The organism is Novosphingobium subterraneum (assembly GCF_000807925.1).
GTDB classification, from domain to species: Bacteria; Pseudomonadota; Alphaproteobacteria; order Sphingomonadales; family Sphingomonadaceae; genus Novosphingobium; species Novosphingobium subterraneum.
In genome coordinates, this window is record NZ_JRVC01000006.1 from 54951 (window position 1) to 167577 (window position 112627).

The window sequence follows — 112627 nt, forward strand, 5'->3', positions numbered from 1 at the left end:
ACCGGCATGCCGTGGGCATCGCGCCCGGCACCGTCAATCGCGAAATATGCTCAGGTCCTGCAATCAGGCAGGGCGGAACTTCAGCGCATCGCCGTTGATGCAATAGCGCAGCCCCGTGGGCGCAGGGCCGTCGTCAAAGACATGGCCGAGATGGCCGCCGCATTGCGTACAGTGGACTTCGGTACGGACCATTCCCAGCGAACGGTCGGAACTGGTCGCCACGCCCTTGGGCAAGGGCTTCCAGAAGCTGGGCCAGCCGGTCCCGCTATCGAACTTGGTGGCGGACGAGAACAGCGGATGGCCATCGGCCGCGCAGACGAAGGTGCCCTTGCGATGCTCTTTCAGCAGTGGCGACGTAAAGGGGCGTTCCGTGCCTTCCTCGCGCAGGATGTAGAACTGTTCTGCCGTCAGGACACGGCGCCATTCGGCCTCGCTCTTCATGATCGGGAACGTGCCCTTGGCCGCAGGCTTGGCACTGCAGGCGCTGGCAAAGGGCAGGACCGAGCCTGCGGCGAGGAAAGCCATGAAGCTGCGACGTGAGGTTGACTGGGCGATCATCTGCAAACCTTCCGGTGTCCTGCCGATGGGAGAGAGGGTGTTACCTCGGGGGCGGAGTGCCCACCGGCAGGACTTGGGCCATGCTAGCCTGGTCCTGCCTGCTCCATCGTGACGCAGGTCATAGCACGACGACCTGTATCCGCGATTACCGCTTTTCGAGCACGACCTCGAGCTTGCGGAAGCCGTGGACGAAGTTGGCGCGAACGCGCTCCACTGCGCCAGCCACGCGCACCTGCATCCGCCGCTCGTGCATTTCCTCGAGCAGGATGCGCAGTTGCAATTCCGCCAGACGCGCGCCGACGCAGCGGTGCACGCCATAGCCGAAGGACAGGTGCCGCCGCGCATTGTCGCGATCGACGATCAGCTTGTCGGCGTTCTCGAACACGCTCTCGTCGCGGTTGGCCGAAATGTACCACAGGATCAGCTTCTCGCCGGCCTTGATCTGCTGGCCAAACAGGTCGGCATCGGCCGTCGCCGTGCGTCGCATGTGCGCCAGCGGGGTGACATAGCGGATGCATTCCTGCACCGCGTTGGGGATCAGCGAAGGATCGCGGGCGAGCAGGTCACGCTGGTCGGGGAACTGGTCGAGCGCGTGGACGATGCCTGACATCGTGTTGCGCGTGGTATCGTTGCCGCCGACGATCAGCAGCACGAGGTTGCCCATGAACTCCTGCGGGCTCATGTGGTTCATTGCCTCGGAATGGATCATCATCGAGATGAGATCGCCAGAGGGCTCGGCGCGCATGCGTTCGCCCCACAGGCGCTGGAAATAGTGCGCCATCTCGCCAAGGAAGCCGAAACGCATGTCGGACAGGTCGCGGGCGAGGATCAGTTCGACGTCACCGGCCCAGTCCGACCAGAACGTCAGCAATCGGCGATCCTTCCACGGGAAGCCGAACAGCAGCGCCAGCATGCCGGTGGTCAGTTCGATCGAGACCTTGTCGACCCAGTCGAACTTCTCGCCCCACGGCAGCGAATCGAGCACCTCGCCGGTGCGCTGGCGGATCTCCCGCTCCATCTCGACCATCTTGGCCGGGGTAAAGGCGGGGGCGACAGTGCGGCGCTGGCCGGTATGCTCGGGCCGGTCCATGGCGATGAACATCGGCAGCTGCCGTTCGGCCAGCAGCGCAGGATCGGTATCTGCCGGGGGATCGCCGATGGTGATGCCGCCATGCTTCCATGACGAGGAATAGAGTTCGGGAAGCGATTCGACATGCTGGATCGCCTTGTGGTTCACCACGTTCCAGTAGGCACCGTAGGGCGATTCGGGGATGAAGTTGACCGGTGCTTGCGCACGCATCTCTGCAAAGATCGGCTGCCAGCGATCCTCGACATAGATGTCCGATCGGCTGACATCCCACTTGTGATTGTGGACCGGGGCGCCTTGCGGGTTCTCCTTGAGCCAGGCGGTGAACGCCTCGATCGCGGTGGGAGAGCTGCGGTAGGTGAACTGCTGGGCTTCGGGTGCAAGCTGCGTGGCCATGGCTATCCTCCGGAACGGCCGCACGTTGCCCGCACGGTCCTCGTCACTTTGGTAGCTTGCCACAACCTACACGGGTGTCAATAAGCTTTGCGCCTGAACCGTGCGAACACGCCGCGCCTGGCCTTGCCGCGCGCCGGGCCTGACTTCATCACCGTCCGGCGGAACAGCTGTGCCCCGGCCCGCACGATCACGACAACCCAGAACGCCTGCCACAGCAGCGCAAGGACGTGCGGCCACACCTCGGGCTGTTGCGCGGCGCGCGCCAGCATGGCGTAGGGCGAACTGACCGGGAAGATTATCGAAAGCCATTCCACCCACGTGCCCGGCATCGTCAGCGCATAGCTCGAGAAGAAGAACACCATCAGCTGGAACATCGAGACGGGCATCGAAAGCGTCTGCACCTCCCGCACCGTGGCTGCCATGCCGCCGATCGACAGGAACAGCGATCCCATCAGCAGATAGGCCATCGCGAAGTAGAGGAAGCCGAGAACCAGGAACAGCGGCCAGCCGACTGCCGGGGCGGACAGGCTGGGCAGGCTTTCAGAACCGGCCAGCACGATCGCGCCGATGGCCGTACCCCAAACGGCAATGCCGACAAGGCTGACGGCAAGCATGGCAAAGAGCTTGCCCATGAACAGGGCGTCCATCGGGATGGCCGCAGCCAGCACCTCGATGATCTTGTTGCCCTTTTCCTCGACAAGGTTGGACAAGACCATGCCCGCCAGCAGCATGGTCAGCAGGAACAGCAGAACCTGAGCGCCCTGTGCCGTGTAGATCTGGCCGGTGCGGACCTTCGCAATCGACGTGTTGACCTCCTCGACCTGCACGTCCGGATAGGCCGTTGGCGCCTCGGCGCGGGCGCGCGCGGCAAGGTTGGAAACAAGGCCGACCCACTGGCGTGCACGGTCGGCGGTTGCGGTCAGGGTCGGTCCATCGAGCGTCCCGCCGACCACCGCAGTCACCTCGCGGTTGCCATCGGCAAGGGCGCTCCGGGCATCGAAGGCCTTTCCTGGCGCGGCGGCGGCAAGTTCGATCATGTCGGGCAGGCCACCGGCCATTCGCCCGTCCAGTTCTTCGCGCGCGGCCATCATGCGCCTGTTGTCCTCCGCGCTCATGGCAAGGCCGATGGTCGGCCGCTCGACGTTTTGCTGGACCTTGGCGCCAATGTTTCCGGCAAGGCCACCCACGACAAGCGGGAAAGCCGGGCCGATCAGGAAGAAGATGAAGGTCTTGGAGAACACCACCGCGACGAAATCGCGCCGGGCGATGACCAGCGCGCAGCGCAGCTTTTCGGCAAATCCGCTCACCGCGCCTCTCCTTCGCTTTCCTCGAGCGCCTTGGCCGCTGCCTCGCCGGCGATGGCAACGAAGGCATCGTGCAGCCCCGCCCGCTCGATCGACAGGCTGAGAATGCCGGCATCGCCTTCGATCAGCGCGCGCAGCAGTGGCTCGACACCGGTTTCGGGCAGTGTGAAATACCAGAACGCGCCTTCGTGCCGCACGTCGACGGGGAGCGCGGCGCGCCAAGGCCCATCCTGCGCACGCGTTTCGAGCCGGACCTGCGGGCGCAGGCGGTCGCGGGCCAGGTCTACCGGTCCTGCGAAGGGCACCTTGCCGCCGGCGATGATCGCAATCCTGTCGCACAGGCGCTCGGCATGGGCGATGACGTGGGTCGAGAAAATCACCGTGGTGCCGCCGGCCGCCAGCGCGCGAATCATGCGTTCGAGCTTGCCTTGGTTGAGGGCGTCAAGCCCTGAGAAGGGCTCGTCCAGCACGACGAGATCGGGCTTGTGGACGAGCGTGCCGAGCAGCTGGACGGTCTGCGCCATGCCTTTCGACATCTGCCGGATCTGGCGATCGGCCGCATAGCCAAGACCATGTTCTTCCAGCAATTCGCGCCCGCGGCGGCGTCCCTCCTTGAGCGGCACGCCGCGCAGGGCGGCGAGGAAGCCGATTGCCTCGTATGCCTTCATCGCGGGATAGAGGCCGCGTTCCTCCGGCAGGTATCCGATGCGCCGGGCGACCTCGGTCGGGCGTTCGTGGCCCAGCACGCGGCGATAGCCCGCGTCCGGATCGATGATGCCCAGCAACATGCGCAGCGTCGTGGTCTTGCCGGCGCCGTTGGGGCCGAGAATGCCATAGATCGCGCCCTTGGGCACGGATATGTCCACGCCATCGACAGCCGTGAAACCGTCGAAGCGCTTGATAAGACCCCGCGCCTCGATGGCGAGTTCCTCTCCGGCACTGTCAACCGCGTTGCCAGCCACCGGCCATTCCCCTAGCTCGATCTTCATGGGTCATCGCCCTAGCGATAGGCGATGAACGAGCAGGGCAGCAAGTGTGGTTAACTCAAGTCCAACTCTCGAAGGCAGAGAGGCAACTCCCGGGGGCAGAGGGGCAACTCCCGGCAGCGAACGCCTGACTCTCGAGGGCAAACTGGCAGCGGAAGCCACGCGCCTGGGCTTTGCCGCCTGCGGCATCGCGCCTGCCCATGACGACCCCCTCAGAGCGGCCCGACTCGAACAGTGGCTGGGCGAGGGATGCCACGGATCGATGGAGTGGATGGAAACCCGGCTCCATCATCGCCGAGGGCCGCAATCCCTGTGGCCCGATGCGAGAAGCGTGATCGCGCTGGGGATGAGCTACGCCCCGGCGGCGGACCCCCGCGCGCTGGAGGCGCACCCGGAGCGCGGGCGCATTTCGGTCTATGCCCAGGGCGGCGATTATCATGAAGTTGTGAAGCGCAATCTCAAGGCACTGGCGCGCTGGCTGGTGGCCGAGGTGCCGGGGGCCGAGGTCAAGGTCTTTGTCGATACCGCGCCGGTGATGGAAAAGCCGCTGGCGCAGGCAGCGGGGATCGGGTGGCAGGGCAAGCATACCAACCTCGTCAGCCGGACCCATGGTTCGTGGCTGTTCCTGGGCGCGATCTATACCACGCTGGACCTGACGCCCGATGCACCGCATGCCGACCGCTGCGGATCGTGCACGGCGTGCCAGACAGCCTGTCCGACGAATGCTTTTCCCAAGCCCTATCAACTGGATGCGCGGCGGTGCATTTCCTACCTGACGATCGAGCACAAGGGGCCGGTGGCGGAGGAATTCCGCGAGGCGCTGGGCAACCGCATCTATGGCTGTGACGATTGCCTGGCGGCCTGTCCGTGGAACAGCTTTGCGAGGGCCGCGCAGGCCAACCGGGCGTTCCTCCCCCGCGCCGAACTGACCGCGCCGAAGCTCAAGGAACTGCTGGCGCTGGACGATGCCACGTTCCGGCAGGTGTTCAGCGGCAGTCCGATCAAGCGGATCGGGCGGGACCGGATGGTGCGCAATTGCCTTTATGCGGCGGGCAACAGCGGCGAGCGGGCATTGCTCCCTGCGGTGACAGCCCTTGCCGACGATCCCGACCCGGCGGTGGCAGATGCCGCCCGCTGGGCCGTGGCCCGTTTGGCCTAGAGCATTTCCTTGAGCGGAACGCTGGCGTCGGCGAGCTGTTCAGGTGCGATCTGGGCGCGGGCTTCGACCAGCTTCTTGCCCTGCACGTAGTCCTTGACCATGTTCACGCAATCGAGCGCGATGACCTTGCCGTTCTTGAGGTAGACCACCGAGAACGAGCGCGTGGCCGGATCGCCGCGCAGCACGGCGTTGTCATGTCCGGTGGAGAGGCCGACCGTCTGCAGGCGCAGGTCATACTGGTTGGACCAGAACCACGGCGTCGCCTTGTAGGGCGCTTCGGTGCCGCAGATGCACTTGGCAACGGTGGTGGCCATGTCGTTGGCGTTCTGGACGGATTCGAGGCGGATCACGGCGCCGTCGGCGAAGTCGTTCGAGTGAGCCGCGCAATCGCCGATCGCATAGACATCGGGCAGCGAGGTGCGGCACAGTTCGTCGACATCGACGCCGTTTCCGCCTGAAGCGCCAGCGGCCAGCAGCGGGCCCACGCACGGGACGATGCCGATGCCGACAATGACGATATCGGCCGGGATGACCGACCCGTCCTGCATCTTCACGCCGGTCGCCTTGACGCCATCGCCTTCGATGCAATCCATCGCCGCGCCGGTGCGCAGATCGACGCCATGGGCGCGGTGTTCGGCCTGGTAGAATTCGGACAGCGCTTCACCGGCGACGCGCGCAAGCACGCGCGGCAGGGCTTCGAGCAGGGTGACCGAAACGTCGAACTTGGTCAGCACGGCGGCAGCTTCGAGGCCGATATAGCCTCCGCCGACGACCACGGCGCGCTTGGCTCCGGCGTCCAGCTCCGCCATCAGCCGGTCGGCATCTTCCTTGGTGCGGACGGCGTGGACGCCCTTGAGGTCTGCCCCCATGCAGGACAGGCGGCGCGGATCGCCGCCAGTGGCCCAGATCAGCTTGCCGTAGCCGATCTCGCTGCCATCGCCGAGCTTCACTGTGTGTGCGGCGGGATCGAGCGAGACGACTTCGGCGCCGAGCTTCATCTCGACGGCCTTGTCCTCCCAGAACTGTGCCGGGCGGATGCAGATGCGCTCGAAGGTCTTTTCGCGCGCGAGGTATTCCTTGGACAGCGGCGGACGCTCGTAGGGAATTTCCGGCTCGCGCCCGATCACCAGGATGCGGCCTTCAAAGCCGTTCTGGCGCAGCGCGATCGCGGCCTGCGCGCCGCCGTGCCCGGCACCCACGATGATGACGTCTGCCTGTTCCATTGCGAATCCTCCCGGCTGTTGCGAGGGCGTTTGGCCAAAAGCCCGCGTTCGTCAACTGACAGACGCGGAAAAGTCCGTTTCAGCCAACCGATTGCCCGGATCAGATTTCGACGATCGCCCCGGCGAGCCGTTCGACTTCTGCGCGATCATGGCTGACGTAGAGGATGGGCAAACCCACTTCGTCGCGCAGGCGCTCGATGGTGCGCATGATCTCTTCGCGGCGGGCGCGGTCAAGCGAGGCCAACGGTTCGTCCATCAGCAGGAAGCGCGGGTTGGACAGCAGTGCCCGGCCGATGGCAACCCGCTGGGCTTCTCCGCCCGACAGGCTTCGTGGCCAGCGATCGAGCAGATGGGCAAGCCCGAGGAAGTCGATGACATCGGCTTGTGACATCGGTCCATCGCCACGCGCGCCATAGGCAAGATTGGCACGGACCCGCATGTGCGGGAACAGGCGCGCGTCCTGGAAGACATAGCCCGAGTGGCGCTGCTGGACGGGTATGTCGATTCCGGCGGCGCTGTCGAACAGGACTTGGCCGCCGACTACGATCCGGCCGTGATCGGGCCGCAGCAGACCGGAAACCATGTTGAGCACCGAGCTCTTGCCCGCGCCCGAAGGACCGAACAGTGCGGTCAATCCATTGGGGGCAAGGAAATTGCAGGCAACCATCGCCTTGCCCAGCCGACGCGATACCTTCACCTCAAAGGACATGGGAGCTTCTCCCCATGCGCCGGGCAAGCATCTCGGACACGACCAGCGCGATCAGCGACAGCGCCACGGACGTGGCCGCCAGCCGGGTCACCGCATCTTCACCGCCGGGTACTTGCAGTGCGCTGTAGATGGCCAGCGGCAAGGTCTGCGTTTCGCCGGGAATGTTGCTGACGAAGGTGATCGTTGCGCCGAATTCCCCGAGCGAGCGGGCAAAGCCGAGCACGGTTCCGGCAATCACGCCGGGCAGCGCGAGCGGAACAGTGATCGTGCGGAACACGCGCCAGCGCGAGGCGCCCAGTGTCATCGCCGCGGCTTCTAGGCGCTGGTCGACGGCTTCGATCGACAGGCGCATGGCGCGGACCATCAAAGGCAGCGCCATGACGGCAGCGGCAAGCGCGGCCCCGGTCCAGCGGAACATGAAGGTGAGGCCGAGCGCCTGCTCCACCCACGCGCCGATCGGGCCTTGCGGTCCGAAGGCGAGCAGGAGCAGCCAGCCGGTGACGACCGGGGGCAGGACCAGCGGCAGGTGGATCAGCGCATCGAGCATGACCTTGCCGGGAAATCGCCCTCGCGCCAGAGCCCATGCCAGAGCGAAAGCGACAGGCAGGCAGGCTGCGACCGCGACGGCGCCGACCCTGAGCGAAAGCCGGACGATCTCCAACTCTTCGGGAGTCATCGGCGCTGGCCGAACCCGCGCCGGAGAAAGATGGCGCGACCTTCGCGCGAGATCAGGAAGCGACGGAAGGCTTCGGCATCGCCATGGCGCGAGGTTGCAAGCAGGGCGACAGGGTAGGTGATCGGCTGGTGACTTGTTGCGGGGAAAGTCCCCACCACTCGCACGCGGCGCGAGGCCATGGCATCGGTCGCGTAGACGATACCGAGGGGGGCGGCGCCACGTTCAACCAGCGCGAGGGCTGCGCGGACGTTCTCGGCGGCGGCGACCTTGCCCGCGACGCCGGTCCAGACGCCCAGCCTGCTGAGCGCTTCGCGTCCGTAACGTCCGGCGGGGACGGCGGCCGGATCGGCCATGGCGAGGCGGCGGGTCCCAAGCGCCTTGGCCAGCGGAAAGTTGCGGGTGATCTGCAGGTTCAGGCGGCTTGGCAGCGGGGCAACGAGGACGAGGCGGTTCTCGGTCAGGCGGGCGCGGGTGCCGGACTTGAGCAGGGACTTGCCCTGAAGGTAGTTCATCCACTCCTCATCGGCAGAGGCGAAGAGATCGGCGCGGGCGCCCGCTTCGGCCTGACGCGCCAATGCCGATGAAGCGGCGAACGACAGGACGGGGCGCGGGTGACCCTTCCTGGCCCAGGCGGCGGCTGCATCGGTCATCGCTTCCTGCAGGCTGGCGGCTGCGAGGACCAGCGGCCCCTTCTCCTGCGCAAGCGCCGGAGTGGCACCCGCAAGCGCGATCAGCAGGGCAAAGAGGGCGCGCAGCAGAATCGGCGGCATCACGGTTCCGGAACAAGCTATGTTCGGCTGTATATACCATGATGCCGCTGCGGCAATGTCTTGCTTGGACAGCTTACCGGCCGAGCAATGTCCTTGCCTGGCTGGCCACTTGCGCCAGCATGGCCGGTGACACCACCGGAGCGGCCTGAGCGCGGGCGACGAGGCTGCGGAACTGCCGCACCGCCGCGGCATTGGCCGTAAGCCAGTCGCTGACGAAGGCATCGGGTGAACCGCCCTTCGAGCGCGCGAGGAAATCGAGGCGCATCTGCTGGAAATCGCGGGCGAGGCCGGCGACAAGCAGACGCTCCCACGGGTCTGACGGGTTCATCCGCCGCGCCGCCTGCTGTGCCCAGTCGATGCCGAGCGCCGCGCCGAGATCGGCGAAGGCACCGGTCAGGGCTGCGGCATCGACATTGAGTTCGCCTGCAAGGTGGGCGAGGCCGATGGCGCCGTCCATGTCGTAGAGGTGGACAAGGCGCGCGGCGATTTCGGCGGGCACGCCGCTGGTGGCAAGGTCGTCCGCCATGCGGCGAGCTTGCGCCTGCGCGGCACCGCGCAGCAGTTCTGCGGTGGTATGCGAAAGCAGCGCGACGCCGCCGAACAGGTCCTCGATCAGGTCGTCGGGCGATTGCGTGCCGCGGCCCGCACGCAGGACATCGGCAACATGGCCGCGCAGGCCTTGCGCCACGCGGTCGAACAGGTCGAGCCGGAGGGTTTCGGGCATCTGCGCCGAATCGAGCAGGCCCCAGGTCTTGCGCAAGTCGAGCAGGCGCTCTGCCGCGACGAAGGCCGCAGCGACCTGCGCGAGCGAGACGCCTTCCTCTTCGCACAGTTCGAACGGGATGACCGGCCCCATGCGGTTGATGATGCGGTTGGCGAGCTTGGTGGCGATGATTTCGCGACGCAGGCGGTGGTGGACGATCTCGCTTTCGAAGGGTTCCTGCATCTGCGGCGGGAAGGCTGCGACGAGTTCCTCTTCCAGCACCGGGTCATCGACCACCTTGCTCTCTTCCAGTTCGCGCTGGAGGACGAGCTTGCTGCTGGAGAGCAGGACGGCGAGTTCGGGGCGAGTGAGGCCCTGCCCGGACGCGGCGCGACGGGCGAGGTCTTCGGCGCCGGCGAGGCCCTCGGTCTTGCGATCGAGATCACCGCCTTCCTCAAGCACGTCGATCAGGCGCGACCATGCCGGCATGGCAGTAGCGCCACCGCGTTCGGCGATGGAGAGGGCCAGCGCCTGCAGGCGGTTGTCCTCGAGCACGAGGTGCGCAACCTCGTCGGTCATCGCCGCCAGCAGCTCGACGCGGGCGTTCTCGGTCAACTTGCCGGATCGCTTGGCCGCGGCGAGCGCGATCTTGATGTTGACCTCGTTGTCGGAGCAATCGACGCCGGCGGAATTGTCGATGAAGTCGGTGTTGATGCGCCCGCCATGCAGCGAGAATTCGATGCGCGCGGCCTGCGTGGTGCCGAGATTGGCGCCCTCGCCGATGACCTTGGCACGGACTTCGTTGGCAGATACGCGGACGGAATCGTTGGAAGGATCGCCGACGTCGACGTTGTTCTGCGTGCTCGCCTTCACGTAGGTACCGATGCCGCCGAACCACAGGAGGTCCACGGGGCTCTGCAGGATCAGGGAGATCAGCGAATCCGGATCGATCTCGGGCAATTCGACCCCGAGCAGGGCCTGGACTTCGGCTGAAAGCGGGATTGATTTCATCGAGCGCGGGAAGACACCGCCGCCTGCCGAGATCAGGCTCTTGTCGTAGTCGTCCCAGCTGGAGCGGGGCAGCGCGAACATGCGGTTGCGCTCTTCCCAGCTACGCGCCGGATCGGGATCGGGATCGAGGAAGATGTGGCGGTGGTCGAACGCGGCCACGACCTTGAGCGCCTTTGACAGCAGCATGCCGTTGCCGAACACGTCGCCCGACATGTCGCCGCAGCCAGCGACGCGGATCGGCTCGCTCTGCACATCGACGCCCAGTTCGAGGAAATGGCGGCGGACCGAGAGCCACGCACCGCGCGCGGTGATGCCCATGGCCTTGTGATCGTAGCCCTTCGAGCCGCCGCTGGCGAAGGCATCGTCGAGCCAGAAGTCCTTCGATTCGGCGATGGCGTTGGCAACGTCGGAGAAGGAGGCAGTGCCCTTGTCGGCGGCGACAACGAAGTAGGGGTCCTCGCCATCCCGGATCACGACGTGGGCGGGATGGACGACCTTGCCCTCGATGATGTTGTCGGTGATCGACAGCAGGGTGCGGATGAACACCTGATAGGAGGCCTTGCCTTCGGCGAGCCAGCCTTCGCGGTCCTTCGCAGGATCAGGGAGCTGCTTGGGATAGAAGCCGCCCTTGGCACCGGTGGGCACGATGACGGCATTCTTCACCCGCTGCGCCTTCATCAGGCCGAGGATCTCGGTGCGGAAGTCGTCCCGGCGGTCGGACCAGCGCAGGCCCCCGCGGGCGACCGGGCCGGCGCGCAGGTGGATGCCTTCGACGCGCGGTGAATAGACGAAGATCTCCCGCCACGGCAGCGGCTTGGGCAGGCCGGGGACAAGTGCGGAATCGATCTTGAAGGCCATTGCCTCTGCCGCAGCAGGCGCGAACGCATTGGTGCGCAGGATGGCGCCGACCAGCGCGCGGAAGCTTCGCAGGAGGCGGTCGTCGTTGATGGCCGCGACGCCGGCGAGGCCGGTCTTGATGCGCTCCTCGGCTTGGGCAAAGGCCTGATCGCGCTGGCCGGTGAAGGCAGGGTCGTGGCGGGCGACGAAGGCGGCGACGAGGCCACGGGTGACGGCGGGGGCGTTCTTGAGCGCTTCGACCACGGTGGGGATGCCGAAGGTCATGCCGGCCTGGCGCAAGTAACGGTAGAAGGCGCGGAGCCAGTTCGCCTCGACCGCGGTGAGGCCGGTGGCAACGATCAGGCGGTTGAATGCGTCATCCTCCGCCGCGCCATTGATCACGGCCGCGAGCGAGCTTTCGATCGAGGCCGCGCGCGAGAGCAGGTCTTCGATCGAGCTGTCGGCCGGGTGAGCGACGAGGAAATCGTGGATATAGCCAAGGCGGCCGCCGTCGAGCGGGGTGGGCACTTCCTCGAGCACGCGAAAACCGAAGTTTTCGAGCACCGGCACGGCATCGGAGAGGACGATTGCGCCTTCGCGCTGATAGAGCTTGAGGCGCAGCACCGCCTCGCCCGGGTTGCGATGCAGGCGAACGGCACGGCGCGGGGCCTTGCTGCCCGCCAGCGTGCGCAGGACGCGGATATCGCGTGCTGCCTCGGCAGCGCCCGAAGCGTTGCGGTAGGACAGGGGGAAGGCATCGGCATAGCGTGCGGCGATCGCGGCAGCGCGCGAAGGTTCTTCGCTGGCGGCCAGCTCGGCTTCGACAGCGCCCGCCCAGCCACGCACCATGCCTTGCAATTGCAGATCGAGGGCCGCCTCATCGACCTGCCCATCCTGATCGCGCACATCGAGCACGAAGCGCAGCATCGCCAAGGTGCTGCCCTCTACCTGCAGCGACCAGTCGATCACCTGCGCACCGGCGGCCGCTTCGAGCATGTCGCGGATGGCGAGACGAACCTCGGTCGACAGCACGTCGCGCGGGAGCCAGACGAAAGCGAAAAGGTGCCGTGCGAGCGGAGCTTCGACCAGAGCAAGGCGCGGACGCGGGCGATCGACCAGGCTCATCATCGCGGTCGAGACGCGCTCGAGATCGGCATCGTCGAAGCTGACGAGAAGATCGTGCGGCAGCGCAGTGAGCGCATGGACCAGCGCCTTGCCGGCGTGGCCGTTGGCGGCAAAGCCGAACTTGTCCATCAGCTCGGCAAGCTGCGTGCGCAGGCGGGGGACGCGATCTGGCGCTGCGGCAAGCGCGGCGCTGGTCCAGACCCCGGCATGGACAGACAGGGCCACGACCTTGCCACCTTCAATGCGCGGAACCATGAACAGATCAAGCGGCACGCGGCGGTGAACGTTGGCGATACGGTTCGCCTTGACGATCAGGGGCGCGCGGCCCTTTCCGCTTTCGAACCAGCGAAAGGCGCGGTCAAAGGAACTTGCGGCAAGCAGGCTGCGGTCGCTGGCGCGGCAGATGCCGAGCGCCTTCTCTTCGCTGCCATCGCGATTGCGCGTGACGCTGCCGAGCTGGGTGAGCATCCCATCGGCGAGCCAGCGCAGAAGTGCGGCGCCTTCGGGATCGGCAAGACCAGCCGCATCCTCACGCATGGCCGCTTGCATCAGCGGCCAGTCGGTAACCGCAGCGCGCACGTCTCGCAGCGTTTCCTCGAGCGCGGCGACAAGGCCGCGGCGTTGTCGGGCATCGGCGCGTTCGGTTTCGAGATAGACGATGGATTCGCGGCGTTCGCCCGAAGCGTCGCCCGCCGGAAATTCGGTGAGGTTGCCTTCGCCGTCGCGGCGCACCGCAACGACCGGATGGACGAGACGGTCGATCGCCAGGCCCTGCGCCGTAATGGCCGAGGTGATCGAATCGACCAGAAACGGCATGTCGTCGTTGATCACGGCGAGGCGCAGATGCCGACCGTCGCTATCCGAGCCGCTGACGCTTTCGATGGCGATGGCAGGATCACTGCCCTGGCGCTGTGCAGCAGCGCCGGCGGCAAAACGGGCCGCTTCGGCGAGGCGCGCAGCATCGAAATCCATCGCTTCGTCGGGCAGCAGCGCGCCGGCAAACCGCTCGGCCAAGGCCAATGAAAGCTGATCGGAGGGGGGCTGCGAAGAGGAAGCGGCAGGGGCTTGCGGACGGCTTGCGGACGTTGACGCCATGGCGTGTTCCCGACTCTCCTTGCGAGAGGATATTTCTCTCTCGTGTAATTATTGAATACGCGAGCGTATCATTATTCCAAAGGGTAATCCAGCCGTGGCGAGACCTCAAGTCCGGTTCATCGACATGGGCGGCTTAACCCGCTGTTGTGAACCCTTTGCGCACCTTTTCGTGCCGCAGGATTGCGCGCTGGTTACGTCAAGCGACGGCTAGTTCGCGGGCGGCTTCGGCGGTAAGGCGCAAGGATCGCAAGCGCGCCTGCTGGTCGTAGATCGAGGCTGCGACGATGATCTCGTCGGCCCCGGTGCGGTCGGCAAATGCCGCCAGCCCGGCGCGCACCGTTGCCACCGAGCCGCACGCGCTGACCTGACGGACGTGTTCCAGCATGGCCAGTGCGGAAGGTGGCAGCGTGTCGCGGTAACCGGGCACGGGCGGCTTGAGCTTGCCCGGCGTGCCGGTGCGCAGCGCCACGAAGGCCTGATCCATCGAGGAGGCGAGAAGCTGGCCTTCTTCGTCACTTTCGGCGGCAACGACATTGATGGCGGCAGCGCAGTAGGGTGCATCGAGCGCGGCCGACGGCTGGAAGCGTTCGCGATAGATCTTCAGCGCCGCGTCGAGGTGATCGGGGGCAAAGTGAGAGGCGAAGGCATATGGCAGGCCGAGCATCGCGGCGAGTTGCGCGCCGAACAGGCTGGATCCGAGAATCCACAGCTGCGGCCTTGCACCCTTGGCCGGATAGGCCTGCAGCGGCACGCGCGGATCGCCTGCGAACTGAAGCTGGAGTTCGACCACGTCCTGCGGAAAGTCCTCGGCGGCGCGGTTGGTGTCCTTGTGCAGGGCGCGCATGATGCGCTGGTCAGCGCCAGAGGCGCGGCCAAGGCCGAGATCGATCCGGCCCGGAAACAGGGCATCGAGCGTGCCGAACTGTTCGGCGATCACCAGCGGATTGTGGTTCGGCAGCATGATCCCGCCCGAACCGATGCGGATCGTTGAAGTTGCCTGCCCGATGTGCGCGAGGGCGACAGCCGTGGCGGCACCAGCCAGACCTTCCATGCCGTGATGTTCGGCAACCCAATAGCGCTGGTAGCCGCATTCCTCCGCCACGCGCGCGGCGGCGGCGGAGTTGTCGAGCGCGGCCCGCGCTGTCCCGCCCTCGACCACACTGACCAGATCGAGGACGGAGAGTTTCATGACGCCGGCTTTCCTGCGGTTTCGGGTGAAACCGATTTAGGTGCAGGGCCCAGCTGTTCAAGGTAGGATCGGGCAGTCTTGCCCGCTTCGCCGTCCTTGTCCGCCGAAACAACCGATTCCCACGACTTGCGCGCGGCGTCGTCCCGGCCGGACAGCACGGCAATGACGCCAGCTTCCAGGCCGACCTGCGGATCGCGCGGGCCATATTTCGCTGCCACTTCGATATCGCGCTGCGCCCGGTCGAGTTCGCCGTTGCGGCGGGCAAGAGTGGCAGACAGCAGCCAGCCCTCAGGGTCCTCCGGCGCGAGGCGATGCGCTTCATCGAGTGCGCCGCCAGCCTCGGCGAGGCGGCCCAGCGCCACGAGCGCGCGCGAACGATCGCTCTGCATCGCGCCGAGCGCGGCGTTGTCGGCGAAACCCTTGATTGCCAGAGCGCGGTCGAACCAGCCGAGCGCCTGTTCGGCCTTGCCGCCGGCCAGAGCCGCGTTGCCGGCCATCGCCATCAGCGGCACGGCGGCGACTTCCTGCTCCTTGGGCACGCCAGACACGGCCTGTGCGAAAGCTTCGAGCGCGCCATCAAAGTCGCCGGCATTGGAGCGCAGCATGCCAAGGCACTGGTTGGCGCGGACCTGCTGGCCAGAGTCGCGGCTTTCGCCCAGCCATGTCTGCACCTCGACCATCGCCGCATCGGGATCGGTCGCCGCTTTTTGCAGGCAGTAGGCGAGGCGGTCCTGTTCGGGCAGGTCGGGCCGCTCTAGACCCGCTTCCTTTTCAGTCTGCCGCTGCTTTTCGGGATCGCGGCGGCGCGGGATCGGTAAATCGGACGGACGCATCGGCATGGTGGCGGGACCAATCTGCATCAGGGAGGCCTGTTGCTCGATCCGGTGCTCCACGGCGAATAGCGGTGCGGGAAGATCGATCATGGCAGGCTTTTCCTTCGGCACGTCAGGCGGCTTGTCCGGCAGCGAGCCCGGCGAGTTCGCGCAGGAGCAGCGCGATATCGGCGGGGCGCGACAGCCGGTGATCGCCGTCCTTGATCAGGTGCACCTGCACATCGGCTGAACGCAGGGCGCGGGCAAGGTTGATAGAGATTTCCCACGGCACGTCAGCATCTGCCTGGCCATGGATCAGGCGGACCGGTCCTTCAAAGGCAATGCCGCTGGCCAGGCGCTTGTGACGTTCGGCATCTGAAAAGAACCCCGCGTGAGTCGGGGTAGGCTCGGGGCCATAGGGGTTGTCTTCATAGATCGTACGCCCGGCGGCGAGCTCGATCCGCTGTGACTGCGACAGGCCCCATTCGGTGAAGTCGGGCGCAGGCGCAATGCCGACAAGCGCCCTGGTCCTGTCGCCCAAGGCTTCGGCGAGGAGGAGCATCAGCCATCCGCCCATGCTGGAGCCCACGAGTTGCACGCTGTCGATGCCGAGGTGATCGATCAGGGCGACGATCTCGTCACGCCATTTCGAAAGGCGACCATCGGCGAAATCGCCGTCGCTCATCCCGCAGCCGGTATAGTCGAGCAGCAGGCAGCCATGGCCCCGCTGTCGCGCCCATTCGAGGACGGCCTGCGCCTTGCCGCCGGCCATGTCGGACATGTAGCCGGGGAGGAACACGATGGTCGGAGAAGTGCCGGCGAGGTGGCGGTAAGCCATCTGCTGGCCGGAAGGCAGGGTAAAGCGCGCTATTTCAGTCATGTCCCGGACATGGCCCGCAAGCGGCGGCGCGGCAAGCTCGGTTCAGCGGAAAAATCAGGGTGACGTGCGGCGGGGGATACCGTTCAATCTTCGCGCTGGAAGATATCTTCGATCGGAAGGGCGAAGACATCGGCAATGCGGAAGGCGAGCGGGAGCGAGGGGTCGTACTTGCCTGTCTCGATCGCGTTCACCGACTGGCGGCTGACCTCGAGCTTTTCGGCAAGGTCGGCCTGGCTCCAGTTCCGCTCGGCGCGCAGGACCTTGAGGCGGTTCTTCATTCGCCACCTCCGTGCCGCTCCAGCAGCGCGTTGATGCAGCCGCCAAGGCCCAACCCGCCGAACCACAGCACCGTGGCGTAGAAGGCCGGGACGTGAGGGAGCAGGCCGAAGCTTTCGACGAAGCCCCATGCCGTCGCCACGCTCAACGTGAAGCCGGTGGCGATGAGGATCTGCCGGGTCATCAGGTAGCGCTGGTATTCATCGCGCAGCGAGGTCAGCAGGCGGCCGATCGCCACGAATACGCCGATCACTGGAAGCGCGGGAAGCAGCGCAGCAGCATAGGCGCTGAGGCCGGTGGGGGCGCTGTTCTTAAAGAACAGGTTCACGCCGACCAGCGTGGCGACGTAGCCGCCCATCAGCAACATAACGGCGCGCGTGTAGCGGCGGTGTTCGGGCGTCATCCGGGCGACCATGGTTCAAGCCTCCTGCTGGCGGCGCAGGCAGCGCGTGCCCGAAAGCGCAGCGCTGAGCGGCACGAACAGCACGGCAGTGGTGGTGGAGCCCTTCGGCAGAACTTCGAAGATATCGAGCAGGGCAATCACGACCATCACGAGGGCGGTCACGGCGGGAAGAGCGAAGCGAATCATGGGTCAAGCCTCCTTGATCATATGACAAGGTTACTTGACCTGTTGCGCGGAGATGTCAAGCATCATTGTCATCATGGCAATGGTACTTGACCTGATAGACCTGATGACTCGGTACTTTTTCCGCGCTAGAAGCCCGGCGACATGGCACGCCTGACGACCAGCACTACAACTACTACCCCCGCGGGCCGGGGGCGGTCGCTGCTGGCCTAGCGCCCGCTGCGATGCCGCCGCCCGGTTCGGGTGGCTTTGCGCATCGCCTCCCGAACCGACCGATTTGCCTGATGCGCGCCCTTCCGGTGGCGGCGCACCTGTGCCAAAGCGCTGCCAACAGATTGCAGAGAGACCCGCATGTCCGAGTTGCTGAAGATCACCCTGCCCGACGGTTCCGTGCGCGAGGTTGCGCCGGGCAGCACTCCGGCCGACATAGCCGCCGCGATTGGCCCCGGCCTCGCCAAGGCGGCGCTGGCGGCGAAGGTCGATGGCGAGCTGGTGGACCTTTCGCGTCCCTTCACGGCTGACGCGCAGCTGGCGCTGGTGACGGCCAAGGACGAGGCGGACGCGCTCGACCTTGCGCGGCATGACTATGCCCACGTGCTCGCCGAAGCGGTGCAGGCGCTGTTTCCGGGTACGCAGATCACCTTCGGGCCGAGCACCGACGACGGCTTCTATTACGACTTCGCCCCGAAGGACCGCCCGTTCACGGATGAAGACCTGCCTGCCATCGAGGCGGAGATGCGCAAGATCATCGCTGCCAACAAGCCGCTGCGCCGCGAGGTGTGGAGCCGCGAACAGCTGATCAGCCGCTGGAAGCAGCAGGGCGAGAGCTTCAAGGCCGAGTGGGCCGCCGAACTGCCCGAGGGCGAGGAACTGACGGTCTACTGGTCGGGCGACGACTGGCTCGACATGTGCCGGGGCCCGCACCTGCCCTCGACCGGCAAGCTCGATCCGGCGGCGTTCAAGCTGACGCGCGTTTCGGGTGCCTACTGGCGCGGCGACCAGAAGAACGCGATGCTTTCCCGCGTCTATGGCACCGGCTGGCTCAACAAGAAGCAGCTCGATGCGCACCTCATGCGGCTGGAAGAAGCGGCGAAGCGCGACCATCGCAAGCTCGGCAACGAGATGGACCTGTTCCATCTCCAGCAGGAAGCCCATGGCAGCGTGTTCTGGCACCCCAAGGGCTACCTGATCTGGCGCGAGCTGGAAGCCTACATGCGCCGCGCCATCGACGGCGCCGGCTATCGCGAGGTCAAGACGCCGCAGGTCATGGATGCGCGCCAGTGGGAGCAGTCCGGCCACTGGGGCAAGTACCGCGAGAACATGTTCGTCATCCCCGACGAAGTGCCGAACGTCGAGGACGAAGGCCCGATCGTTTCGGACGATGCCGACTGGATGGCACTGAAGCCGATGAACTGCCCGGCGCATGTGCTGATCTTCCGGCAGGGGATCAAGTCCTACCGCGAACTGCCCTTGCGCCTGTATGAAAACGGCTGCTGCCACCGCAACGAACCGCACGGCGCGCTGCACGGGCTGATGCGCGTGCGCCAGTTCACGCAGGACGATGCGCACATCTTCTGCCGCGAGGACCAGATCGTTTCGGAAGTGCAGGCGTTCTGCGAACTGGCCGACCGCATCTACAAGCACTTCGGCTTCACCTACTCGATCAAGCTCGCGCTGCGCCCGGAAAAGCGCTTTGGCACCGAGGAAATGTGGGACAAGGCCGAGGCAGAGCTGCGCGCCGCCGTGGTCCGCGCAGGGCTTGCCACCGAAGAGTATGGCTGGGAGGAACTGCCGGGCGAAGGCGCGTTCTATGCGCCCAAGCTGGAATGGCACCTGACCGACGCGATCGGCCGCACCTGGCAGGTCGGCACGATCCAGTCCGACCGCGTCCTGCCCGAGCGGCTTGATGCAACCTACATCGGCGAGGATGGCGAGAAGCACCGACCGGTGATGTTGCACCGCGCGATCTTCGGATCGTACGAGCGCTTCATCGGCATTCTGATCGAACACTTTGCCGGACGCCTTCCCGCGTGGCTGGCACCAGTGCAGGCCGTTGTCGCGACGATCGTTTCGGATGCTGACGACTATGCCAAGGATGCGCTGGCCAAGCTGAAGGCGGCGGGCATCCGGGCCGACACGGACCTGCGCAACGAGAAGATCAACTACAAAGTCCGTGAACACTCGCTGCAGAAGGTCCCCTTCCTGCTGGTCGTGGGCAAGCGCGAGGCCGAGGAAGGCACCGTGGCGATCCGCACCTTGGGCGAACAGCACCAGAAGGTGGTATCGCTGGATGAGGCGATTGCGCTGCTCAAGAGCGAAGCGACGCCGCCGGATCTGCGGAGCTGATCACGCTCGACCTGCCGATCCTTTCGCTCGGGCTTTGCGCACTGGCGGCGTTCGTCGCTGCCTTCGTGCGCGGGCTGGCGGGGTTTGGCATGGCGATCCTGCTGGTGCCGCTGATCGGACTGGTCATCCCGCCGGGCGAAGCGGTGGTCGTTTCCAACATGCTTGGGCTGCTGATCGGGCTGGTCGGCGCGCGCAAGGTGTGGGCCGCCGGGGAGAAAAGCGCCGGGGCGATTGGCGGTCTTGCCATGTTGCTGACGCCAGCCGGCCTGCTCGCCCTGTTCGCAACGCCGCCGGAAGTGGCGCGCGTGCTCATTGCCGTGGTGGCGATCGGTGCGTTCGTGATGGTGCTTCTTCCTGCCCGGCCCGGTCATGCGCCGGGCAAGGTAGAGACGGGCCTTACCGGAGCGGCAGCGGGCCTGCTCACCGGATTTGCCGGCATGCCCGGGCCTCCGGTCGTCCCCTATTACCTGCGTCGTCCCATCCCGCGCGAAGTGGCCCGCGCCTCGATGCTGACGGTGTTCCTGCTGACGTCGATCGCCAGCACTGCTGCGGCGCTGGCGCTGAAGCTGGCCTCATGGCGCGATGTGCTCTTCGCCTTGCTGCTGTTCGTGCCGGTGCTGGTCGGCAACCACCTGGGGTCTCTTGCCTTCGGCAAGGTCAGCGATGCGGCATGGCGCGGCTTCGTCGGCTTCCTGCTTGCCATGTCCGGCCTGATGGCCGTGGCCAGGCTGATAACCCCAAGTTAAGCGCTTTCCCTTATGCCCTCCTGCGATTGAACGCTTGAGGGACCGAAGACGCATGACCCTGCACTTCCGCGCTTTGGCCGAGCAGGCCGCCAAGGACAGCGCAATCTCCGTAGAGGAAATCCTCGAATTGCGGCGCGCGGCATGGCCCGATGGCAGGATCGATCCCGAAGAAGCCGAAGCGATCTTCCTGCTTAACGACCAGATCGCCGAGCCCACGCGCGAATGGTCCGACTTCTTCGTCGAGGCTCTGGTCGAATTCGTGGTCAACGGAACCGAGCCCAAAGGCTATATCTCGGACGAGAATGCGCGCTGGCTGATCGAGCGCGTCTCGCACGATGGCAAAGTGGAAAGCCTGACCGAGCTGGAACTGCTGGTCAGGGTGCTGGAGAAGGCACTGTCCGCACCCGATGACTTGCGCTTGTTCGTGCTGGATCAGATCGAACGCGAAGTTCTGACAGGGGAAGGCCCGACGCGCTGTGCCGGCACGCTTGCTCCAGGCAGCATCACCGAAGCCGAATGCAGCCTGATCCGTCGCACGATCTTTGCCTCCGGCGGGGATCGCCCTGCCGGGGTAAGCCAGCGCGAGGCGGAAATGCTGTTCCGCCTGAAGGATGCCACGTTGGGCGCGGACAACGCTTCTGCGTGGGAGCGACTGTTCGTGCAGGGCGTGGGCAATTACCTGCAGGGCTGGAACGGCACCAAGGGCATGACGCGCGAGCGGGCGGGCGAGTTGGAAGCGTTCATGGACGACCGCTCGACCCATCTGGGCCGGTTCTTTGGTCGCATGGCAAGGGTCGATACTGGCAGCTTCGTGCGGGCCGTTCGCGAAGTCGGCTTCGGGCGCAGGCAACCGGGCCGCGATGTTGCGGGCGAAGCTGCGCGAGAACATGCCGTGACCGATGCCGAGAACCTGTGGCTGCAGGCGCGCATCGACGCTGACGAGCAGGTCGATCCGCTGGAAAAGGCGCTGCTGGCGTTCCTTGCCGAAGGTTAGACGGTAAAGCTTTCACCGCAGCCGCAACTGCCTTTGGCGTTGGGGTTCTGGAACACGAATCCGGCGGTGAAATCGTCTTCCTGCCAGTCCATCGTGCTGCCGATCAGGTAGAGCACCGAGGCACTGTCGATGAAGAACAGACCGCCCGGTGTTTCGATCTTCTCGTCGAGCGGGTTGGCCTCGGTCACGTAGTCGACCGAGTAGGCCAACCCTGAGCAGCCGCGACGGGGCGTCGACAACTTCACGCCGATCGCGCCTTCGGGAGCCGTGGCCATGAGATGCGCCACGCGCGCCTCGGCCGAGGGCGTGAGGATCACCGCAGCGGGGCGGGGACGGCGGGGCTTGGTCTGCGTTTCGGTCGTCATGGTGACACCTATATGGGGAGGCGTTACAGCATTCCCAGTTCAAGCTTGGCTTCGTCGCTCATCTTGGCGGGGTCCCATGCCGGGTCCCAGACAAGATTGACCTCGGCATCGCGCACGCCGGGCACGGCCGAGACGCGCAGTTCGACCTCGCCCGGCATCGATTCCGCGACCGGGCAATGCGGCGTGGTCAGCGTCATGGTGACGGTGACATCGGAATCGTCCGAGACATCGACGCCGTAGATCAGGCCGAGGTCATAGATGTTGACCGGAATTTCGGGGTCGAAGATTTCCTTGAGCGCGGCAATCACGCCTTCGTAGATGTCTCCGCCCGGTTCGGCGGGCGAGACGGCCTCAGGCTTGGCGGCGAGGAAGCCTTCGAGGTAGTCGCGCTTGCGCTCGAGCTTTTGGGCGGACGTTTCTTCCACTGCGTCCTCCACGAACGCGCGCTTCGGTGCCGAGACGGCTTCCACTTCCTCGACCGCGAACTTGGGATCGTTCTCGCTCATCCGAAAATCCTCTTGGTCCTTTCGATGCCGCGCACGAGCGCGGCGATATCGCTTTCATCGCTGTAGATGCCGAAGCTCGCGCGCGCCGTCGCGGGCACGCCGAGATGCGCCATCAGCGGCTGGGCACAGTGATGCCCGGCGCGGATGGCGACACCTTCCTCGTCCAGAATCGTGCCGAGATCGTGCGGGTGCACGCCTTCGAGCGCGAAGCTGAGGATGCCGGCACTTTCCGCAGGGCCGAACAGCTTGACCGAGTTCATGCGCCCGAGCGCCTCGCGTGCCTTGGCCACCAGCGCGCATTCGTGGGCGTGGATGGTGGCGAGGCCTTGCGCCTGAACGAAATCGACTGCTGCGCCAAAGCCGATAGCCTCGACAATGGCGGGCGTGCCGGCCTCGAACCGCTGGGGTGCGGGGGCATAGGTGGTCTTCTCGAAAGTGACCCTGTCGATCATTGCGCCGCCGCCCTGCCACGGCGGCATGGCATCGAGAATCTCGCCCTTGGCCCAGAGCGCGCCGATGCCGGTGGGGCCATAAAGCTTGTGAGCCGAGAAGACGTAGAAGTCCGCGTCCAGCGCCTTCACGTCGACGGTGAGGCGCGCGACCGACTGGCAACCATCGAGCAGGATCTTCGCGCCGACGCTGCGGGCAAGGGCTACTGCGCGCTTTGCATCAAGCGTGGAGCCGAGCACGTTCGACACGTGCGCGAAAGCGACCAGCTTGTGCGCAGGCGCGATCATGCGTTCGGCGGCATCGAGATCGATCAGCCCGTCCTCGGTCAGCGGGCAAACATCGATCTCGACTCCGGTACGCTCGCGCAGCATCTGCCAAGGCACGATGTTGGCGTGGTGCTCGAGCGTGGAGATGAGGATGCGGTCACCCGCCTTGAGATTGGCTACACCCCAGGTCTGTGCGACGAGGTTGATCGCCTCGGTCGCGCCGCGGGTGAAGACCAGCTCGTTCTCGGCGCCGCCGACGAGTGCAGCAACCTTGCGGCGCGCAGCTTCGAAGGCCAGCGTCATGTCGGCCGAGCGGGCATAGACGCCGCGATGAACGGTGGCATAGTCGCGGCCCAAGGCGCGCACCATCGCATCGATCACAACTTGCGGCTTCTGCGCGGTGGCGGCAGTATCGAGATAATGCCAGCGGCTGCCGTCAGGATTGACGAGGCCGGGCCATTCAGCGGTGCGGGTCAGGGCATCGACGGTCACAGCACGGCATCCAGCGCCTTGAGCGCGGCTTCGGTAAGCGACTCTTCATCGGCGGCACCGACGAAGGCTTCGGCGATGAAGGCATGAAGCATGAGCTTCTTAGCCTCGGCTGGCGGAAGGCCGCGCTGGGCGAGGTAGAACAGCCCCTGCGGATCGAGTTCACCGACTGCGCAGCCGTGGGCGCACTTGACGTCGTCGGCGTAGATTTCCAGCTCTGGGCGGGCATTGGCAGTGGCAGTGCGATCCAGCAGCATCGCCCGGATCGACTGTTCGCCATCGGTGCCAATCGCCCCGCGCGCCACAACGACGCGGCCGAGATACGTGCCCGTGGCCTTGCCGCCGAGGACCGAACGGACGACCTGGCTCGAAACCGCGTCAGGCTCGGCATGGACGACCTCGGTGACGATCTCGGCGGTCTGTTCGCCGCCGGCGATCTGTGCCGCGCCGAGATGGAACTTCGCGCCGTTGCCAAGCGTGACCTTGACCGCAATGCGGCCATAGGCGGACCCGGCGTTGAGCAGGCGCAGGTCATATTCCGCGCCATCTTCCAGCGTGATCGCGATGTCCTGCGCGGCGTCGTTGGCGCCATCGAGCACGACAGCGCTTGCGCCCGTCTCGCCCGCAGCGACGCGGATATCCTGCACCGGCAGCGGCCAGAGCGCTTCCAGCGCCGCAAGATCGGCGTAGCGGAAGGCTTCTTGCCTGCGGGTGGGCAGCGCGGTCATGCCGCGACGGCCTCGTAGCCGTGCTCTTCGAGTTCGAGCGCCAGTTCAGGCCCGCCGCTCTTGACGATGCGGCCGCCGGCAAGGACGTGGACAAAGTCGGGTTTCACGTAATCGAGCAGGCGCTGGTAGTGGGTGATCAGCAGCACGGCCTTTTCGGGCTTGCGCATGATCGCGTTGATGCCTTCGCCGCAGATGCGCAGGGCGTCGATGTCGAGCCCGGAATCGGTTTCATCGAGGATGGCGATCTTGGGATCGAGAATGCCCATCTGGACCATCTCGGCACGCTTCTTCTCACCGCCCGAAAAGCCGACGTTCACCGGGCGCTTGAGCATGTCCATGTCCATGCGCAGCAGGCCCGCCTTCTCCTTGGCCAGCTTGAGGAATTCGCCCCCCGAAAGGGGTGCCTCGCCGCGTGCCTTGCGCTGGGCATTGGCGGATTCGCGCAGGAACTGCACGAAGGACACGCCGGGGATCTCGACCGGGTACTGGAAGCCGAGAAACAGGCCCGCCGCCGCGCGTTCATGCGGTTCGAGTTCGAACAGGTCGGTGCCATCCAATGTGGCGGTGCCGCCGGTCACTTCATAACCGGGCCGCCCGCCGAGCGTGTAGCCGAGCGTGGACTTGCCCGCGCCGTTCGGCCCCATGATCGCGTGGATCTCACCCGCGTTGATGGTGAGCGACAGACCCTTGAGGATCGGCTTGTCGGCAACGGTGGCCTGGAGGTTCTGGATTTCGAGCATGGTCATCTCTCTCAGTCGCGAGCCCGGGTGTGGGGGCTGCGCTGCGGGCGGGCGCCGGAGCGCGAATAGGACGGACGCGAAGGACGCGAGGCCGCGCGCAACTCATCGTACCGGGCCTTCATCTCGCGCAGGACGGCAGCGCAGGCGCCTTCAGGATCGCCGAGTACTTCGGCAGCATCATAGCGGATGACCTTGATGCCGACTTCGGCAAGACTGGCATCGCGGCGGCGCTCAAGCTCCGGCGCATCGCCACGGTCAAGCGCGACGACCAGCTTCAGCGACTGGCTCGCGAAATCGACGATGGCCGAACCGATCACGGCGTAGCGCTTGAACTTGTACTTTCCGAGATCTTCCTTCGCCAGTTCCTCGGCCAGCGCGAGGTGAGCCTCGTCCGGTTCGCGGCGCAACTGGCGCGCCATGTCGTGGATCGCATCGAGGCGCGAACCGGAAATGGCCCAGCCGCGACCCTTCTTCTGGATCTTGGGCGCTTCGGCACGTTCGCCGACGGGGCGGAGGGTAAGAGTCTTCTTCAACCAACTGATCCTTCAAGGCTGATACCCAGCAGCTTCTGCGCTTCGACTGCGAATTCCATCGGCAGTTGCTGCAGCACCTCGCGGGCGAAGCCGTTGACGATCAGGGCGACGGCGCTTTCCTGATCGAGGCCGCGCTGCATGGCGTAGAACAGCTGGTCGTCGCTGATCTTGCTGGTGGTGGCTTCGTGTTCGATCGTGGCGCTGGGGTTGCGCACTTCGATATAGGGCACGGTGTGCGCGCCGCATTCTGCGCCGAGCAGCAGGCTGTCGCACTGCGTGAAGTTGCGCACACCTTCTGCCTGCGGGGCCACGCGGACGAGGCCGCGATATGTGTTGTTCGACTTGCCCGCAGAGATGCCCTTCGACACGATCGTCGAGCGCGACCCCTTGCCGTTGTGGATCATCTTGGTTCCGGTATCGGCCTGCTGGTAGTTGTTGGTGACGGCAACCGAGTAGAACTCGCCCACGGAATCCTCGCCGTTCAGGACGCAGGACGGATACTTCCAAGTTATCGCCGAGCCGGTTTCGACCTGCGTCCACGAGACCTTGGAGCGGGCACCCTGGCACAGCGCGCGCTTGGTGACGAAGTTGTAGATGCCGCCCTTGCCTTCCGCGTCACCGGGATACCAGTTCTGGACGGTCGAGTATTTGATCTCGGCATCATCGAGCGCGACGAGTTCCACGACGGCGGCGTGAAGCTGGTTTTCATCGCGCTGCGGGGCGGTGCAGCCTTCGAGGTAGGAGACGTAACTGCCCTTGTCGGCGACGATCAGGGTGCGCTCGAACTGGCCCGTGTTCTCCGCGTTGATGCGAAAATAGGTCGAGAGCTCCATCGGGCAGCGCACGCCCTCGGGGATGTAGACGAAGGTGCCGTCAGAAAAGACCGCGCAGTTGAGCGTGGCGAAGTAGTTGTCGTGCATCGGCACGACCTTGCCGAGCCACTTCTTCACGAGGTCCGGATATTCGCGGATCGCCTCGGAGATCGAGCGGAAGATCACGCCTGCCGCTTCCAGCTCCTTGCGGAAGGTGGTCGCGACACTGACGGAATCGAACACGGCGTCGACGGCAATCTTGCGCGCCCCCTCGACGCCGGCGAGCACCTTCTGCTCCTCCAGTGGAATGCCGAGCTTTTCATAGACGCGCAGGATTTCGGGATCGACCTCGTCAAGGCTGCCGAGCTTGGGCTTGGCCTTGGGCGCGGCCCAGTAATAGGCGTCCTGATAGTCGATCGGCGGGATGTTCAGCTTTGCCCAATCGGGCGTGGGCATGGTCAGCCAGTGGCGATAGGCCTTGAGGCGCCATTCGAGCATCCATTCCGGCTCGTCCTTCTTGGCCGAGATGTAGCGGACGGTGTCCTCGGACAGGCCCTTGGGCCCGTACTCCTGCTCGATATCGGACGACCAGCCATGCTCGTACTCGGCGACCTTTGCAGCGGCCTCGCGCGCGGCCTGATCCTTGATTTCGACGTTCTCGGTCATGCCATAACCTCCGTCACCGCTGCGGCAGGACGGGACAATTGGGTGAGCGGTATGCCCGCCAGCGCGCCGCGCAATGCGGCATCGACGGCAGGCCAGTGCGGACGGACGGTGCACGCGGATTCCAGCGTGCAATCATGGCGCCCATGCTCGCTGCAGGGCGTGAGCGCAATGGGGCCTTCCACGGCTTCGACGATATCGGCCAAAGTGATAGCTGCTGCCGGGCGCGCCAGCTTGAGCCCGCCACGCGCTCCACGGACAGACTTCAGCAGCCCTGCGGCCGAAAGCTTGCTGACCAGCTTCTGCACGGTCGGCGCCGGCAGGCCGGTTTCATCGGCGAGTTGTTGCGCACAGACGCGGCTCTGCCCGCAATGGCGCGCAGCGGCGGTCATCGTGACAACGGCGTAATCGGCCATGCTCGAAAGGCGCATCTGCAAGGGTCCCGGTTGCGGCCCGCGCAAATCGGACCGAATCACTCCGGTTATCTAGGCGCGGAGCCTTCCCTGCACAAGCGGGCGCTCGTCCAAAAAGAGAGCGGAAAAAAATGGGCGGCAAAAAAGGGCGGCCGAGCCCAATGGGTCATCGGCCGCCTCAAAGTCGAGAACTCGTTGCATAACTGCACCGAGCCCTTCGGGTCGCAGCGCCTTACTAAGCAGAAGCCCTTGCAGAGAATTGTATGGATTCGACAATTCCGGTGGCAAATGCGCAACATACCAAGCGCAATCCATTACAATTGCTGTCAGATTCGAGAAGAACAGGCTTGGCCGACAGAAGATAACGTCGCAAAGACTCGCCGGGGTGGTCCGGCGGCATGGCGCATCGGAATTGACCCCGATTCGACCTTCACCATTCGCAGAACCCGGAACCGTTTGCCCGTGACGCCATATTCGCTGCTGCGCCCCCTGATTTTCCGGATCCCTGCCGAACCTGCGCATCGCCTGACCATCCGCGCACTCGCGATCAATCCGCCTTCGGGCAGACTGGCCCCCACGCCCAATCTCGCCCAGCGCATCGCCGGCATCGCCTTCCCCAACCCGCTGGGCATGGCCCCGGGGTTCGACAAGAATGCCGAAGTGCCCGACGCCATGCTCGGGCTGGGGTTTGGCTTTGTCGAAGTGGGCACGGTCACGCCCCTGCCGCAGGAAGGCAATCCCAAGCCGCGGCTGTTCCGCCTGATCGAGGATCGGGCCGTGATCAATCGGATGGGCTTCAACAACGAAGGCGCGCAGGCCGTGACCAACCGCCTGATCCGACGCCGTGAGACGGGCAAGCACGGACTGCCGGGCATCGTTGGCGTGAACATCGGCGCGAACAAGGACTCGGCCGACCGCATTGCCGACTATGCTCAGATGACCCGGCTGATGGCCCCGCTGGCATCGTATCTCACCGTCAACATCTCGTCGCCCAACACGCCGGGCCTTCGGGCGCTGCAGGATGAAGGCGCCCTTTCGGCGCTGCTCGACGGCGTGATCGAGGCGCGCGGCAACATGAACGTGCCGATCTTCCTGAAGCTTGCGCCCGATCTCGAACCGTCGGACATCGATGCGATCTGCCGCATCGCTCTTGAAAAGCGGCTCGCCGCATTGATCGTTTCGAATACCACGATCACCCGGCCGGCCTTGCGCTCGGCCCATGCCGGGGAAGCTGGCGGCCTCTCGGGCGAACCGCTGCGCGAACTTGCGCTGCAGCGTCTGCGCGATTTCCGCAAGGCAAGTGGCGGCGCGATTCCCCTGATCGGCGTGGGCGGTATTGCAACGGTTGATGATGCCTGGGCCCGCATCCGGGCCGGTGCCAGCCTGATCCAGATCTACAGCGCAATGGTCTTCGAGGGCCCCGGTCTTGCCAGGCGCCTGGTCGCAGGACTTGAACGGAAGGTCCGCGAAGCCGGCATGACGTCCATTGCCGAGGCGGTCGGCACCGAATAGCAAGGGGGCATGTCAGTCCCCCGCCTCCTTAAATCCGCCAGCTTGGCCACGCCGCTCGCTGCATTGCTCGTCAGCGGCTGCGTTCCGCCACCCAGCGCGACAGTTGCTCCACCTCGAACGGCGCCGCTGGCGGCTGCGGCAGACGGTATCCCGGTGGACAGCGCGGGCCTCGTGTCCGCTGCAGATCCGCGCGCTGCCGAAGCTGGCGTGCAGATGCTCCGCCTTGGTGGCAGCGCAACCGACGCTGCCATAGCCACCATGCTGGCGCTGACCGTGGTAGAACCGCAGAGTTCCGGAATCGGTGGCGGCGGCTTCCTCGTGCTGGGCGATGCTGCAGGGCAGGTCGAGACGATCGATGGCCGCGAAACGGCTCCGAAGGCGGCGACTCCTCAGTGGTTCTATGCCGATGGCAAGCCGCTGGCTTACCGCGACGCAATACCGGGTGGTCGCAGCGTCGGCGTGCCGGGGAACTTGCGACTCGCCGCGCTGGCGCATAACGGCAAAGGCAGGCTGTCGTGGCGAACACTGTTCCAGCCGGCGATCCGCCTGGCCCGCGAAGGGTTTGAGATCACGCCGCGCCTGCGGACCATCCTGGCTGCGGCCAGCCGCACCGGCGCGCTCGATCCGGAGGCAAGTGCCTTGTACTATGGCTCGGACGGGCAGCCGCTCGCGGTCGGCACACTTGTGCGCAACCCTGCGCTGGCCGCCACACTCGAAACGGTTGCTGCACGCGGTGCCGACAGCTTCTATGCAGGCGAGAACGCCACCCTGATTGCGTCCAAGGTGGGCACGGCGCCGCGCAATCCTTCACCGATGACGACAGCCGACATCGCTGGATACAGGGCCATCGCCCGGCCGCCTGTCTGCGGCCAGTATCGCGTCTGGCGCATCTGCGGAATGGGGCCGCCTTCCTCGGGCGCGACCACCGTTTTCGCCATCCTGAAGCAGCTCGAACGCTTCGACATGAAGGCGCTCGGGCCAGCCAACCCGGTTTCATGGCACCTGATCGCGGAGTCGCAGCGCCTCGCCTATGCTGACCGCGACCAGTATCTGGCCGACAGCGATTTCGTTTCGGTCCCGGTCTCAGGGCTGACCGATCCTGCCTATCTCGCCTCGCGCTCGGCCCTGATTTCCGAAACCACATCGCTCGGACTCGTGACGCCGGGCACCCCGCCGGGAGCCAGGTTGGCCTTCGCCAAGGCCGATCCGCAGGAAGAGAACGGCACGACGCACTTCGTGGCGGTCGATCGCTGGGGCAATGCCGCAAGCTATACATCGACCATCGAAGGTCCGTTCGGGTCGGGTCTGATGGTGGGCGGCTATTATCTCAACAACGAGCTGACCGATTTCAACATCGTGCCGGACAAGGACGGCAAGCCGACCGCCAATCGCATTGAGGCGGGAAAGCGACCGCGCAGTTCGATGTCGCCGACGCTGATCTATGGGCCGGACGGCAAATTGCGCCTTGCCATCGGCGCGGCCGGTGGCGTGACGATCCCCGCGCAAGTGGCCAAGGCGATCATTGGCGTGCTCGACTGGAACCTCTCGGCCCGCGACGCGATTGCGCTGCCGGTGATCTTTGCGCCGGGCGGCGACATGGTCTTCGTCGAGAAGGGCACGAGCCTTGAAGCGATGATCCCGACCTTGCAGCAGCTTGGCCATGCGCAAGTTCTGGCGCGGCCACCGTCTTTCAAGGCCAATGCCATAGAGCGCGTTGGCGACCGTTGGCGGGGCGCAGCTGATCCCCGCAGCGAGGGCGCGGCCGTCGCCCCTTGAGCGGCTTGATGCGGCGTTCGTGACCATTGGGGAACAGACTGGCGTGCGCGGTTGCCGTGACGGAACGAGGCCACTAGGTTCCCGTTAACCGGCAGGCGGTGATTGCTCCGCCATGCCAGAAGGGGCGAGGGTCAAGACGTGCTGCTTTCCGATTTCGCAGGGTTTCCCAATCTCGTTTCGATGTTCCTCGACCGTGCGGCAAAGCGCGGGGACGGTCCGTTTCTGTGGGCCAAGAGCAAGGGCAATTGGAACTCGCTGAGTTGGACTGAAGCGACGCGGCAGGTCTGTGTCCTGGCGGAGGCGCTGCGCGGGCTCGGGCTCAATCCGGGCGATCGGGTGGCGCTGGTATCGGAGAACCGCCCGGAATGGTGCATCGCCGATCATGCGATCATGGCGGCAGGCCTTGTCACCGTGCCGACCTACATCACCAATACCGAGCGTGATCACCTGCACATCCTCGAGAATTCCGGTGCGCGGGCCGTGATTGTCTCGACCGCGAAGCTTTCGCAGCCGCTGTTGCCGGCGGCTCTTTCCGCGCCTTGCGTCGAGCATGTGATCGGGATGGAACCGCTACGCCAGATGCAGGCCGGCAAACTGGCATTCCACGAGTGGCAGTCGATGACCAGCGGCGATGGAACAGCGGCGCGGGCGGCCGTGGACGAGCGGCTCAGGACCATGGGCCGCGATGACCTGGCCTGCATCATCTACACCAGCGGCACCGGTGGTTCCCCGCGCGGCGTGCGCCTGCATCACGGTTCGATCCTGTGTAATGTCGAGGGTGCGGCGGAGATTCTCGCCAACGATTTCGGTTGGGGGGAGGAAGTGTTTCTCTCGTTCCTGCCGCTGAGCCACGCCTACGAGCATACCGGCGGCCAGTACCTGCCGATCGGCATGGGTGCCCAGATCTACTATTCCGAAGGCCTCGAAAAGCTCGCCTCGAACATCGAGGAAGTTCGCCCGACGATAATGGTGGTGGTGCCGCGCCTGTTCGAAGTGCTGCGCACGCGGATCATGAAGCAGGTGGAGAAGCAGGGGAAGGTGGCGAACTACCTGATGGACCGCGCCCTTTCCATCGGCGGACGCAAGGCGGCCGGCAAGGGGCGGATCATCGATGCTCCGATGAACCTGATCCTGGAGCGAACCCTGCGCCCGAAGATCCGCGCGCGCTTTGGCGGGCGGATGAAGGCGATGGTTTCTGGCGGCGCGCCGCTCAACCCTGACGTCGGCGTGTTTTTCGATGCCATGGGGCTGACCATGCTGCAGGGCTACGGCCAGACCGAAGCGGGGCCGGTGATCTCGTGCAATCGGCCAAAGGTCGGCCTGAAGATGGACACCGTCGGCCCGCCGATGAAGGGCGTCGAGGTGAAGATCGCCGAAGACGGCGAGATTCTCGTCAAGGGCGAGCTTGTCATGCACGGCTACTGGCACAACGATGCCGAGACCGCGCGCGCGATACCGCCCGAAGGCCCCAATGCGGGCTGGCTGCACACCGGTGATATCGGCCATCTCGACGATAAGGGCCGCATCGTCATCACCGACCGCAAGAAGGACATGATTGTCAACGACAAGGGCGACAACGTCTCTCCGCAAAAGATCGAGGGCATGTTGACGCTGCAGCCGGAGATCGCGCAGGCGATGGTTTCTGGCGACAAGCGGCCCTACATCGTCGGCCTGGTCGTGCCCGATCCGGAATGGGCGCTGGAGTGGTCCCGCGCGCAGGGCGAACATTTCGACTTCAAGGAATTGCAGGACCTGCCAGCGTTCAGGAATGCGATCCGCGCGGCGGTGGACCGGGTGAACAAGGACCTGTCGGTGATCGAGAAGGTCCGCCAGTTCACCTTTGCCGACGAGGCCTTCAGCATCGACAATGGCGAGATGACGCCGAGCCTCAAGATCCGCCGCCACAAGATCCGGGAGCGCTACGGCGCGCGGGTGGACGCGCTTTACAAGAGCTAGCCGCTTAGCGCCCCGCCATGGCCTTGACCCGCGCGAGATAGGTACGTCCAATCCGCTGGACCGAGCCATCGACCAGCTCGGCGGACCACACGCCAAGGCCATCGTGCTTGAGCCCGGCGATACGGTCGCGCCGAACGATGGTCGAACGGTGCAGGCGGATGAACCGATCGGGATCGAGGCGCGCTTCAAGACCCGCAATGGTATGAAGCATCATGTAACTGCGCTGTCCCGCGTGGAGCCGGACATAGTCACGCTCGGCATCGATCCGTTCGAGGTCCGACGCGGCGACGCGGATCAGTTCGGAGCGGTGCGGCACCCAGAACTCCTCGATCCACTCGCTCGGCGTCTTTTCCGGTGCCTGAGTCGCTTCGGCCGACGTGCTGCGGCGCGTCTGCGCGCGCTCTACCGCCCGCTCCAGCCGCTCCTGCGCGACAGGTTTGAGCACGTAGTCCACGGCATCGCAATCAAATGCCTCGACCGCAAAATCGTCATGCGCCGTTACGAACACGACCGCAGGCCGGTTGGCCAGTCCCGCCAGCGCCCTCGCCACGCCGAGCCCATCGACCTCGGGCATGGTCATGTCGAGCAGGACGAGATCGGGATTGAGCGCTTCGATCAGGCGCAGGGCTGCAGCGCCATCGCTGGCCGTCCCCACCACCTGCAACGCCGGTATACGCGCGCACAGGATCTGCATCCGCTCGACAGCCAGCGGTTCGTCGTCAACAATCAGCGTGCGCAACTCAAGTCCCCTCAGCACTCGTTCCGGACGACCGGCATGGTCAGCACCGTTGCATAACCGCCAGCGGGAAGCGGCCCGCTTTCCACGCCGGCTCCATCCTCACCGAAACGGGCGGCAAGCCGGCTTCTGACATTGGCGATGCCGATGCCGGTACCACCGTTGGCAAAGCCCTCGCCAGGTCCGTCATCCGCCACCGTCAGGATGAGAAAGCCCCCGGCCTCGCGGGCGGTGATGCGGATGGTCACTGGTCGGATCGTGGTCGAGACAGCATACTTGATCGAGTTTTCGACCAGCGGCTGCAGGATCATGCCCGGTACGCAGGCGGTCATCAGATCGTCCGGAATGTCGAACTCGCAGCGCAAACGCTCTGGAAAGCGCACCGCTTCGATGTCGAGGTAATGGCGCTGCAAGGCGATCTCGTCTTCCAGCGGCATGTCTGCCGTGGGGTCGCCGGCAAGGCTGTGGCGATAGAAACGCGAGATTGACTGGATCATCCGCTCGGCCTGTTCGGTTCGCCCGACCATGACCAAAGCCGACAGGGAATTCAACGTGTTGAACAGGAAGTGCGGGTTCACCTGATAACGCAGCGACCGCAGCTCGGCAGCTTTCGCAGCCCGCGCATATTGCCCTTCGCGATACTCCGCGGCGCGCAGCTGTTCGCCATTGCCGAGCGCAAGATAGAGCGCAGCCCAGGCAATCAGCAGGAAGTAGCGGCCAAGCGCCACATCGGTCAGCTGACGCCAGAGCCCTTCATTCTCCACCGTCTGGCGAATGATGGTGACATGATCGGGACCGCGCAGGTCTTCAGTAACAGTCTCGGACGGGCTTGGCTGCGGCGCGTTTGCCACCTTTTCATCCCCTGCCCTGGCTGATTCCGCTTTCCGCTGCTCAGCAGCTGTCCGGGCTGTGGCGACCTCACGTGCCCGCACGGCCTGTGCCTTCTCCAGCGCCAGCTTTCGTGCCGCTTGCGCCCTCCTGAGAGCCTTGTCAGCCTCGCGGCGGGCCGTTTTGCGGATTTTGTCCCTTTCCGCGGCGGACAGCATCGGCGGGACTGGTGGTGCCGGGGGCGCCGCCGAAGCTGCCGAGGCCGGCGGTTCTACTGCGTCACTGATGCTCTCGACCTCACCGTCCTCGTCGACGGTGTAGACCTTGCCCCCGGTCCGCACTTCCGAGCGTCCATCGGCATATTGGCGGACAAACAGGCCGGGCTGGGAAATGACCATGCTGCCATCGGCGTCCTGCTTGATGCCGAAGTTCTTGAGCGCCTGGATCGTCGCTTCGTCGCCGACCTTGCGCAGCTCGGCAATGTCCTCTGCGCTAAGCAACGGCTCCATCGACGGAGCGGCCTTGGGAGCGGGGGGGATCTCCGGTTGTGGCGGCGGTTCCGGCAAGTCGGGCTCGGGTGGCGCCGGAGGGATGAACCCTTCGTCAAGCACGTCGACCAGGACATTGCCGGCCATGTCGTGGCGGATCTTCACCCCGGGCTTGCCTTGGCCGGTGGTCACGGTGGTCTGGGTCGTCGTCGTCGACTCACCGTTTTCCTGCTGCCCCGGAGTGGTGCTGATCCGTTCGATCATGCGCTTCTCGACCGGAGCAAAGGCCCACTGGTTTACCGCTGCCAGAGCGAGTGCTGCGGGCAGCATGATGACCAGAGCTGCGGCAACGCGCGTGGCAAGGGGGCGCGCATCGAAGCGGCGGAGCAGTGGCCAGCAGGCAACCGTGACGACAATGCCGGCGAAGGTTACGAGCGCACGGCGCCAGAGCAGATCGGTAAAATCACCCAGCTCCACCACCAGCCCGCGGACCGTGATCAGAAGGAAGTAGCACAGCCACAACGCCACGGCCGACAGGATCACCTGCCGGGCCGGAACGCGGGGGATACCGGGATCGATTTGCGACGACGTCATCCCGCCGACCCTAAACGCGAACCGCCCGACACGCCATAACGGCGGTCGGGCGGCATAAGGCGTTCATGGAATTTATCGGGTGCGCCTCTGACATCCGTCAAAGGCTTGCGGCACCGGGCCGCTCCCCCGCCCGGCCACCCACGAGAGTACCGTGAACGGGTGGCCGGGCGGGGGAGCGGGCCGGTGCCGTCAAGGAAAGCCCGGATGGGCTTTCCTACCCTCAAACAGGCAACAAGCCTTCGTCCGCGATCTTCTTCTTCCACACCAGCGGTGCGGCCTGGTGAACGTTTTCACCCGAACTGTCGACCGCAACGGTGACCGGCATGTCCTCGACTGTGAATTCGTAGATCGCTTCCATGCCGAGGTCCTCGAACCCGACCACCCTGGCTTCCTTGATCGCGCGCGCGACAAGATAGGCCGCGCCGCCCACAGCCATCAGATAGGCACTCTTATGGTTGGCGATCGACTTGGTGGCAGCGGGGCCGCGCTCGGCCTTGCCGACGCTTGCCAGCAGGCCGAGGTCGAGCATGGTGTCCGAGAAGCTGTCCATCCGCGTGGCAGTGGTCGGGCCAGCCGGGCCGACGACTTCATCGCGCACCGGATCGACCGGGCCGACATAGTAGATCACGCGGCCCTTGAAATCGACCGGCAGTTCCTCACCCTTGGCCAGCATGTCCTTGATGCGCTTGTGCGCGGCATCGCGACCGGTCAGCATCTTGCCGTTCAGCAGCAGGCGATCGCCCGCCTTCCAGCCTTCGACTTCGGCCTGGGTCAGGGTATCTAGATTGACGCGCTTGGCCGCCGAATCCGGCGCCCAGTGGACCTGGGGCCATTCGTCGAGCTTCGGACGTTCAAGATAGCTCGGACCCGAACCGTCGAGCGTGAAGTGGGCGTGGCGGGTGGCGGCGCAGTTGGGAATCATCGCCACCGGCTTGCCCGCAGCATGGCACGGCGCGTCCATGATCTTGACATCGAGGATCGTCGAAAGACCGCCCAGCCCCTGCGCGCCGATGCCGAGCGCGTTGACCTTGTCGAAGATCTCGATGCGCATGCGCTCGATATCGGTCTGCGGGCCGCGCTCCTTGAGCTGGGCCATGTCGATCGGCTCCATCAGCGCCTTCTTGGCGAGCAGCACGCAATGTTCTGCTGTGCCGCCGATGCCGATGCCGAGCATGCCGGGCGGGCACCAGCCGGCGCCCATCTGCGGCAGCATCTCGATCACCCAGTCGACGATGTTCTCGCTAGGGTTCATCATCTTGAACTTCGACTTGTTTTCCGAGCCGCCGCCCTTGGCCGCGACGTCGACCGTGACCTTGTTGCCCTTGACCATCTCGACGTGGAGTACGCAGGGCGTGTTGTCGCGGGTGTTGCGGCGGGTGAAGGCGGGGTCTGCCAGCACCGAGGCGCGCAGCTTGTTGTCGGGGTTGTTGTAGGCGCGGCGTACGCCTTCATCGACCACGTCCTGCAGGCTCATGTCGGATTCGAGGCGGCAGTCCTGCCCCCATTCGATGAAGACGTTGACGATGCCGGTATCCTGGCAGATCGGCCGGTGGCCCTCGGCGCACATGCGGCTGTTGGTGAGGATCTGCGCAATCGCGTCCTTGGCCGCCGGGCCCTGTTCGGCCTTGTAGGCCTCGCCCAGCGCGCGGATGTAGTCCATCGGGTGGAAGTAGCTGATGTACTGCAGAGCGTCTGCGACGCTCTCGATAAGGTCCGCTTCCCGGATCGTGACCATTTCTGCCATGTTGCCGACTCCCTCCAGAGGCCTTGGTTTCGTGGGGCGCATTACGCGGCAATTTGCGACAAGCAAATCCCTTGGAAACAGCAGATCGATAATCTACAGGCACTTGGCAACATTCAGGCTTCCCCGGGTGCGGGTGGAAGCCCCTAGCGAATATGAGGGTTTCGAATGACCGTGGTTGAAGATCGCCCGGCAGCGGATGAAATGCTGGTTGCCCGTCGTGCGATGATCGATAGCCAGCTTCGCGTGAGCGGCGTCAATTCGCCGGCAATCCTCAATGCTTTCAACGCCGTGCCGCGCGAGGACTTCGTCCCTGCGGAACGACGCGCGGTTGCCTACATCGACCGGGCGGTTCCACTCGGGGGTGGTCGCTCGCTCTCCCCGGCGCTGACTTACGGCCAGATGCTCGAAGCGGCGCAGACCGGGCGCGAGGATAACGTCCTCGTGATCTCTCCGAACGGCTACCTCGCGGCCCTGGCCGCGCAGCTTGCCGACAGCGTGACCCGCGCCGAATCGCTGGCGTCGGCTCAAGGCGGGCCGTATTCGCTGATCCTCATCGATGGCGCCGCCGAAGTGCTGCCGGACTCGCTCGCTGGCTTGCTGGCCAATGATGGCCGGATCGTCACCGGCATCGCCGATCGCGGCGTTACGCGCCTCGCCATGGCCCGCAAGGCCTTGGGCAAGGTGGTCGCCACCCCGCTTGCCGAGGCCGATTTCGCCGTTCTGGCAGAGTTTGCCGCACCGAAGACGTGGAGCTTCTGAGCCTCATGGCCACCGGCAAGGCGCTACGCCTCATTCTGGCGGCCAGCGCGGCAAGCCTCGCTGTCTCTCCCGCTCTGGCCGATGACCTTCGCGAGGCGCTGACCAGCGCCTACAACACCAATCCCACGCTTCAGGCCGCACGCGCGACGCAGCGGGCGACCGACGAAGGCGTGCCACTGGCCCGCGCCCGCGGCTTGCCGAGCTTGCAGGGGCAGGCCAGCTACACGAAAGTGCTGCGCGCCAACCCCAATTCGTTCCTGATCACGGACTGGTCGAACAGCGTCGACCTGAGCCTCGGTGTGCCGGTCTATTCCGGCGGATCGGTGAAGAATTCGATCCGGGCCGCCAAGACTCGTGTCGAAGCCGGGCAGGAAGACTTGCGCGGCACCGAGTCGGGCGTGTTCTCGCAAGTCGTGGCGGCCTACATGGACGTGATCCGCGATTCCGCGATCGTCGGGCTCAACAAGAGCAACGTCGAGGTTCTGGAAGTGAACCTCAAGGCCACCAGCGACCGCTTCGAGATCGGCGACGTGACCCGCACGGACGTTGCCCAGTCCAACTCGCGCCTGGCTCTCGCCCGTGGCGATCTGCGCACCGCGCAGGCTAATCTGATCGCCAGCCGTGAGCGGTATATTCAGGTTGTCGGCAAGGCGCCAACCGATCTGCAGCCTCCGCCACCGCTGCCCGGCCTTCCTGCCAATCCGGATGACGCCGTCGACTTCGCACTGGAAAACAATCCCGATCTCATGGCCGCGCGCGAGCGGAGCAAGGCCGCTGCCTTTGACGTGAAGGTTGCCGACGCGGCAAAGCTGCCCACGGTATCGCTCTCCACGAACGGCAGCCGTCAGGCCTTCAAGGGGACTTTTCAGGGTTCGAGCCAGACCTTGCAGCAGGCAAATACCACCGCCCAGGCCGGTGTCAGCGTCTCGATCCCGCTCTATCAGGGCGGCGGACCTGCCGCGCAGACCCGTCAGGCGCAGGCGCGTGAAACTGCCACGCTCGAACAGGAAATCGGCGTCGAGCGCGAGGTCATCGCCACCGTTCGCTCGGCCTACGCTTCCTGGCTTGCCGCCAACGAGATCATCGCGATGAACCAGACCGCAGTCGATGCTGCGGCGCTGAGCCTCGAGGGCGTCCGTGCCGAGAACACCGTCGGCAATCGCACCATCCTCAACATCCTCGATGCCGAGCAGGAACTGCTGCGCGCGCAGGTGCAACTCGTGGCCGCGCGGCGCAATGCCTATGTCGCCGGGTTCAACCTGCTGTCGGCAATGGGCAAGGCCGATGCCAATGACCTCGGCCTCGATGGCGGGGCGCTGTATGATCCGCAGATCAACTATGACCGCGTGAAGGGGCGCTTCTGGGACTGGGACCGCGATCCCAAGCCTGCGGCGGTGTCGACGCGCACCGTTGACACGCCCGCGCAGGATGCGACAATTCCGCAAACGCCGCTTCCTTGAGAGAATCGGTGCAGCAGGGGCATTTGGGGGTAAAAGTTGCGATGCGTCAGGCCGGTGAACCGTCCGTCGAGGAAATCCTCGAATCGATCAAGAAAGTGATCGCGCGCGACAACAAGGCCGAGGCGCAGGCGCGCCTGCAGCCCAAGCCCGCCCCGCGCCCGGACGTGCTCGAACTGACCGACCCTGCCGAGGAGGACGAGGCCGAGCCTGCAGGCGGCCTGATCGCCGACGCGGCAGCCGCCTCGATGCGCGAATCGCTGGCGGCGCTTTCGATGCTGGCGCAGCCGGGTGTTGCGCCACAGATCGTGCGCTCGGGCGAGACCTCGCTCGAAGGGCTGGTGCGCGAACTGCTCAAGCCGATGCTGGCCGAATGGCTCGACAGAAACCTGCCCGCCATGGTCGAAAAGATGGTCGCGGCTGAAATCGCGCGCATCGCGGGTAAGCGCGGGTAATCAGGCGCGGCTGATTTTGCGGTTTGCGCCGTAGGCTTACGGCGCTAATCCGGTTTCCATGAAAACCAACTCGCTGTTGCTGGCGGTCGCTCCGCTTGCTGTCGTCAATGCCGCACCCGCTTCCGCCCAGCAGGGGGCGCCGTTCTCCCCGCAGGATCTGGTGACGCTCAGCCGCCTTGGCGGCACGGCGGTTTCGCCCGACGGCAAGACCGTGGCCTATATCGTCACCACCACCGATCCGGGCAGTTACAAACGCACGCCGACATTGTGGGTGCGCAGTGCCGACGGCAGGGGCCAGCCGCGCCGCGTCGACACCGGCGGCAGCGCCAGCGATCCTGCCTTCGCCGCCGATGGCGCCCTCTACTACCTTTCAGACCGCAAGGTCGGTGAAGCCGAGACGACGCAGGTCTGGAAAGTGGACGTCGCCTCGGGCGTGACGACCCAGGTCACTGCCTTCAAGGCAGAGGTATCCGGGTTCGAATTGTCTCCCGATGGCAAACGCATCGCCGTGTGGGGCGATATCGCACGCAATTGCCCGACCTTCGGCTGCGACAGCGACGGCAACACCGCCCTCCCAGGACCTGGCACAGGCCGTCATTACAAGGACGGTGCGGGCTTCGTGCGCCACTGGGACGCGTGGGAAACGCCCGGCAACTACAGCCGGGTCTTTGCCTTCGATCTCGGCGCCGATGGCAAGGTCGTCGGCGATGGCAAGGCTGCCGATGGCCCCGTCGGGACGCTCACCGGCGACAGCCCGGGCAAGCCCTTCGGCGGCGGCGAAGACGTCGCCTGGGCCGCGGATTCGCAATCGCTGTTCTTCGTCGCGCGGCAGGCAGACCGCAACGAGCCGACTTCGACCAATCTCGACATCTGGCAATCCAGCCTGGACGGCACGGCCCCCAAGAACCTCACGGAAGCCAACAAGGCCACCGACAACACCCCCGCCCCCTCGCCCGATGGCAAGTGGCTGGCCTATGCCGCAATGGCGCGCCCCGGTTACGAGGCGGACCGTCTGGTCGTCCACCTCATCAACCTGCAGACCGGCGAGAAACGCGAACTGACCGGCGGCTGGGATCGCTCGGTCGCCTCGCTGACGTGGACGCCGGACAGCAAGGCCCTCATCGCGACGGCAGAGGATGTCCTTGATACGCCCGCGTTCCGCATCGATCCGCTAAACGGCAAGGTCACCCGCCTCGTCCTCAACCCTGGCCGCGAAGGGCACATCGGCAATGTTGTGCCCCTCAAGGACGGCCGCCTGGTCTATACCCGCGATTCGATCGATGCTCCGGCCGAACTGTTTATCGGCAAGCCGGGCAAGGCCGGAATGCGGCTGACCGACGTTGCCACTTCGGCGCTGGCCCAGCGCGCGCCGGTCGTCACGCAGCGGTTCAGCTTCAAGGGCGCGGATGGCGATACGGTCTGGGGCCAGATCACCAAGCCGAGCTGGATCAAGGGCAGGATGCCGTCGGTCCTGTTCGTCCACGGCGGGCCGCAGGGGTCGTACAACGATAGCTGGTCCAACCGCTGGAATCCGCGCGTCTGGGCGAGCCAGGGTTACGCCATCGTCTCGGTCGATTTCCACGGTTCCACCGGATATGGCCAGGCCTTTACCGACGCCATCAACCGCCAGTGGGGCGGCAAGCCACTGGAAGACCTGCAGAAGGGCTTTGCCGCTGCTATCGCGCTCGATGGGCAGATCGACGGCAACAATGCCTGCGCGGCAGGTGCTTCCTATGGCGGCTATATGATGAACTGGATCGCCGGCGTATGGCCGGACCGCTTCAAGTGCCTCGTGCAGCATGACGGTGTGTTCGATGCCCGCGCCATGGCCTACGAGACCGAAGAGCTGTGGTTCGACGAGTGGGAGCACGGCGGGCACCCCTATTACGAGGCTCCGCAAGAGTTCGAGAAGTGGAACCCGGTCAACCACGTCGCCAAGTGGAAGACGCCGATGCTGGTGATCACGGGCGAGAAGGACTTCCGCATTCCCTATACGCAAGGCCTGGCCGCATTTACGGCGCTGCAGCGTCGCGGCGTCCCTTCCGAACTGCTGGTCTTCCCGGACGAGAACCACTGGGTGCTCAAGCCCAAGAACTCGTTGCAGTGGCACCAGACCTCGTTCAACTGGCTCAACCGCTGGTTGAAAAAGGACGGCAAGGCCGAATGACGCCCGATTCCGCTGAAATTGCTCTGGCTGAAATAGCCCTCGAAAAGCTCGGCGGGTTCAATCCGCAGCGCCACATCCTGCTCTGCGCCGGGCCGGAAAAGGACAAGTGCGCCCCGCGCGACGTAGGAGACGAGGCGTGGAATTACCTCAAGAAGCGCCTTGGCGAGCTGAAGCTCGGCGGGGCGCAAGGGGTGCTGCGCAACAAGGTCGGTTGTCTGCGGGTGTGCATGGTCGGGCCGGTCGCAGTCGTCTATCCCGACAATGTCTGGTACCATTCCTGCACACCGCCCGTGCTGGAGCGGATCATCCAGGAGCATGTGATCGGCGGCGTTCCGGTCGAGGACTACCGGCTCAGGCAGCCCGTTCCATCACCCGCGGAATGAAACCGAGAAGCTCACTGGCAAGATAGCCCAGCGGGCCGATCGCTTCAGCACAACGGCGCCCGGCCTCGCCATGCAGCCAGACGGACCACAAGGCTGCCTGAAGCGGCGCTGCTCCGCGTGCCAGCAGGGCTGCGGCAATTCCCGCCATGACGTCGCCCGATCCGCCAGTGGCCAATCCGACGTTGCCGCCGCTATAGCTGAACAGCTCGCCTGTAGGAGCCGCAACCAGACTGACTGCACCTTTCAGGACGACGACGGACCCGAAGCGTTCGGCACAACGGCGCACGGCGGCGGCGCGGTCCTGCTCGATCGCGTCGGCATCATCGCCGAGCAGCGCGGCAATCTCGCCGATGTGGGGGGTCAGGACAGCCGGTAAGCGTCGCTCGCGCAAGCGCCCTGCATGATCGCAGATCGCCATGAGCGCTGCGGCGTCGAGCACCAGTGGCGTTTCATCCACGGCCTGCATCAGCCTGCCGACCAACGCCGAGGCCTGTTCCGCACAGCTCATCGCAGGGCCTAGAACCAGGCAATCGCTCTTGTCCACTTCTAGTTCCAAACTCGTGCGGGTGGCGTCGATCTCGCCCTTGGGATCGGGTGCCAGCGGCAGGACGGCCACTTCCGGCATCACTATGCCGATCATTATCGCGGTCGATTCGACTGTCGCGATGCGCACCTTGCCCGCACCAGCGCGCAGAGCGGCCTCGGCGGTGAGGCGCACGCCGCCCGGGACCATGGTGCAACCGCCGACAACGAGCACGCGACCGCGCGCGTTCTTGTCGCTTTCCTCGTGCGGCTGCGGCAACGGATGCTGGCGCAACCACGCGCCGTCGAGAGTTCGCGCTTCAGCCACGGGCCGCCACCATGCGGTCGGGCTCGCGGGTCGGTTCAGTACCTTCGCGGACCATCGGCGCGACCATATTGTAATGCTCGAGCACGAGTTCGCCGTCGCCCTTGCCGGAACGGTCAAGCCGGTATTGCGTGATCGCGCAGTTGGCGATGTCGCCGGCCTTGTCGATGGCAAGGATCTCCGCTTCGGAGAGATGCTCGACGATGTAGCGCATGCACAGCACGACAACCTGATGCGCGACGATCATCACGCGCTTGCCGGCGTAGTGCAGCGAGACCGTGTCGAGCAGCGCGCGCAGGCGGAAGATCACGTCGACCCAGCTCTCGCCCCCGGGAGGGCGGTGGTAGAACTTGCCCAGCACGCGGCGGAACTCGGCCTGATCTGGCTGGTAATGGTGGATGCCAAGCGTCGTCAGCCCGTCGAGGATGCCGAACTCCTTTTCCCGCAGGCGTTCGTCGATGCAGATGCGCAAGTCTGGATCACAGCCCCCTGCCTCGCGAAAGATCTCCGCCGTTTGCACGGCGCGGACATAGGGACTGGCCAGGATGACCTCCGGCCGCGCACCTTCTTCCCCACTGGCGAACCAGTGCCCGAGGGCGCGGGCTTGTTCGCAGCCGAGCGCGGAAAGCGGCACATCGACATCGCGACGGTCGAGCGCAATGCGCAGGTCGCCCGCAGCGTCCGCGGCATCGCGCGCGACGTTGCCTGCGCTCTGGCCGTGACGGATCAGCCACAGCACCTCGGGCCAGCGTTCGTGCGGTTGCGGCAGCGTGCGAAGTCCAGTCATGAAAAGCCAAGCGCGAGGCACACAGGTTGGTTCCGGAACATTCGCTGCCCTTGAAGGATTGAGCGATCAACCGACTCATTTTCAAGGACTTAGACCCATGGCTCAAGCGAAGTTCACCGATGCCATTGCCCTGCTCAAGGCCGACCACCGCAATGTCGAGGCGCTGTTCGAGAAGTTCGAAAGCGCCCGCTCGGACCGCAAGCAGGCGCTGGCTCTGCAGATCTGCAACGAGCTGAAGATCCACACGATCATCGAGGAAGAGATCTTCTACCCCGCCCTCAAGGGCAAGATCGAGGAAGAGACCTATACCGAGGCCTATGTCGAGCATGATGCTGCAAAGCTGCTGATCAACGACATCATGGTGACTTCGCCGGAGGACGAGTTCTTCGAGGCCAAGGTCAAGGTGCTCAGCGAAGAGATCAAGCACCACGTCCACGAGGAAGAAGCACGCTCGGAAGGCATGTTCTCGCAAGCACGCGAAGCCGGCCTCGACATGGTCGCGCTGCGTGATGCGATGCTGGCGCGCAAGCAGGAACTGATGGCCCAGGCAAAGACCGAAGTCCTGCCCGAGGCCGAATTGCGGGTGCTTCAAGCCTCGGCCTGAGCTGCCTCGCTGCCCTGCCGCATAGTGCGGTAGGCGTTGGCCGCGCGCCGGATATGGGTGTTTGCCACTGCGCCCGCCCAGTCCTCGTCACGCATCTCGAATGCGCTGACGAGGTCACGATGGTCGCGCTGGCTCTGCTCCATGTCCGCCCGGCTGTACTGTTCCGCCGTGCGGTGCACGACGATCTGGCTGACGACGAACTTCATCAGCTGGGCCAGCCGGTCCGATTGCGCAGCCGCGAGGATGACGGCGTGGAAATGGCGGTTGCCCTCGACAAATCCGGAGACGTCCGGACCGTCGGGGGCCGAGATCGCGTCGTCGATGAAGTCACAATGGACCTTGAGCTCGGCGATCTGTTCGTCGGTAATGAGCCGCGCGGCGCGGGTGGCGCAATGGCTTTCGAGCATTGCGCGCAAGGTGAACAGCTCTTCCTCGTCCTCGTCCGACCAGACCGGCACGAACACGCGGTTGGTGCCCGAGCGCTGCAACAGCATCTCGGCCACCAGTTCGGCGATAGCCTCGCGCACCGGGGTGCGGGATAATCCGCAGTACTGCGCGAATTCGTCCTCGGGCACGAACTGTCCGGCAGGGAAGTGCCCTGACAGGATCCCTGCGCGGATCTTGCGGTAGGCTTCCTGCGAGGCTTTGGACACGTACGCTCCTGTATTGCCGGGCCTGTATCGCCGGGCCTGTATCTTCAGGGGGAGCAGGCAGAACCCGCTCCCCGCCGGATTTATCCTGAAGCCCTCATCAGAACGATGCGCCCACTTCAACCCCTATCAGGCGACGCGCGCCCGGCGAGATGAAGGAACCCCCGAACTCGATCGCCGGGATCGCCTCGGCGATGTACTTGCGGTCGAGCAGATTGTCCGCGAACACCGCGATCCGGTAGTTCGGCGTGGTGATCCCGGCGCGCAGGTTGAGCACGCCGAAAGCATCGCGCTTGGCAACGTCGTAGCGTGCGTTGCCGAACGAGGGGGGCAGGAACGGCAGCTGCGAGATCGGCAGCAGCCCTGAGAAGATGGTCGGGCGCTCCTGATCCTGCACCGAATGGAACCACGTCGGGCCGGTCACGCGATAGTCGGCGCGGAACAGCAGCTTGGCGTTGTCGGTCAGCGGCGCGGTGATTTCGGAACCGAGGTTGAGCGTCCAGTCGGCTGTATAGGGCGACTTGTTGCCGACGGTGTAGGGGCGCGAGCGGTTCTTCTTGATCTCGCTGTCGGTGACGTTGAACGATCCGAACACCTTCCAGCCATCGACCACCTTGCCGGTCAGGTTGATCTCGGCGCCCTTGATGTCGACGCGATCGATGTTCGAGACGACGCGCAGCAGGCCGAAGTCGCCGACGAAGAATTCGAAGAACTGCATATCGGTAACGCGGGTGTAGTAGCCGGCAAGATCGTAGGTGATGCGGCCGTCGAACAGCTCGCCCTTCACGCCCGCCTCGAACGCGCTGGAGCGTTCCTTGCGGTACTGGTCGTTGATGGTGACGCCCGCGTTGATCGTGCCCGGCGTGACGCCGTTGTTGAAGCGGGTGTTGACCACGGCCGAAGAGCCCTGGTTGTTGAAGCCCCCCGATTTGAAGCCGATGCCCCAGTTGGCATAGAGATTCAGCTGGTTGCTGGGGTGGAAGCTCAACGTCACCTTGGGCTGAAGCTGCTTGAACGTGGCGTTTTGCGGCGTGAAGGCACCGAAGGCGAGGCCCGGATTGATGGGACCACCGGTGAACGGATCCGTCACATTCGGGACGAGCGAATTGGCGGCGCGATCCTCGATGTCATAGCGCAGCGCGATGCCACCGGTGAACACATCCGAAGGCTTCCACTCGGCTGAACCGAACGCCGCGTAGACATTGGTGCGGAACTTGTCGGCCAAGAGCAGCGAGGTCGGGTTCGTGGTGTCCGGCGCGTTGTAGAGCTGCTTGATCACGCCCTGCCCGGTATCGCCACCAAGACTGACGCCGGTCTTGCGATCGATGTGCAGGTAGTAGGCCCCGAGTTGCCAGGTCAGCGCGCCATCGGTGTTCGACAGCAGCCGGATCTCGCTGCTGAAATCCTTCTGGTTGCGCAGCTGGTACTGGATGCCGTCGCAGGTCGTCGGGCTGTAGGGGCCAAAGGTCGAACCGTTGGCCGGGGCAAACAGGAACGGCACGGGGATAGCGCCGATCCCGCCAGGCTGGTTGACCGGGTAGCCGGTGAGCGCCGCCGTGCTGGAGAAGCACTTGGCGACAGTGCTGGCTACGCGAGGGTCGGTGTTGGTGATGTAGCGCGCGAAATCGGCCGAAGTGCCATCGGCGACAAGGTCCTGCTTGACGTCGGAGTAGAGCGCCCAGGCCACCAGCTTCATGCCGTTGCCGAACTCCTGGTCGAGCTTGATCGAAGCGTCGAAGCTCTTCTGGTCGTTGGTGGCGCGGATGTTGTTGTAGAAGTTGAACTGGTGCTTGTTCACGTCCTCGTAGAACGCAGGGTTCACCGCACCGAATTGGGGCAGGTGGAACGAAGCGTTGAACGGCAGCGATGCGCCATGGAACTCGGCATAGCGCGCCTTGACGTCAAGTTGGGTCGCGGTGCCCTTGCCGATCATCACCCGGCCGTTGAGCGCCCAGTTTTCCTTGTCGTCAACGGTCTTGGAGTTGCTCAGGAACTTGTTGCGCCACCATCCGTCGGTGGTGAAGTAATAGCCCGAGGCTACAAAGCCGACGTTTTCGCCCAGCGGCCCGGCAATGTGTGCAGTGGCTTCGTAAGTCGCTTCGTTCGCATAGGAGGCGCGCAGGCCGCCCGTCAGCGTGTCGGTGGGCTTGAGGGTCTGCAGCACGATCGCACCTGCCGCGGCGTTGCGGCCGTAAAGCGCGCCTTGCGGTCCCTTCAGCACTTCGACCTGCGACAATGTGCCCTGCGGCTGGTTGAGCTGCGCGGTGTTGGTCTTGAGAATGCCGTCGACCACCAGCGCGACCGAACTTTCAGCATCGCGCGCACCGTTGATCCCGCGAATGTTGATCTGCGTGTCGCCGGCCTCAGCCGTGCCTGTCACGATCGTCACGCCGGGCGTAAGCTGGGTGAAGTCCTCTGCCTTGACCGCCCCGGTGTTCTGCAGCGCAGTGGCTGTCAAGACCGATACCGACGCCGGTACGTCCTGCAGGCGCTCGTTCTGGCGGCGGGCCGTGACAATGATGCTATCACCGTCGTCAGCCGCTTGCGCGGCATCCTGTGGCGCTTCCTGGGCGAAGGACGGGGCTGCACTGGCGATCAGGCCAAGCACTGCGGTGTTCAATAGGAGACGGGTGGCACGCATTCTCAAACCTCCCTGTTGGTTCGGTCGCGACGCTATCGATGCTGCGAGCGCACGGGCTTTCGCCCCCCTCTTGACGCTCGCTTTCCGGGAAGGCAGCTTATTGTATACAAACTTGATCGGTCAAGGTGCTAGCGAACCTGCACCTACGGGCAGGTTTCGGCACCTCCTGCAATGACCGCACAGTGATATTGCATACGAAGAGAGACCTAGATTGATGACCTTCTGCATGCCCAACCCCACTTGCGGAGAAGCCGCATGACCGCGCGCGCGATTTCGTTCGTCGAAGTCGGCCCGCGCGACGGGCTGCAGAACGAGAAGGCGATCGTGTCCACGGCGGACAAGCTCGAACTGATCCGGCGCAGCATTGCCGCGGGCGCGCGCCGCATCGAGGTGACGAGCTTCGTAAATCCCAAGCGCGTGCCACAGATGGCCGACGCCGAAGATGTCTGCGCAGGCCTCCCGCTAACGGGCGACGTCAGCTTCATCGGCCTCGTCCTCAACGCCAGGGGTGCCGAGCGCGCCATTGCCACCGGGCGCCTGCATGAACTTGGTGCGGTTTGCGTTGCTACCGACGGCTTTGCCATCGCCAACCAAGGCCAGACCAGCGACGAGTCAGTTGCCGCTGCAAAGGCCATCGTTGCCATGGCGAAGGGCGCAGGCCTGAAGGGCCAGGCGACCATCGGCGCATCATTCGGCTGCCCGTTCGAGGGCGAGGTGTCAGAGGATCGCGTCGTCGCCATGGCGGCGGAGCTGGCCGAGGCAGAACCTGTCGAGGTCGCGCTTGCCGACACCATCGGCGTTGCCGACCCTGCCCACGTCTCGCGCCTTGTCCGCCGTGTGGTCGCAGCAGTGTCGCCGTTGCCGGTCCGAGTACATTTCCACAACACCAGAGGCACCGGCATCGCCAATGTCTGGGCTGCGGTCGAGGCTGGGGCGACAGTGGTCGACGCGGCGCTGGGTGGCCTCGGCGGCTGTCCCTTCGCGCCCGGAGCCGCAGGCAACGTGTCGAGCGAAGATGTCGTCTACATGCTCCACCGCGCGGGCGTGGAGACCGGCATGGACCTGTCTCAGTTGATCGAAGCCAATCGCTGGCTCTCCGGCGTAATGGCCCGCGAACTTCCTTCAATGGTGGCCAAGGCCCCGCGTTTCCCCAAGATCGTTCAGGAGTAATCGAGCAATGGGCTATCGCCTTGGCGTGGACGTCGGCGGCACTTTCACCGACCTCCTGCTGTTTGACACCTCGTCGAGCGCGTTCTGGCGCCACAAGACGCCATCGACCCCGCACGACAGCTCGGAGGGCATCCTCAATGGCGTAACCGCAATCTGCGAGAAGGCCGGCATAACGCCTGGAGACGTCGAATTCTTCCTCCACGGCACCACGGTCGCGACCAATGCCGTGCTCGAAGGCAAGGGCTCGCGCGTCGGCCTGGTCACGACGGAGGGCTATCGCCACATCATGCAGATCGCGCGCAGCTTCGTGCCGGGCGGGCTGGCTGGTTGGATCGTCTGGCCCAAGCCCCAGCCGCTGGCAGCGCTCGAGGATACCGTCACGATCAAGGGCCGCATGAGCGCTGAAGGCTCGGAAATCCGCCCGATCGACGATGCCGACATCCGCGCGCAACTGGGCGTGCTTAAGGACAATGGCGTCGAAGCGATCACCGTGAGCCTGATCAACGCCTACACCAATGGCGCGCACGAGAAGCGCGTGGGTGAACTGGCGGCAGAGATCATCCCGGGCGTGCCGGTCTCGCTGAGCCACGAAGTCCTGCCCGAAATGCAGGAGTACGAGCGCACCCTGACGACAGTGGCCAACGCGGCGGTGCGCCCGGTCGTCGGCAAGTATGTCTCCAACCTGCGCTCGCGCCTTGCCGAGGCGGGGATGAACGGCAAGCTCTCGCTGCTGCGCTCGGACGGCGGTCTGATGAGCGCACAGAAGGCCGAAGAGCATCCGGTCAACATCCTGATGTCCGGCCCTGCCGGTGGCGTGACGGGCGCGATCTGGGTCGGCCGCAATGCCGGGATCAGGAATATCCTGACTCTCGACGTCGGCGGCACCAGCACCGACGTTGCCCTTATAGAAAATCTCGAAGCCCGCCGCCAGCGCACCACCGAAGTCGGCCATCTCTCGGTCCGCGCCTCGGCGCTGGACGTGAAGACCGTGGGCGCAGGCGGCGGTTCGATTGCCTATGTTCCTGAGCTGACAAGAGCCCTTCGGGTCGGGCCGCAGAGCGCAGGAGCCGTGCCGGGGCCGGTCGCCTATGGAAAAGGCGGCACCCTGCCCACGGTGACCGATGCAAACGTCGTGCTCGGCTACCTTCCCGAGAACCTCCTCGGCGGCACGTTCAATCTTGACCGCGAAGGCGCGAATAAGGCGGTGCAGACCATTGCCGACGCCCTTGGCATCGACCTGATGGCGGCTGCGCGAGGGATCATCGACATCGTCAACGAGAACATGTTCGGCGCGCTGCGCATGATTTCGGTCCAGCAGGGGTATGACCCGCGCGACTTTGCGCTGATGGGCTTCGGCGGCGCAGGCCCGCTCCACGTCAATGCCGTGGCCCGCCTGATGGGCAGCTGGCCCGCGATCTCGCCGGTCAGCCCCGGCGTGCTCTGCGCCCTTGGCGATGCGACGACGCGGATGCGCACCGAAACCGCGCGCTCGTTCAGCCGTCTCGCCAGCCAGACCGAAGCGGCAGACCTCATTGCCATCCTTGAAGAAATGGCCGCCCAGACCCGCGCCGAACTGCTTGCCGATGGCGTGCCCGAAGACGAGATCAGCACCGCTTTCGAAGTGGACGTGCGCTATGCCGGGCAAGCCTTCGAAGTGCCGCTGACGATTACTCCCGATGTGCTGACCACCGATGGCATCGCCGGAATCCTCGCCCGCTTCGATGCCGAGCACAAGCGCCTGTTCACCTTCAACATGGACACCCCGCACGAGATCGTGAACCTGCGCGCCGTGGCCATGGGTCGCGCTCTCGACCTGCCAGCCGCCGAACTCGAGAAGGGTGACGGCAACCCCATCGCCGCCAGAATGCGTGACCACACCTTGTGGATGGACGGGCGAGAGCAGGCCGCCGTGATCTATGATCGCGCCAAGTTGCGCGCCGGAGACGTGATCCCCGGCCCGGCCATCGTCTGCGAAATGGATTCCACGACCCTGATCGAAAGCGGCTGCATCGGCACCGTCGACCACGTCGGCAATATCCTGATCAATCTGGCCTGAGGAGGCGCGAACCATGCCTGCAACCATCGTCCAGACCAACGACAAGCCGTTCGAACGTGTCGCCATCGACCCGGTAACTCTCGACATCATCGAGAACGCCCTGCGCAATGCGCGCATCGAGATGGACGCAACGCTCGTGCGCACCGCGATGTCTCCGGGCATCCGCGAACAGGGTGATGCCTTCCCGCTGATTGCCGACCACACCGGCAAGATGATCGTCGGCCAGTTCGGCTCCTTCATTGGCGGCTTCCTCGAAAATTACGAGGGCACGCTCGAAGACGGAGACATGATTTTCCTGTCCGATCCCTACTCTGTAGGCGGGGCGATAAGCCACTCGAACGACTGGCTGGTGCTGCTGCCAGTGTTCAAGGACGGCCGCCTGATCGCCTACACATCAATGTTCGGTCACCAGTCCGACATCGGTGGCAAGGTCGTCGGCTCGATGCCGATCAATGCGCGCTCGATCTTCGAGGAAGGCGTGCGCATCCCGCCGGTGAAGATCTGGAAACGCGGCGAATACAACGCCGATCTGATCCGGCTTGTCATGCACCAGACCCGCAAGCCTGACTGGTGCGCGGCAGACCTCAATGCGCTCATCGCTGCCTGTCGCGTCGCCGCGCGCCGCGTGATCGAGATGGCAGAGCGCTTCGGCGACGACGTCTACGTTTCGGCGACGCAGGAACTGCTTGCCCGCAATCACCGTGCCATGAAGGCGCTTGTCGGCATGGCGATTGCCGAAGAGCCGGTGAGCTTCGAGGACTACATCTGCGACGATGGCATGGGCTTCGGCCCCTACAAGATCAAATGCACGATGTGGCGCGAAGGTGAGAAGGTGATCCTCGATTTCGCAGGCACCGATCCGCAGTCGGTCGCTTCGATCAACTTCTTCCTCAACGAGAACATGTTCAAGATGTTCTTCGGCATCTACATGATCATGGTCTTCGACCCGCAGATCCTGTTCAACGACGGGTTCTACGATCTGATCGACGTGCGCATTCCCGAAGGCTCGCTGCTCAAGCCGAAGTTCCCGGCCGCGCTCTCGGGCCGCACCCATGCGCTGGGCCGCATCTTCGATATCCTTGGCGGCCTTCTTGGCCAGAAGACGCCGGAATTCCTCAACGCCGCCGGCTTCTCCTCGTCACCACACTTGTTCTACGCCGGCAACGATGAGCGCCCCGGCAAGAACGGCGACTGGTTCCAGCTCTTCCAGATCGGCTTCGGCGGCATCCCCGGCCGCCCGATGGGTGATGGACCCGACGGTCACTCGCTCTGGCCCGGCTTCACCAACGTGCCCAACGAATTCCTCGAACGCTATTTCCCGATGGTGATCGAGCGCTATGAGTGCGAGCCGAATTCGGGCGGCGCAGGCCTCCATCGCGGCGGCAACGGCATCCGCATGACCTATCGCTTTCTTTCCAAGGGCACAATTGCGATCCACGACGACCGCTGGTTTGTGCCGCCCTGGGGCGTGAACGGCGGCGAACCGGGCGCGCGGGCGCGCAAGATCCTCGAAAAGCCCGATGGCACGCAGACCATCGTCGGCAACAAGGTCGAGGATCTCGAAGTCGAAGCGGGCGACATGCTCCACTTCATCACTTGGGGCGGCGGCGGCTGGGGCGATCCGCTTGCCCGCGATCCCGAACTGGTCGGCAAGGAAATCGTGCAGGGGCTGGTCACAGTGGAAGGCGCACGGGCTTATGGCGTGGTCGCCGATGATCGTGGTGCGGTCAATTTCGCCGAGACCGAAGCCCTGCGCGCGCGCCTGCGCGAGGAGCGGGGCGAACTGCCGTTGTTCAATTACGGTCCGGGCATCGAAGTACTGCGCGCAAACTGCGAAGCGGAAACCGGACTGCCCGCACCGATTCAACCTGAATGGCCGCTACTGGAGGCGGCAGAATGACCATGACAACCACCAATCCCGGACCTCTCAGAGACATTCGCGTGCTGGAACTCGGCCAGCTGCTTGCAGGCCCGTTCTGCGGCCAGCTGCTGGGCGACATGGGTGCCGACGTGATCAAGGTCGAACCACCCGTCACCGGTGATCCGATGCGTGACTGGGGCCAGGGTTCGGAGAAGGTCCAATGGGAAGTGATCGCGCGCAACAAGCGTTCGGTCAGCGCCAACTTGCGCGTGCCGGAAGGGCAGGCGTTGGTGAAGAAACTGATCGCCCATGCCGACGTGGTGATCGAGAACTTCAAGCCGGGCACGATGGAGAAGTGGGGCCTTGGCCCTGACGTGCTCCTTGCCGAAAAGCCCGGCCTGATCATCGCCCGCATGTCGGGATACGGCCAGACCGGACCCTATTCCGACCGCGCAGGATTTGGCGGCATCGGCGAGGCAATGGGTGGCTGGCGCTACATCGTCGGCGAGCCCGACCGTGCACCCAGCCGCATGGGCATTTCCATCGGCGACACCCTGACGGCCACTTACGGCTGCATGGGCGTTCTGGCGGCTCTGCACGAGCGCGAGCGCACCGGGCGCGGCCAGGTGATCGATGCGGCGCTCTACGAATCCGTCCTGCAGGTCATGGAAGGCCTCGTCCCGGAGTACGACCGCACCGGCTACATCCGCGAACGCTCGGGCTCGGTCCTCAAGGGCATCGCACCGTCCAACGTCTACAAGTGCAAGAACGGCGAGTTCATGATTGGCGCGAACAAGGATTCGCTGTGGAAGCGTCTCGCGACAGCGATGGGCAGGCCAGAACTGGGCGACGATCCGCGCTATGCCACGCATCTTGCCCGCGGCGAGAACCAGGACGAGCTCGACGACTTGATCAACCAGTGGACCCGCACGCTGACCGTGGACGAGGTCGACGCGCTGATGATCGAGCATTCGATCCCCGCAGGCCGCGTCTACCGAGCCCCCGACATGCTTGCCGATCCGCATTTCCAGGCACGCGAAGCCATCATCGAAGTCGAGACCGAGCGCTTCGGTCCGCTCAAGATGCAGTCCAGCTTCCCCAAGCTGTCCGCCACACCCGGATCGGTGCGCCGCCCGGCACCGTCAAAGGTCGGGCAGCACAATGCCGAAGTGTACGGCGAACTGCTTGGGCTTGGCGAAGCCGAACTGGCGCAGATGGCAGAGCAGGGCGTCATCTGACGCCCTGCCTTGGCGGCTTACTCGAAGCCGATCTTCTTCATGTAGGCGGCGCTGCCGGCAATGGCGACCTTGAGGTCGTCAGCCCTGTCCTGCTCCACGAAGAAATGCTCTACCCCCGAAGCCTTGGCCGCCTCGATGATGCCGGCCATGTCGAGCGAGCCGTCACCAAGCCAGGTCAGGTAAGGGAACAGCGCGATCCAGTCAGCCGGAGCGCCACCGTCTCCGGCGAAACGCTGCTGGCCCTTCATGTCCTTGAGGTGCATCATCCGGTAGCGGCCCTTGTACCGCGCCAGATACTCCTTCGGATCGGCGCCGCCCGCCGTAGTCCAGTAGGTGTCCATCTCGAGGAACACGTGCGCAGGATCGGTCGCGTCCAGCAGCGTGTCGATCGGCACCTTGCCGTCCATCGGTGCGAAGCCGTAGCCATGGTTGTGATAGGCAAAGCGAACCCCATGTCGCGTGGCGCTCTGCCCGATAGCGTTGAAGACGTCGGCCATGCGCTTGTAGTCGTCGAGCGTCTTGCGCTCCTCGGCCGGAATCGCAGGCAAGGTGACATAGGTCGCCCCCAAGGCGCGCGCGGCCTCGGCCAGTTCGCCCATCCGGGTCTGCAGTGTGAACAGGTCGGTGTGCATCGAGGGCACTGTCATTCCATGCGAATCGAACACGGCCTTGATCTGCGCGGCGCTCAGCCCAAAGAAGCCGCTGCCTGAGAAGCCCAGCATCTTGGCCGTGTTCTTCCAGCCATCGATCTGGCGCTGGTCGCTGAAGGTATAAGGCCCGTAGGTCTCAATCTCGCGGTAACCCAGCTTTGCCAGCATGGCGATGGTTCCGGAGAAGTCCTCGCTCAGCATTCTGGCGACGGACCACAACTGGATGCCGAACCGGCGCTTGCTGTCGAGCGCCCGCAAGGGAGCATTGGCCAGAGCCAGCCCCGCCATCGTTGCGGTTCCGGCGGTGGTGATGAAAGTGCGGCGATTCATGCATCGGCTCCCGGTTCAGCGCGTCTTGTCCTGCGCTGTCACATGACTTTGTGCCCGCTTTGCCGATGCGGTCAAGACCTGTCGGGCGAAAAGCGGTGCCGTCAGGCGTCCGCTTCTTCCCGCTCGATCTCGCGCCAGCCGATATCGCGACGGCAGAACCCTTCCGGAAAGACGATCGCGTCCACTGCAGCATAGGCCGCATCCCGCGCAGCCTTCACGCTGCCCCCCCTGGCAGTCACGTTGAGCACGCGCCCGCCATTTGCCGAAAGCACGCCGTCTGCCGAAAGGGCAGTGCCCGCGTGGAATACTTTTGCCCCACCTGCCTCGGCGGCGGGGATATGGTCAATGCGCCCCCCCTTCTTCGGCGTACCCGGATAGCCCTCGGCCGCCATGACCACGGTCATTGCCACGTCGCTGGAAAAGCGCGGCGGCTGGATGCTCGACAACTTGTTGTCGGCACAGGCCAGCAGCAGCTCTACCAGGTCGCTTTCCAGCCGCAGCATCAGCACCTGGCATTCGGGATCGCCGAAGCGAGCATTGTATTCGATCAGCTTCGGCCCCTGCTCGGTCAGCATCAGCCCCGCATAAAGAACGCCGGAATAGGGCATGCCCTCATCGGCCATGGCCTTCACCGTCGGCGCGATGATCTGCGAGAGCGCCTGCGCCTCGAGTTCGGGCGTCAGCACACGCGCCGGGCTGTAGGCGCCCATGCCGCCCGTATTGGGGCCGGTATCGCCATCGCCGACGCGCTTGTGGTCCTGTGCCGATCCGAACGGCACGATAGTTGCGCCATCGGTCAGGGCGAAAAAGCTCGCCTCTTCTCCGGTGAGGAACTCCTCGACGACCACCTCCGCACCGGCAGAGCCGAAGGCGCCGTCAAACATGTCGTCAACCGCGGCCTCGGCCTCTGCCATCGTCATCGCCACGACGACGCCCTTGCCCGCAGCAAGGCCATCGGCCTTGATCACCACCGGCGCACCGAAGTCCTTGAGCGCGGTGCGGGCCTCCTCTAGCGACTTGGCGCGAACATAGCCGGCGGTCGGGATGTTGGCCCGTGCGCACAGATCCTTGGTAAAACCTTTCGACCCTTCGAGCTGCGCTGCCGCACGGCTCGGCCCGAACACGGAAAAGCCTGCTGCACGCAGTGAATCCGTCAGGCCGTCGACCAGCGGCGCTTCCGGCCCCACCACGATGAGGCCGATGCGGTTTGTTTCGCAGAAGGTCACCACACTGGCGTGATCGGTCAGATCCAGCGCAACCAGCTCGGCGTTTTCCGCAATGCCCGGATTCCCGGGTGCCGCATAGAGCTTGTCCAGAAGCGGCGATTGGGCCAGTTTCCAGCTGAGGGCATGTTCGCGCCCACCCGATCCCAGCAGCAGGATATTCATGGCTTTCCCTTCCGCGCCTTATGACGACGATAACAACGGCTCGGGCGGGCTCCTAGCGAGGGAATCGGCAGGCGACAACGCCCCGGCCCTCTCGATCTCCGAGATTTCCGCCCTGCTCAAGCGCACCGTCGAGGATCGCTTCGGCTTCGTCCGGGTGCGTGGCGAGCTTTCAGGCGTGAAGCGCGCGGCCTCGGGCCACCTCTACCTCTGCCTCAAGGACGAGAACGCGCGGCTGGATGGCGTGATGTGGCGCGGCGGCGTGCAGCGCCTGAACTTCCGGCCCGAGGACGGCGTCGAGGTCATCGCCACCGGCAAGCTGACGACTTACCCGGGCCGCTCGAACTACCAGATCGTGATCGAGCGGATGGAGATCGCCGGCGAAGGCGCGCTGCTCGCGCTCCTCGCCAGGCTGAAAGCCCGGCTGGAAGGCGAAGGATTGTTCGATCCCGCCCGCAAGAAGCCCTTGCCGTTCCTGCCGCGCACCATTGGCGTCGTCACCTCGCCCACTGGCGCCGTGATCCGCGACATCCTCCACCGCCTGTCAGATCGCTTTCCCAGCCGCGTCATCGTGTGGCCGGTGCTGGTCCAGGGTCAGGGTGCGGCAACGCAGGTCGCCAACGCCGTGCGCGGGTTCAGCGATATGATGCCCGACGGACCGATCCCGCGCCCGGACCTCGTCATCGTGGCGCGCGGTGGCGGATCGATCGAAGACCTGTGGTCGTTCAACGAGGAAGAGGTCGTCCGCGCCGTGGCGAATTGCACCATCCCGATCATCAGCGCAGTTGGTCACGAGACCGACACCACCCTGTGTGATTTCGCCGCCGACCTGCGCGCTCCGACGCCCACTGCCGCCGCTGAACTTGCGGTGCCGGTGCAGGCGGAACTTGCCGCCTTTGTAGCCGATCTCAACGCCCGCCAGCGACGCGCCCTCGCCCGCCAGCTCGCCCAGGCCAAGGAACGCCTCGAAGCCCGCAGCCAGCGCCTGCCCCAACCGCAGGCGCTCCTTCAGGGCCAGGCCCAGCGCGTCGATGATCTTGGGGAGCGCTTGCGCCGCGCCCTCGTCCACCGCACCGAGATCGCCGGATCGGTCCTCGCCCGCCATGCAGGAGCCTTGCGCCCTGCCTTGTTGATGGCGCGGGTCGAACGCGAAGCGGAGCGCCTTGCCGCCCGGCGGCTGCGCCCCGAAATGCTGCTGCAGCGCATCGACCACGCGCGCGGCAAGATCGAAGCGCTTGATCGCCTGCGCCGCTCGCTTGATCCGAAAGCCCCCCTCCAACGCGGGTACGTGCTGGTTACTGCGCCAGACGGCCATGTCGTGCGGACGCGCGAGGATGCACAGGCGCGTCCGACGTTGCGGCTCGAATTCGCCGACGGCACGCTGGACGTTAGCACCGCCACCACAGTGCCCCAAACCCGCCCCGCCTCCAAACCACGCCCGGCCGCGCGGCCCGAGGGACAGCAGGAATTGTTCTGAGGGTCTTAAGTGATTACATTGCCCCAATGTTGATGTCCCAATCCGGTCGCCTCGCGCGCCTCCATTACCTTCCCGGCTCGTTCCGCCAGCTCTCGGGCGGCGATCATGTCGTCTGCGCCGTCTCGGGCGAGAAGATCCCGCTCGATGCGCTGCGCTACTGGTGCGCGCAGCGGCAGGAGGCCTACGCCACCGCCGAAATCTCGACGCGACGCCATCTCGAAGGCTAAGGAGCTGGCAATGATCCTGCAGAGGCGCGCCTTCCTCGCCGGAACGGCCGCTTCGGTGGCAAGTTTCGCGCTGGGCAATACGCCCATCAGCACATTGGTGATCTCACCCGACAGCCGCGCCATGCAGGGCGGATGGTTGAGAGGACGCGTGCAGCCCGGATCAACGGCGCTCAAACTTGATGGCAAGCCGGTTGCTTTGGCGGATGACTGGGCTTTCCTGATAGCCTTTGATCGCGATGCAACCCCATTGGCGCGGATCGAGGTGACGCTGCCAGGCGGTCGGCCTTTTGTCCACGAGTTTGCCATTGCCCCGCGCGCCTGGCAGATCGAGCACATCAACGTCGCCCGCAAGCCAGGTGGCGTGACCAGCGAGGAATACCTCCGCCTGCGCCGTGCCGAACTCGCCCGCATCGCCGCCGCCCGTGCGGTCGATACCGGCGCACAGGGCTGGCGGCAGAGCTTCATCCGCCCCGCGCCGGGCCGCTTCTCCGGGCGTTTCGGCTCCCAGCGCATCTACAAGGGCGAACCGGCTGCCTATCACTCCGGGCTCGACATCGCCGGTGGCGCAGGCACGACGTATGTCGCACCGGCCGAGGGTATCGTGACGCTTGCCGCGCAGAGCCCGTTCAGCCTCGAAGGCCGACTGCTGATGCTCGACCATGGCATGGGCCTCAACAGTGCCTTTCTCCATGCCTCCGAACTTCTGGTGCGCGAAGGGGACAAGGTTGCCCAGGGCACGCCGCTGGGCCGAATCGGTGCCACCGGTCGTGCGACCGGCCCGCACCTGCATTGGTCGATGAAATGGCAGGCCAGTCGGATCGACCCGCTGCTTTTTCTTCCTGACCAGACGTAGGCCGCATTCACGGCCCTTTGCGCAGGTAGCCCCCATCACCGGCGGTTCGTTTTCCTTTTATGCCCGGTTGCCGATGGAACGAAACCGCCATCGGGATTCTGGTATCAGCTGCAACGCCTTTATCCCTATGTTCGCAGCGTTGTTTCACCCGAAACCGTCACCTTTGAAATTAATGGCAAGTGAATGGGGTGGGAGTGTAATTTCTGTGCATCACCCGTAAGTTACGGAAATCCGGCCTTACCTTACCTGACCCAAAGGCGGTGTGGCAGTTTCGCTACACATGTTTCGGATTCATTTCGTAACTTACAATCGTGTTTTGATGGTCCCGATCATTTCAGCCAAACAGATGCATCTTGCCCGTTTGCCAAGGGGGCCCAAGCTTCGCTCCAAAGCGCGTTGTTAGGGTTTTGGCGATACGGGAAAGGGCCTGCACAGCTCTTGCTGGCTGTGCAGGATTCAGGACAAAAGGGACTGGACACGTGAACATCAAAACCTTCTCTGCGCTCCGTGCGAGCGCCGCGCCCTTGGCGCTGGTCGTCGCCGGTTTCGCCGGCTCGGCCGCCTTCGTCGCGCCTGCCATGGCGCAGGACTTTACGTACGCTACCGCCAGCGGCCAGATCGTCGGTGAAGACGATGCCCCGCTCGCCGGTGCAACGGTAGAAATCAAGTCGAACGATCAGGGCTTTACCCGTTCGGTGACCACCGACTCCGCCGGTGGCTATCGCATCCCGACCCTGCCGCAAGGCACCTACACGTTCACGATCACCGCTGACGGGTACCAGACCTTCACCGATCCCGCTGTCCGCATCACTCAGTCGGAAGGCGGCAACTCCTTCCGCTTGGTCCGCGTCGGTGCCGCCACGGCTTCTGCCGACGGATCGATCGTCGTCACCGGCCAGCGCATCCGCGTTTCGGACTTTGACCGCACCACCACCGGCCAGGTCATCTCGGTCGCAGACGTCGCGGCGCGCGTCCCCGTCGCTCGTGATCTGACCTCGATCATCCTGCTTGCTCCCGGCACCAGCCAAGGTGACAGCGCGTTCGGCAACCTGCCGAGCATCTCGGGCGGTTCGGTTTCGGAAAACACCTTCTTCATCAACGGCCTCAACGTCACGGACTTCCGCGAGGGACTCGGCTCGGTCGAAGTGCCGTTTGAGTTCTACCAGACGGTCGAAGTCAAGAACGGCGGTGTCCCCGCAGAGTTCGGTCGCTTTACCGGCGGCTTCGTCAACGCGATCACTAAGTCGGGTTCGAACCAGTTCCACGGCGGCTTGCTCGTCAACTGGGAACCCGATGGGCTGTTCGAAGACCGCAAGAACACCCTGATCGACCGTAACGATCAAGACACCCGCGAGACGATCCAGACGATCTTCAACCTGTCGGGTCCGATCATCAAGGACAAGTTGTTCTTCTACGGCTTCTACCAGCACAACTACATCAAGTCGGGCGACACTCTGCTGACGGTCAACCCGAACCAGACCGAGCCCGATCCCAACAACCCCAATGCACGTCGCGCAATCGCGCCGTACAGCACGGGTCTGCGTCGCGAGCAGCGCAGCATGCGTTCGCCCTTCTACGGCGGCAAGATCGACTTCCTGCCGTTCGAAGGCCATCGCCTCGAGTTCACCTACTTCAACTCGAGTTTTGACCGCACGCTCGACAGCTACAGCATCGTCGACGCAAACGGTGGCACCTATGACAGCCGCACTGATGGCGTGCCGCAGCGTGGCGCGTTCCAGAGCCGCGCACTTCTTCAGGGCGGTGGTGAAAACTACATCGGTCGTTACACCGGCCAGCTGACCGACTTCCTCACTATTTCGGGTGCCTACGGCAAGAACAAGCGTCGTGACGTCGTCGGTTCGACCACGCCGGACGCTCCGGGCATCGCCGACACCGCCGGTCTTGGCGCAGTGGGCAATGCGGTCAACGCGCTCGACGAGAACTACGATACCCGAGAGTTCTACCGTGCCGACGCGGAAGTCTTCGTGAACCTGCTCGGCGAACACCACTTCAAGGCTGGCTACGACCGCGAAAACCTGACGACGGACGCGACAACCAGCTACACCGGCAACGTTTTCTATACCTACGTCCGCACGCCCGCAGACTCGGGTGACATTTACGTTCCTACCCCGAACACGCTCTATGTCACTGCGCGTACATTCGTGAACGGCGGCGTGTTCAAGTCGCGCAACGAAGCGTTCTACCTGCAGGACAGCTGGTCGCTGCTCGACAACCGCCTGCAGCTCAACCTCGGCATCCGCAACGATCGCTTCGAGAACAAGAACGTGGTGGGTGCAACCTACTACAAGTCGGGCAACCAGTGGGCACCGCGCCTTGCGTTCACTGCCGACCCGTTCGGTGACAAGCGCACCAAGGTCTACGGTTCGTATGGCCGGTACTTCCTGCCGATCGTCGCCAACACCAACATCCGCCTTGCCGGTGCAGAACTTGACTACACCCGCTACAACCTGCTCAACGGGTTGAACCCGGATGGCACGCCGATCGTCGGCGCGCCGGTTCTTGGCTTCGAAGATGCGGTTGCTTGCCCGGATACCGGGATCAAGAACTGCGACATCATCTCCGATGGCGAGGCGACCCCGACGGAGGCCACCGTTTCGAAGAGCCTTAAGCCGCAGTCGGTTGACGAGTTCGTTCTCGGTATCGAACAACAGCTCGGCAGCGGCGTCCGCGTTGGCCTGTTCGGTCAGTATCGCAAGCTCAACGACTCGCTTGAAGACATCGCGATCGACGCCGCCGTTCTCAAGTACTGCGCCGACAACAAGCTGACCGGCTGTGGCAGCACCTGGACTGGCTTCCACCAGTACGTGCTGGCAAACCCGGGCCGCGACGCCACGATCACCCTGTCCGATCCGGTCAACGGTGAATCGACGCTGCGCACAGTGAACTTCACGGCTGCCCAGCTCGGCTATCCGAAGGCCAAGCGCACCTACAAGGCGATCACGGCCACCTTCGACCGCGATTTCGACGGCGTATGGAGCCTCTCGGCTTCGTATACCTGGTCCGAATCGAAGGGGAATATCGAAGGCGGCATCCGTTCGGACAACGGGCAGACTGACTCGGGCCTGACCACCGCGTTCGACCAGCCGGGCCTTACCGACGGTACTTTCGGCTTCCTGCCAAGCCACAATGCCCACAAGTTCAAGGTATTTGGTTCGTACCAGATCGGTGACTGGCTTACGCTGGGTGCGCAGTTCCAGGCGATCTCGCCGCGCAAGTTTGGCTGTATCGGCCGCGTGCCACGCGTTCGTGATCCGTTTGCCGGTGCCTATGGTGCAGCAGGCTTCTACTGCAACACCGACGACAGTGGCAACGTGATCACCGATCCGAGCAAGGCTGCGGTTAATACAACCAGCGCGACAACCCTGAAGCTGACCCCGCGTGGTTCGCAGCTTCAGTCGGACTGGAACGTCTTCACCAACCTGTCGGCCGTGTTCAAGCTGCCGACCGACGCGGTGGATGCCAGCTTCCGTGTGGACGTGTTCAACGTGTTCAACCAGAAGGGCGTTCTCGACCTCCGCGAATTGGGCACGCAGAGCAACGGCAATCCGCGTGGCGACTACGGTACTCCCCTGTCGTACCAGCAGCCGCGTTACTTCCGCTTCCAGTTCGGCGTGAACTTCTGATCTGGATTGAAGTATCGATAACACATGGAGGGGTGGCTTCGGCCACCCCTCTTTTTTGTGCCGACGCCACGTTTGACTTCGCTTGTTTCCGCCAATCCTGTAGCTACTCCACATGTCGATGAAGCCGATGACCGAAGCTGAAGCCGTCGCTCAGCTGCGCCGCTTTGTGGCAGCGCTTGAAGCAGGGGATCGCCGCACTGCCAACACCGCGGCGTTCGCCCTGATCGCCGCCCGGCCGCCGCTCGGCGACCGCTGGCAGCTCATTGCAAGGGTGATGCAGACCAATGGCGAAATCTCGGCCGCGAGCGCCGCCATGCAGTCCTTTGTCGACCATCATCGCGGGCACCCGCAGGTAGCTTACCTGCAGGCTGCCATGCTGGCGCAGTGCGGCCGGCTCGAACAGGCCTGGTCCGTCATCCGCAACGTGCCACCCTCGGTACCCGATCCTTCGCAGAACGGCTTCCTACGGGGCACCATAGCCCTGAACCTCGGGCTGACCGATCTGGCCGAAAGCATCCTTCAGACAACGCTCGATGCCAACCCGGCACTCGGCCAAGCCATGCTCGCGCTGGTCTCTGCGCGCAAACGCAACTCGGGCGACCCGGTGGGCGAACGCATCCTCCAGTCCGCCCCTCTCATGCGCAGCGCTCCTGCGATCGAGCGGTCACATTTCCACTTTGCTGCCGGACGGGTCCATTTCGACCGGAACGAAACAGATGCAGCCTTCGACCATTTCGCTCAGGGCGCGGCTATCGCAAGTACCGAACGCCCTTACGAGGCGAAAGCCGATGCGCGAGAAGCTGAAGCCTGCCGCGACGGTTTCGACCGTGCGTTCGTCGCCGACATCAACGCCGGCATCACTATCGATACCAGCCAGCCCATCTTCGTCACCGGCCTGCCGCGCTCGGGCACGACGCTGGTCGAACAGATTCTCGTTAGCCATTCGGCGGTCTCAGGCGGGGAAGAACTGGGCCGCATGGCGATCCTTCAGCGCGATCTGGGTTCACTCGGGGCAGCGGGCCTCAACGCCTATCTCGCGAGAAGCGGCAAGGCTGATGATCTTGCAGCACTCTACCTCCACCTCGGGCAGGAGCGGTTCGGCCAGCAGGGGCGCTTCGTCGACAAGGCGCTCAATACCAGCCGCTTCATGGGCCTGATCGCGGCACTCCTGCCGCAAGCGCCAGTGATCTGGCTGCGCCGCGATCCCGTCGATTGCGCATGGTCCGCGTTCCGCACCTACTTCATCCACGGCCTTGACTGGTCATGGAAGCTTGAGGACATCGCCAGCCACTTCGCGCTGGAAGACCAGTTGTTCCAGCACTGGTCGGAGATGTTCCCGGAGAGGATTCTCGTCGTCGATTACCAGACCCTTGTCCGTTCCCCGAAAACCGAGATCCCGCGCATCCTGCAGCATTGTCGGCTCGCCGCAGAGCCGCAGGTGTTCCGCCCACACGAGACCAAACGCGTTGTTTCAACGGCCAGCGCTATGCAGGTGCGCGAACCGATCAATACAGGCGCAATCGGCGCGGCGGATCCTTACCGCGCTCACTTGGCGCCGTTCATCAAGCGTTATTCCGCGATCACCGCGGCAGCACCCGCCACGCCTTGACCCCGCCAGCGGCCGGCATGGGCACCGGCTGGAGCCAGGGCGGAGTCCTGCCGGACATGAGGTGGGCAATGAACCCGTCAGGTGCCTTCTCCGCATAGAACCGCGCCTCGCTACCGCCGGGGCAAATCACCACCATGGCCGCCCCGCGTCGCGCCATGATCAGCCGCGCCGCTTCGTCCGGTCCCAGAAAAGCCTCGATCACATCGCGAATGGCGGTGTCTGCACGGTGGTGGGCCGTCGCGATGACCTTGTGCCGGGTCATGACCAGCAGGGTCGGCCCGATGTCGAGCCCCGTGAGCAGCGTCTGCGGGGGAATTGCTTCCAGTGCTGGCACGGCCTTGGAGAAATCGCAGCCAAGGGCCACCTCGCCCTGCGCCCGGCCTGCTGAAGCCTGTCCTACCGGGGCAAGCAGCCGCGCCGCCTGATCCACCAGCACGCCCGGCAAGAGCAGCGTGACCATTACCACCACCCTGCCCATGCGGCGGACCAGCAGGGAATCCTGCCGCCAGCGGGCGAACTGCTCTGCAACCTGCCAAGCCGCAGGCACGGTCGCAAAAAGACACGATACTCCCGATGCGCGCGCCACCAGCAGGCCGACCAGCGTCGCGCCAAGCAGCAGCAGCGCGTAGTCGAGCCAGAACAGCTGCGCCGCGCGGTCCGCAGCGCGCCTGAAAAGTCGAAGGCAGGCAATCAGGCCGAACAGCGGCAGCAGGATGATGGTTGCCGCAAAACCCGGCTCCTGCCGCCACACCGGCAGGCCCTCGAGCACGGAATCGAGCCATACCTTGCGCACCAGCGGATCGACCGAAGCGAAAGCGTCTCCGGCAAGGCACTGCGGCGCCCAGACCGCAGCAATGCCGATAGCCCCTGCTCCGATCAGGCACACGGCAAGTAGGCTAACCAACGGCGGGCGGTCGCGTAGCTGCCCCAGGACGATCGCTACGCCGCCCCCCATCCACAGTAGCGCCGCGACATGGACAGGCGAAACGGCATCGCAATGCTGCGCCTGATCGGCAAGGCCCCGCGTTGCCAGGAACAGGGCAAGGCTCGCCACGGACAGGCTCAGCAGATACTTAATCAGCCACTCGCCCTGGCCTCGCCACAGGCGCAAGGTGCAAAGCCCGCCGACGATCACGGCCAGAGGCAGCGATTCAAGCGATATAGCCAGTGCCAATGCCAGCGCCGCTCCGGCCACGGCCGCGCCCATCCGGGGCGTAGAGGCGAACAGGCCGTTCAATGCAACCAGCGCAAGCACGAACTGCATGGCGTGGTGATCTATCCGCAACGGCATCATGCGGAAGGACGCCGGCACAGCCGCTGCCACCAGCAGGGCTGCAACGATACCGATGCGCGGGCCAAACTGTCTTGCCGCCAGCCGCGCCGCGAGCGCCATTGCCGCCAGAAGGTTCAGCAGCGGCACAATGACGATCGCTATGCTCTCTGCCAGCCCCTGCCCCAACAGCGGACGCAACAGCAGGATCATTGCCCCGATCGGGATGTCGACAACGCGGGTCCAGTGCATCGCCACGCCATCGGGCGGCGCAATGCGGTATTGGCGAAGGTCGAACCAGGCCTGCCCGCCCAGCAGGTCGCGGACCTGCTGCAGGCGCAGCGCATCATCGCCGTCGACGAAATTCGCCGGCGACAGCCTGCCACCGCTACCAACCAGCATCAGCAGGCTGATCGCAACCCAAGCCAGCAACACGCCGCGCCAGGGAATCGCAGCGCTGCGCTCTCCCGGCGATTGGCCGGAATTGCGGTAGCTCACTGGAAGACAACCCGCTTTCTGAGCAGCCATGTCGTCGTGAAGCTTGCCCCCACGGCGATAAGCTTCGACAAGCGCGAATCAAGACCGAGCGCGGCACCGGCTCCGACGATCAGGGTCGTCAGCGCCAGCCCGACAAGGGCCGAGCCAACGAACAGCGCTTTCTGCCGCGTGCGCGCGCCGCGCTCTGCGGCCACCGTATCGGTAAAGACCGTGCGACTCGAAAGCAGCCAGTGCGCTACTATGCCTAGCGAATAGCCGCTCGCCGAAGCGATCACCGGTGCAATCCCCACCGCCAGCAGGGCAAGGAACGAGCCGACGTCCACGGCCAGCGCCCCGACGCTGGCGAGCAGGTAGCGCAGGAGCACCACGCGGCGCAGGCGATCGATCATCGGCAGGATCGTCCCGGTCATCTGTGGCGGCACCGTTCGGTTCAGGCGGCCTTCGCCGCAGCCTTTTCAGGCACGATCCGCGCAGGAACGTCGCGAACCGATGCCAGTGCCGCTGCCTGGTCTTCGCTGGGTGCCACGCGCGCCGGCAGGGTTCCCTGCGATCCCTCGTTGCCCGCCTCGTGGTACTCGGCATCCTCGTTCACGCACCAGGTATCATAGATCCGCGCGCCCGCCGCAATATTTTCCACGGTCAGCATCGCGGTCATCATCGCGTGGTCCTGGTTGTTGTAGCGGTGCATGCCATTGCGGCCCACCATGTGCAGTGTGGGATGGGCAGCTTCCAGTTCGGTGCGCATGGCGGCCACGTTGGCGGCATATTCGTCGTCATAGACCGGATAGGCCTTCTCCTGACGCACGACCACGCCGCCGATCACCTTTTCCGGGCTGACAAGTCCGAGGATCGCCATTTCCTGCTTGGCCAGTTCGATGAGTTCCTCGTCCGAGGAGTCCCACAGCGCGTCGCCCTCGAAACAAAAGTATTCCAGTCCGACGCAGGCCACGCTCTCGTCGGGCACCATTTCCGGCGACCACGAACGGAAGTTCTGGATGCGGCCGACCTTCACCTTGCTGTCGTGGATGTAGATCCAGTTGTCGGGGAACAGCTCCTCGGAACGGATCTTGAGCGCCACCGTCAGGAAGTCGCGATACTTGAGGCGACTGGCCTGGAGGGTCGTGGCGGGCAGTGGATACAGGCGCGCGGCCAGCTCGCGCATCGGCGCCGAGCTGATGGCGTGGGCCGCCTCGATCACCAAATCGCCATCTGGCCCCTTCGCAGACAGGCGCCATCCGCCCGCGCCATCGGCAGCAAGCTGCTTGAAGGCATGGCCCATCAGCACTTCACCCTTGCCACTGCCCACGATCCTGTCACGCGCGGCATCCCACATCATGCCGGGGCCCAGACGCGGATAGCGGAAGGTTTCGAGCAGGGTCTTGGTCTGCATGCCGTCGTTCGGGCGCCTGTTCAGGCCGAGACTGCGCTTCAGCCCGTCGATGACCGCCCCCCACAGCGACAGTCCCTTGATCCGCTGGGCAGCCCAGTCTGCGCTCATCTCGTCGCAGGGCATGCCCCAGACCTTCTCGGTGTAGGTCTTGAAGAAGATCGAATAGAGCTTCTGCCCGAACTGATTCACGGTCCAGTCCTCGAAGCTCTTTACATTGCGGTTCGGAAAGGCCTTGGCTTTTGCAAAGCTCGCCATGCACAGCGTCGATCGCACCAGGCCAAGGTTCCACAGCGCCTCGAACGCGCGCAGCGGGTACGAGTAGAACTTGCCCTCGTAATAGATCCGGCTCATCCGCGGGCGCTGGATGAAATCATCGGGCAGTATCTCGTTCCACAGATCGACGACCTGCTGGCTCTTGGAGAAGAAGCGGTGCCCGCCGATGTCGAAACGGTAGCCTTCATGCTCGACCGTCCGGCTTATGCCGCCGACATAGGTCTGGTCCTTTTCGATGATGGCGACGCTGAAACCCCGCTTGGTGAGGAGGTAGCCCGCCGTCAGCCCGGCTGGCCCCGCGCCGATGATCGCGACATCCACCTTGCGGCTGCCAGAACCGTTTGCGTGGCCATCGGCCGCCATCGTCCCGTTAACCATCAAAACCCCCGTTTCAACGCTTTTCGCGTGGGTCAGACGTGAAGGAAAATGGATAAGGGATGGTTAATGACGGCCGGTCATTCGGCAAAGATTTGCCGTTCCCAGTCAACCGCTGTCAGACGTTCCGCAGCCGTCCGTCGGAGTTGGGCATCGCAGGATCGCTGCCCTGCAAGGGCGCCGCGATCCGCGCGAGTTCGTCCATCTTGAAGGTCTGTTCGAAGAGAAGCCCGTAACGCGGGTGGCTGCGCCAGCGCACTTTGGCGTAGATCGGGGGCAGAACTTCCGTTTCCAGCCGGACGAGCTCGTTCATGAGAAGCCACTTGTCGCACTCGATGCACGCGCCCTGCTGCGAAATGTCCTGGAATGCGACATGTACTGCATCGCCTCCGGAATGCAGGATTGCATCAAGATGGATGCGCAGTCGGACCTGGCGCTTGGGGAAAGTTCCGTGGCTTTCGTCAAGCAGACGCTCGATCTCGATGTCGTTCAGGAAACGGAAGCCCGCGTATTCGCCTTCACTCCAGATCTGCTCGATCGGATAGCGATCGCCGTTGCTCATTTCGATGGCCAGCGATCCACAAGGGGGCAGCGGGTTGAACAAGCGGATCTTGAGGCCGCTCGTCGAAGCATCGCGGATGACACAGAGGAATTCGCGTTCGCCATCCAGAATCAACTTGGCGGCACGGATCAGCAGGGTGAAACGCGGCGCGGCGCGTTGTTCCGCTCCGGCTTCCGCGTCCTTAGGCACTTGATCGTCGTCTGCCTGGGCCAAGCCCGATCCCCCGTGCACGTGAAGCCGCGCCGGAGCGCACGCATGCCCCGGCAAGAATCAGTATTAGCACGTAATTCCTACCGCGGAGTTACCAAGCAAATTACGGAATGACTTGGATTTTTACAGACATGTAAACAAACGCTATAAATGTGTAGCCAAACTCGTCATCAAGTCCGGGCAAACAATTACAAAGCAAAGGATCATGGTGCGGACGGCGGGACTCGAACCCGCACGATCAAGGATCAAGGGATTTTAAGTCCCCGGCGTCTACCATTCCGCCACGTCCGCAACTGTTGGCAGGTCAGGCTAAGGCCCTGAATGCTGCAACTCGTGCAAGTCGCGCCTGCCACAGCACAAAGGGCGCGGCAACGCCTGTTGCCGCGCCCTTGCTGAATTTCCGGTCGAAAGCTCAGTCGGCGTTGAGCCGTTGCCGCATTTCCTTGCCTGCCTTGAAATAGGGCACGCGCTTGCCCGGTACTTCGACGGTCTCGCCGGTTCGCGGGTTGCGGCCCTTCCGGGCATCGCGTTCGCGCGTGGAGAACGCGCCGAAACCACGAAGTTCGACACGCCCACCATCGGCCAGTCGCTTGGCAATCTCATCGAAGAAAACGTCGACAACCCGTTCGATTTCTTCGCTGCGCATGCCAGGACTTTCCTTGGCGAGAGCCTGCAGCAGCTCCGATCTTATCATTCTTTCCCTCCGCCGAGCGACCATGCGGCCACACCCCGATTTTCTACGATCCCTGTGCCCAAACCCCCGTATGAGCACATTCTAACATCCTGCCACGCCCAACCGGTCATGACAATCGTTTCATATTACTCAAAGTGGCCAAAAATGGACCGTTTCAGGCGATTTCCGCTACGTCGGCCAGGCTGAGGCCGAGCAGGCGCATCCGCGCCGCGACTGCGGGCCATTCATCTTGCAGGAAAGATTCGCGCTCCCGCTGGCGCAAGGCTTCAACGGCACCGGGTGCTACGAACATCCCAACGCCGCGCTGGACAATCACCAAGCCTTCATCCTGAAACTGCTGATAGGCCTTGGCCACGGTCAGGGGATTGGCGCCCTGTTCGGCCGCATAGGCCCGTACCGACGGCAGCATGGCGCCCTCCGCATAGCGACCGTCAAGGATCGCCGCACAGATTTCGTCGCGAAGGCGGAGGTAGACCGGGCGGCTTGCCTGGCTGGTGTTCATGCCCATGGTGCCATAGTGCCATAATACAGCGCAGCACACAACGGCTCGTTGTGGCAGCTCTCCGGGCACGCTCCTGCCGCTTTGCGACATTGGTTGCGATTGAAAATAGTTTCTTGCCATCGCGACACGTGGCACTAAGGCGGAAATTTGCCGTGCGGGACAGGCGCGGCAGTGCAAAAAGCTCACACAGCAACGACGGGATCGCTCGCCGGCATGGCCCAAGAAGACACGAACTTCGCACGAACCACGACAACTGGCGAGTGGTTCGGCCATCCACCCCAATTGAAGCGCCTGTTCACGACCGAAATGTGGGAACGCTTCGGCTATTACGGCATGAGGGCGATTCTCACGCTCTATCTCGCCAAGCATTTTCTCTTCAACGATACCACCAGCACCGGCATCTACGGTGGCTTCACCGCACTCGTCTATCTTACCCCGCTGATCGGCGGGCTGATTGCTGATCGTTACCTGGGCTCCAAACGCTCGGTGAAATTCGGCGCGATCCTGATGGCGGTCGGCTATTTCATGCTCTGCTTCGGGGGCGAGGCGGCCAAGCCCTATGCCACGATCGAAGGCCAGCGGTATGACGTGACCGTCACCGAGACCGCCGGCAGCGAAGTCCGTTCGGTCGAAATGAGCGGCCAACGCCTCGAAATCGTCGGAAACGACGACAAGTCTGTCTCGCTCAAGACGGCTGACGGGGTCGAGGCAAAGCGCATCGCGCCTGGCGGATTCCAGTCGGACGGCGAACGCTCGCAGCTGCACATCGCGATACTGCTCGTCGGCCTCTCGCTGGTCACGGTCGGCAACGGCTTCTTCAAACCCAACATTTCCACAATAGTCGGCTCGCTCTATGCCGATGGTGACCGCCGCCGCGATGCCGGATTCACGATCTTTTACATGGGCATCAACCTGGGCTCGCTGATCTCGCAGTTCTTCTGCCCGATTCTCGCCGAATCCGTGGGCTGGTGGGCAGGATTTGGCCTTGCTGCCATCGGCATGACGTTGTCGTGGGTCCTGTTCCAGTTCGATGGCGGCAGGCTCGATGGCTATGGCGAGCGTCCCGCCGGGGCCGATCCGCGCAAGGACTGGCTCATCTACGGTACCGCGCTGGTCTGCGTGCCGCTGTTCTTCTTCCTGTTCACCAACCTGATGGCCTATGTCGCGCCAGAGCCGGGCAAGGGACTGCTCGGGTATCTCCTCGGCCTGCCGATCATGGGCAAGCTGATGTTCGGCACCTTTCTTCTCGCCGTTCCCGGCATCCTGATCTGGGCGCTGGCATCGGGCAGCCGCGTCGAATTCCAGATGATGGTCGCGGCCATGGTGCTGATCGTTTTCAACACCGTGTTCTGGACCCTGTTCGAGCAGGCCGGCTCTTCGCTGACCCTGTTTGCCGAGCGCAACACCGTGCTCGAAGTGGGCTGGACTCGCGGTCTTTTCGCGTTCTTCAACGCCTATCCGTTCACCTACTACCTGTTCTTCGCTCTCCTGCTGGGCGGACTGGGCTGGCTGCTCACCTGGTTCTTCGGCAATGGTGAACCGGCAGCAACCAGGCGCAAGATGGGTGCTGGCTTCGCCCTGGTGATGACGGCCGGCTTCATCGGCATGGTCTATGCCCGGGCCAGGGGCTTTGCCACCGATGAGGTCTACGTCATGCCCGCGGGCCAGACGCAGATCTTCAATGCCCTGTTCATCGTCGCGCTGGCGCCGGTGTTCGGCGCAATGTGGAATGCGATGGCCCGGCGCGGCGTCGAACCTTCGATCCCGGTCAAGTTCGCCCTGGCGCTAATGGGCGTGGGCGCGGGCTTCCTGCTGCTGGTGTGGGGCGCGCAGTTTGCCGATGCGCAGTTCAAGGTCGGACTCGTCTGGCTTGCTGGCCTGTACCTGGTCCACTCGATGGCCGAGCTGTGCATTTCGCCGGTGGGTCTGTCGATGATCACCAAGTTGTCCATGGCCCGCATCGTCGGCATGATGATGGGGGTGTGGTTCCTGTCGATCGCGGTGGCGCAGTACGTTGCCGGGATGGTCGCGCAGGTGGCCAGCGTCGAAACCGTCGGCGGCCAGGTCACCAATCTCAAGGTCAGCCTCGATACCTACGTGGGTGTCTTCACGACGATCGGCTGGATATCGATCGGCATCGGCGCCGTACTTCTCGTCGTCGCGGTGCCGCTGAGGAAGCTGATGCACGGGGTGGCTTGATATTCTCCCTTATGGCGGGAACCGTTCGAACGTGAGAATGTTTCTGCAGGGGTTTGCTTTGGCCAACTTGAGAGTATCATCAGGGTAACGCGGGCGTTGGTCGAAAACGGCAACGGGGGCCGCGGATTGGGGGACAGTTCATGGATCATGCGTTGATCCAACTGATTGTGGCGACAACTGCTTTCGTTTTTTCGCATTTCGTGATGTCAGGGCCAATTCGTTCGCGCCTTCAGTTGATGATGGGCGCGCAAGGATTCCTGTTGTTCTATTCCTTGGTCTCGCTCTGCGCACTGGCCTGGGCGATCGTCACCTTTGACCGCGTCAAGGCGGGAACGCCGCTATGGGATGGCATGGCCGCCGGTCCCTGGGTGGTGGCCAGCCTGCTCACGATAACCGGCACAGCGTTCCTGCTGCCATCGTTCGTGCGCAATCCTGCGCTGGCCGGCAAGAATGCCGCCGGTGTCGGCACGTGGATTCCGGTCGGCGTGTTCAGGATCACCCGGCATCCGATGATGTGGGGCATTGCGCTATGGGCGCTCGGTCACATCGTCGCTTCGCCGACGCCTCGTGTCCTTGTCTTCATGTCAGGCCTGATCGTGCTGGCGCTGCTCGGCTCGCACTTCCAGGACAAGCGCAAGGTCGCCCAGAACAAGCGCGAATTCCTGCCATGGCAGCGCCGCACCAGCTTCTGGCCCCGTCTGCAGGAACTCGGCGGCCTGCGCCTTTCCTGGGTCCTTGCCTTCTTCGTCTGGTTCATCGCCACGTGGCTGCACTACCACCTGTTCGGCATTCCTGCCGGGCTGTGGATGTGGATCGGCTGAACGTGCGATAATCCGCCGGCACGATGTGGTCGTGCCGGCCGCAACTCCTGCGTCAGGCCCGCGCTTCGTTCACGCCGGCAGAGTTGTGCCGCAGTGCCTTGAGCACGGTATCGACGATATGCGGCGCATTGAGGCCCGCGGTGTCGTACTGCTTGTCCGGCGCATCGTGGTCCTGGAACACGTCGGGTAGCCGCATGGTGCGGATCTTGAGACCGCCATCGGTCAGCCCTTCGTCGCTCGCCATCGTCAGCACGTGTGCGCCAAGGCCGCCGATCGAGCCTTCCTCGATCGTCACGACAACCTCGTGCGTGGCCATCAACTGGCGGATCAGATCGGTGTCGAGCGGCTTGGCAAAGCGCAAGTCTGCCACCGTCGTCGAGAGCCCCTTGGCCTCGAGCTGGTCCGCCGCCTTCAATGCCTCGGCCAGACGGGTGCCGAGCGAAAGCAGCGCCACCTTCGAGCCCGAGCGCACGATGCGCCCCTTGCCGATCTCGAGCAGCTCCGGCTCGTCCGGCAGCGCCACGCCCGTGCCGTTGCCGCGCGGATAGCGGAACGCGATCGGGCCGCTGTCATGGCGGGCGGCGGTATAGGTCATGTGGACCAGTTCCGCCTCGTCCGCAGCCGCCATCACCACCATGTTCGGCAGGGTGGCGAGGTAGGTGATGTCGAACGATCCGGCATGGGTAGCGCCGTCGGCGCCGACCAGCCCGGCGCGGTCGATGGCAAAGCGCACCGGCAGGTTCTGGATCGCCACGTCATGCACGACCTGGTCGAAAGCGCGCTGCAGGAAGGTCGAATAGATCGCGCAGAACGGACGCATGCCTTCTGCCGCAAGACCTGCCGCGAAAGTCACGGCGTGCTGCTCGGCAATGCCGACGTCGAAGGTGCGCGTCGGATGCGCCTTGGCAAACTTGTCGACGCCCGTGCCGCTCGGCATGGCCGCCGTGATCGCGCAGATCGTCGGGTCGGTTTCCGCAAGCTTCGCCAGCGTCTCGCCGAACACGTTCTGGTAGGCCGGAGCACCGGGCTTGGCCTTGACCTGCTCACCGGTGACCACGTCGAACTTCTGCACCCCGTGGTACTTGTCCGCCGCCTGTTCGGCCGGGGCATAGCCCTTGCCCTTCTGCGTCACGACATGGACGAGGCATGGCCCTTCGGCCGCATCGCGCACGTTCTCCAGCACCGGGATCAGCTGGTCGATGTTGTGCCCGTCAAGCGGGCCGACATAGTAGAAGCCCAGCTCCTCGAACAGCGTCCCGCCCATGGCCATGCCCCGCGCGAACTCGTCGGTCTTGCGCGCGGCGGTGTGCAGCGGGCGCGGCAGCTTGCGCGAAAGCTTGCGCGCGATCTCGCGCAGGCCCAGGAACTGGCGCGAGGAGACCAGCCGCGCCAGATAGGCCGAAAGCCCGCCCACCGGCGGTGCGATCGACATGTCGTTGTCATTGAGGATGACGACAAGCCTGTTCCCCGCCTCGCCGGCGTTGTTCATCGCCTCGTAGGCCATCCCTGCGCTCATCGCGCCGTCGCCGATCACGGCAATGCCCTTGCCCGGACGGTTGCTCAGCTTGTTGGCAATGGCAAAGCCCAGCGCCGCCGAGATCGAGGTACTCGAGTGTGCAGTGCCGAACGGGTCGTATTCGCTTTCGCTGCGCTTGGTGAAGCCCGAAAGCCCGCCACCCTGCCGCAAGGTGCGGATGCGGTCGCGCCGGCCGGTGATGATCTTGTGCGGATAGGCCTGGTGGCCCACGTCCCACACCAGCTTGTCCTGCGGCGTGTTGAACACATAGTGGATCGCCACGGTCAGTTCGACAACGCCAAGGCCCGATCCGAGATGTCCGCCGGTGGTGCCCACGGCAGAAATCATCTCGGTCCGCAATTCGTCCGAAAGCTGGCGAAGCTGCGAAGGTGCGAGCTTGCGTAGATCGTCTGGTGTCTTGACCGTGTCGAGCAGCGGCGTTGCCGGTTCTGAATTCATCCCTCCGCCCTTACACCGATGCTTTGGCGCTGTCGAACGGGATCATGTTGCCACGGCCTTCCCGAAGGTCCGTGGCGCGCGGCGCCCCAGCATGAGCGAGGATGCGATCAGCGCCACCGCCGCAATCACGAAGGCATAGCCCGGCGCTGCAAGATCCCCACTTTGCCCGATGTAGCGGGTGAGCAGCACGGGAGTCAGCCCGAAAGTCACCGCCACCACCAGGCCATAGCCGATGCCGACCAGCCCGGCGCGATGCCGCTTGGGCGTGATCTCGACAAACGCGGCATAGGCAACCGCTGCCGAAACCGTCGCCATCAGCAGGAGCAAAGCCGCTGCAAGGGCAAGTTGTCCAAGCGACCCGCCCGCTATGCCCCAGCGGAACAGCGGCAGCGAAACAAGCGCCGCCAGCACTGCGGTGACAAAGTTCACCTTCTGCCGCCCGATCCTGTCACCCAGCCAGCCACCGGCCAGCAGCCCGACGATCTGCGTGCCCGCCGCCGCCATCTGCAGCAGATAGCCGTTCGTCACCGGAATCTTGAGGAACGTCACTGCATAGACGAACAGGAAATCCCCGGTCGCGCCCGCCAGCAGGAACCCGAACACGCCAAGCAGCGCCGCCGCATAGGCCGCAACGTCAAGTTCGGTCACCACATTCGGCCCGGTCTCCGGCAAATGCAGCGTCTCGTCCAGCCGCCGCCGCAGAATGAAAGCCAGCGGCACTATCCCTGCACCGATCGCAAAGGCGATACGCCAGCCATAGGCATCAAGCTCGGCCGGCGTCAGCGCGCTCGCCAGCACCAGCCCGACAAGGCCGCTGCCCAGGACGCCGATGCGCATGGCGACCAGTTGCAGCGCCACCAGCATCCCGCGGCGCTCGGGCGGGGAGCTTTCGGCGAGGAACGCCGTGGTCGGCCCCACATCGCCGCCTGCCGCAAGCCCCTGCAGCAGCCGGAATGCCACCACGAGAATTGGCGCCCAGATGCCGATGCTCGCATAGCTTGGCGTCAGTGCCAGTCCGATTGCGCTGAAGCCCATCAGCGCGAATGTCGCCAGCATCGTCGGTCGGCGTCCCACCTTGTCACCGAGCAGTCCGAACAGGATCGCGCCCAGCGGCCGAGCGCCAAAACCGGCACCGGCCGTCATCAGCGTCAACAGCAGCGCACTGCCCGGCGCACCTGCGGGGAACATCACCCGCGAGACATTCACCGCGAAGAAGCTGAAGCTCAGGAAATCGTAGAATTCCAGCGCATTTCCGGAAATGACGGCGGCGAACTGCTTCCGCGTCGGCAGGTGCCGTGGCTCTCTCGCCTGATCGTCCATGTCGCCCTCTCCCCCAATCAGGCAAACCAGCTTTCGCCGATCAATCCTCGCTGGCGCACTCCGCGCAATGGCCGCGAATCTCCACGACCGGTCGCACTTCGGCAAAGCCTGCTGCCTGCGCCGCCAGGCGCAGCGCGCCCGTGAGCGCATCGTCATCGCTGTGCACGGCCTTGCCGCACAAGTCGCAGATCAGGAAGATGCAGTCATGCCGGCAGCCCGGATGCGTGTTGGCAACATAGGCATTGGCGCTTTCCACCCTGCGCGCCAGATTGGTGCGCACGAACAGGTCGAGAATGCGATAGACCGAATTGGCCGCCACGCGCTTGCCCCGCCGCGTGCCGACGCTCTCGGCGATGTCATAGGCCGACGCCGGCTTTTCGTGCGCCGCCAGCGCCTCGAACACGTCGGCGCGCATTTCCGTCCACTGCTCTCCTGAGGCTGTCAGCGCTTCACGCGCGGCCTCGATCAGCTTGTCGCCTGCGAAATCGTGATGATGGTGCCCGGACATCGGTCCTAGATAGGCACGACCGCGCGCTCGCGCAAATCAGTTCCGCGTGAAGCCGACCTTGTAAAGATCAGGGAACAGTCGCTTGAGGTTGGCCACCTTCGGCGCGTCCCACCGCTTGATATAGCCGTGGTCGGGATTGTTGGCGGCAAAGTCCTGATGATAGCCTTCCGCCGGGTAGAACGCCTTGTAGGGCTCGATCGTGGTGACGATCGGCTGCTTCCACAGGCCGGACTTCTTCAACTGACCAAGATAGGCCGCAGCAACGCGCGCCTGTTCCTTGTCCATCGGCACCAGCGCATTGCGATACTGCGAGCCGTGGTCCGGCCCCTGGTAATTGAGCTGCGTCGGATCTGCCCCCACGGCAAAGAACACCCGCAAGAGCTGATCGTAGCGAATCCTGGCCGGATCATAGGTCACGCGGACCGCCTCGGCATGGCCCGTCCGACCTGAGCCGACGACGTCGTAGATCGCCGTGTTCTTCGCGCCGCCGTGATAGCCCGAGACCACGCTGCTCACGCCCTTGAGATGGCTGAAAACCGCTTCGATTCCCCAGAAGCACCCGCCTGCGAAAACGGCGGTCTTCTTGCCCGCCGGCTCGTTTGCCTGCACCGTCGCCGCAGGCGTCGCCACCGCGTTTTCGGCCTGTGCGGGTTGCTGGCACGATGCGGTAAAGATCCCCACCGCCAGTGCTGCGGAGAGGATCGGGCGGCGCATCTTAATGCGAAGCCTGTTCGCTGGCGTGTTCAAGATCCGGCGTCGCCAGTGCGGTGGTTCCGGCGGAAATGCCCATGACAGCGGCACCCATCAGGAACCCGAAGGCAAGCGAACGGAAGAAATCAGGCTTGAACAGGCCCATGGCATTCGGCTTTCACAAATCGTCTTGGCGTCTCGAACGCGATGCCTCGAGTCGCCTGAATCTTTGGTGACGCCCTGCACAGGGTTTCGTTCAGGTGATGTGACAATCTATGAACCGTTCATCGCCTGCGACGAACCGTTAGTCGCGCAACTGCACCCATACCGGAGCGTGGTCGCTGGCCTTCTCGCGGCCACGGTATTCCTTGTCGACGCCTGCTGCCACGAGTCGGTCGGCCAGTTCGGGCGAGAGCAGGGCGTGATCGATGCGGAAGCCATGGTCGCGCTGCCAGGCACCGGCCTGGTAATCCCAGAACGTCCACACCCCGCCCTGCGGATTGAAGGTGTCGATCGCGTCGGTCCAGCCGTCGTTGAGCAGGCGGCGGTAGGCATCGCGTGATTCGGGCTGCATCAGCGCATCGCTGGCCATCGCCTTGACCGAGAAGGTGTCCTTGTCCTCGGGGATCACGTTGTAATCGCCGATCACCACTGCAGGCACGTCCTCCGCCATGATCTCGGCCATGCGCCTGCGCAGGCGCTCCATCCAGCGGAGCTTGTAATCGAACTTCGGGCCTGGCTGCGGATTGCCGTTGGGCAAGTAGATGCACACCACGCGAATGCCGAAGACATCGGCCTCAAGATAGCGTGAATGCTCGTCCTCGGGCTCTCCGGCAAGACCGCGCTGCACTTCCACGGGCGCCTGCCCATCGGCGAGGATCGCCACGCCGTTGAAGCCCTTCTGCCCGTGCCAGATCGCGTGATAGCCAATCTTCTCGAACTCGGCGGCGGGAAAGCCTTCGTCCTGCGTCTTGATTTCCTGAAGGCAGGCAACCGAGGGCCGCGTTTCCGCCAGCCATTCGAGCAGGCGGGGAAGGCGGGCCTTGATCCCGTTGATGTTGAACGATGCGACCTTGATCATATCGCGAAGCTGGCGCCACAGCCGCAACCCGAAGCTGCTTGGGGATTGCTCACCCGGAACGCCGCGCCACCAAGCGATTCCACGTATTCCACGACGCTGCCTTCCAGCAGCCCAAGGCTGACCTCGTCGACCACCAGCCGCACGCCGTCGGTCTCGGCGATCAGGTCACCATCCTCTGGCGCCTCGGCCAGGCCGAACTTGTACTGGAAGCCCGAACAGCCACCGCCTTCGACCGAAAGCCGCAGGATCGCGGGCTTGCCCTGCTTTTGCGCAATGGTGGCAACGCGGGCGGCGGCGCTCGGGGCGAGGGTGACCTGTGTTTCGCTCATGGCGCCAAGATAGGGGCGCAATGCCCAAACCTCAACGCCAGAAACCCAAGGTTAGGACCCCTAGCGGTTCCGCTCGTCCTCGAGCCGGTCCTCGATCGATTCATCGTGGCCGGTCCCGCTGGACAGGAACACCAGCCCCATCAATGCCGCCATCAGCATGATCGTCAGCCAGACTCCCAATGCCGAGGCGATATAGAGGTGGATCGAGACGAAGCCGATCTGGATGTAGAGCACCGTGAGCACCACGCCGACGACGGCCGTGCTGAACAGCGCCATCCAGTTCATGATCTGCCGGTAACGGGCCCAGGCAAATCGTGCATTTTCAGGATCATCGAGCGGGGAATGTCCAGCCATGGCAAAGTCCTTTGGCGATCGAAGATGGTGCGCGCAACGGCTTTGACAATGGCCACCAAGATGGCATGATCCTTATGGGAGACCAGGCGGCCCGAAAAGACGCCCGAAGGCGCAAGTCGGCCGCATCACGCAGGAGGATGCCATGACGATTGCGCAAGTCATTCAGGGAAGAGGGGAAGTCTGGAGCGTGTCGGCCGACGCGCAGGTCTCCGACGCGATCGACATGCTCGCCCACCACCGCATCGGCGCCCTTCCGGTCAGCGATGGCGAGAGCGGCGTGGCGGGAATCTTTTCCGAACGCGACATGATCCGCTGCCTGCACAAGCATGGCGAGGCGGCGCTGCACATGAAGGTGCGCGACATGATGACGGCGCCCGTCGTCACCGTTTCACCGCAGACGTCGGTGATGGAGGCGCTGGCCCTGATGACCCAGCGCCGCTTCCGCCATCTCCCTGTCGTGGAAGGAAATCGCATGGTCGCCTTCGTCTCGATCGGTGATCTCGTTAAGCACCGGCTCGACAAGATCGAGGCCGAGGCAGACGCGATGCGGGTCTATATCCAGCAGGCATGAAGCGTTTCCAACTCTCGGGGGCAGAACGGCAACTCCCCCTGAACTCACCCCCAACTTCCCCGTAACTCTGGGGCACTTTCGCCCTGCAAACGGGCATCTCGTATTTCACGTGAAACATTCTAGGCTTCCCTGATTGATAGGGAAATCCGACATGCACCTGACCCGCCGTTCGCTCCTCGCCGGAGCCGCCGCCGCGACTGCCTCGCTCTCGATCTCGATCCGCGCGCAAGTCCTCCCGCCCCCAGGCTTCGCCACGCCGACTGGCACCTTCCCGTTCGCACCGGAAGTCTATCGCGAGCGCCGGGCGAAGCTCATGGCCACGCTCAAGGATGGCGTGGCAGTGATCCATGGGGCAGAGCGCGAACGGACCAGCGGGCCGGTAAGCCCGCCGTTCTATCAGTCCGGTGATTTTGCGTGGCTGACCGGCATCGTCGACGAACCCGGCGCGGTGCTGGTGCTTGCCCCGGCAGAGCGGACCTACAGGGAATTCCTGTTGCTGCCCTCGCGCGACGTGGAGACCGAGCGCTGGGATGTCGAGCGCCTGCCGCTGGGCTCGCTGATCGAACAACGCACGGGAATTCAGCGGGTCAGGCGCACTTCGGGGCTGGACGGCCTCGTCACGCAGCTCGCCGCGCGGAGCCGGACGCTGCATTTCATGGGGCCGATCACCAGCGCTTCGGCCCCGGTGCCGCCGGCGATGGAACTCTATGGCCGGGTGATGAGCCACGTTCCCGGCTGCACGATGAAGGACCAGAGTGCGCTGCTTCCTGCCCTGCGCACCGTCAAGGAATCGCGCGAGCTGGAGCTGATGCGCAAGGCATTGGCCGCGACGCAGGCCGGGCATCTCGCCGCGATGAAGGCGGTGCGCCCCGGCATGACCGAGCGCCAGCTGACCGCAGTGCTGGAAGACGGCTTCCGTCAAGGCGGAGGCGAAGGGCTTTCCTACGATTCGATCGTGGCGACCGGCCGCAATGCCGCTTCGCTGCACTATGCCCATGGCAATGCGCTGATCGGTGCGCAGGACCTAGTGCTGATCGACGCCGCCGCCTCGGTCGGCAGTTACGCCTGCGATATCACGCGCACCTTCCCGGCCTCGGGCAGGTTCACCACGCCGCAGCGCGCGGATTACGAACTGGTCATGGCGGCGCAGGACGCGGCGGCCAGGCTGTTGAAACCCGGCGTGATTCACGAGGACATGACCGAGGCCGTCTATGCCCTGTTCCGCAAAGCCGGGCGGATTGACGAGTTCACGCATGGCCTTGGCCATTTCGTCGGCCTCGATGTCCATGACGCGGGCGACTATGCCAAGCCGATCCCGGCGGGCGCGGTCATCACCATCGAACCGGGGCTCTACAACCAGCAGATGAACCAGGGCATCCGCATCGAAGACCTCTACCTCGTCACCCCCACCGGCTGCGAACGCCTGAGCACCGGCATCCCGCGCACCGTGGCCGAGATCGAAGCATTCATGGCGCGGTAGGCCCCGACCGTTCCGGCGCAAAAATCGGCACTCCCATTGTCCGATTCCGCTTGCGCCGCCCGCCCCTGTTGCCATGATCTGCGGTCAATAGGGGAGTTCCTGGGATGGGTGGGCTGCTGGCCCCCGAGAATCTGCCGTTTGCCGTGGCGCTGGCCCTGCTGGTGCTGCTGGTCATCGTGCAAATTACGGGTATATCGGACTTTCTTGGCGACGCGGATGGGCATGATGCGGACCTTGACGCAGGTTCGGCGCTGGCCAGCGTGACGGGCTTGGGCGCGCTGCCGTTCATCGTCTGGCTATCGTTCTTCCTCGCGACCTTCGGGCTCGTCGGCCTGTCGCTGCAGGAACTGGTGACCTCGTTTTTCGGCGCTCCCTTCGGCCCCGGCGCGGCGACCGCGATGGGTCTTGTGGCGGCCTGGCCGGTCAACACCGTGGTAACCCGGCTGGCTGGCCGCGTCTGGCCGCATGACGAGACAACCGCCGTTCCGGTCGATGCGCTGCTCGGGCGCAAGGGCATCATCCAGATCGGCCGCGCCACCCGTGGCAGCGCGGCGCGGGCGCAGGTGCGCGACGTGCACGGACAGCTCCACCTCGTCATGGTCGAACCGCACGAGGACAGCGCGATGCTCGGCGAGGGCTGCGAGGTGCTGCTCGTCCACCGCGAGGGCGAGACGTTCTACGCCGTGCCGGTCGATGGCCCGCTGCGCCTTGCCGACTGACCTTCCTTCAGGATTTCTTCCTCTTCGGAGACTGACATGAACCAGCTTGTTCCCATCGGCATCTATGCGGGCACCGGCCTTGCGCTCCTGCTGGTGATCGCTTTCACGCTGACCCGGCTCTATCGCCGCGCGACCAAGGAAGTGGGCTTCGTGCGCACCGGCTTCGGCGGTGAGAAGGTGGTGATCAACGGCGGCGCGCTGGTGCTGCCGGTGCTGCACGAAACGATGCCGGTGAACATGAACACCGTGCGCCTTGCCGTGGAGCGCAAGAACACCGATGCGCTGATCACGCTCGACCGGTTGCGGATCGATGTGAAGGCCGAGTTCTACGTGCGCGTCCGCCCCGATGCCGGTGCCATCGCCATGGCCGCGCAGACGCTGGGCATGCGCACGATGCAGCCCGAAGCCTTGAAGGATCTGGTCGAAGGGAAGTTCGTCGACGCGCTGCGCTCGGTCGCGGCGGGCATGACGATGAACCAGTTGCACGAACAGCGCGCCGACTTCGTCCAGAAGGTGCAGCAGGTCTCCTCGAACGACCTCGCCATGAACGGGCTGGAGCTGGAATCGGTCTCGCTGACCGGGCTCGACCAGACCAGCATCGAACACTTCAACGCCAACAATGCCTTCGACGCCGAGGGCCTGACCAAGCTGACCGAGCAGATCGAACTGCGCAAGAAGGCGCGCAACGACATCGAGCAGGACACGCGGGTGCAGATCGAGATGAAGAACCTCGAGGCCGAGCAGCAGTCCCTGAAGATCAAGCGCGACAACGAATTCGCCCGGCTGGAGCAGGAGCGCGAGATCGAGATGCGTCGGGCCGAGCAGGCGGCGGAAGTGGCGCGCGAGCAGTCCTTGCGCAATCAGGAAGCGGAAGCTGCGCGGATCGAGGCGAAGAAGCTGGTCGACAGCCAGCAGATCGAGGCCGATCGTGCGGTGCAGCAGGCGCGGATCGCGCAGCAGCAGGCCATCGAGATCGCCCGGCAGGAGCAGCAGATCGCGATCCAGAACAAGAGCCGCCAGGAAAGCCAGGCCAAGGCCGAAGCCGACGAGGCCCGCGCCAAGGCCGTTGCCGCCGAGGAACAGGTCGTCACTTCGCGCGAGACCGAAGTTGCCGAGCGCGGCAAGCGCATCGAGCTGATCGAAGCGGCCAAGGCGGCGGAACGCGATGCCATCCGCGTGAAGGTGGAAGCCGAGGCCGAGAAGGCCGCTGCCGCCAATCGCGCCGAAGCCGCCCGGCTTGAAGCCGAGGGCGAGGCCGAGGCCGAGAAGCTCCGCGCCGACGCTGCCCGGGTACGCTTCGAAGTGGAAGCGGCGGGCCAGCGTGCGATCAACGAGGCAGCGAACCTGCTCTCGTCCGACCAGATCTCGCTGCAGACCAAGCTGGCGCTGCTGAAAGTGCTGCCAGAGCTGGTGCGGGAATCAGCCAAGCCGCTGGAAGCGATCGATTCGATCAAGATCGTGCAGGTCGATGGGCTGACGCGCTCATCCGGTGGGGCAGGCGCCAATGGAGAAGGGGGCAGCGCGCCTTCGGCCAACGGCAACCTTGCCAGCGATGCGCTGACGGCTGCACTCAGCTATCGCGCGCAGGCGCCGATCATCGATGGCCTGATGAAGGAGCTGGGGCTCGACGGCGGATCGCTGGAGGGGCTGGTGAAGGCCGCGCCGGTAGTGGCGGCACCGGAGGCTTCATTTACTGTGAATGCAGGTGAAGCGGATCAGGCCTGACCAGCAAACCGTGTTACCCCGGCGCAGGCCGGGGTCCATGACCTCACCGTCGAGCCGGACATCGGCGTTATAGGCCCCGGCCTGCGCCAGGGCGACGGGTGATGTAAGTCGGGCGGGTTTCAGCCCAACCGCTTGGTCACCAGGTCCTGCAGGTTGGCTTCGGGCCGTGCGCCGTAGTGGGAGATGATCTCGGCGGCGCAGATGGCACCGAGGGTGAGGCTTTCGGCGAGCGGTTTATTGCGAACGTAGCCGTAGAGGAAGCCGGCGGCGAAGAGGTCTCCGGCGCCGGTGGTGTCGATGACCTTGTCGATCGGCTCGGCCGGGACGTGGGCGTGTTCACCGTCGCTTATCGCATGGGCGCCGTTCTCGCTGCGGGTGACCACGACCGTCGGGACCTTGGCGGCGAGCTGTTCCAGCCCCGCGTGGAAGTCCTCGACGCCGGTGAGGGCGGCAAGTTCGTGTTCGTTGGCGAAAAGGATGTCGATCTGGCCGTCAGCGATCAGGGCGCGGAAATCGTCGCCGTGGCGCGAGATGACGAAGGCGTCTGACAGGGTGAAGGCGACCTTGCGGCCGGCGCTGCGCGCGGCGGCAATGGCGCGGCGCATGGCCTTGCGCGGCTCTTCCGGGTCCCACAGGTAGCCTTCGAGATAGAGCACGCTGGCAGACGCGATCTGGGCATCGTCCAAGGCTTCGGCGGGCAGGAACTGCGAGGCGCCAAGGAAGGTGTTCATCGTGCGCTGGCCATCGGGAGAGACGAAGATCAGGCAGCGCGCCGTCGGCGGCTCGTCAGCGCGGGTCGGCGTCTGGAAATCGATGCCGCCGGCGCGGATATCGTGGGCGAAGACTTCGCCGAGCTGGTCATCGGCGACCTGGCCGATGAAGGCGCACTTCGCTCCCAGTGCGGCAAGGCCGGCCAGCGTGTTGGCAGCAGAACCGCCGGAAATTTCGCGCGCCGGGCCCATGGCGTCGTAAAGCTCCTGGGCACGGGCGGTATCGACCAGGGTCATGCCGCCCTTGGCGAGGCCGAGCCGTTCGATGTCCGCATCCTCGCAAGGAGCCATGACATCGACGATGGCGTTGCCGATGGCGATGACGTCGTAAACCGGTTCGGACATTCAGGCAGGCTCCGTGATTTCGGGAATGGCGATGGCCTAGCCGCTATGCCGCGTTGCAGCAATAGCGGGGGGCAGCAAGCGCGCGAACGCGCCGGTCTGGACGGCCCGCGCGCCAGTCCGCCGAAGGCCACGGTTGACGATGGCCGGGGAGCGCGGCATCCCGCACCGGTGACGTTCCCCAAGTTCCTCTCCGTCTCCGCTCTGGCCCTGCTGCTCGCATCATGCGGCGGAAGCGGTGCGCCGTCTGGCGGCAAGACTCCGGTGGTGCGGTCGGCATCATCGGCGCCGGTGCGGACCACGGTTCCACGGCCGGCTCCGGTCGGCAAGCCAATTGCGCAAGTGCAGATGATCCCCGGCCTTGAAGGCGTGATCGGATCGGACGCGCTGCAGCTTGGCCGCGTCTTCGGCACGCCGCGGCTCGACGTGATCGAGGATGACGCCCGCAAGATGCAGTGGTCGGGCACGGCCTGCATTCTCGACGTCTATCTCTATCCGCCGGCGAATGGCGGCAAGCCGACGGCGACTTATGTCGACGCGCGGCGCGGCGATGGACGCGACGTGGATCGTGCAGCCTGCGTGGCTGCGCTCAGGAAGGCGCCGTAACCGCGCACGACGGTGCAGCCGGGATCGCTGCCCACGGCGCGAATGCGGCGACGCCCTCGCGCGAGACATCGGCCAGAGTGTAGCGATCGAGCACGGCGAGGAAGGCTTCCAGCGCCTCGGCCAGAACGCTGCTGAGCGCGCAGTTGGTCCGCAAGGCGCAGGTGGCGCAATCGGCGAGGCGCATGCCCTTTTCAAGTTTGCGGACCGCTTCGCCGACCGTGATTTCCGCTGCCGGGCGAGCCAGCGTGATGCCGCCGCTGCGGCCACGCTGCGATTGCGCGAGGCCCGCCTGCACCAGTCCTTGCGCGACCTTGGCGACATGGTGGTAGCTGAGGCCCTGTTCGGCGGAGAAGGCCGGCAGGCTGACCGCCGTGCCCTTGCGCGCGAGCACGATCAGCAGGCGCAGGCCGAAGTCGGTGTGCTGGGTAAGTTGCATTCCGTGAGAATCGTTTTTCCGCTTGCCTAAATCAAGCAGATAAAATACCGGTATTTTCAATACCTGATTGGAGATCCCGAGATGCGCACCGCTTCCGAACATGCAAAGACCATCGTCAAGGCCACCGCACCGGTTATCGAGAAGCATGGCGTGGATATCACCACTGCAATGTACAAGCGCTTGTTCCAGAACGAAGATGTGAAGGCCATGTTCGATCAGGCCGCGCAGGAAAGCGGCGAGCAGCCGCGCCGTCTCGCTGCGGCGATCCTTGCCTACTCGAAGAACATCGACAAGCTGGAGAACCTCGGGAGCGCGGTGACGCGGATGGTGCAGCGCCACGTCGAAACCGGCGTGAAGGCCGAGCATTACCCTTATGTGGCCGAGGCCCTGCTGCCGGCGATTCGCGACGTGCTGGGTGCCGAAGTTGCCACCGATGAGGTGCTGGCAGCCTGGGGCGAGGCCTACTGGATGCTCGCCGACATCCTGATCGCTGCCGAGGCAGAGGCCTACGCCGCCGCGGCCTGAGCCCACAGATTGAGGGCTGCTGCTGCAACGAGCCCGCCTGCCGTGGATCCCCTCCGAAGCGGCAGGCGGGCTTTGTTGTGTGTATGCTACTCTGCCCCGAAGCTGATTTCGGCGTGGGTGCGCAGGCGCTCGACGAGGGTTTCCCCGAGGATGGCGCCGGGGGTCCCGATCATGCCGGGCGCCCTGGATGACAGCAGGGCGATGCCAGTTTCGGCGATCATGCGGCTGGTGGAGCCATAGCCTGGATCGTAGCGGCCCTTGACGCCATAGCGGATGGTCTGGCCGTCGGGCATCTCGCCCAGGAACAGCACGTCGTAAAAGCCGGTCTCGCGCTCTTCCTTCGAGGGGCCTTCACCCGGCTGGGGATCGTCGGGACGGCCGATCATCGGCGTTTTCGCCATGTGCTCGGCAATCGCCTTGCCCTGATCGCCGGGGCCGGTGAGCACCATCTCGTCATAGACGAAATCGGTGCCCCAGACGTGGCCGAGAAGGGCGTTGGTGCGGTGGACGTTCTTGGTGTTGATCGCCGCCATGATGAACGGCGTTTCCCACGAATCCAGCGTATCGTCGTGCTGGACCTTGTCGCCCGCAGGCTGGGCCGGGCCTTCGAATCCGGGGGTGAGGCAGAAGCTGCTCTGCATCAGCGGGATCAGCGAGGGGTCCTTGGCCAGCGCGGCGAGCGTGGCCTTGAGGCTGGCGGCGGTCCCTCCCGAAGCGCCGCCCTTCATGCCGCGCACGCGCCCTTTCACGCGCGGAGCAGGGCGGCCGAACCGGGCCACCGCTTCCTTCTGCAGCATCAGTACGCCGAGATCGAACGGGATCGAATCGAAACCGCTAGAGAAGCAGATGCGCGCGCCGGTGCGCGTGGCCTCTTCGCCATACTTGTCGATCATCTGGCGCATCCACACGGGTTCGCCGCACAAATCGGCGTAGTCCGTGCCGGCCGCGATGCAGGCGGCGAGCAGCGGTTCGCCATAAAGCTGGTAGGGGCCGACCGTGGTGACGACGACTTTCGCTTGGGCTGCCATGGCCTTGAGGCTGGCCGGATCGGCAGCGTCGGCAACGATCAGCGGCGTGTTCTTGGGCGCCTCGATCAGGGCGCGAACCTCTGCCAGCTTTGCCGCCGAGCGTCCAGCCATGGCCCAGCGCGGGCCTTCCTGCCCGTAATGGCGTGCAAGATATTCTGCTACCAGCCGCCCGGTGAACCCTGTCGCCCCGTACACGACGATGTCATAGGGCCTCTCCGACTTCTCCATCAGCCTCTCCGCCTGTTGTGCTTATGGCGGTCAGCTTGGCGAGTTCGGTGACGATTGCAACCGGATTTAAGCGCCGGGTTAAGGGGTGCTTACAACCTGGGCAGGGTGACGCCGCGCTGGCCCATGTATTTGCCCGCGCGGTCGGCATAGCTGACTTCGCACGGTTCGTTGCCCTGCAGGAACAGGAACTGGCAGGCACCTTCGTTGGCATAGATCTTGGCCGGGAGCGGCGTGGTGTTCGAGAACTCCAGCGTGACGTGGCCTTCCCAACCCGGTTCCAGCGGGGTGACGTTCACGATGATGCCGCAGCGTGCATAAGTGCTCTTGCCAAGGCAGATCACCAGCACGTCGCGCGGCACGCGGAAGTATTCGACCGTGCGGGCCAGCGCGAAGGAATTGGGCGGGATCACGCAGACGTCGGTCTCGCGGTCGACCAGGCTGGCGCCATCGAAGTTCTTGGGGTCCACCACGGCAGAATCGACATTGGTGAAGATCTTGAACTCGGGCGCGACGCGGGCATCGTAGCCGTAGGACGAGAGGCCGTAGCTGATGCAGCCATCACGGCGCTGGTTCTCGACGAACGGCTCGATCATGCCTTCGTTGAGCGCCTTGTCGCGGATCCACTTGTCGGAAAGAATGGCCAACTGGCTCTCCCATGTGAAGCTTGTGCGGGAATGCCCACCCCCGGCCCCTCCCGCTTTCGGGAGGGGGGAATGGCCCGAAATGTCTAAGCCAGATTGGCGGGGCCGAAGGCGTTGGGCAAGAGCACCGACAGGCGCATTTCCACGGTTTCCTGCGCGCCGACGCAGATCACCAGCGGATCGGTGCCGCCCAGCGCGGCCAATTCGTTCAATATCTGGCGGCAGCGGCCACATGGGCTGATCGCGGCATCGATTGCGCCGCCCATGCCGCCAAGCACGGCCACGGCAAGCAGGCCACCGCGCCGTCCGGCGTGCGAGGCAATCGAGGCGGCGACCGTCTCGGCGCAGAGCGAGAGGCCGTAACTGGCATTCTCGAAATTCGCGCCGGTGACGATCGCGCCATCATCGAACAGCAGCGCCGCACCGACGTGGAAGCCGGAGTACGGAGCATAGGCGCTGTCCATCGCGCGCCGGGCGGCGGCGATCAGGTCTTCGCGGGAATCGGCCAGAACGTCGCTCACACCGGCATCCTCATTGTTGCACCACCACCCAATGCACCGGCCTTGTGCTGGCATCCAGACGCAAGCGGTCGCTCGCCGTCCACATCACCCATGGCCGGCCGGCATAGGTCGGCGCGAGAAAATTCTGCGCAACCCAGATGTTACGGTCAATCCGCGCGGCGAGGTGGTACTCCTTCTCGAGACCGCGCGAGACCATCAGGATCACCGGTTTTTCGGCGTGCTTTTCCACCTGGTTGAGGAAGGTGGTCAGCTCGCTCTGCATCTGCGCTTCGCCGGGGACCTGCGGGCAGGTGCGCGAATCGATGTCGAGCCGGATGGCGGGCGGCAGCAGGTCCTTCTCGCGCGGGACGATGGTGACGAAGTTCGCCGCCTGGGCATCGGCAGGCGCGCACAGATCGTAGACGTGGACTGCGCCGACCTGAATGCCCCGCTGCCGCGCGGCGATCACGCCATCGGCAAAGGCGGCGTCGCGGGTCGAAGTGCCTTCGCTTGCGGTCAGGTAGGCGAAATCGGCCCCTGCGGCGCGCAACAGGCGCCAGTCGATCGGACCGTCATCGTCGCTCAGCCAGACGCCTTGCACCGCATAGTCGCGCCTGTCCGGCATCCATGTGCGGGCCTTCCACCACGCAAGGCCGCCGGCGACCAGGGCCACCAGCAGCAGGACGCCAAGAATGCGCCTTCGTGCCGCACCGGGGCGGCGAGTATTCCGTTTTTTCGGCATATGGAGAGTTGCGCGCGCCCCGAGTCTCAGATCAGCCCCTGATATGCAGCACGCAGATCAGGGTAAAGAGCCGACGGGCCGTGGGGAAATCCGTATCGATCTTGCCTTCGAGCCGTTCGAGCAGGGTGTCGGCAGCATCGTTGTGAATGCCGCGCCGGGCCATGTCGATCGTCTCGATCTCTGACGCCGTAGCCTTGCGAATCGCCTGATAGTAGCTGTCGCAGATCGCGAAATATTCGCGGATCGGGCGGCGGAAACGGCCCAGGCCGAGGATGATCGTCTCGAGCGGGGTGCCATCATTGTCGGCGATGGCGAGGACCAGCCGCCCGTCATCGACCGAAAGCTTGAGCCGATAGGGCCCGGTGTGCCCGGCTTCAAACGCGCGCAGCGGCTTGAAGGTGTTTTCCTCGATCAGATCGAAGATCGCGATGCGCCGCTCCTGCTCGATATCGGCGTTGCGCCAGATGATCGTCGCTTCGTCCAGCTCGATATGCGAGATGCGCGGGTCGGCCATAGAGGTCACCTGTGTTGCAGACGCATTGGGCTCGGGCAAGGGTTTTGACCCGGTGCTCCCCGCTATCCACAGGGTCCGTCCATTGCCGGATCGGGCCGGTTCGGGCACTATGGGCAAATGTCCGCCAGCGAAGCCATCCTCACCCGCGAACCTTCGGAAATCCGCGCGCTCCCCTCCAACGTCGAGGCGGAAGCGGCCTTTCTGGGGGCGGTGCTGATCGATAATCGCATCCTGGAGGAACTGCAGACCCCGCTGAAATCCGAGCATTTCTTTGCCGCCGTCCATGGCCGGGTGTTCGAGCGCATCCAGGCGCTGATCGATCGCAAGGCGGTGGTCACCCCAGTGACATTGAAGCCCTATTTCGAGAGCGACGAGGGGCTGAAGGAACTCGGCGGCGTTGCCTATCTGGCGCGGCTGACCTCGGACGGGCAGGGCCTGCTCAATCCGCGCGAACTGGCCGAGCAGATCTATGATCTCGCCCTGCTGCGGGAGCTGATCTCGGTCGGGCGCAACCTTGTCGAAGGCGCGCTCGATACAAGCGATTCGGTCGCCCCGCTGGAGCAGGTGGAGAAAGCCGAAGCCGCACTCTATGCCGTGGCAGAAGGTGCGCAGACCGGGAGCGAGGCGCAGAGCTTTGCGCAGGCGACGCGCGCATCGCTGGAGATGATCGAGAAGGCGCTGCTTTCGGGCGGCCATATCTCGGGCAAGACCACGGGCCTGACCTCGGTCAACGAGAAGATCGGCGGCCTGCACGATTCGGACCTCATCATCCTTGCCGGACGCCCCGGCATGGGCAAGACCTCTCTCGTCACCAACATCGCATTCAACGCGGCCGACCGGCTGCGCCGCGACATGGCCGATGGCATTGCGCTCAAGGATTCGGTGGGGGCAGGGGTCGCCTTTTTCAGCCTGGAAATGAGCGCCGACCAGCTCGCCACGCGTATCCTGGCCGAACAGTCGGGCATCAGTTCCGAAGCGCTGCGCATGGGCCGAATCAGCCGCGAGGACTTCCAGCAGCTGTCGTTCGCCAGCCAGCGTCTGGCCGAACTGCCCCTCTATATCGACGATACCCCGGCGCTGACGATCGGGTCCTTGCGCGCGCGTGCCCGCCGCCTGAAGCGTCGCCACGATATCGGGCTGATCATCGTCGACTACCTGCAGCTGCTGCAGGGATCGGGCCGGAGCGACAACCGCGTGAACGAGATCTCGGAAATCTCGCGCGGTTTGAAAACGCTGGCCAAGGAACTCTCGGTTCCGGTGATCGCGCTTTCGCAGCTTTCCCGTGCGGTGGAACAGCGCGACGACAAGCGCCCGATGCTGTCGGACCTGCGCGAATCCGGCTCGATCGAGCAGGACGCCGACATGGTGTGGTTCGTGTTCCGCGAGGACTATTACGTCGCCGCCAAGGAGCCGAAGCAGCCGCAGGGCAATGATGACGCCAAGGTGCAGGAAGCTCACGCCGCCTGGCAGGCGGAAATGGAGCGCGTCTATGGCCTGGCAGAACTGATCGTGGCCAAGCAGCGCCACGGCTCCACCGGCAAGGTCCGCCTGCGCTTCGAATCGCGCATCACCCGCTTCAGCGACCTTGCGCCGGATGACCTGCGTGCGGCTTATGCGAGTGATGATGAGTAGTTTTCTTGACTTTTCCACACCTCCGGCCTAGCTGCCGTCCTTTCCGTATCCTTTGATTGATTGGAGTGCCTGATGGCGCGCGTTACCGTCGAAGATTGCGTCGACAAGGTCCCCAACCGTTTCGATCTCGTCCTGCTGGCTGCCGAGCGCGCACGCGCGATTTCGGGCGGCGCCGAACTTACCGTCGATCGTGACCGCGACAAGAACCCGGTCGTCGCCCTGCGCGAGATCGCCGAAGAGACCGTGCGTCCCGCCGTGCTCAAGGAAAACGTGATCCAGTCGCTGCAGCGCGTGCTGCCCGATGACGACGATGAAGTCGATGAAATCGGCTCGCTGTCGCAGTCGGCCGAAGCGCTGCGCATCACCGCCGCGGCACCGGTGCGCAACACCTCGCTGGGTGCTGACTACGACGGCTGATTTGAGTTTCAGATCAATGACTTAAAAAAGCCCGCAGTTCGCGCTGCGGGCTTTTTTCATGTGTTTTCCAGTCTTTCAGCCATCAGCTGCCAGACTTTGTTGATCGCCTTCAACGGGCGGACCATCACCTTGAAATCGGCGATGCGGCCTTCGAGGTCGAAGCGGATCAGGTCGATGCCATTGACCTTGATCCCGTCCATCTCGCATTCGAACTCGAGGCAGGCTTCGGCCCCATCCACGAGCTCGCGCACGTAGCGGAAGGTGCCGTTGCCGAAGACCTCGCCGGCAGCGGTGAGGTACATCAGCACCTTTTCGCGGCCCTCCTGCGGCGTGTGGACAACGGGGGAGTGGAACACGGCATCGTCGGCGACAAGTTCGTCGAGCAGCGCAATGTCGCCGCTGACCATATATCGGTGCCAGGCTGCAAGGCCGAGTTTCATGTGCTTCTCCCGTTGTTCTGTTTCTGGTTAGGGCAGGGGCGTTGCATCGGCATTGATCCGGCGCAACGCTGGCGCCTCAGCCGAGATGCTGCGCGAAGAAATCGCGGGTGCGGCGATCGGCGAGGGCCGCGCCGTCTTCGTCACGGCGGCTGCCCATCTCGGCAGCAAAGCCGTGGTCCAGCCCTTCGTAATCGTGCAGCGTGACCCGGGGATGCGGATCGAGCGCATTATGGATCGCCTTCTGCGCATCCGGACCAACGAAATGGTCAGCAGTCGGGATGTGCAGCATGAGCGGGTTGGCAATGGCGTGTGCTTCGTTCAGCATCTGGTCGATCATCACGCCGTAGTAGCCAACCGAGGCGTCGATATCGGTGCGCGCCGCCGCCATGTAGGCCATACGCCCACCCAGGCAGAAGCCGACGAGGCCGACCTTGTCGATGCCTTCATATCCGCGCAGGAAGCGGATCGCCGCTTCGATGTCCTTCACGCCCGCATCCGGATCGTACTGGCCGAAATAGCCGAGGGCTTCCTGGAACTGCTCGGGCACGTCGGCATCGAGCTCTACGCCGGGTGCAAAGCGCCAGAAGATGTCAGGCGCCAGCGCCATGTAGCCCAGATCGGCCCAGGCCTCGCACTTGTGGCGGATGCCGGGATTCACGCCGAAGATCTCGGGGATGACGATGATGGCGGCGCGGATGGGGCCGTCGGGCGTTGCCAGATAGCCCGGAATTTCGCCTTCGCCATCGAGCGCTGCAAACGTGATCTTTTCACCCATTGTCGTTCATCCTGCGATTCAAAGGAGTTGGTCGGATACCATGTTGGCCCCCGCGGTGGACTTTGCCAAGCGTGCATGACAATCTCTGCCGAACAGCGGATGCCGAAAGGGCGCACATGAAAGTCACCGTCGAAGTCGATTGCACGCCCGAAGAAGCCCGCCGGTTCCTCGGCTTGCCCGATGTCTCGAAAGCGAATGACGTCTATGTCGAGAGCGTCGCCAAGGCGATGCAGGGGGCGGGCAGCCTCGACCAGTTGCAGAGCTTCGCCAAGCAGGTCGCGCCGATGGGCGAGATCGGGCTGAAGCTCTTCCAGAACTTCATGGAGCAGGGCGGACTTGGCGCCATGAGCGGAAGTTCGAAGAAGCCGAAGGACTGACGTTTCACGTGGAACAGTGTAGGGCGGAGCGGTGACCGACACCATCTTCGCCCTCTCTTCCGGCCCGCCGCCCGCGGGCATTGCTGTCATTCGGATCAGTGGTCCGCGAGCCGGTCCTGCCCTGAGCGTACTCACAGGCAAGCTACCCGCGCCGCGCCGCGCCGCTTTGGCAACTCTCGCCGATCCCGCAGACGGTACCCACCTCGACCGCACAATGGTGCTCTGGCTGCCCGGCCCCGGAACGGCCACCGGTGAGGACAGTGCCGAACTGCATCTCCATGGCGGCCGGGCTGTCGTGGCTGCCGTGGAAGCAGCGCTCGAGCGCCTGCCGGGCTTGCGCAGAGCGCAGGCGGGCGAGTTCACCCGCCGTGCCTTTGCCAATGGCCGGATCGATCTGGCGGAGGCAGAGGGCCTTGCCGATCTGCTTTCTGCCGAGACCGAACTGCAGCGACGCGTCGCACTGGCCATGGCCGAAGGCGCGCTTTCGCGTGACGTTGAAGGCTGGCGCGCGGAACTCCTGGGCATTTCGGCAAAGCTGGAAGCGGCGCTGGACTTTTCGGATGAAGACGATGTCGCGGAAGGGGAGTGTGCGCTACCGACAGGGTTTGCCGGTGACTGCCTTGCACTGGCAGGAAAGATCGCCGCGTGGCTCGATCGGCCCCGCGCAGAACCGCTGAAGGAGGGCTTCCGCGTCGTACTTGCCGGACCTCCCAACGCAGGCAAGTCAACCCTGTTTAATGCACTGGTAGAGCAGGAGGCTGCGATCACGGCGGCCGAGCCCGGCACCACCCGTGATGTGCTGACGTTCGCGGCGTCGCTCGATGGCGTGCCGTTCACCTTTGTCGATACCGCCGGCCTGCGCGATGAAGGCGCGGGCGAGATCGAACGGATCGGCATCGCAAGAGCGAGGGCGGCCGCAGAGAAGGCCGACCTGATCCTGTGGCTGGGTCCAGAAGGAAAGGGACCAGAAGGACGGACCCTGTGGGAAGTTTCTGCGCGGGCGGACGATCCGGCCGCTGCCAGGAAGTCAGGGGACGCGCTGATCGTCTCTGCACGGACAGGTGAGGGAATGATGGCGCTTCGCGCAGCACTGGTCGCTCATGCACAGGGCGCGCTGCCTGCGCCGGGAGACGCAGCGCTCAATCAACGACAGCATGACCGGTTGAGCGAGGTGGCGGCATCGCTTCGATTTGCGGCAGTGGAGCGCGATGGTCTGCTGGCCGCCGAGAACCTTCGCCTCGCGCGGCGGGCGCTGGATGCACTCGTTGGCCGGACCGGCACCGAGGACATGCTTGATGCGCTGTTCGGGCGGTTCTGCATCGGCAAGTAGTGTTTCACGTGAAACAGTGCACCTGATGCTTTGACGCGAATCCACAAGTCGCGTATCGCGCCACTCATGCAGCAATTCGACATCATCGTGGTCGGCGGCGGACATGCCGGCGTCGAGGCGGCCGCCGTTGCGGCGCGAATGGGTGCACGCACCGCTCTGGTCTCGTTCGATCCTGCAACGGTTGGCGCAATGAGCTGCAACCCGGCGATTGGCGGCCTAGGCAAGGGCCACTTGGTTCGCGAGGTCGATGCCTTTGACGGCCTGATCGCGCGCGCAGCCGACGCGAGCGCCATCCACTACCGCATGCTGAACAGGTCGAAGGGCAGCGCGGTGCAGGGACCGCGCGTGCAGGCGGACCGCAAGCGCTTCAAGGCGGCAATCCAGATGATGATCGCCGCACAGCCGAACCTGACGCTTGTCGGGGGCGAGGCTGCGGCGCTCCATCTCGAAAACGGGCAAGTTGCCGGCGTAGACCTGGCCGACGGCTCGCGACTGCAGGGCAGGGCGGTCGTCCTGTGCACCGGCACGTTCCTGGGCGGGCGCCTGTTCCGCGGCGAGGAGCGCATGGACGGCGGCCGGATCGGGGAAAGTTCGGCGCATCGCCTCGCTCAGCAGTTGCGGGCAGCAGACCTGCCGATGGCGCGCCTCAAGACCGGGACGCCGCCACGTATCGACGGTCGGACCATCGATTGGGCACGCCTGCCTGAGCAGCCGAGCGATGCCGACCCGTGGACGATGTCGCCGCTGACCAAGGCCCGTCCGCTGCCGCAGGTGTTCTGCGCCATCGCCCGGACCAACGAACGGACGCACGAGATCATCCGGGCAGGGCTGGATCGGTCTCCGCTCTTCACCGGTGCCATCGGCGCACAGGGTCCGCGCTATTGCCCGTCGATCGAGGACAAGATCCATCGCTTCGGCGACCGTGACGGGCATCAGGTCTTCCTGGAACCAGAAGGGCTGGACGACCCGACCGTCTATCCCAATGGAGTCTCCACCTCGCTGCCGACGGATGTGCAGGTGGCGATGATCCGTTCGATGGAAGGGCTGGAGCAGGCCGAGATCACCGTGCCCGGCTACGCTGTCGAGTACGACCACATCGATCCGCGCGCGCTGCGCCGGAGCCTTGAGGTCAAGGCGATTCCAGGCCTCTACTGCGCCGGCCAGATCAACGGCACGACCGGGTACGAGGAAGCCGCGGCGCAGGGGCTCGTCGCCGGAATGCATGCCGCCGCGGCGGTGCTGGGACGTGAAGCTCCGGAGCTCGATCGCGCCAACAGCTACATGGCAGTGATGGTCGATGACCTGACCCTGCACGGCGTGAGCGAGCCCTACCGGATGCTGACGGCACGGGCCGAGTATCGCCTCCGCCTGCGGGCCAACAATGCGAGTTCGCGGCTGACGCCGATCGGCCTGGCGGTCGGGTGCATCGCTGATGAGCGAGCCCAGTGGTTCGAAGCGCGACAGGCGATGCGGGGACGGCTGGAAGAAGCACTGGCGCAGACAGCAACGCCTACCGAGCTCGGCCGCGTCGGCATGACGGTTGGCGCGGATGGAGCGCGACGCTCACTGACAGAATGGCTGCGCTTTCCGGAAGTGACGCTCGAAACCTTGCGGCCTTGGATAGGCGATGAGACCTTCGATCCACTCCTTGCCGAGGAGATTGAGGAAGACGCAGCTTACGCGCCGTACCTCGCACGGCAGGAGGCTGAGCTGCGGGACCTGCGTGCGTCGGAACATGTCCCCTTGGGGGAGGGCTTCCCCTTTGCTGAAGTGCCCGGCCTGTCGCGCGAGATGGTCGAGCGACTGGAGAAGGCTCAGCCTGACACCCTTGCTGCTGCCGGTCGCATTGCCGGAATTACCCCGGCAGCGCTCGCCAGTCTGCTGGTTCACGCGCGGCGGAGGATTCTGGCATGACGATCGCAACCGAAGCTGAAGCGCAGGCATGGTTGCGCGATGGGCTGGAGGTAGACGCTGCCACCATGGAGCGATTGGCCCATCTGGTGTCGCTGCTGCTGGAAGAGAACGAGCGGCAGAACCTCGTGGCGAGAGGAACGTTGCCGCACGTGTGGGTGCGCCATATCGTTGATTCCGCCCAATTGCTGCATGTTTCACGTGAAACACTTCCAGCGGGGGAGTGGCTCGATCTTGGCACCGGTGCGGGCTTTCCGGGCCTCGCCATCGCTGCGCTGCAACCTCAACGGCCGGTGACACTGGTAGATTCCCGGCGCCTGCGCACCGAGTGGCTTCAGCGCGCGGCAGATGTACTGGGACTAGGCAATGTCCGCGTTGTGCTGTCGCGGGTGGAGGACCTTCCATCCGGTCCGCATGCGGTCATTTCTGCTCGGGCATTTGCGCCTCTGGACAAGCTGGTCACTCTTTCCGCACGCTTTTCCACACCGGACACGGTCTGGCTGTTGCCGAAAGGGGCAGGGGCAGCGCAAGAATTGCAGATGCTCCCCGAATCATGGAATCACATGTTCCACGTGGAACAATCCCTCACGGATGCGAACGCTGGTGTGATCTGCGGCCGACTTCTCGGCGGCAGTCCACCGCGCCCCTCGAACGCCAAGGGCAAACGCAAATGATCACGATCGCGGTCGCAAACCAGAAGGGCGGAGTGGGCAAGACCACTACGGCGATCAACATCGCCACCGCACTCGCGGCAACGGGGTGGAAGACGCTGCTGGTCGATCTCGATCCGCAGGGCAACTGCTCGACGGGCATCGGTATCGCGGCGGGTGAACGTGAGCGATCTTCCTATGACTTGCTGATCGATCAGGCTTCGGTCGCCGATTGCCTGATGGCGACACGCATCCCGGGCCTGGATATCGTACCTGCGACGGTCGATCTGTCCGGCGCGGAAGTGGAGCTGGTCAGTGTCGAGGACCGCACTCATCGCCTGCGCAAGGTGCTCAATGGCGATACCGGGCATGACATCTGCCTGATCGATTGCCCGCCGTCGCTCGGGTTGCTGACGCTCAATGCCCTTACCGCGGCGGACACGATCCTGGTGCCGCTGCAATGCGAGTTCTTCGCGCTCGAAGGGTTGAGTCAATTGTTGCAGACGGTGGAGCGGGTGCAGGAGCGGTTCAATCCGGACCTGGGCATCCTTGGCATCGTGCTGACCATGTATGACCGGCGCAACCGCCTGACCGACCAGGTCGCCGATGACGTGCGTTCGTGCCTGCGCGATCTGGTGTTCGAGAGCGTGATTCCGCGCAACGTGCGCTTGTCGGAAGCGCCGAGCCACGGGTTGCCAGCGCTGATCTATGACCATGCCTGCCCCGGATCGCAGGCCTACATGAAACTGGCGCGCGAACTGATCGGTCGCCTGCCCGAGAGGAGACAAGCGGCATGAGCGGCGAAGACGCAGTGAAAGCACCGGCACGCCGGACCGGGCTTGGCCGTGGCCTTGGCGCACTGATGGGTGAAGTGCGGCGCGAGGAGCCAATCGCGCGCATCTCGGTTTCGCCCGCGGATGTCGCCGAGAGCCGGGACGGCGGGCTGGCGCTGCTGACAGTAGCGTCGATCGAGCCGCATCCGGAACAGCCGCGCCGGCATTTTGATGAAGACGCGCTTGAAGAGCTGGCGCAGTCGATCGCGGCACGCGGCGTGATCCAGCCGGTGGTCGTGCGGCCATTGCCGGGCGGACGATATCAGCTTGTGGCTGGTGAGCGGCGCTGGCGTGCGGCGCAGAAGGCGCAGGTTCACGAGATTCCAGCGATCGTGCGCAAGCTGGATGATCGCGATGTTGCCGCGCTGGCGCTGATCGAGAACCTGCAGCGCGAGGATCTCAACCCGGTCGAAGAAGCTCGGGCCTATCAGCGCCTGGCCGACAGCGAGGGCCTGACGCAGAACGATATCGCCAAGTTCGTGGACAAGTCACGCAGCCACGTCGCCAACATGATGCGCCTGCTCGGGCTGCCCGATGAAGTGCTCGACATGGTGGTGCGCAGCGAACTGTCGATGGGCCATGCCCGCGCGCTGATCAACGCACCCGATCCGATCGGGCTTGCACGCGAAGTGGTGGCCAAGGACCTTTCGGTTCGCGATGTCGAGAAGCTGGCGCGCAAGGCGTCGCGGCCCGAAGGCCAGCGTCGCCAGGCTCGCGCGGGCAAGGATCCGGTGGGCGCGGCGGATCTGGCAGCGATCCAGCAGCACCTCGAGGACTTCCTCGGGCTCAAGGTCACGATCCAGCCGGACTCCGATCCGACGACCGGCGCGGTGACGATTCGCTACAAGAACCTCGACCAGCTGGACCTGATCTGCCAGCGCCTGACGGGCGGTGAGTTCTAAATATCTGAAATTGTTGGCCTGTTCTGACGTCACGGCGTCAGCACTGCCTGCACCATCGGACATTAATTGGTCGATTAATTCTCGTTGACCGGGATGGGGCTGTGCGCATAGGCTGCGTGCAAACAACCAGAACCGGAGAGATTGGCCATGTCGCTCGACCTGATCCCGCGCACAGCCTACAACGAAGACCACGAAGCCTTCCGCCAGACCGTCCGCCGCTTTCTGCAGGACGAAGTCGCCCCGCACGCGAACGAATGGGCCGAAGCTGGCATCGTGCCCAAGAGCATCTGGCCCAAGGCAGGTGAGCTTGGCCTGCTGTGCCCGACGGTGCCCGAGGAATACGGCGGGCTCGGCCTCGACTTCGGCTACAACGCCATCGTCGACGAAGAGAGCGCCTACTATGGCCGCGTGGCCACCGGCTTCTCGCTGCAGTCGGACATCGTGGTCAACTACATCGTCTCCTACGGCTCCGAAGAGCAGAAGAAGAAGTGGCTGCCCAAGATGGTCTCGGGCGAGGTGATCACCGCCATCGCCATGACTGAACCGGGCACCGGCTCGGACCTTCAGGGCATGAAGACCACCGCGAAGAAAGACGGCAACCACTATGTGATCAACGGGTCGAAGACCTACATCACCAATGGCCAGAACGCCGACCTGATCCTGGTGTGCTGCAAGACCGACACCGACGTGCAGCCCGCATGGAAGGGCGTTTCGATCGTGCTGGTCGAAGCCGACCGTGAGGGCTTCAAGCGTGGTCGCAACCTCGACAAGATCGGCCAGGACGAAGCCGATACCTCGGAGCTGTTCTTCGAGGACGTGCGCGTTCCGATCACCAACTGCCTTGGTGAGGAGGGCAAGGGCTTCATCTACCTGATGAGCGAACTGCCGCAGGAGCGCCTGTCGATTGCCGTCAGTGCGCAGGCGTCGGCGCAGAAGGCTTTTGACGATACGGTGGAGTTCACCCGCGAGCGCAAGGCATTCGGCAAGCCGATCCTCGACTTCCAGAATACCCGCTTCACGCTGGCCGACATCAAGGCGAAGCTGCAGGTGGGCTGGGCACACCTCGATTGGGCCCTGGCGCGGCATCTGAAGCGCGAACTCACCCCCGAAGAAGGTGCTGCCGCCAAGCTTTGGCACACCGAACTGCAGTGGGAAGTGATGGACAAGTGCCTGCAGCTCCATGGCGGCGCCGGCTACATGAACGAATACGCGATTGCCCGTGCATGGCGCGGCGCGCGCGTGACGCGCATCTTCGGCGGCACCAACGAGATTATGAAGGAGCTGATCGGGCGCAAGCTTTGATCGGTTGTGGGTCTAATCCCCGCCTGGAAATAGGAAGGGCCCGCTCTCCATGCCAGAGGGCGGGCCCTTTCGCTTTGAGCACTGCTGGGGTTCAACCGGTGTAGACGCGCTTTTCCTTGACCCGCTTGTCGCGGACGACCGGACGGCGGGGGACCACGCGGGCGCGCTTTGTCTCGACCCAGGTTTCGGTGACGACGGTTTTCTCGACGCAGGGCTTCTGCGGCGGAAGCATGACCGGGACCATCACATATCCGTAGGGCGCGTAACCGGGATAGTAGCCCGGATAGCCTCCGGGATAAGGCCCGCCGGGATAAGGCTGCGGCGGAAGCGAGGCGAAATAGTCGTCGCATTCGCGGCGCAGGCTCTTGTCCTCGGCCTTGTCGATCACGTTACCCGCCACTGCGCCAACGGCAGCGCCTGCGACAGTGCCGAGCACGCGATCGCCCTTTCCGGCGATGCGGTTGCCCGCCACGCCGCCGATCACGCCGCCTAGCAGCGCGCCGCCGACACCCTTGTCACCATAGATCTTGGCGCAGCGTTCATTCATTTCGGCCCAGCGCGGGTCTGGCTGCGGGTAGGCGTTGGGATAGTAGCCCTGCGGCGGCGGGGGAGGGGGCGGCGCATCGACCACAGGCTGGGTCATCACCACGGTGGGGTAGGGCGCGCCGATCATTGGCGGATAGTAGACGGGGCCTGCCGCACCGCCGTAATAGCCGCCGGTGTAACCGCCCTGCCAGCCACCGCTGACCGGACCGGGATGACGGTGTTCACCAGCCAGTGCCGGAGATGACACGGCACCCAGCGCAACGGCTGCGATCAAGAGACGACGAAGCATGCGGTTTGCCCCTGAGAAGGTTCGTTAACCACAAACTTACCATCACGACCCGCATAAAACCAAGGTTTCCGACGCGCGAGAGTGTCGCCTGTCCCGAATCGGGGCAGGAATCAGATGCCAGGATCAGATGCGAGTCGCGATTGCTGTGGCAAGCGCCTCGATCCCGCGCGCGTCGTCCTCGTCGAAACGGTCGGGCGAGGGGCTGTCGAGATCGATCACTGCAATCACGGCGCCATCGCGAATCACCGGCACGACCAGTTCAGAGCGGCTCGCCGCATCGCAGGCAATGTGGCCCGGAAAGGCGTGCACATCCGGCACGAGCTGGGTCGTCGCGGTTGCTGCCGCCGTGCCGCAAACGCCCGAGCCGAGCGCGATGCGGATGCAGGCGGGCTTGCCGATGAAGGGGCCAAGCACAAGCTCCCCGCCGACCATGCGGTAGAAGCCTGCCCAGTTCAGATCCGGCAGGTATTGCCAGATCAGCGCCGCCAGATTGGCCATGTTGGCGATACCGTCGGGCTCGCCTTCAGTGAGGGCCTTGGCGGCTTCGAGAAGATCGATGTGGAGTTCGGCGCGGCTCTGGCCGTCGGTGGGTGCGAATGTGAACATGGCAAGGTATCTAGCGTAACCGGTCCGAAAAGTCGCGCCGCGCAACTTCGCACAGGTGTGCCATTGCCCTGAGACACGGTCAGGCCTAGATTCCGGGCCATGACGCTCCTCAAGAAACTGCTGATCGCGCTGCTCGTGATCGTCGCCATCATCGCCGCCTGGGTTGCCTGGTCAATTCACGGGTCCCCGGCCGAGTACACGCTCAACGAAACCTCGGGACCGAAACCCAAGCTGGCGCGACCCGACGGCCAGACAATCCCGACGATCAAGACGGCCGATCCGATTGGCTGGAAGGACGGCGAGGCTCCGGTCGCGGCGCAGGGTCTGCAGGTCACCCGCTTTGCCGACAAGCTCGATCACCCGCGCACCGTGGTGACCCTGCCCAACGGGGACGTGCTGGTTGCCGAGACCAATTCGCCGCCGCGCAAGGTCGAAGGCATCACCGGAGTCGTGATGGGGTATCTGTTCAAGAAGGTTGGCGCTGGCGGCCCTTCGCCCAACAAGATCGTGCTGCTGCGCGATGGCGATGGCGACGGCAAGGCCGAGCAGCGCTTCGTGATGGAGAACCCGGCGCTGGATTCGCCATTTGGCATGGCCTTCCGCGACGGTCGCCTGCTGGTGGCAAACCACAACGCAGTGCTCTCGTTCCCGTATGAGCTGGGGCAGACCGCGCTGACGGGCAGCCCCGAGAAGCTGATGGACCTGCCGGGCGGCGGCAACCACTGGGCCCGCAACCTCCTGCTTGCGCCGGACGGTTCCAAGCTGTTCGTCACGGTCGGCTCGGCCTCGAACATTGCCGAAGAGGGCATCGATACCGAATATCGCCGTGCTTCGATCCACCAGTACGATTTCGCCAAGAAGAAGTCGTTCGAGTACGCAGGCGGGCTGCGCAACCCCAATGGTCTGGACTTCAATCCCTACAGTGAAGAGCTGTGGACCGTGGTCAACGAGCGCGACATGCTCGGGTCGGACCTCGTGCCCGATTATCTCACCAACGTACCGTTTGGCGCGAACTATGGCTGGCCGTGGGTCTACTGGAAGAACAACATCGACCAGCGCGTAACCGCGCCGATGCCGGAATACATGCTCGATTACGTGCGCAAGCCTGAATACGGCCTTGGCGCACACACTGCTCCGCTGGGGCTTGCCTTTGCGAAGGGTGGCAACCTGATGGGCGACAAGTTCCAGCAGGGTGCGTTCGTTGCGCGCCACGGGTCATGGAACCGCCGTCCGCTTTCGGGCTACGATGTTGTCTTCGTGAAGTTCGACACGCGCGGCAACGTCCTGCCCAATCCGCCGGTGCCGGTGCTGACCGGGTTCCTGACCGATGACGACAAGGCGCGTGGCCGTCCGACTTGGGTTGCCTTTGCGAAGGACGGCGCGCTGCTGGTCAGCGACGATACCGGTGGCGTGATCTGGCGAGTCTCGGCTCCGGGGGCGAAGCCAGCTGCCGCCATAACGCCGCTCCCGACGCGTACGGCACCGCCGCAGCCCAAGGGCACCGGCAAGTTCATCATGAAACCCAACGCTGATTCGGACCTGATGAAACCTCAGCAGTAAGCGCTTTTGCCCACCCCGCCCCCTCCTGCCTGCGGAAGGGCCGCGAGACTTTCTGAACGCAGTGAAGTCAGTCGCGGCGGGGTGGGCTCGTCAGAGCGACCGACCAGCCCGTCCCGCCAGCTCGTTGACGTACTGCCACGCCACGCGGCCGGAGCGGCCACCCCGGCGCTTTGACCATTCCAGCGCGTCGCCTTCCTCGTAAGCCAGGCCGAAGTGCGCCGCGTAGCCGGCGATGATGGCGAGGTAATCGTCCTGCGTGCAGTTGTGGAAGCCGAGGCTGAGGCCGAAGCGGTCGGCAAGAGCCAGCCGGTCATCCACAACGTCGCGCGGGTTGATCGGATCGTCCTGCTCGGAAAGATGGCGCTCCACAATCGCGCGGCGGTTCGACGTTACTGCCAGGCGCACGTTGGCCGGGCGTGCCTCCACGCCACCCTCCAGCCACGAACGCAACTTGCGCGCACCATCGCTGTCGGAGGCGTCAAATCCGAGATCGTCCAGGAAGACTAGGAAGCGGCGATCGACCTTGCGCAGGATCGCGAAGAGATCGGCGAGGCCAGCGTCCGGGCTCGCCTGCACCAGCGCGATGGATCCGGGCAGAGCGGTCTGCGCTGCCAGCGTCGCCGCCCGCAGCAGGGCCGATTTGCCCATGCCGCGCGCGCCCCACAGCAACATGTCGTGCGATGCAGCGCCGCGCGAAAGCCGTGCGACGTTTTCGACCACTGCCGCCTTCTGCTTGTCGATTCCCTGCATCAGGTCGAGCGCGGGCGCTTCCAGCGGATCGATCCCCCGCGCCGCCTTGCCGTCCCAGACATAGGCGGGGAAGGCCAGCCAATCGGCGCTGGCCTCGCGCGGCGGGGCAAGGCGCTCCAGCGCCTCGGCTATGCGGGTGAGCAGGGCTGCGGTCATGCCCAGCCGATTATCGGGCCGGCGGTTATCCCGCAAGCGCCTCGCTGTCGAGATCGTAGAGCAGCGCTGCGCCCGCCATGGCGGAGGAGCCGAGGCCTCGCGCTTCGGGTACGATCACGCGGTTGAAGAACTTGGTGACCGCGATCTTGCCGTGCAGGTCGGACGCGCGCGACTGGCGTGCCAGCTGCCAACCGGCGACAGCGACGGCGCACATCGTGGTGAAGGGCACCGAGCCCGCCAGCTTGTCGTCCAGCGAGGCAGTAGTGCTCATCCATTGGCCAATGGCCGCCGCGTCCCTGGCGAGCGCGGCGACTTCGGGGACGTCTTCCATTTCCGACGCGATCTCGGCCATCAGGGCCTGCAGCACGCCGCCGTTTTCGTATCCGAGCTTGCGCGTGACGAGATCCGCCGCCTGGATGCCGTTGGTGCCCTCGTAGATCGGAGCAATCCGTGAATCGCGCAGGTGCTGGGCCGCGCCGGTCTCCTCGATAAAGCCCATGCCGCCGTGGACCTGAATGCCGAGGCTGGCGACTTCGCAGCCGATGTCGGTGCCCCACGCCTTGAGCATCGGCACGAGCAGTTCCGCGCGCTTCTGCGCCGCTTCGTTGCCGAGCGCACCGCGATCGACCTGGCCTGCGGTGTAGTAGAGCAGGGCGCGGCTGCCTTCGGTCAGCGCCCGCATGCGCATCAGCATGCGGCGCACGTCGGGATGTTCGATGATCGCGACGGGGGCCTTGTCGGCCGAACCGGCGCGGGCCGACTGCACACGGTCACGCGCATAGGCCCGCGCCTGCTGGAAGGCGCGCTCGGCGATCTGCACGCCCTGGCTGCCGACATTGATGCGGGCCGAGTTCATCATCGTGAACATGGCCCGCAAGCCGCCGTTCTCGTGGCCGACCATCTCGCCGATGCATTCGCCATCGTCGCCATAGCTCATGACGCAGGTGGGCGAGGCATGGATGCCAAGCTTGTGCTCGATCGAGACGCAGCGCACATCGTTGCGTGCGCCAAGCGATCCGTCCTGTTCCACGTGAAACTTCGGCACGATAAACAGCGAGATACCGCGCGAACCTTCCGGCGCACCCGGCGTGCGGGCAAGAACGAGGTGGACCACGTTATCAGCCGCGTCATGCTCGCCGAACGTGATGTAGATCTTGGTCCCGGCGATGCGCCACTTGCCGGCGTGAGGCCCTTCGGTGATCGGCGTGGCGGTGGTGCGCAGCGCTCCAACATCGGAGCCGGCCTGCGGCTCGGTCAGGTTCATCGTGCCCGACCACTCGCCGCTGATCAGCTTGGGCAGGTACATGGCCTTTTGCGCGTCGCTGCCGTGATGCTCCAGCGCCTCGATCGCGCCAACAGTGAGCATCGGTAGCAGGGTGAAGCCCATGTTGGCCGCGCCCAGCGTTTCGAGAGTGGCAGTGGCCAGCGTGAACGGCAGTCCCTGACCGCCAAATTCCGTGGACCCCGCGATCGAGTTCCAGCCCTGCTCGACGAAGGCCTTGTAAGCGTCGACATAGCCGGGGGGCAGTGTCACCTCGCCATCGCGCCACTTCGCGCCGATCTGGTCGCCCGCGCGGTGCAGCGGCGCCCATTCGCCCGCAGCGAATGCGCCAATGCCTTCGACGATCGCCTCGACCAGATCGGGCGTGGCAGCGGCAAAACGTTCGCTCTGGGCCAGTTCGTCGATCCCGGCGCTCACGCGGATGGCGAGAAGCTGGTCGGCGGTGGGCGGCGTGAAAGTCATCGTCCTCTCCTGTCTCGCGCAATTTCAGGCGCAGGGCATGTGCGCTTGGCGCGGAGCCTGGGTCTCCCTATAGCGAGCCTGATGGAGCCGACAAAGCCTTCCAAAGTGCATCTGTCCGACGCCCGAGGACTCGAGCTCGCCGCGCAGGTCATCACGCGCGGCGGGACGGTCGCCGTGCCGACCGAGACGGTCTATGGCTTGGCCGCCCGCGCCGACGACGATGCGGCGGTGGCCGGGATCTACCGCGCCAAGGGCCGGCCCGATTTCAACCCGCTGATCGTGCACGTGCCCGACGTTACGGCCGCCGAAGCTCTTGCTCTGTTTGACAGGCGCGCGACGAGCCTGGCGAAGGCCTTCTGGCCCGGTGCGCTGACCATTGTCCTGCCCTTGCGCGAGGGTGCACGATTGGCGCCCGCCGTCAGCGCCGGATTGCCCACCGTGGCCCTGCGTTGTCCGGCACATCCGGTAATGCAGGCCCTGTTGAAAACCTGTGGATTGCCACTCGCCGCACCATCGGCGAATCGCTCGGGCGCGGTGAGCCCGACCAGCGCAGCCCATGTCGGGGCATCTCTGGGTGACCGCGTCGACCTGATTCTCGATGGCGGCGAGACGCGGCAGGGAATCGAATCCACGATCGTCGGCCTGCGCGCGGATGGGTCATGGACCGTCCTGCGTCCGGGCCCGATCACCGAAGCCGAAATTGCCGGGGTTCTGGGCGGACAGAGCGCCGCCATGACGTCAGCAAAGATCGAGGCTCCGGGGCAGCTGGCGAGCCACTACGCCCCGGGCAAGCCCGTGCGGCTGAACGCGGTGGAGCCGCGGGCAGGGGAGTTCATGATCGGCTTCGGCGATATCGCGGGAGACGTGACGCTGTCGGCAGCTGGCGATCTGGCGGAGGCGGCTGCGCGGCTCTACGCCTGCCTGCATCAAGGCTCGACGGCGCCGCAACCGCTTATCGCCGTGGCACCGATCCCCGACGAAGGCATCGGCGTGGCGATCAACGACCGCCTGCGCCGTGCTGCGGCCTAGAGCGCTTTAGTCGCGTGCCTCATAGGGCACGCTGGCCCGCATCGCGTCCATCTCGGCATAGATGCTGCGGGCGTCACTGCAGGCCTCATCATCACCACGGCTGCAATCGCGGCGCGCCTCTTCGTATTGCCGCGCAAGCTTGCCATAGCGCTCTTCACGGCGGCGGATTTCGCGGCCGCGCTTCTGGTCCCGCTCGGAATCGCTGACCGTGATGCGATCGTAGACGCCAGCCGTCGTGTTGACGGCCTTCGCGCCCACCCGCACCGGCGCTGTCGCCAAGTCGAACGCGCTTTTGGCGACGCAGCCGGAAAGCGCGAACGCCAGAATGGAAAGCCCTGTCAGGCGACGGCGCATGAACTTCTCCCTCAAGGGAAAAATCCCACTATCCTAGCCACTTGGCAAGCAGGACCTGCACCAGTTTGGTCCTCGCGGAGTCAATCCGGTGCAGGTTGCACTGCAGGTCACTGGCCGTCGGCATCTTCGCTGGCGTCAGCCGCGCCTGCCGTATCCTTATCGCTGTTCGGCGTGACGCCATTCTCGCAGACCAGCTTGCCCGAGCCCATGGCGCTGACCTTGCAGGTAGCGCGGCCGAAAACACGCACTTCGCCCGAACCCATGATGTTGGCGTTGACGTGTCCGATGGAGGCAAAGCGGGCATTGCCCGAACCGGCAACGTCGACCTTGACATCGTCGACCGTCAGCCCGTCCATTTCGGCATCGCCGCTGCCGGCGACAGTCATCTTCAATTCCCTGGCCTTGCCCGCCGCGCGCAGCTTGCCCGAACCGACCACGTCGATGCCGAGCTTCTGCGCGTCGATCGCGCGCGCCTCGACCACGCCTGACCCGGCGACGGTGATCTTGGCATCGCTGCCGCCGAGCTGGTCTGTGGTAAGATTGCCGGATCCGGCCAGCACGACCTCGCTCAACGCTGGAAGCGTGACGTTGACCGTAGCCGCGCGGGTTGACTGGCCGAGCTTCCAATCCTCGCGCGTGATGCCAAGCTGGCCTTCGGACAGGGCAAAGCGCAGCTTGTCGGCGCCTTCGCCCTCGACCGTGATCGCCAGCTTGTCGCCCCGGGTGATGCGCACGTTGTCGGGACCGAGCAGGGCAATGCCGGTCGGCGCCGCACCGCTTAGATCGAGATCGGCAAGCGGAACGCCCTTCTTGCCATTGAACGAGATATTGCCGCCGTCACAACCAGCGAGCGAAGTGGCCAGACCCATGACGGCAACACCAGCAAGCGCGCGAGCAAAATTCCTTAACATGACTTGGTCACTCCTGACGCTATTTCTGACTGTATTGCCGATATAACACGGTGATACGATCTCGACCAAGTCGTTGGTGGAGCCGGGCCATAAGTTGGTCGCAAAACCGGCAACGAAAAAGGCCCCCGGTTTCCCGGAGGCCTCTTTTCATGCGCAAGTGCGTGAAACGGATCAGGCCGTTTCGTAGTACTTCGGCGCGTGTTCGTTGAGGATCGCGAGGATCTTCTTGAGCGCAGCAGGCTCGTCGGTCTTTTCCATTGCCGCGAGTTCGCGGGCGAGGCGCGAGGAAGCCGCTTCGAAGATCTGGCGTTCCGAGTAGGACTGCTCCGGCTGATCGTCGGCGCGGAACAGGTCGCGCGTCACTTCGGCGATCGACACGAGGTCACCGGAGTTGATCTTCGCTTCGTATTCCTGGGCGCGGCGCGACCACATGGTGCGCTTGACCTTGGGCTTGCCCTTGAGAGTATCGAGCGCTTCGCGCAGCGTCTTGTCGGACGACAGCTTGCGCATTCCGATCGCTTCGACCTTGTTGACAGGAACGCGCAAAGTCATGCGTTCCTTTTCGAAGCGCAGCACGTAGAGCTGCAGCTTCATGCCGGCAATTTCTTCGTCCTGAAGTTCGACCACCCGGCCGACACCATGCTTCGGATAAACGACGTAGTCCCCAACATCGAAGGCGAGAGCCTTACCTGCCATTGGTAATCCTTTCGACGCGGGCAGGACCGGCAAACGGAGATCAGCGAAGCCATTGGGGGAAATGGACATGAGCCCGCCGGATCGACGGTCATGCGAGGCTTGCGATCCGGTTGCTGTTCTTGTCCTGCCGTTTTTCGTGGTGAAAGACGCCGGACGGGCATGAACCCACCGGCGCTTGGCGGCCTACATAACATCTCGGCAACAAAATTACCACCCCTGAACGCACTGCAGCGCAGCGGAAATCGTTTGCTGTCTCCGTTGCGAAGACAACAAACGCCTTACGCTGCGCAGGCGGAGGGTCGGAAGCGCAAGGGCGGCAGGAGCCACCGGCCCTTGCAACGTGCTGAAATCAGTCGCCTTCGCCGGGCTCGGCGGAGAAGTACTTGTCGAACTTGCCTTCTTCGCCCTTGTGCTCGTCGGCATCGGCCGGAGCGTCCTTCTTGGCGGTGATGTTCGGCCACTCTGCCGAATACTTGGCGTTCAGTTCAAGCCACTGCTCGAGCCCGGATTCGGTATCGGGCAGAATCGCTTCGGCCGGGCATTCCGGTTCGCACACGCCGCAGTCGATGCACTCGCTGGGGTTGATCACCAGCATGTTCTCGCCCTCGTAAAAGCAATCAACGGGGCACACTTCGACGCAATCCATGAACTTGCAGCGGATACAGGCGTCGGTGACGACGTAGGTCATGGCGATTTTATCCCTCAGGTCTTCGTTTGAGGCCGTGCTAGAGGGCTTTATGCCGTGGCGTCAAGCGGGGCCATCAAACCGGCAACCCGTCTGGCGAGGATTGGTCAGGAATTTCGAGCACACGGTAGCAGGATTGTGCTTCGCTGGCCGGGCCGCGCCGTCCGGGGATCGCCAGAACCTCGATAACGGTCACCCGGCTGCGCATCGGCAGGACGAGCACGTCGCCCATCTTCACGCCCGCGCTGCATCGCTCGATCCGGCGGCCGTTGAGGCGGATGTGGCCCGCGGAAACCCAATCTTGGGCAAGGCCGCGGCTGCCGGCGAAACGGGTGAACCAGAGGAACTTGTCGATCCGCAAGCAGGCTGTCTCCTCTCCTATCGCGCCACCAGTTCGGCGAGCGCGGCAAATGCTCCTGTGGGTGGCGGCTTCGGTCTTTCCGGCTCGGTCGCAGGTTCGCGACGGGAAGGCCGCCAGTCCCATAGTGGCGGGTGCGGGGGGCCGAATGCCTTTTCGGGCAGGCTGCGCCCCATGTGCACGCGAAAGCCTCCGGCACGCAGCAAGGCGGCATAAGCGGCGGTCGAAAGACTCATCGAGCGGGCAATCGCGGGATCCAGGAAGACGCGCCTTGCCTTCGTGGCCATGCGGGTTGCATGCGCCGCCTGGAGCAGCTTTTCGGCAAGATCGACCCGAAGACTTTCGTTGCCGAGCCTGCGGTATCCGGCAGGTGCAATCTTCGCGTGGACAACCGGCTGCATCGTCTCGGGCGGCAGGGGCGCAGGTCTGCCCCAGATGCGCGCCAGCCGGTGCCACGCCTGCATCGCACCAGGGCGCAAGGCATTGGGCAGGAACAGGTCGAGCGCACCAATGCGCACGCCCAGCTTCTTCAGGCGCTGGCGCTGCGCTGCGTCGAGCCGGTCCAGTCCCGAGCCTTCCCGCACCAGCACCCCGCCCGCTTCCACGAGATGGAGCAGCAGCGCGCGCAGTTCAGGCCCGGAAGCGGGATCGCGGCTGGCTTCGTCGAGCGCAAGCAGGGGTTTGAGATGACGCTGGTGCTGCGTCTGCAACCAGCCGTCCAGCGCCGCGACGACTTCCGCCTTGTCGGTGGGAGCAAGCCTGTCCAGCGCGACGTCGGGCTTGAGCCGAGGGGCCAGCATGGTTCGCCCGCGCTCGAGCTTGGCGACCACCGTGTCCTGCCAGACCAGCGCGGTGTCCTCGAACTCGATGCCCCTGGATTCGCGCGTGGCTTTGGCCAGCGCCTTGGCGCGATTGTGCAGGAGGCCCGGCAAGTGGCGCTCGGCGGCAGCCAGCAGCAGTCGGCGATCCTCGGCACGGGCGAGGGGATCGACCACGAAGCGGAAGCCCTCAAGATGTCCGATCGGCTCGTCATCCACGAGTACCGCGCCCTCGTCCGACAGACGCACCGGCAGCAGCGATGCGTCAGCCCCGGCCTTGCGCATCAGCACGGCAGTGCGGCGATTGACGAAGCGTTCGGTCAGCCGCGCGTGCAGCGCATCGGAAAGGCGCGCCTCTACGGCGCGGGCGCGGGCGGACATTTCGTCCTTGGCAAGCACCCAGTCAGGCCGCTGCGCGATGTAAGCCCACGAACGGATTGCGGAAATTCGAGCCTGCAGAGTGTCGATATCGCCCGAAGGATTGTCGAGCTGGGCGATCGCCTGCGCCACGTAGTCCGCGCCGAGATAGCCATGGCGCAGATCCTGCCACAGGCGGGCGACGAAGCGGCTGTGCGTTTCCTCCCCCTGCGAGCGGAAATCGGGCAGGCGGCAGACGTCCCAGAACCGTTCGACCGCACGCTTGCCACGAACGCTCGATGCCGTATCCGCATCTTCGGCCAGGCGTTTGAGCACAGCAAGGTCGATAGCCTGCGGAGGTGTCGCCAGTTCGGGGCGAGGGGGAAGGCTTTCGAGGTCCTCGATCAATGTTGCAATGCTGTCGAAACGTGGCTCCGCCTCGCGCCAGAACAGGCGGGTGAGGGGCGGGAAGCGGTGTTCCTCGATCGCGTAGATTTCCTCGTCGGTGAATTCAGGATTGGTGCCGCCCGCGCCTGCCAACGTGCCGAAAGTGCCATCGCGCTGGTGCCGCCCGGCGCGGCCGGCGATCTGTGCCATTTCCACTGTCGTCAGGCGGCGCTGGCGATGGCCGTCGAACTTGGACAAACCGGCGAAGGCGACATGATGGACATCGAGATTGAGCCCCATGCCCACGGCATCGGTGGCAACGAGATAGTCGACCTCGCCCGCCTGGTACATCGCCACCTGGGCATTGCGGGTCTGCGGGCTGAGCGCACCCATGACCACCGCCGCACCCCCACGGAACCGCCGCAGCATCTCGGCCATGACATAGACCTGCTCGGCACTGAAGGCGACAATCGCGCTGCGCGGCGGAATGCGCGAAAGCTTCTTGGCACCGACATGGGTGAGCGTCGAAAAGCGCGGGCGGGTGACGACTTCCGCCTCGGGCACCAGCGCCTTGATCATTGGCTCCAATGTCGAGGAGCCAAGCAGCATCGTCTCCT

The 112627-nt window shown here is 64.7% G+C and carries 107 protein-coding genes and 1 tRNA gene (2 of these 108 only partly in view); 41 read left to right on the forward strand and 67 right to left on the reverse strand.

What is annotated here, in order from left to right:
• The 5 genes from NJ75_RS23245 to NJ75_RS07445 form a co-directional block, all read right to left on the reverse strand.
• Positions 1 to 2: a 2-nt sliver of an esterase-like activity of phytase family protein gene (locus tag NJ75_RS23245; RefSeq protein WP_169745706.1), read on the reverse strand. 991 nt of this gene lie to the left of the window's left edge; just 2 of its 993 coding nucleotides fall inside the window; only part of the start codon is in view: it crosses the left edge, with 2 bases visible at positions 1 to 2; its stop codon lies off the left edge, out of view.
• A 61-nt stretch (positions 3 to 63) separates the two neighbouring features.
• Complete coding sequence (gene msrB / locus NJ75_RS07430) at positions 64 to 558, reverse strand: peptide-methionine (R)-S-oxide reductase MsrB (protein WP_039333031.1); 495 nt, start codon at positions 556 to 558, stop codon at positions 64 to 66.
• A gap of 145 nt (positions 559 to 703) precedes the next feature.
• Complete coding sequence (locus NJ75_RS07435) at positions 704 to 2041, reverse strand: cytochrome P450 (protein ID WP_039333034.1); 1338 nt, start codon at positions 2039 to 2041, stop codon at positions 704 to 706.
• 77 nt (positions 2042 to 2118) lie between these two features.
• Positions 2119 to 3348, reverse strand: a complete 1230-nt coding sequence (locus NJ75_RS07440) for an ABC transporter permease (protein ID WP_039333037.1) — start codon at positions 3346 to 3348, stop codon at positions 2119 to 2121.
• On the reverse strand, positions 3345 to 4334 hold the full coding sequence (locus NJ75_RS07445; protein ID WP_039333039.1) for an ABC transporter ATP-binding protein: 990 nt from the start codon (positions 4332 to 4334) through the stop codon (positions 3345 to 3347). Before NJ75_RS07445 ends, NJ75_RS07440 begins: the two co-directional genes overlap by 4 nt.
• A gap of 124 nt (positions 4335 to 4458) precedes the next feature.
• Between NJ75_RS07445 and queG the strand changes: the two genes are divergently transcribed.
• Positions 4459 to 5490, forward strand: a complete 1032-nt coding sequence (gene queG, locus NJ75_RS07450) for a tRNA epoxyqueuosine(34) reductase QueG (protein ID WP_039333324.1) — start codon at positions 4459 to 4461, stop codon at positions 5488 to 5490.
• Here the strand turns inward: queG and NJ75_RS07455 are convergent.
• The 11 genes from NJ75_RS07455 to NJ75_RS24290 form a co-directional block, all read right to left on the reverse strand.
• Entirely contained in the window at positions 5487 to 6713 is a 1227-nt protein-coding gene (locus NJ75_RS07455; RefSeq protein WP_039333041.1) for an NAD(P)/FAD-dependent oxidoreductase, read from the reverse strand. The genes queG and NJ75_RS07455 overlap by 4 nt on opposite strands.
• A 100-nt stretch (positions 6714 to 6813) precedes the next feature.
• Entirely contained in the window at positions 6814 to 7422 is a 609-nt protein-coding gene (locus tag NJ75_RS07460) for a molybdenum ABC transporter ATP-binding protein (RefSeq protein ID WP_039333043.1), read from the reverse strand.
• A complete protein-coding gene (gene modB, locus NJ75_RS07465; RefSeq protein ID WP_039333045.1) occupies positions 7412 to 8098 on the reverse strand; it encodes a molybdate ABC transporter permease subunit in 687 nt (228 codons plus the stop codon). Before modB ends, NJ75_RS07460 begins: the two co-directional genes overlap by 11 nt.
• On the reverse strand, positions 8095 to 8868 hold the full coding sequence (modA, locus tag NJ75_RS07470) for a molybdate ABC transporter substrate-binding protein (RefSeq protein ID WP_039333047.1): 774 nt from the start codon (positions 8866 to 8868) through the stop codon (positions 8095 to 8097). Before modA ends, modB begins: the two co-directional genes overlap by 4 nt.
• Before the next feature lie 73 nt (positions 8869 to 8941).
• Positions 8942 to 13639 carry an NAD-glutamate dehydrogenase gene (locus NJ75_RS07475; protein ID WP_039333049.1) on the reverse strand — a complete coding sequence of 1566 codons (4698 nt, stop codon included), beginning with the start codon at positions 13637 to 13639 and terminating at the stop codon, positions 8942 to 8944.
• 196 nt (positions 13640 to 13835) lie between these two features.
• Entirely contained in the window at positions 13836 to 14828 is a 993-nt protein-coding gene (locus tag NJ75_RS07480) for an LLM class flavin-dependent oxidoreductase (RefSeq protein ID WP_039333051.1), read from the reverse strand.
• The gene (locus tag NJ75_RS07485; protein WP_156135733.1) at positions 14825 to 15751 is read right to left on the reverse strand and encodes a tetratricopeptide repeat protein; all 927 of its coding nucleotides are present in this window, start codon (positions 15749 to 15751) and stop codon (positions 14825 to 14827) included. The genes NJ75_RS07480 and NJ75_RS07485 overlap by 4 nt, the downstream gene beginning before the upstream one ends.
• Positions 15752 to 15773: 22 nt before the next feature.
• Complete coding sequence (locus NJ75_RS07490) at positions 15774 to 16520, reverse strand: alpha/beta fold hydrolase (protein ID WP_039333053.1); 747 nt, start codon at positions 16518 to 16520, stop codon at positions 15774 to 15776.
• Positions 16521 to 16603: 83 nt separating this feature from the next.
• Positions 16604 to 16798, reverse strand: coding sequence for a helix-turn-helix transcriptional regulator (locus tag NJ75_RS07495; RefSeq protein WP_039333055.1), 195 nt, complete (start codon positions 16796 to 16798; stop codon positions 16604 to 16606).
• The gene (locus NJ75_RS07500; protein ID WP_039333057.1) at positions 16795 to 17211 is read right to left on the reverse strand and encodes a hypothetical protein; all 417 of its coding nucleotides are present in this window, start codon (positions 17209 to 17211) and stop codon (positions 16795 to 16797) included. The genes NJ75_RS07495 and NJ75_RS07500 overlap by 4 nt, the downstream gene beginning before the upstream one ends.
• Before the next feature lie 3 nt (positions 17212 to 17214).
• On the reverse strand, positions 17215 to 17385 hold the full coding sequence (locus NJ75_RS24290) for a hypothetical protein (protein ID WP_156135734.1): 171 nt from the start codon (positions 17383 to 17385) through the stop codon (positions 17215 to 17217).
• A gap of 348 nt (positions 17386 to 17733) precedes the next feature.
• Between NJ75_RS24290 and thrS the strand changes: the two genes are divergently transcribed.
• From thrS to NJ75_RS07515, 3 genes are read left to right on the forward strand one after another with little or no spacing between them, the layout of a single operon-like run.
• Positions 17734 to 19728, forward strand: coding sequence for a threonine--tRNA ligase (thrS, locus tag NJ75_RS07505; RefSeq protein WP_039333058.1), 1995 nt, complete (start codon positions 17734 to 17736; stop codon positions 19726 to 19728).
• A 41-nt stretch (positions 19729 to 19769) separates the two neighbouring features.
• Complete coding sequence (locus NJ75_RS07510) at positions 19770 to 20474, forward strand: sulfite exporter TauE/SafE family protein (RefSeq protein ID WP_082013312.1); 705 nt, start codon at positions 19770 to 19772, stop codon at positions 20472 to 20474.
• A gap of 52 nt (positions 20475 to 20526) precedes the next feature.
• A complete protein-coding gene (locus tag NJ75_RS07515) occupies positions 20527 to 21468 on the forward strand; it encodes a hypothetical protein (RefSeq protein ID WP_052242179.1) in 942 nt (313 codons plus the stop codon).
• Here the strand turns inward: NJ75_RS07515 and NJ75_RS07520 are convergent.
• Genes NJ75_RS07520 through NJ75_RS07555 form a run of 8 tightly spaced genes read right to left on the reverse strand, consistent with a single transcriptional unit; the run spans position 21465 to position 27451 of the window.
• Positions 21465 to 21833, reverse strand: coding sequence for a HesB/IscA family protein (locus tag NJ75_RS07520; protein ID WP_039333062.1), 369 nt, complete (start codon positions 21831 to 21833; stop codon positions 21465 to 21467). The two genes, NJ75_RS07515 and NJ75_RS07520, sit on opposite strands and share 4 nt — an antisense overlap.
• Positions 21834 to 21856: 23 nt before the next feature.
• Positions 21857 to 22339: an SUF system Fe-S cluster assembly protein gene (locus NJ75_RS07525; protein ID WP_039333064.1), complete on the reverse strand. Its 483-nt coding sequence runs from the start codon at positions 22337 to 22339 to the stop codon at positions 21857 to 21859.
• The gene (locus NJ75_RS07530; protein ID WP_039333066.1) at positions 22336 to 23547 is read right to left on the reverse strand and encodes a cysteine desulfurase; all 1212 of its coding nucleotides are present in this window, start codon (positions 23545 to 23547) and stop codon (positions 22336 to 22338) included. Before NJ75_RS07530 ends, NJ75_RS07525 begins: the two co-directional genes overlap by 4 nt.
• On the reverse strand, positions 23544 to 24272 hold the full coding sequence (locus NJ75_RS07535) for a SufD family Fe-S cluster assembly protein (RefSeq protein WP_039333068.1): 729 nt from the start codon (positions 24270 to 24272) through the stop codon (positions 23544 to 23546). The genes NJ75_RS07530 and NJ75_RS07535 overlap by 4 nt, the downstream gene beginning before the upstream one ends.
• Positions 24269 to 25012 (reverse strand): Fe-S cluster assembly ATPase SufC, encoded by a 744-nt coding sequence (gene sufC / locus NJ75_RS07540; protein WP_039333070.1) that lies wholly within the window; start codon positions 25010 to 25012, stop codon positions 24269 to 24271. The genes NJ75_RS07535 and sufC overlap by 4 nt, the downstream gene beginning before the upstream one ends.
• An 11-nt stretch (positions 25013 to 25023) precedes the next feature.
• Positions 25024 to 25545 (reverse strand): endonuclease domain-containing protein, encoded by a 522-nt coding sequence (locus NJ75_RS07545; RefSeq protein ID WP_039333072.1) that lies wholly within the window; start codon positions 25543 to 25545, stop codon positions 25024 to 25026.
• The gene (sufB, locus tag NJ75_RS07550; RefSeq protein ID WP_039333074.1) at positions 25542 to 27023 is read right to left on the reverse strand and encodes a Fe-S cluster assembly protein SufB; all 1482 of its coding nucleotides are present in this window, start codon (positions 27021 to 27023) and stop codon (positions 25542 to 25544) included. The genes NJ75_RS07545 and sufB overlap by 4 nt, the downstream gene beginning before the upstream one ends.
• The gene (locus tag NJ75_RS07555) at positions 27020 to 27451 is read right to left on the reverse strand and encodes an SUF system Fe-S cluster assembly regulator (RefSeq protein ID WP_039333076.1); all 432 of its coding nucleotides are present in this window, start codon (positions 27449 to 27451) and stop codon (positions 27020 to 27022) included. The genes sufB and NJ75_RS07555 overlap by 4 nt, the downstream gene beginning before the upstream one ends.
• Positions 27452 to 27895: 444 nt before the next feature.
• On the opposite strand from NJ75_RS07555, the gene NJ75_RS07560 reads away from it, so the two are divergent.
• From NJ75_RS07560 to NJ75_RS07570, 3 genes are all read left to right on the forward strand, one after another.
• Positions 27896 to 28945: a quinone-dependent dihydroorotate dehydrogenase gene (locus NJ75_RS07560; protein WP_039333077.1), complete on the forward strand. Its 1050-nt coding sequence runs from the start codon at positions 27896 to 27898 to the stop codon at positions 28943 to 28945.
• Positions 28946 to 28954: 9 nt separating this feature from the next.
• Positions 28955 to 30721: a gamma-glutamyltransferase gene (gene ggt / locus NJ75_RS07565; protein WP_039333078.1), complete on the forward strand. Its 1767-nt coding sequence runs from the start codon at positions 28955 to 28957 to the stop codon at positions 30719 to 30721.
• 138 nt (positions 30722 to 30859) lie between these two features.
• Positions 30860 to 32677 carry an AMP-dependent synthetase/ligase gene (locus tag NJ75_RS07570; protein ID WP_039333081.1) on the forward strand — a complete coding sequence of 606 codons (1818 nt, stop codon included), beginning with the start codon at positions 30860 to 30862 and terminating at the stop codon, positions 32675 to 32677.
• Between the two features lie 4 nt (positions 32678 to 32681).
• Here the strand turns inward: NJ75_RS07570 and NJ75_RS07575 are convergent, their stop codons facing one another.
• The 3 genes from NJ75_RS07575 to NJ75_RS07590 form a co-directional block, all read right to left on the reverse strand.
• Positions 32682 to 33371 carry a LytR/AlgR family response regulator transcription factor gene (locus tag NJ75_RS07575; RefSeq protein WP_230487868.1) on the reverse strand — a complete coding sequence of 230 codons (690 nt, stop codon included), beginning with the start codon at positions 33369 to 33371 and terminating at the stop codon, positions 32682 to 32684.
• Positions 33372 to 33427: 56 nt separating this feature from the next.
• Positions 33428 to 35323, reverse strand: a complete 1896-nt coding sequence (locus tag NJ75_RS25420; RefSeq protein WP_407668270.1) for a histidine kinase — start codon at positions 35321 to 35323, stop codon at positions 33428 to 33430.
• 220 nt (positions 35324 to 35543) lie between these two features.
• Positions 35544 to 37067 (reverse strand): fumarate hydratase, encoded by a 1524-nt coding sequence (locus NJ75_RS07590; protein WP_369820979.1) that lies wholly within the window; start codon positions 37065 to 37067, stop codon positions 35544 to 35546.
• Positions 37068 to 37232: 165 nt separating this feature from the next.
• Here NJ75_RS07590 and NJ75_RS07595 point away from each other — a divergent pair, with 165 nt between their 5' ends.
• The 5 genes from NJ75_RS07595 to NJ75_RS07615 are packed head-to-tail and all read left to right on the forward strand — an operon-like array spanning position 37233 to position 42288.
• The gene (locus tag NJ75_RS07595) at positions 37233 to 37826 is read left to right on the forward strand and encodes a protein-L-isoaspartate O-methyltransferase family protein (RefSeq protein ID WP_039333085.1); all 594 of its coding nucleotides are present in this window, start codon (positions 37233 to 37235) and stop codon (positions 37824 to 37826) included.
• 5 nt (positions 37827 to 37831) lie between these two features.
• Positions 37832 to 39286, forward strand: a complete 1455-nt coding sequence (locus NJ75_RS07600) for a TolC family outer membrane protein (RefSeq protein WP_039333336.1) — start codon at positions 37832 to 37834, stop codon at positions 39284 to 39286.
• A gap of 41 nt (positions 39287 to 39327) precedes the next feature.
• Complete coding sequence (locus tag NJ75_RS07605) at positions 39328 to 39738, forward strand: DUF2497 domain-containing protein (RefSeq protein ID WP_039333087.1); 411 nt, start codon at positions 39328 to 39330, stop codon at positions 39736 to 39738.
• Between the two features lie 58 nt (positions 39739 to 39796).
• A complete protein-coding gene (locus NJ75_RS07610; protein WP_039333089.1) occupies positions 39797 to 41905 on the forward strand; it encodes a S9 family peptidase in 2109 nt (702 codons plus the stop codon).
• Positions 41902 to 42288: a (2Fe-2S) ferredoxin domain-containing protein gene (locus NJ75_RS07615; protein WP_039333092.1), complete on the forward strand. Its 387-nt coding sequence runs from the start codon at positions 41902 to 41904 to the stop codon at positions 42286 to 42288. Before NJ75_RS07610 ends, NJ75_RS07615 begins: the two co-directional genes overlap by 4 nt.
• Here the strand turns inward: NJ75_RS07615 and NJ75_RS07620 are convergent.
• A complete protein-coding gene (locus NJ75_RS07620) occupies positions 42257 to 43138 on the reverse strand; it encodes an NAD(P)H-hydrate dehydratase (RefSeq protein ID WP_039333094.1) in 882 nt (293 codons plus the stop codon). The genes NJ75_RS07615 and NJ75_RS07620 overlap by 32 nt on opposite strands.
• Positions 43131 to 43922: a histidine phosphatase family protein gene (locus tag NJ75_RS07625; protein WP_052242182.1), complete on the reverse strand. Its 792-nt coding sequence runs from the start codon at positions 43920 to 43922 to the stop codon at positions 43131 to 43133. Before NJ75_RS07625 ends, NJ75_RS07620 begins: the two co-directional genes overlap by 8 nt.
• 97 nt (positions 43923 to 44019) lie before the next feature.
• Between NJ75_RS07625 and NJ75_RS07630 the strand changes: the two genes are divergently transcribed.
• The gene (locus NJ75_RS07630; protein WP_039333096.1) at positions 44020 to 44526 is read left to right on the forward strand and encodes a hemerythrin domain-containing protein; all 507 of its coding nucleotides are present in this window, start codon (positions 44020 to 44022) and stop codon (positions 44524 to 44526) included.
• Here NJ75_RS07630 and NJ75_RS07635 read toward each other — a convergent pair.
• The gene (locus tag NJ75_RS07635) at positions 44511 to 45179 is read right to left on the reverse strand and encodes a GntR family transcriptional regulator (RefSeq protein ID WP_039333097.1); all 669 of its coding nucleotides are present in this window, start codon (positions 45177 to 45179) and stop codon (positions 44511 to 44513) included. The two genes, NJ75_RS07630 and NJ75_RS07635, sit on opposite strands and share 16 nt — an antisense overlap.
• A 97-nt stretch (positions 45180 to 45276) precedes the next feature.
• Positions 45277 to 47817, reverse strand: coding sequence for a TonB-dependent receptor (locus NJ75_RS07640; protein ID WP_039333099.1), 2541 nt, complete (start codon positions 47815 to 47817; stop codon positions 45277 to 45279).
• Positions 47818 to 48072: 255 nt separating this feature from the next.
• Here NJ75_RS07640 and NJ75_RS07645 point away from each other — a divergent pair, with 255 nt between their 5' ends.
• From NJ75_RS07645 to NJ75_RS07660, 4 genes are read left to right on the forward strand one after another with little or no spacing between them, the layout of a single operon-like run.
• Complete coding sequence (locus tag NJ75_RS07645; RefSeq protein ID WP_039333101.1) at positions 48073 to 48987, forward strand: hydroxymethylglutaryl-CoA lyase; 915 nt, start codon at positions 48073 to 48075, stop codon at positions 48985 to 48987.
• A 7-nt stretch (positions 48988 to 48994) separates the two neighbouring features.
• Entirely contained in the window at positions 48995 to 51043 is a 2049-nt protein-coding gene (locus NJ75_RS07650; protein WP_039333102.1) for a hydantoinase/oxoprolinase family protein, read from the forward strand.
• 13 nt (positions 51044 to 51056) lie between these two features.
• Positions 51057 to 52943 carry a hydantoinase B/oxoprolinase family protein gene (locus NJ75_RS07655; protein ID WP_039333103.1) on the forward strand — a complete coding sequence of 629 codons (1887 nt, stop codon included), beginning with the start codon at positions 51057 to 51059 and terminating at the stop codon, positions 52941 to 52943.
• Between the two features lie 2 nt (positions 52944 to 52945).
• Positions 52946 to 54142, forward strand: a complete 1197-nt coding sequence (locus NJ75_RS07660; RefSeq protein ID WP_039333339.1) for a CaiB/BaiF CoA transferase family protein — start codon at positions 52946 to 52948, stop codon at positions 54140 to 54142.
• 17 nt (positions 54143 to 54159) lie between these two features.
• Here the strand turns inward: NJ75_RS07660 and NJ75_RS07665 are convergent, their stop codons facing one another.
• Both NJ75_RS07665 and purD read right to left on the reverse strand, forming a co-directional pair.
• Complete coding sequence (locus NJ75_RS07665; protein WP_039333106.1) at positions 54160 to 55122, reverse strand: sugar phosphate isomerase/epimerase family protein; 963 nt, start codon at positions 55120 to 55122, stop codon at positions 54160 to 54162.
• Between the two features lie 101 nt (positions 55123 to 55223).
• Positions 55224 to 56510, reverse strand: coding sequence for a phosphoribosylamine--glycine ligase (purD, locus tag NJ75_RS07670; protein WP_039333108.1), 1287 nt, complete (start codon positions 56508 to 56510; stop codon positions 55224 to 55226).
• Between purD and xseA the strand changes: the two genes are divergently transcribed.
• From xseA to NJ75_RS07695, 5 genes are all read left to right on the forward strand, one after another.
• The gene (gene xseA, locus NJ75_RS07675) at positions 56509 to 57984 is read left to right on the forward strand and encodes an exodeoxyribonuclease VII large subunit (RefSeq protein ID WP_039333110.1); all 1476 of its coding nucleotides are present in this window, start codon (positions 56509 to 56511) and stop codon (positions 57982 to 57984) included. The genes purD and xseA overlap by 2 nt on opposite strands.
• 26 nt (positions 57985 to 58010) lie before the next feature.
• The gene (locus tag NJ75_RS07680; RefSeq protein ID WP_039333112.1) at positions 58011 to 58211 is read left to right on the forward strand and encodes a DUF2093 domain-containing protein; all 201 of its coding nucleotides are present in this window, start codon (positions 58011 to 58013) and stop codon (positions 58209 to 58211) included.
• A 10-nt stretch (positions 58212 to 58221) separates the two neighbouring features.
• Entirely contained in the window at positions 58222 to 59064 is an 843-nt protein-coding gene (locus NJ75_RS07685; RefSeq protein ID WP_039333114.1) for a M23 family metallopeptidase, read from the forward strand.
• Positions 59065 to 59543: 479 nt separating this feature from the next.
• A complete protein-coding gene (locus NJ75_RS07690) occupies positions 59544 to 62708 on the forward strand; it encodes a TonB-dependent receptor (RefSeq protein ID WP_082013315.1) in 3165 nt (1054 codons plus the stop codon).
• 112 nt (positions 62709 to 62820) lie between these two features.
• Positions 62821 to 64317, forward strand: a complete 1497-nt coding sequence (locus NJ75_RS07695) for a tetratricopeptide repeat-containing sulfotransferase family protein (RefSeq protein WP_039333116.1) — start codon at positions 62821 to 62823, stop codon at positions 64315 to 64317.
• Here NJ75_RS07695 and NJ75_RS07700 read toward each other — a convergent pair.
• From NJ75_RS07700 to NJ75_RS07730, 7 genes are all read right to left on the reverse strand, one after another.
• Positions 64289 to 66085 (reverse strand): hypothetical protein, encoded by a 1797-nt coding sequence (locus tag NJ75_RS07700; protein ID WP_039333118.1) that lies wholly within the window; start codon positions 66083 to 66085, stop codon positions 64289 to 64291. The genes NJ75_RS07695 and NJ75_RS07700 overlap by 29 nt on opposite strands.
• Entirely contained in the window at positions 66082 to 66495 is a 414-nt protein-coding gene (locus tag NJ75_RS07705; protein WP_039333120.1) for a GtrA family protein, read from the reverse strand. Before NJ75_RS07705 ends, NJ75_RS07700 begins: the two co-directional genes overlap by 4 nt.
• A gap of 20 nt (positions 66496 to 66515) precedes the next feature.
• Entirely contained in the window at positions 66516 to 68126 is a 1611-nt protein-coding gene (locus NJ75_RS07710; RefSeq protein ID WP_236727090.1) for an NAD(P)/FAD-dependent oxidoreductase, read from the reverse strand.
• 115 nt (positions 68127 to 68241) lie between these two features.
• Positions 68242 to 68898 carry a PilZ domain-containing protein gene (locus tag NJ75_RS07715; protein ID WP_052242186.1) on the reverse strand — a complete coding sequence of 219 codons (657 nt, stop codon included), beginning with the start codon at positions 68896 to 68898 and terminating at the stop codon, positions 68242 to 68244.
• A gap of 203 nt (positions 68899 to 69101) precedes the next feature.
• Positions 69102 to 69186 (reverse strand) — tRNA-Leu (locus NJ75_RS07720).
• A 121-nt stretch (positions 69187 to 69307) separates the two neighbouring features.
• Positions 69308 to 69589, reverse strand: a complete 282-nt coding sequence (locus NJ75_RS07725) for an integration host factor subunit beta (RefSeq protein ID WP_039333122.1) — start codon at positions 69587 to 69589, stop codon at positions 69308 to 69310.
• A 154-nt stretch (positions 69590 to 69743) separates the two neighbouring features.
• Entirely contained in the window at positions 69744 to 70091 is a 348-nt protein-coding gene (locus NJ75_RS07730; RefSeq protein ID WP_039333345.1) for a GntR family transcriptional regulator, read from the reverse strand.
• A 213-nt stretch (positions 70092 to 70304) separates the two neighbouring features.
• Between NJ75_RS07730 and NJ75_RS07735 the strand changes: the two genes are divergently transcribed.
• Together NJ75_RS07735 and NJ75_RS07740 are read left to right on the forward strand one after the other, a co-directional pair.
• Positions 70305 to 72290 carry a peptide MFS transporter gene (locus NJ75_RS07735; RefSeq protein WP_039333124.1) on the forward strand — a complete coding sequence of 662 codons (1986 nt, stop codon included), beginning with the start codon at positions 70305 to 70307 and terminating at the stop codon, positions 72288 to 72290.
• 140 nt (positions 72291 to 72430) lie between these two features.
• Positions 72431 to 73111, forward strand: coding sequence for an NnrU family protein (locus NJ75_RS07740; RefSeq protein ID WP_039333126.1), 681 nt, complete (start codon positions 72431 to 72433; stop codon positions 73109 to 73111).
• A 52-nt stretch (positions 73112 to 73163) separates the two neighbouring features.
• Here NJ75_RS07740 and dxs read toward each other — a convergent pair whose 3' ends face one another.
• The 8 genes from dxs to NJ75_RS07775 form a co-directional block, all read right to left on the reverse strand.
• Positions 73164 to 75086 (reverse strand): 1-deoxy-D-xylulose-5-phosphate synthase, encoded by a 1923-nt coding sequence (gene dxs, locus NJ75_RS07745; RefSeq protein ID WP_039333127.1) that lies wholly within the window; start codon positions 75084 to 75086, stop codon positions 73164 to 73166.
• Between the two features lie 42 nt (positions 75087 to 75128).
• Entirely contained in the window at positions 75129 to 76406 is a 1278-nt protein-coding gene (locus tag NJ75_RS07750; protein ID WP_039333129.1) for an MFS transporter, read from the reverse strand.
• Between the two features lie 40 nt (positions 76407 to 76446).
• The gene (locus tag NJ75_RS07755; protein WP_039333131.1) at positions 76447 to 76914 is read right to left on the reverse strand and encodes a Fur family transcriptional regulator; all 468 of its coding nucleotides are present in this window, start codon (positions 76912 to 76914) and stop codon (positions 76447 to 76449) included.
• A 36-nt stretch (positions 76915 to 76950) separates the two neighbouring features.
• Positions 76951 to 77628, reverse strand: coding sequence for a peptide-methionine (S)-S-oxide reductase MsrA (gene msrA, locus NJ75_RS07760; protein WP_039333133.1), 678 nt, complete (start codon positions 77626 to 77628; stop codon positions 76951 to 76953).
• Between the two features lies 1 nt (position 77629).
• Complete coding sequence (locus NJ75_RS24295; protein WP_156135735.1) at positions 77630 to 77770, reverse strand: hypothetical protein; 141 nt, start codon at positions 77768 to 77770, stop codon at positions 77630 to 77632.
• A 138-nt stretch (positions 77771 to 77908) separates the two neighbouring features.
• A complete protein-coding gene (xth, locus tag NJ75_RS07765; RefSeq protein ID WP_039333134.1) occupies positions 77909 to 78685 on the reverse strand; it encodes an exodeoxyribonuclease III in 777 nt (258 codons plus the stop codon).
• A complete protein-coding gene (locus tag NJ75_RS07770; protein WP_039333137.1) occupies positions 78682 to 79014 on the reverse strand; it encodes a HesB/IscA family protein in 333 nt (110 codons plus the stop codon). The genes xth and NJ75_RS07770 overlap by 4 nt, the downstream gene beginning before the upstream one ends.
• Positions 79015 to 79074: 60 nt before the next feature.
• On the reverse strand, positions 79075 to 79368 hold the full coding sequence (locus NJ75_RS07775; protein ID WP_039333139.1) for a hypothetical protein: 294 nt from the start codon (positions 79366 to 79368) through the stop codon (positions 79075 to 79077).
• A gap of 142 nt (positions 79369 to 79510) precedes the next feature.
• Here NJ75_RS07775 and NJ75_RS07780 point away from each other — a divergent pair, with 142 nt between their 5' ends.
• The 4 genes from NJ75_RS07780 (at position 79511) to NJ75_RS07795 (ending at position 83863) form a co-directional block, all read left to right on the forward strand.
• Positions 79511 to 79939, forward strand: a complete 429-nt coding sequence (locus NJ75_RS07780) for a CBS domain-containing protein (protein WP_039333141.1) — start codon at positions 79511 to 79513, stop codon at positions 79937 to 79939.
• A gap of 151 nt (positions 79940 to 80090) precedes the next feature.
• Complete coding sequence (locus tag NJ75_RS07785; protein WP_039333144.1) at positions 80091 to 81419, forward strand: aminopeptidase P family protein; 1329 nt, start codon at positions 80091 to 80093, stop codon at positions 81417 to 81419.
• A 104-nt stretch (positions 81420 to 81523) separates the two neighbouring features.
• Positions 81524 to 82138, forward strand: a complete 615-nt coding sequence (locus NJ75_RS07790; RefSeq protein WP_039333146.1) for an OB-fold-containig protein — start codon at positions 81524 to 81526, stop codon at positions 82136 to 82138.
• 36 nt (positions 82139 to 82174) lie between these two features.
• Complete coding sequence (locus NJ75_RS07795; RefSeq protein ID WP_052242188.1) at positions 82175 to 83863, forward strand: flotillin family protein; 1689 nt, start codon at positions 82175 to 82177, stop codon at positions 83861 to 83863.
• Positions 83864 to 83982: 119 nt separating this feature from the next.
• Here NJ75_RS07795 and NJ75_RS07800 read toward each other — a convergent pair whose 3' ends face one another.
• Positions 83983 to 84978 (reverse strand): adenosine kinase, encoded by a 996-nt coding sequence (locus NJ75_RS07800; RefSeq protein WP_039333148.1) that lies wholly within the window; start codon positions 84976 to 84978, stop codon positions 83983 to 83985.
• A 168-nt stretch (positions 84979 to 85146) separates the two neighbouring features.
• Here NJ75_RS07800 and NJ75_RS07805 point away from each other — a divergent pair, with 168 nt between their 5' ends.
• Positions 85147 to 85581 carry a hypothetical protein gene (locus NJ75_RS07805; protein WP_039333349.1) on the forward strand — a complete coding sequence of 145 codons (435 nt, stop codon included), beginning with the start codon at positions 85147 to 85149 and terminating at the stop codon, positions 85579 to 85581.
• Here the strand turns inward: NJ75_RS07805 and NJ75_RS07810 are convergent.
• Positions 85565 to 86017: an RrF2 family transcriptional regulator gene (locus NJ75_RS07810; protein WP_039333150.1), complete on the reverse strand. Its 453-nt coding sequence runs from the start codon at positions 86015 to 86017 to the stop codon at positions 85565 to 85567. The two genes, NJ75_RS07805 and NJ75_RS07810, sit on opposite strands and share 17 nt — an antisense overlap.
• A gap of 81 nt (positions 86018 to 86098) precedes the next feature.
• On the opposite strand from NJ75_RS07810, the gene NJ75_RS07815 reads away from it, so the two are divergent.
• Complete coding sequence (locus tag NJ75_RS07815) at positions 86099 to 86542, forward strand: globin domain-containing protein (protein ID WP_039333152.1); 444 nt, start codon at positions 86099 to 86101, stop codon at positions 86540 to 86542.
• Positions 86543 to 86628: 86 nt separating this feature from the next.
• On the opposite strand, the gene NJ75_RS07820 is transcribed toward NJ75_RS07815, so the two are convergent.
• The 5 genes from NJ75_RS07820 to NJ75_RS07840 all read right to left on the reverse strand — a co-directional run bounded on the left by NJ75_RS07820 (position 86629) and on the right by NJ75_RS07840 (position 90195).
• Entirely contained in the window at positions 86629 to 87798 is a 1170-nt protein-coding gene (locus tag NJ75_RS07820; RefSeq protein WP_039333154.1) for a saccharopine dehydrogenase family protein, read from the reverse strand.
• An 89-nt stretch (positions 87799 to 87887) separates the two neighbouring features.
• Positions 87888 to 88442 (reverse strand): dCTP deaminase, encoded by a 555-nt coding sequence (gene dcd, locus NJ75_RS07825; RefSeq protein WP_039333155.1) that lies wholly within the window; start codon positions 88440 to 88442, stop codon positions 87888 to 87890.
• An 83-nt stretch (positions 88443 to 88525) separates the two neighbouring features.
• On the reverse strand, positions 88526 to 88960 hold the full coding sequence (locus NJ75_RS07830) for a cytidine deaminase (protein WP_039333157.1): 435 nt from the start codon (positions 88958 to 88960) through the stop codon (positions 88526 to 88528).
• A 10-nt stretch (positions 88961 to 88970) separates the two neighbouring features.
• The gene (locus NJ75_RS07835; protein ID WP_236727092.1) at positions 88971 to 89612 is read right to left on the reverse strand and encodes a glycoside hydrolase family 25 protein; all 642 of its coding nucleotides are present in this window, start codon (positions 89610 to 89612) and stop codon (positions 88971 to 88973) included.
• Positions 89613 to 89712: 100 nt separating this feature from the next.
• Positions 89713 to 90195, reverse strand: a complete 483-nt coding sequence (locus NJ75_RS07840) for a UPF0262 family protein (protein WP_039333161.1) — start codon at positions 90193 to 90195, stop codon at positions 89713 to 89715.
• Between the two features lie 117 nt (positions 90196 to 90312).
• On the opposite strand from NJ75_RS07840, the gene NJ75_RS07845 reads away from it, so the two are divergent.
• Together NJ75_RS07845 and rpoZ are read left to right on the forward strand one after the other, a co-directional pair.
• On the forward strand, positions 90313 to 91827 hold the full coding sequence (locus NJ75_RS07845) for a replicative DNA helicase (RefSeq protein ID WP_039333163.1): 1515 nt from the start codon (positions 90313 to 90315) through the stop codon (positions 91825 to 91827).
• Positions 91828 to 91899: 72 nt separating this feature from the next.
• Positions 91900 to 92244, forward strand: a complete 345-nt coding sequence (gene rpoZ / locus NJ75_RS07850) for a DNA-directed RNA polymerase subunit omega (protein ID WP_039333165.1) — start codon at positions 91900 to 91902, stop codon at positions 92242 to 92244.
• 56 nt (positions 92245 to 92300) lie between these two features.
• Here the strand turns inward: rpoZ and NJ75_RS07855 are convergent, their stop codons facing one another.
• Together NJ75_RS07855 and NJ75_RS07860 are read right to left on the reverse strand one after the other, a co-directional pair.
• Positions 92301 to 92684 carry a nuclear transport factor 2 family protein gene (locus NJ75_RS07855; protein WP_039333167.1) on the reverse strand — a complete coding sequence of 128 codons (384 nt, stop codon included), beginning with the start codon at positions 92682 to 92684 and terminating at the stop codon, positions 92301 to 92303.
• 76 nt (positions 92685 to 92760) lie between these two features.
• Positions 92761 to 93459, reverse strand: a complete 699-nt coding sequence (locus tag NJ75_RS07860) for a dienelactone hydrolase family protein (protein WP_039333169.1) — start codon at positions 93457 to 93459, stop codon at positions 92761 to 92763.
• 116 nt (positions 93460 to 93575) lie between these two features.
• On the opposite strand from NJ75_RS07860, the gene NJ75_RS07865 reads away from it, so the two are divergent.
• The 7 genes from NJ75_RS07865 (at position 93576) to NJ75_RS07895 (ending at position 100764) form a co-directional block, all read left to right on the forward strand.
• Positions 93576 to 93836, forward strand: coding sequence for a DUF6489 family protein (locus NJ75_RS07865; protein WP_039333172.1), 261 nt, complete (start codon positions 93576 to 93578; stop codon positions 93834 to 93836).
• Positions 93837 to 93867: 31 nt separating this feature from the next.
• Positions 93868 to 95166 (forward strand): tRNA uridine-5-carboxymethylaminomethyl(34) synthesis GTPase MnmE, encoded by a 1299-nt coding sequence (gene mnmE / locus NJ75_RS07870; protein ID WP_039333174.1) that lies wholly within the window; start codon positions 93868 to 93870, stop codon positions 95164 to 95166.
• A 66-nt stretch (positions 95167 to 95232) separates the two neighbouring features.
• A complete protein-coding gene (mnmG, locus tag NJ75_RS07875; protein ID WP_039333176.1) occupies positions 95233 to 97080 on the forward strand; it encodes a tRNA uridine-5-carboxymethylaminomethyl(34) synthesis enzyme MnmG in 1848 nt (615 codons plus the stop codon).
• Complete coding sequence (gene rsmG, locus NJ75_RS07880) at positions 97077 to 97751, forward strand: 16S rRNA (guanine(527)-N(7))-methyltransferase RsmG (RefSeq protein ID WP_039333179.1); 675 nt, start codon at positions 97077 to 97079, stop codon at positions 97749 to 97751. The genes mnmG and rsmG overlap by 4 nt, the downstream gene beginning before the upstream one ends.
• Positions 97748 to 98524 carry a ParA family protein gene (locus NJ75_RS07885; protein WP_039333181.1) on the forward strand — a complete coding sequence of 259 codons (777 nt, stop codon included), beginning with the start codon at positions 97748 to 97750 and terminating at the stop codon, positions 98522 to 98524. Before rsmG ends, NJ75_RS07885 begins: the two co-directional genes overlap by 4 nt.
• Complete coding sequence (locus NJ75_RS07890) at positions 98521 to 99462, forward strand: ParB/RepB/Spo0J family partition protein (RefSeq protein ID WP_039333183.1); 942 nt, start codon at positions 98521 to 98523, stop codon at positions 99460 to 99462. Before NJ75_RS07885 ends, NJ75_RS07890 begins: the two co-directional genes overlap by 4 nt.
• A 147-nt stretch (positions 99463 to 99609) precedes the next feature.
• On the forward strand, positions 99610 to 100764 hold the full coding sequence (locus NJ75_RS07895) for an acyl-CoA dehydrogenase family protein (RefSeq protein ID WP_039333185.1): 1155 nt from the start codon (positions 99610 to 99612) through the stop codon (positions 100762 to 100764).
• Between the two features lie 91 nt (positions 100765 to 100855).
• Here NJ75_RS07895 and NJ75_RS23250 read toward each other — a convergent pair whose 3' ends face one another.
• The gene (locus NJ75_RS23250) at positions 100856 to 101599 is read right to left on the reverse strand and encodes a glycine zipper 2TM domain-containing protein (RefSeq protein ID WP_052242191.1); all 744 of its coding nucleotides are present in this window, start codon (positions 101597 to 101599) and stop codon (positions 100856 to 100858) included.
• Between the two features lie 123 nt (positions 101600 to 101722).
• Complete coding sequence (locus NJ75_RS07905) at positions 101723 to 102205, reverse strand: GAF domain-containing protein (RefSeq protein ID WP_039333187.1); 483 nt, start codon at positions 102203 to 102205, stop codon at positions 101723 to 101725.
• A 99-nt stretch (positions 102206 to 102304) separates the two neighbouring features.
• On the opposite strand from NJ75_RS07905, the gene NJ75_RS07910 reads away from it, so the two are divergent.
• Positions 102305 to 103765, forward strand: coding sequence for a PQQ-dependent sugar dehydrogenase (locus tag NJ75_RS07910; RefSeq protein ID WP_039333189.1), 1461 nt, complete (start codon positions 102305 to 102307; stop codon positions 103763 to 103765).
• A gap of 90 nt (positions 103766 to 103855) precedes the next feature.
• Here NJ75_RS07910 and NJ75_RS07915 read toward each other — a convergent pair whose 3' ends face one another.
• Together NJ75_RS07915 and NJ75_RS07920 are read right to left on the reverse strand one after the other, a co-directional pair.
• The gene (locus tag NJ75_RS07915) at positions 103856 to 104671 is read right to left on the reverse strand and encodes a DUF815 domain-containing protein (RefSeq protein ID WP_039333191.1); all 816 of its coding nucleotides are present in this window, start codon (positions 104669 to 104671) and stop codon (positions 103856 to 103858) included.
• Positions 104672 to 104696: 25 nt separating this feature from the next.
• Positions 104697 to 106415 (reverse strand): acyl-CoA dehydrogenase, encoded by a 1719-nt coding sequence (locus NJ75_RS07920; RefSeq protein ID WP_039333192.1) that lies wholly within the window; start codon positions 106413 to 106415, stop codon positions 104697 to 104699.
• An 81-nt stretch (positions 106416 to 106496) separates the two neighbouring features.
• Between NJ75_RS07920 and NJ75_RS07925 the strand changes: the two genes are divergently transcribed.
• The gene (locus NJ75_RS07925; RefSeq protein WP_039333195.1) at positions 106497 to 107444 is read left to right on the forward strand and encodes an L-threonylcarbamoyladenylate synthase; all 948 of its coding nucleotides are present in this window, start codon (positions 106497 to 106499) and stop codon (positions 107442 to 107444) included.
• Positions 107445 to 107450: 6 nt separating this feature from the next.
• On the opposite strand, the gene NJ75_RS07930 is transcribed toward NJ75_RS07925, so the two are convergent.
• The 6 genes from NJ75_RS07930 to NJ75_RS07955 all read right to left on the reverse strand — a co-directional run.
• Positions 107451 to 107798, reverse strand: a complete 348-nt coding sequence (locus tag NJ75_RS07930) for a hypothetical protein (RefSeq protein WP_039333198.1) — start codon at positions 107796 to 107798, stop codon at positions 107451 to 107453.
• A 107-nt stretch (positions 107799 to 107905) separates the two neighbouring features.
• On the reverse strand, positions 107906 to 108709 hold the full coding sequence (locus NJ75_RS07935; protein ID WP_039333201.1) for a head GIN domain-containing protein: 804 nt from the start codon (positions 108707 to 108709) through the stop codon (positions 107906 to 107908).
• Between the two features lie 171 nt (positions 108710 to 108880).
• Entirely contained in the window at positions 108881 to 109405 is a 525-nt protein-coding gene (locus tag NJ75_RS07940) for a CarD family transcriptional regulator (RefSeq protein WP_011443787.1), read from the reverse strand.
• Positions 109406 to 109754: 349 nt separating this feature from the next.
• Positions 109755 to 110093 carry a ferredoxin FdxA gene (fdxA, locus tag NJ75_RS07945; RefSeq protein ID WP_011443786.1) on the reverse strand — a complete coding sequence of 113 codons (339 nt, stop codon included), beginning with the start codon at positions 110091 to 110093 and terminating at the stop codon, positions 109755 to 109757.
• A 73-nt stretch (positions 110094 to 110166) separates the two neighbouring features.
• On the reverse strand, positions 110167 to 110451 hold the full coding sequence (locus NJ75_RS07950; RefSeq protein ID WP_230487733.1) for an RNA-binding S4 domain-containing protein: 285 nt from the start codon (positions 110449 to 110451) through the stop codon (positions 110167 to 110169).
• Between the two features lie 17 nt (positions 110452 to 110468).
• Positions 110469 to 112627 carry the 3' portion of a helicase-related protein gene (locus NJ75_RS07955; RefSeq protein ID WP_052242207.1) on the reverse strand. It continues 403 nt past the right edge of the window, so the window shows 2159 of its 2562 coding nt (coding positions 404–2562); its start codon lies off the right edge, out of view — the gene reads right to left on this strand; its stop codon occupies positions 110469 to 110471.

Coding starts and splice junctions, on each gene's coding strand:
- rpoZ (WP_039333165.1), top strand. CDS start 91,900: ATGGCGCGCGTTACCGTCGAAGATTGCGTCGACAAGGTCCCCAACCGT.
- NJ75_RS07590 (WP_369820979.1), bottom strand. CDS start 37,067: ATGGCAGAAATGGTCACGATCCGGGAAGCGGACCTTATCGAGAGCGTC.
- NJ75_RS07650 (WP_039333102.1), top strand. CDS start 48,995: ATGGGCTATCGCCTTGGCGTGGACGTCGGCGGCACTTTCACCGACCTC.
- NJ75_RS07435 (WP_039333034.1), bottom strand. CDS start 2,041: ATGGCCACGCAGCTTGCACCCGAAGCCCAGCAGTTCACCTACCGCAGC.
- NJ75_RS07515 (WP_052242179.1), top strand. CDS start 20,527: ATGACCCTGCACTTCCGCGCTTTGGCCGAGCAGGCCGCCAAGGACAGC.
- NJ75_RS07860 (WP_039333169.1), bottom strand. CDS start 93,459: ATGGGTGAAAAGATCACGTTTGCAGCGCTCGATGGCGAAGGCGAAATT.
- ggt (WP_039333078.1), top strand. CDS start 28,955: ATGTCAGTCCCCCGCCTCCTTAAATCCGCCAGCTTGGCCACGCCGCTC.
- NJ75_RS07820 (WP_039333154.1), bottom strand. CDS start 87,798: ATGGAGAAGTCGGAGAGGCCCTATGACATCGTCGTGTACGGGGCGACA.
- NJ75_RS07480 (WP_039333051.1), bottom strand. CDS start 14,828: ATGAAACTCTCCGTCCTCGATCTGGTCAGTGTGGTCGAGGGCGGGACA.
- modA (WP_039333047.1), bottom strand. CDS start 8,868: ATGCCGCCGATTCTGCTGCGCGCCCTCTTTGCCCTGCTGATCGCGCTT.
- NJ75_RS07610 (WP_039333089.1), top strand. CDS start 39,797: ATGAAAACCAACTCGCTGTTGCTGGCGGTCGCTCCGCTTGCTGTCGTC.
- NJ75_RS07640 (WP_039333099.1), bottom strand. CDS start 47,817: ATGCGTGCCACCCGTCTCCTATTGAACACCGCAGTGCTTGGCCTGATC.
- NJ75_RS07600 (WP_039333336.1), top strand. CDS start 37,832: ATGGCCACCGGCAAGGCGCTACGCCTCATTCTGGCGGCCAGCGCGGCA.
- NJ75_RS07525 (WP_039333064.1), bottom strand. CDS start 22,339: ATGAGCGAGAACGATCCCAAGTTCGCGGTCGAGGAAGTGGAAGCCGTC.
- NJ75_RS07725 (WP_039333122.1), bottom strand. CDS start 69,589: ATGATAAGATCGGAGCTGCTGCAGGCTCTCGCCAAGGAAAGTCCTGGC.
- NJ75_RS07705 (WP_039333120.1), bottom strand. CDS start 66,495: ATGACCGGGACGATCCTGCCGATGATCGATCGCCTGCGCCGCGTGGTG.
- dxs (WP_039333127.1), bottom strand. CDS start 75,086: ATGAATTCAGAACCGGCAACGCCGCTGCTCGACACGGTCAAGACACCA.
- NJ75_RS07710 (WP_236727090.1), bottom strand. CDS start 68,126: ATGGTTAACGGGACGATGGCGGCCGATGGCCACGCAAACGGTTCTGGC.
- NJ75_RS07660 (WP_039333339.1), top strand. CDS start 52,946: ATGACAACCACCAATCCCGGACCTCTCAGAGACATTCGCGTGCTGGAA.
- NJ75_RS07695 (WP_039333116.1), top strand. CDS start 62,821: ATGTCGATGAAGCCGATGACCGAAGCTGAAGCCGTCGCTCAGCTGCGC.
- NJ75_RS07685 (WP_039333114.1), top strand. CDS start 58,222: ATGATCCTGCAGAGGCGCGCCTTCCTCGCCGGAACGGCCGCTTCGGTG.
- NJ75_RS07645 (WP_039333101.1), top strand. CDS start 48,073: ATGACCGCGCGCGCGATTTCGTTCGTCGAAGTCGGCCCGCGCGACGGG.
- NJ75_RS07445 (WP_039333039.1), bottom strand. CDS start 4,334: ATGAAGATCGAGCTAGGGGAATGGCCGGTGGCTGGCAACGCGGTTGAC.
- mnmG (WP_039333176.1), top strand. CDS start 95,233: ATGCAGCAATTCGACATCATCGTGGTCGGCGGCGGACATGCCGGCGTC.
- rsmG (WP_039333179.1), top strand. CDS start 97,077: ATGACGATCGCAACCGAAGCTGAAGCGCAGGCATGGTTGCGCGATGGG.
- NJ75_RS07535 (WP_039333068.1), bottom strand. CDS start 24,272: ATGACCGCGCTGCCCACCCGCAGGCAAGAAGCCTTCCGCTACGCCGAT.
- fdxA (WP_011443786.1), bottom strand. CDS start 110,093: ATGACCTACGTCGTCACCGACGCCTGTATCCGCTGCAAGTTCATGGAT.
- NJ75_RS07865 (WP_039333172.1), top strand. CDS start 93,576: ATGAAAGTCACCGTCGAAGTCGATTGCACGCCCGAAGAAGCCCGCCGG.
- NJ75_RS24290 (WP_156135734.1), bottom strand. CDS start 17,385: ATGATTCGCTTCGCTCTTCCCGCCGTGACCGCCCTCGTGATGGTCGTG.
- NJ75_RS07800 (WP_039333148.1), bottom strand. CDS start 84,978: ATGTCCGAACCGGTTTACGACGTCATCGCCATCGGCAACGCCATCGTC.
- xth (WP_039333134.1), bottom strand. CDS start 78,685: ATGATCAAGGTCGCATCGTTCAACATCAACGGGATCAAGGCCCGCCTT.
- NJ75_RS07520 (WP_039333062.1), bottom strand. CDS start 21,833: ATGACGACCGAAACGCAGACCAAGCCCCGCCGTCCCCGCCCCGCTGCG.
- purD (WP_039333108.1), bottom strand. CDS start 56,510: ATGAATATCCTGCTGCTGGGATCGGGTGGGCGCGAACATGCCCTCAGC.
- NJ75_RS07455 (WP_039333041.1), bottom strand. CDS start 6,713: ATGGAACAGGCAGACGTCATCATCGTGGGTGCCGGGCACGGCGGCGCG.
- NJ75_RS07890 (WP_039333183.1), top strand. CDS start 98,521: ATGAGCGGCGAAGACGCAGTGAAAGCACCGGCACGCCGGACCGGGCTT.
- modB (WP_039333045.1), bottom strand. CDS start 8,098: ATGACTCCCGAAGAGTTGGAGATCGTCCGGCTTTCGCTCAGGGTCGGC.
- NJ75_RS07905 (WP_039333187.1), bottom strand. CDS start 102,205: ATGTTCACATTCGCACCCACCGACGGCCAGAGCCGCGCCGAACTCCAC.
- NJ75_RS07755 (WP_039333131.1), bottom strand. CDS start 76,914: ATGTCCGGGCACCATCATCACGATTTCGCAGGCGACAAGCTGATCGAG.
- NJ75_RS07575 (WP_230487868.1), bottom strand. CDS start 33,371: ATGCAGATCCTGTGCGCGCGTATACCGGCGTTGCAGGTGGTGGGGACG.
- NJ75_RS07780 (WP_039333141.1), top strand. CDS start 79,511: ATGACGATTGCGCAAGTCATTCAGGGAAGAGGGGAAGTCTGGAGCGTG.
- NJ75_RS07630 (WP_039333096.1), top strand. CDS start 44,020: ATGGCTCAAGCGAAGTTCACCGATGCCATTGCCCTGCTCAAGGCCGAC.
- NJ75_RS07730 (WP_039333345.1), bottom strand. CDS start 70,091: ATGAACACCAGCCAGGCAAGCCGCCCGGTCTACCTCCGCCTTCGCGAC.
- NJ75_RS07810 (WP_039333150.1), bottom strand. CDS start 86,017: ATGCAACTTACCCAGCACACCGACTTCGGCCTGCGCCTGCTGATCGTG.
- NJ75_RS07605 (WP_039333087.1), top strand. CDS start 39,328: ATGCGTCAGGCCGGTGAACCGTCCGTCGAGGAAATCCTCGAATCGATC.
- NJ75_RS24295 (WP_156135735.1), bottom strand. CDS start 77,770: ATGGGCCTGTTCAAGCCTGATTTCTTCCGTTCGCTTGCCTTCGGGTTC.
- NJ75_RS07840 (WP_039333161.1), bottom strand. CDS start 90,195: ATGGCCGACCCGCGCATCTCGCATATCGAGCTGGACGAAGCGACGATC.
- NJ75_RS07885 (WP_039333181.1), top strand. CDS start 97,748: ATGATCACGATCGCGGTCGCAAACCAGAAGGGCGGAGTGGGCAAGACC.
- NJ75_RS07930 (WP_039333198.1), bottom strand. CDS start 107,798: ATGCGCCGTCGCCTGACAGGGCTTTCCATTCTGGCGTTCGCGCTTTCC.
- NJ75_RS07855 (WP_039333167.1), bottom strand. CDS start 92,684: ATGAAACTCGGCCTTGCAGCCTGGCACCGATATATGGTCAGCGGCGAC.
- NJ75_RS07935 (WP_039333201.1), bottom strand. CDS start 108,709: ATGTTAAGGAATTTTGCTCGCGCGCTTGCTGGTGTTGCCGTCATGGGT.
- NJ75_RS07475 (WP_039333049.1), bottom strand. CDS start 13,639: ATGGCGTCAACGTCCGCAAGCCGTCCGCAAGCCCCTGCCGCTTCCTCT.
- NJ75_RS07495 (WP_039333055.1), bottom strand. CDS start 16,798: ATGAAGAACCGCCTCAAGGTCCTGCGCGCCGAGCGGAACTGGAGCCAG.
- NJ75_RS07680 (WP_039333112.1), top strand. CDS start 58,011: ATGTTGATGTCCCAATCCGGTCGCCTCGCGCGCCTCCATTACCTTCCC.
- msrB (WP_039333031.1), bottom strand. CDS start 558: ATGATCGCCCAGTCAACCTCACGTCGCAGCTTCATGGCTTTCCTCGCC.
- sufB (WP_039333074.1), bottom strand. CDS start 27,023: ATGACCGAGAACGTCGAAATCAAGGATCAGGCCGCGCGCGAGGCCGCT.
- NJ75_RS07925 (WP_039333195.1), top strand. CDS start 106,497: ATGGAGCCGACAAAGCCTTCCAAAGTGCATCTGTCCGACGCCCGAGGA.
- NJ75_RS07625 (WP_052242182.1), bottom strand. CDS start 43,922: ATGACTGGACTTCGCACGCTGCCGCAACCGCACGAACGCTGGCCCGAG.
- NJ75_RS07740 (WP_039333126.1), top strand. CDS start 72,431: ATGGATCATGCGTTGATCCAACTGATTGTGGCGACAACTGCTTTCGTT.
- NJ75_RS07915 (WP_039333191.1), bottom strand. CDS start 104,671: ATGACCGCAGCCCTGCTCACCCGCATAGCCGAGGCGCTGGAGCGCCTT.
- NJ75_RS07770 (WP_039333137.1), bottom strand. CDS start 79,014: ATGAGCGAAACACAGGTCACCCTCGCCCCGAGCGCCGCCGCCCGCGTT.
- NJ75_RS07895 (WP_039333185.1), top strand. CDS start 99,610: ATGTCGCTCGACCTGATCCCGCGCACAGCCTACAACGAAGACCACGAA.
- msrA (WP_039333133.1), bottom strand. CDS start 77,628: ATGCGCCGCCCGATCCTCTCCGCAGCACTGGCGGTGGGGATCTTTACC.
- NJ75_RS07940 (WP_011443787.1), bottom strand. CDS start 109,405: ATGGCAGGTAAGGCTCTCGCCTTCGATGTTGGGGACTACGTCGTTTAT.
- NJ75_RS07845 (WP_039333163.1), top strand. CDS start 90,313: ATGTCCGCCAGCGAAGCCATCCTCACCCGCGAACCTTCGGAAATCCGC.
- NJ75_RS07595 (WP_039333085.1), top strand. CDS start 37,233: ATGACCGTGGTTGAAGATCGCCCGGCAGCGGATGAAATGCTGGTTGCC.
- NJ75_RS07910 (WP_039333189.1), top strand. CDS start 102,305: ATGACGCTCCTCAAGAAACTGCTGATCGCGCTGCTCGTGATCGTCGCC.
- NJ75_RS07485 (WP_156135733.1), bottom strand. CDS start 15,751: ATGATCGATCTTCCCGCACCGCTATTCGCCGTGGAGCACCGGATCGAG.
- thrS (WP_039333058.1), top strand. CDS start 17,734: ATGTCCGAGTTGCTGAAGATCACCCTGCCCGACGGTTCCGTGCGCGAG.
- NJ75_RS07490 (WP_039333053.1), bottom strand. CDS start 16,520: ATGACTGAAATAGCGCGCTTTACCCTGCCTTCCGGCCAGCAGATGGCT.
- NJ75_RS07655 (WP_039333103.1), top strand. CDS start 51,057: ATGCCTGCAACCATCGTCCAGACCAACGACAAGCCGTTCGAACGTGTC.
- sufC (WP_039333070.1), bottom strand. CDS start 25,012: ATGCTCGAAATCCAGAACCTCCAGGCCACCGTTGCCGACAAGCCGATC.
- NJ75_RS07750 (WP_039333129.1), bottom strand. CDS start 76,406: ATGGACGATCAGGCGAGAGAGCCACGGCACCTGCCGACGCGGAAGCAG.
- NJ75_RS25420 (WP_407668270.1), bottom strand. CDS start 35,323: ATGACGTCGTCGCAAATCGATCCCGGTATCCCCCGCGTTCCGGCCCGG.
- NJ75_RS07555 (WP_039333076.1), bottom strand. CDS start 27,451: ATGCGCCTTTCGAGCATGGCCGATTACGCCGTTGTCACGATGACCGCC.
- NJ75_RS07615 (WP_039333092.1), top strand. CDS start 41,902: ATGACGCCCGATTCCGCTGAAATTGCTCTGGCTGAAATAGCCCTCGAA.
- NJ75_RS07735 (WP_039333124.1), top strand. CDS start 70,305: ATGGCCCAAGAAGACACGAACTTCGCACGAACCACGACAACTGGCGAG.
- NJ75_RS07815 (WP_039333152.1), top strand. CDS start 86,099: ATGCGCACCGCTTCCGAACATGCAAAGACCATCGTCAAGGCCACCGCA.
- NJ75_RS23250 (WP_052242191.1), bottom strand. CDS start 101,599: ATGCTTCGTCGTCTCTTGATCGCAGCCGTTGCGCTGGGTGCCGTGTCA.
- xseA (WP_039333110.1), top strand. CDS start 56,509: ATGGCTTTCCCTTCCGCGCCTTATGACGACGATAACAACGGCTCGGGC.
- NJ75_RS07795 (WP_052242188.1), top strand. CDS start 82,175: ATGAACCAGCTTGTTCCCATCGGCATCTATGCGGGCACCGGCCTTGCG.
- NJ75_RS07665 (WP_039333106.1), bottom strand. CDS start 55,122: ATGAATCGCCGCACTTTCATCACCACCGCCGGAACCGCAACGATGGCG.
- NJ75_RS07920 (WP_039333192.1), bottom strand. CDS start 106,415: ATGACTTTCACGCCGCCCACCGCCGACCAGCTTCTCGCCATCCGCGTG.
- NJ75_RS07460 (WP_039333043.1), bottom strand. CDS start 7,422: ATGTCCTTTGAGGTGAAGGTATCGCGTCGGCTGGGCAAGGCGATGGTT.
- NJ75_RS07500 (WP_039333057.1), bottom strand. CDS start 17,211: ATGGTCGCCCGGATGACGCCCGAACACCGCCGCTACACGCGCGCCGTT.
- NJ75_RS07775 (WP_039333139.1), bottom strand. CDS start 79,368: ATGGCTGGACATTCCCCGCTCGATGATCCTGAAAATGCACGATTTGCC.
- NJ75_RS07790 (WP_039333146.1), top strand. CDS start 81,524: ATGGGTGGGCTGCTGGCCCCCGAGAATCTGCCGTTTGCCGTGGCGCTG.
- NJ75_RS07785 (WP_039333144.1), top strand. CDS start 80,091: ATGCACCTGACCCGCCGTTCGCTCCTCGCCGGAGCCGCCGCCGCGACT.